Origin of the sequence: Herminiimonas arsenitoxidans (assembly GCF_900130075.1) — a bacterium.
Classification (GTDB): Bacteria; Pseudomonadota; Gammaproteobacteria; order Burkholderiales; family Burkholderiaceae_D; genus Oxalicibacterium; species Oxalicibacterium arsenitoxidans.
On sequence record NZ_LT671418.1, the window covers coordinates 634,386 to 749,728 of the forward strand.

Sequence of the window (115,343 nt, forward strand, 5' to 3'; positions counted from 1 at the left end):
GCCTTAACACATCAATTACCATGTCCGATATTTCAATCACATCGGACTCACGTGTCGGGCCTCTACGCAGCAAGGTGCGCACTCTTGCGATTAGCTCCATAAAAGAGAATGGTTTGACAAGATAATCATCTGCCCCCAGCTCCAGACCTTTGACCCTATCTTCTATGTCATCCCGTGCAGTTAGAAAAAGTACCGTTGTGTCACGTGTTTTACGCAGCTCTTGCAGTAGTTGCCAGCCGTTGAGTTTGGGTAGCATGACGTCGAGGACAATCAGGTCATACGACTCGTGTAAAGCTTGATGCAATCCATCGGTCCCGGTTTGCGCCCAATCGACGATAAATCCCGCTTCGCTCAATCCTTTGCGCAAGTACTCCCCTGCCTTCACCTCATCTTCGACTAATAGGATACGCATAGATCATTTTCTCCATGAATGAAAGGTGATTATCTCGGATTGAAAGCGGATGTTGAATTACAAATTTGTAATGATGCTGTCATGTCTGTGTGCGCGATCACTTTATAAAATTCATTCATCGATACATTGAATAGCCAAACGGTTTAATCAATTTATCGCAGACTTTTTAAGTGGTTATCACTCTAACTTTGGAGAAATAAAATGAAATCCATCACCCAAAAAACGATCTTCGCGTTGACTCTTTCCGTCGCATCAGCTGCCGTTTTTTCGCAATCTGCGTTCGCCGGTGAATCTAACTATCCAGTACTGACGCAAACCGGACCAGCGAAAACGAAGGCCCAGGTGCAAGCAGAACTGCGTGAAGCACGGGCTAACGGGCAGATGGATGTTCCCGATAGTGCCTACCCAATTTTGGCGCCATCAAAATCAACAAAAACGCGCGACCAAGTCAAAGCAGAATTGAAGCAAGCTCAAACTAGCGAAGAGTTACAAAAATTTGAAAGAAAATATGGCGGATAAATTTTAGAATAAATAGCAAAACTTGGCCCTGCGGGGCCATTTTTTTGCTGACATTCTTAGGGCTAGCATAACAACGTCGCCAATTACATAAACATCGCTACTTAAGATTCTTGAAAAGTTCATTTAACTCTTTGTAAGTACCAATGGCTTGCTCCATTGCAAATTGATAACGAATAGCCGTGCCTATAAATACGGCTCGTTCCGTATCTACCTCAACAGTATTCCCATCAATGCTTTGCTGAGACGGCGTGCGATACAAAAGTTGAGGTATTAAATCATTACCTACCTGTGAAGGTGGCAATGACATTACTGAAGGCATCTTTTCAGGCTTAGCCAAGGCTCGGTTTAGGGCCGCGTTGAAATCAATATCACGTGCTTTATAGTTAGGCGTATCAGCATTTGCGATATTAGAGGCAACAATTTCTAATCGCTTGCTAAATAACCGTACTGAAGTTTCCCAAAACCGGTCATCCGAACTACGGTTCACAACGGGTATATGGCCTTTGCTTGTAATCCCTTCCATATAATTTCTCCTTATAACGTACGACAAGGTTTTAAAATATCCAGTGCAGGGCTGTAGACAGAATTTTTGATGTCTGTCATACCAAGAGTCGTGTGATAAATGTTGTCATGACTAAATGGTTTGCTTTGCAATGATTTAACGCAGCTGACATCCAGCGACGTACATCTGTGATATCTGGATATGATTTAAAGAATTTATTCACGACATTAAATTTGGATCTGATTTCATTCGGCAAGACGATCAATCTAGTTATATGAAGTCATCATCGGATTCGCTTCAGCCTTAGAAGATGATGGTGGCTCATACTCTTCTAGCAAATACAGAGGACGCCGTTTGCTTTCAATAAAAAGTCTGCCTAAGTACTCACCGATAATTCCAATGGCCATTAATTGCAATCCACCGAGTATCATTACGGTGACTATCAACGTCGGAAATCCTTTAACGGATTCGCCGATGAATAAAGTCTTTAGAAGAAAATAGATGGCATACAGAAACGCCATGCCGGCAAACGCCGAGCCCAGATAGGTTGCGATCTTTAGTGGAGCCACAGAAAATCCGGTAATTCCCTCCAGCGCAAAGTTCCAAAGTCGCCAGTAACGCCATTTGGTTATGCCAGCCGCACGCGCGTCTCTGTCATAATCCAGCGTCACATGCTTGTAGCCTATCCAGGCAAACAAGCCTTTCATAAATCGGTTGCGCTCCTCTAAAAGATTGAGCGCTTCTACAGCTCGTCTGCTTAATAAGCGAAAATCTCCAACGTCTGCGGGAACGGGCACATCACTTAAACGATTGATGACTCGATAAAAGGCATGTGCAGTTGCTTTTTTTAACCAGGACTCGCCGCTGCGGTGACGTCTACGCATATTGACAATATCGGCACCGCCCAACCATGCAGTGATCATCTTCGGGATAAGCTCCGGTGGATCTTGAAGGTCTGAATCAATAATGACCGCCGCATCTCCGGTCGACAAACGTAAGCCGGCGCTCATTGCTTCCTCCTTACCGAAGTTCCTGGTAAAGCGAGCTACGCCGATCTTGGAGTTATTCACTCTCAATCGCTGCAAAATAAGATGGGATTTATCTGTACTGCCATCATCGACATAGATAATTTCCCAGTCGTGGTGTAGGCCTGACAATGTCTTTTCTAAACGATCATGGAAGATCGGTAAGACGCTTTCCTCGTTGAACAAGGGAACAATCACTGATAATTTGTATGAAGAAGCCCTCACCTCATCGATACGGGAAATCGGATATAAGTTTTCCATCGCACTTCTCTATTCTTTAACGACATATTGCAAACGCGCACGGACGATGGATGAATAAATAAAGAATTATTTATTCCTTGAAAATACATCTGGCAGCGCCTAAACAAGAGCTTTCAAGATTGACGAAAACGCCAAAGCAAGATGTGCTTCTTGATGCTTTTTTAAAGAGCTAGCAGTTCGTCAGGGGGAATAGGACGAACTGCTAAATTGGGAGGGGTGTCAATCGAGGGGGGCGGAACGGTGCGTCAAATGTCGCGAGAGAAATTGCTACGAAATTAAAATATGTCTCTATGAATGTAGCAATGGGAAGGAACGAAATTTTTTGATCAATACCTAGGAAAAACTGTAGATGGTTTGCTGCGTGTAGCAATTCGTGTTCGACTGCCAACGAACTTGTAGCACTTATATCACCAGCTATCTCGGCATCATGTAATGAAACATAATCAGCCGTCGCACCGTCGGGAACAACGCTTACGTTGTGCTCAAGGTCGTGAGTAAGCCAGTTTGAATGATTACTCCATATGCCAACGTTAGTCATAAATACAAATATGACCAACATTACCAACGCGAAGTATTTCGAAACCGGTATGGCCATGATTTTGTTATTTATTGCCCTAATTGTCTGTCGAAAAGAAGAATAGTTGTGAACAAACAAATATGTTTGACACAACTACCCCTGTGATACTCGTGAAAATCGTCTTCAAGCTCAGTTAATAAAGTTTGACACAGACTTTTGATTTGGCAACCAGGGCACCGCTCTTGCAACAATGAAGTCTGACACAACTTCAAAATCATTTACCTATGAGCGGCCTATATTTCGCTGCGCCAGATGATCTGTTTTACCTGATTTTAGTGTCAAACTTTATTGTTTTGTGTCGAACTTAATTGTCGTCCGACAATAGTACCAAAATTATGCAAAAGATTAAGTGGGTTCACACTAATTTCTCCTACGTAACTTGCGCTTTTTACGAGTGCTTTTATGTTGTTTTTCAACTCGTAATTTAGAAGAATGCGAGCCAGAACGGCCAAACCAAATCAACGCCCCAACAATGATCATAGCGATGATTATTGATACGCCGATAAGCGTATTGGCCAGCCCCATCGGCACCCATCTATTTTCTACAAACATAATTTATATTTAAGCTGAATCAATTCGCTAATGGCCAACTTTCCTTTGAATGGGCACTTTCAGGTTCAGACGCAGGTCCGAATGTATGATCTTCTGAGGCTTGATCACATGCTTCCTTTTCAATCTGTATCGTGGTGTGATGGATTTCCCATTGCTTTGCCAAGACCTCTTGAATTGTTGCCAATAAAGTATCTTCGCCAATGTTCTGATCCTCTCCAACAACATGCATCGTCAAGCTAGTATTTCCACTGGAAATTGACCAGACGTGTAAGTCGTGCACACTGTTAACGCCGGCAATTTCTAAAACTGATTTCCGGACTTTTTCCAAATCAATATGTTCCGGCACGCCTTCAAGCAAGACATTTATACTTTCCCTCAGCAATATCCATGTCCTTGGCAGAACCCAAAAGCCAATTCCGACAGCAATAATTGAATCCACCCAAATCCATCCCGTAAAGCGAATGATCAGAGCGCCGGCAATGACTCCTATGGACCCCAGCATATCGCTCCATACCTCCAGATAAGCCCCCTTGATATTGAGACTTGCGTCCTTTCCGGCACTTAGTAATTTCATGCTGATCAAGTTGATAATCAAACCGAGAGTGGCAATGATAAGCATTCCTGTCGATTGAATCTCCATGGGAGATTGGAATCGTCGATAGGCTTCGTATAGGATGTACATAGCCACAAAGAACAGCATGATCGCGTTGAATGACGCGGCTAAGATTTCGAAACGGTGATAGCCAAAAGTTCGTCGCGCATCGGCTGCACGTTTGGCTATCTGAATCGCTATCAGTGCAATAGCCAGAGCGCTAGCGTCGGTGAGCATGTGTGCGGCATCAGACAGCAACGCCAGGCTTCCGGTTACCAAGCCTCCAATGACTTCCGCAACCAAGAAGGTTGACGTTAATACGAACGCCATTAGCAGATACTTTTGATTCTGCCCTTTGGGTGATACATGGGTGTGACCTGCGCTCATGGGATTCCTCAATTAAATTATCTGCATCTTCGAATACGCGTTTGCCCCTGCAATCTGCAGGCAATGTCGGTCAACGTTCCTTGCCACACTTACCGCAAAATTTCATCCCCGCAGCCATGTCCGCATTACATCCGGTACATTTAAGCGGCACCATGGAAACGCCACATTGCTGACAAAAACTCGCCCCTGCATTGTTTGCCGTTCCACACGCGTCACAATTCGCACTCGATGCTGCTACAGGTTGTGATCGCGCTCCCCAGCTGTCGTCTTGATTCCTTTGCGAGAAGTTATCGTATCGATCATGATGCTTACTACCTTGTCGACGAGGATGGCCGCCACCTAAAAGTTTTTCAAATATACCCATGATATTTTTCCTTTTCATTCGTAAGTTGCCATCAGATCCAAGCTATTTCTCCACATCGTGGTGTGCCACTTGATCTTTAGAACTGCATTTTTTACGTGTAAATCGTTTCCACCCAGGAAAGTGATGGAGCACTAACATGCCGTAGATAAGTGCTGTGGTTAGTATGGCTAGAACGTACATGCCGAATGCACTTGCCATGCCAACAGATGCGGTTGCCCATAGGGTAGCTGCAGTCGTTAACCCTTCTATTCTTCCTCGAACTTGTAGAATCACTCCTGCGCCAAGAAAACCAATTCCACTAACCACTTGTGCTGCAATTCTGGTCGGATCTCCGTTAACGACATGCATCGAGACTAAGCTAAACGCACACGCACCAATCGAGATGGCCATACAAGTCCGGACCCCCGCATCACTCCCTTGGCGCTCTCGATCCAGTCCAATAATTGCGCCGAGAAGACCCGCGAGCGCGATTCTGGCGGCAAAGAGCAATTCCATTTTCCAGTCCACATTAGCCTCCTGCTTAGTACAGATATGTTCGCACTACTCCATGTATTCTTGAATACATGTGCCGGAATAAGTTATAAACCGGCACCTATTGACTAGATAGCATTCAGATACTTGGAGACCTTAGCTAACGCTATTTTTTCCAGAATGAGAGTCTATGCATGAAGCCTGGCCGCCCATTATCCAATCCTGCCGATCCCTCTTCATCTCGGCGATGCGCTATCTTGTACAACAATGGCAATACCAACAGTGTCAGTATCGTAGAAGATATGATGCCGCCAATCACGACCGTTGCGAGTGGCCGCTGAACCTCTGCCCCCGTCCCTGTCGCGATCGCCATCGGTACAAAGCCTAAAGACGCTACCAGTGCAGTCATTAACACTGGCCTCAGTCGTGTCAAAGCTCCTTCATGGATGGCAACATCGAGCGTTCTGCCTTCCTCCCGCAAACTACGGATAAAGGAGATCATCACTAAGCCATTGAGCACAGCCACCCCTGAAAGCGCAATGAAGCCAATCCCAGCTGAAATTGAGAGCGGAATGTCTCTGAGCCAGAGCGCGGCTATTCCCCCGGTCAATGCAAAAGGTACCCCGGTGAAGACAAGCATCCCGTCCTTGGCATTTCCAAACATGACGAAGAGTAGAAGGAAAACCAGCAACAACGCCATTGGTACGACGATCTGCAAACGTTTAGTTGCGGACTGTAGTTGTTCAAATGTACCGCCCCAACTTATCCAATAACCGGTTGGAATCTTGACCGCCTCTTGCACTTTTTGCTGAGCGTCAGCCACAAATGAGCCGATATCGCGACCGCGTACATTGGCTGTCACAATAACGAGTCTTTTTCCGTTCTCACGGCTAACCTGATTAGGGCCAGGTGCCAGTGTAAGTTCCGCAACCTCACCAAGTTGTGTATAACCTACAGGACTGAGTGTAGCTCCCTCCCCTAACGGCAATCGAATAGGAATTCGTTTAATTGCATCAATGTCGTTACGTAAGATGTCTGGTAGACGAACAATGATGTCGAAACGCCGATCTCCCTGAAACAGCACGCCGGCTTCTCGGCCACCTACAGCGATCGAGAGCGCATCCTGAATATCGGAAACGTTGACCCCCAGTCTTGCCGCTTTATCCCTATCTATCTGAACGGTGAGCATTGGCAATCCAGTGGTTTGCTCCACTTTTACGTCCGCAGCACCTGATACGCCAGATAGTGCATCGGAAATCTGATCAGCCGTCGCGTTCATAACGTCCATGTTGTCACCAAACACTTTGACTGCAACATCGGCACGCACGCCGGAAATTAGTTCGTTGAAACGCATTTGGATTGGCTGCGTAAATTCATAGTTGTTGCCTGGAACCTTAGCTACAACTTTCTGCATTGCAGCTACCAACTCCTCTTTGCTGCGTTTCGGAGCGGGCCATTCAGATTGAGGCTTTAAAATGATGAAAGTATCAGCAACATTGGGCGGCATCGGATCCGTTGCAATTTCTGCTGTACCAATTTTTGCAAACACGCGTTCGACTTCGGGGAAAGTCCTAAGATTGCGCTCTAGCTCCTTCTGCATTTCAATCGCCTGAGTCAAGCTGGTGCCAGGAATCCGCATCGCATGTAGCGCAACATCACCCTCATTAAGACTAGGGATAAATTCACTTCCCATACGTGTCAGCAATAGGCCACTTAACACCACGGCAACACCAACGGTTGTGAGAACAAGTGGCTTTCTTTCCATCGCCCAATCCAACATAGGTTCATAGCGACGTTTGGACCATCCAATGAGGCGATTTTCTTTTTCACTGACCTTATCCCCAATGAGAAGTGCGACAGCCGCAGGGATAAAGGTGAGCGAAAGAATCATTGCACCAAACAGAGCAACTACAACCGTAAATGCCATAGGATGGAACATCTTTCCTTCTACTCCAGACAGAGCGAAGATTGGCAGATATACGACCATGATGATCAGCTGTCCGAATATCAATGGACGGCGTGCTTCCTTTGACGCTTCAAAAACTTCATGGAAACGTTCATTTCTCGTCAATGCTCGGCCAGCCTGAGCTTGCGCGTGTGACAGGCGTCTAATACAGTTTTCGACGATCACAACAGCACCGTCAATAATGATGCCAAAGTCCAATGCGCCTAAACTCATAAGGTTGGCACTTACCTTGTTACTTACCATGCCGGTGAATGTAAATAACATAGCCAATGGGATCACCATGGCTGTAATAATTGCAGCGCGAATGTTACCTAAGAAAAGAAACAGGATGGCGATGACAAGTAAAGCGCCCTCCATTAAGTTCTTCTTAACAGTTGCAATTGCCTTGTCGACCAAAACTGTTCGATCATAAACAGCGTTCGCAATCACGCCTTCTGGCAATGTTCGCTGAATCTCCTCCATTTTCTTGTCTACGGCAGCAGCAACCGAGCGGCTGTTTTCGCCAATTAGCATGAAGACAGTACCTAACACTACCTCACGAGAATTCTCTGTAGCAGCACCAGTCCTTAGTTCTGAGCCGAGTACCACGTCTGCAACATCCCGAATACGTACAGGTACACCTTGCTTCGTACCTACAACGATATTGGCAATATCGTTCAAGTCAGCTACCTGGCCTGGGGCACGAATCAAGTACTGTTCACCACGCTTCTCGATATAGCCGGCCCCGACGTTATTGTTATTACGTTCTAATGCTGTAACTAAGTCCTCCAGCGAGAGGCCATAAGACATCAATTTATCTGGGTATGGAGCGACTTGGAATTCCTTGGCATTTCCACCAATCGTATTAATCTCGGTGACACCAGGGACATTGCGTAGTTGCGGCTTAACAATCCAGTCTTGAATTTCTCGTAAATCGGTAGGCGTATATGGCTTACCGTCTGGCTTCAACGCTCCTTCCTTAGCTTCTACCGTCCACATATAGATTTCGCCAAGACCAGTGGAAATTGGGCCCATCGCTGGGACAACACCAGGAGGCAGCTTTTCCTTCGCCTCTTGAATCCGCTCGTTGACCAATTGCCGAGCAAAATAGATATCCGTACCTTCTTTAAAGATAACCGTTACCTGGGATAGACCGTATCGTGAAATAGAGCGAGTTTGCTCAAGCTTAGGCAAACCAGCCATTACGGTCTCAATTGGATAGGTGATGCGTTGTTCCGCCTCCAACGGAGAATAACCGGGTGCACTACTGTTAATCTGAACCTGAACATTAGTGATGTCTGGCACAGCATCGATAGGCAGTTTTTGATAACTAAAGATACCCAATGCTGCAATACCTAGTGTCATTAACATGACTAACCATCGCTGGTCGATGGCAAAGCGAATGATTTTCTCAAACATGAATTTTCCTTGAGCTAGAGGGCTGCGTCGCCGCGTTCACCACTATGTATGCGCACGATGTCCTCAACCGAGGAAACGGCAATTAGACCGTCTCCTGGATTGCCGGTATGTGATGCATTTCGGATAGCCTCAACAACTTCTTGCGCAATGTCGTCAGGACAAAACATCAGCAACGCTGTGTGCTCATGCATATCCGGGTTCCATTCGTCCGCTGTAAAAAAATGTCCGATTCCATGTCCCCTAGCGTGGCCACGTACTGGGAATAAGGTAAAGCCTGGCAAATGGCTAAGGTTCTGCAGCGCATGTTCGACAGCGTCTAGTCTGTGTGGCTGAATAATCGCAATGATCTGTTTCATATTGATCTCCTTAGTGGTCGTGGCTGGCACTTGCTTTGCCCAGCTCAGCTTTGATAAGAAAGCTGTTTGTCGCGGCATAGTCTTCGCCGGCTTTCAGACCTTTCAAAACTTCGATGAATTTTCCGTCCCTTCTGCTCAGCTGAAGTGGCCGTGCCTCCAAAACGTTTCCATAGCGAACGAATACTACGGTCCGGTCCCCCACGGTTTGGATAGAATCAGTTGTGACCGCTACTGGTACGTCAACCTCATCAGACACTAAAGCGACGTTTACCGCTAAGCCTGGTCGCCACGTACCTTTCGGATTCGCCAACACTACGCGCGCTTTAGCAGCACGCGTCTGCTCGCCCACGAGAGAGCCGATATATGAAACGGTTCCACTTCCCTCAGCATCAAATGCAGTTGCCTTAACTGTCGCTTTTTGGCCAGTTTTTAGCGCGTTGATGTCTTGAGCTCGAACAGTCAGATCGACCCATACAGTGGACAGATCCGAAATATCAAAGATATTTGCATCTTCTTTTGCTACCGTTCCTGCGGAAATACGTTTTTCAGTGATGACGCCGTCAATCGGGGATCGGATTTCATACTGAGTCAAATTGCTTGCTGATGGTGACGCGCCTAAAGCGGCAAGCTTCTGTTGCGCGCTTTGCGCAATAATTTGAGCTTCCTGCATTGTCGTACGTGCCTGCAAATAATCCTGTTCAGCAGAAATTTTCTCTTCCCACAATGTCTTCTCACGTTCGTATGTAGTACGTGCTAACGCTAGGCGTTTTTGGGCCGCAAGCAACTCGCTGCGTTGATCGGAAAGTGCTTGGCTAGAGATTACGGCAAGTATCTGACCTTTGCGAACCTGATCACCAGCATTTGCGCGAACTGATTCAACAATGCCTGCCAGCCGGGGCACCACATGCACGGTACGATCTTCGTTAAGGCGAATTTCACCGATCAGCTGTAACTCTGTTTTGATACGGACAGACCCGGCTTTGAGAATTTTCACACCATTTTGTGCCAGCTGTGTATCGCTCATAGCGACTTGAGCTTCTTCTTGCACGTACGAGAATTCATATGGTTTGTCGCCACTGGTTGCCTTGATCTGAACCTTAAATGAGTGTGGTTCTTCAATTACCGCATTACCCTTTAGATAACCATTTTCTTTTGAAAATGAGATGTTTTGTGGCGCTCGTCCAAGGCGTTCTAGGGTGACAACTAACTTCGTCGCAGCTGGGTCAAGTGGTTTATCATTTTGGTAGGTGTATACACGGAACTGAGGCTCGCCCTCATTCTCAAAAATAGTAATTTCCAGGCCATAGCCGTCCTTGGTGAATAGCTTTCCACCCTGAGGACCTTTTTGCGATACAGAGTCAGCATGATGTTCATCATCTTCGTGTTCACCAGCATCATCATGTTTTTCCGTGCTCTTTTCACCATGATGCTCCATGTCAGCATGCCCCTTTGCTTCAGCATGCCCATGTCCCTGTTCTTCGCTAGACGCACCTTTCCGATCCATGCCCAGAATTAGGCCGCCCAGCAGAAGGCCAATGACAACTACGATAATGATGACGGTGGTTTGTTTGTTGCGGGGGTTGATTTTCATCGTGGCCTCTAGTTCTTTGTGGCAGAAAATTGTTCGCCAAGCAGACGATCAATTGCGGCTGCGGCGCGGTGTGTTTCAGCTAACGAACGCAAATACTGCGCTTTGGCTTGGAAGAATGTACGTTGAGCATCAAGTACTTCTAGGAAGCTAAACTTACCGAGTTCGAAACCTTTGGTCGTTGCTTCATAGGCACGTTGCGCTGCAGGCACGACTTCAGATTTCAGCATTTCTGCTTCAATAATGGATGTACTTAAACGTCCATGTGTTTGTCCGAGTTCTCTGTTCAAACCGACCTCTACTGTGGTTAAGTCATCACGAGCTTTGTCGGTGCGACGAAGTGCTTCGAGAATATTCCCTTGGTTACGATCAAATAATGGCAACGGGATAGATAGTCCCACTACCGCTTGATTACGCCCCATTTGTTCATCACGCTTAGAGCCCAAAGTGAGAGTTACGTCAGGAATTCGACGAGAACGCTCTACCGCTGTCATGGCCTTTCTGCGCTCGACTTCTATCCTGGCTCGTGCCAAAAGAGGCGACTGTTCCAGGCGTTGCATCAGATCAGGCAGAGGAATAAGCGGAGGTAATTCTTCGACAGGCTCTTGAACTCGGTCGAAATCAGGAGCACGAGCTCCCCAAGTGGCGGCTAACTCCCGCCGAGCCGTAGTTAAATCGTTGACAGCTTGGGCAAGCTCAATACGCACGCCAGCTTCAGCGACACGTGCTCTTGTTTCTTCAACAGGCGAAATTTTCCCTGCCAATACGCGCTTCGACGCGATCGTCGTGGCGCGTTGCGCTAATTCGACAGTGCTTTGGGCAAGCCGATAGCGCTCTTGACCAATAACGACATCGTAGAACGCCGCTACTACCATCGCCCGTATTTCAGCTTGCTTCCCTGCCAGGTCAGCTACAGCCAAATCTCGACCGCGTTCGGCCGCAGCAATACGCGCGCTGCGCTTACCACCTAGTTCAATGGGTTGATTTATCTGCACCGTCGTTGTTCGCGTTTCCCGCTTGGTGTCTTCAATCAAAGTTGAAAGTTCGGGATTAGGAATAATTCCCGCTTGCTGAATCATTCCCTCCGTCGCCTCCACTTCCCGACGAGCAGCTGAAATTTCGGGATTGGCCCCGTATGCCAGGTCAAGCGAGGCAGCCAGCGTCAGTAGCGATATGTTTGCTGTTTTTGTTTGCCCAGCTTGGGTGATTTCGCCGCCATAAGACGAGTTCACCTGAGCATAAGCATGAATTTGGAGTGTTAAAGATACCGCAAATAGAAGCGGCAATAACGGCTTTTGCATCGAATTTCCTTAGTAATAGACAAAGGGAATCCAGCAACCAGCGCTATGAACTACATCAAGATCGAGAAAAAAATAGAACGAGCGGGTGCCGGATTAGGAAGCGGCGTGGACCCACTTTGGGCGTTCGGGACGCGGAGGGAGAATTGAAGCAAGTACTGAATTATCGGGCATGCGCGAAGTTGCATTTACGACATCGGAAATTAGAATGGCTGCGGGAATTTCTGCAATAGCAATGCCACCAAGATGACAAAATGCACAATCGATATCCGATGCAGAGCTAGATTTGGGTACATCGGCTTTTTCATCGCTTAACGACGCAACGTGCTTATGCTCATGATGGCCAAAATGTACAGTTGCCGGATTGATTTCATGCTGGCAATAAACCGCCGCTGCTGCCCAGCTTATCTGGAGCGGAACGATCAAAAGCATTAGAATGACTAGTAGGCGTTGCATAAGTTAAGATATTTTATAGCAGTTTTAAGAGATTCTCACAAAGAATTTATCGGTGAAGTAAATATTCGCGTTAATGTTGCAAGAACTTCACAATACAAAACTACCACCGGGGGCTGGCATCAGAATACGTCGAGGATTTTGACGCGGGATCTATACCCAGATCACCCTTGCGCTGCATCCGTCTGTGATGAAGTCCTGCCGGTATTACGACAAACTTGGGATTCATATCTTGCCGTCAATAACCTTCATCTAGAAATAATCAAATGGCTTGAGATCGTCCGTCGTAATAAAGAAGATGTTTTTATTTGTGTAGATTATCAAACCGACTGGGATTTATTCTGCGAGGCATTGGATTATCGTGTCCCACCTTGGTGTCACTACAAGCTTGTGAGCAACGAGATTGTCGAACTGATGCTTTACGATTTTTTTAAACAATCAGGTTTACCAGAACATCATGCGCTTTACGATGCGCAGGTAAATCGACACGCATACCGTCCACGTCACCCAAAAAAATAACAATCAGCATAGATTCATGCGAATCAGGCTTTCTTTGCTCTACTTTTTTCTGAACGCAAGTTGTAAGCAACGCTACCTATTACGATCGCAACAATCAGAAATTGCGCGACCGTCGTCTGCATGGTCGGATGGATGCCGAGCCAATCGATCTGCGGGAATGCAATCGGTGTGATATCAAAGACACCCACTTTTTGCAATGCAGCCACGCCCTTACCAACCATGACGAAGGCAAGAATGGCAACCAAGGCGGAACTAGCGGCAAAAAACTGACTGATCGGAAGCCGTGCTGATGTCCGCAAAAGTACGAATGCGATCACAGTCAAGATCAAGATGGCCGCAACCATTCCCGCTAACATGTATCCACCATTGCCGCCTGTCCAGAGTGCGGCATAAAACAAAACAGTCTCAAACACTTCGCGATAAACGGTTACAAACGAAAGCACAAAAAGCATGAGGGCAGAACGACGATTCAATGCAGATGAAAGTTTCTCTTTCACATAGGCCTGCCAACGTCCTGCCATGCTCTTCTGATGCATCCAAATGCCGACCCCCAGTAATACGACTGCAGCGAAGATCGCAGAAAAACCTTCTGTCATTTCTCGGCTAGCTCCGCTTAAATTGACAACATAAGTAGCAACCGCCCAGGTAACACCGCCTCCGACTAACGCAATGATCCATCCGGCGTGAACATATTTCAATACATCGCGCCGCTCAGCCTTCTTCAAGAAAGCTACCATGGCCACGATAACTAACAACGCTTCAACACCTTCGCGTAGCAAAATCGTGAATGCGCCAAGGAAAGTGGAAAGTGGATCGTCGGTTGCAGTGGTCAGAACATCTTGCGCTTTGGTCAGCATGGTTTGCAGTCTCTTCTCTGCAGCTCTTGCTTCATCAAGTTGGCCGAGCTTCACGATTGCACGGAAAGCGCCCATGCCTTTTTCTAGATCTACAAATAATTGTTTATCCTTGGCAGCTAGTGCTGGCTCTGCGATTTCAAATCCATCAAGATAAGCGGACAAGGCCAGTCGTGAAGCATTTGCTTTGTCGCCAGACTCCAACGCGCGAACGCTTTCAGATAACTTCATTTTAGCCAGAGCCAAACTGTCTTCATCAGATGCGGTGACAACGCTCGGTTCACTTCTCAGATATGCGAGAACATGGCCAGCAGTCGAGGGCAGTTGCTTGGATAACGCGGCTTCTGATGCTTGCGTCAATGCGCTCAGATTCGGTAAAACGCTGTGTATAGAACCATCGGAGGTCCATGCTGCTTTACCGGCCTGACGATCTGCGTCGCTGTACGCCAAAGTAGAAGCAAAGAATGCAATAGCCCATCTATCATCTTCAGACAACTGCGCAAAACTTGGCATAGAAGTGCCAGCAACGCCATGCGAGATAATCTGCTGTAGTGAGAAGACGCTTCGCTCCTTTGCTCGATCATGTCCTGAAAGTGCGATCGGAGGTGGATTGAGCTGCGCTGCTAATGGTCCATCACCATGACCTTTCGCGCCATGGCAGGAAGCACAATTGGCCTGATAGAGTGCGGAACCTCTTGCCAAATCAGGGGCTTTTGAAGGAGACAAAGGGACAGGGTAAGCTTGTAGTACCTGAGCCGCTAACGTCCGCGATAAAGAGCCGACCTCATTTGCCGGAGCTTTGTCTGCGATTAATTTGCGTAACTTTCCTGCCTGTCGCAATAAATCAGCACTGGCGTCGGTTTTCGGGAGACTCGCTAGTTGCTTCTCTGCATTTTCGGAAAATTCTTGCATCTCCGAATATTCACTTTTGCTAACGACCGCGCCATTTTGTACTGACGCTCCGTAATCTACAGCAAGGTAATCCAGGACCTGCCAGATTTGTTTCGCCTTGTCTTGAGTGGCTACATCTTGAGCGAAAGCGACTTGTGTCGAAGCCGCACTCAATAGTAGGAGAGAAATTGCAATAGTAAATTTTTTAAATGCGAGCATGGTGCTGTAAATATAAATAGGAATCATTGTATTTTACTTTGCTTAATTCATTCACAAAGCGATTTTCGAACTACTACCCACCTCACAGTGGGCCAAACTAGTGGCGAACCATGGTAGCGACGGTCTTCGGCTTCTCCTTCGCTACGGCAACAGTTGGGCGCATGTTTTCTATCACTAGCAGCACAGCGCCACAGACGATACCGATATCCGCAGCGTTGAACGCTGGCCAATGCCATCCACCCACATGAAAATCGAGATAATCAACCACGTACCCGTGCAATAAGCGATCAATCGCATTCCCGAGTGCACCTCCCAGAATTAGGCTGTAGGCCCATGCCGATAATGCAGGCAGTGGCTTGCGCAACTCAAGGGCAAGCCACATGGAAACGCCGAACGCGAGCGCAATAAAGAAGTACCGCTGCCAACCTCCAGCATCAGCCAGAAAACTGAATGCCGCACCAGTATTCCTGGCATGCACTATGTTGAAATAATCAGTAAGGGGAATAGATGCCCCATATGTCATCAACGTGGATATAGCAGCCTTGGAAGTGACATCGAGCATGAGTACTACCATGGCAAGAACCCACCAGCGTCTAGGGCGAGCACGAAACGGTGAGGTTTCCCTATACCGAATGAAGTTATTGATCATATTTTTTCTCTAATATTTTTTTAAGCCGGATTGGCACGGGCATCGGCTTGAATGCGCTCACATTCGCGTCTCCGGTGTTACCCAAAGGTAGCCGCCCCATGATATTTCCAATGGGTACCACCGCAAGCCGCAATAGTTGCCCGCGCATTTCCCGCCAATCCCGTCGAGCATATGCAATGCGCAGCATCCACAGATGACTCAGAAAATGCGGCCAGAACATGTACTGTCCAAGCACGTGCGCATCCTGCAGCAGCGTGCTCGCCCGAGCCAATTCACCGGCAGCAAACACGTCTTTCGTTTGCCGCAATATGCGGTTAAATGCGCGTCGAATGGATGTCGAATTTCCGTTCCCTGGGGATGGCAGGACAACCCGATTTGCAAGCATCCCCGACAGGATGCCGATTAAACCGCCAGCTACCACGTCGGCTGGAAAATGCGCGCCTCCCGCGATCCTTGCCCACCCCACCCACACCATATATGCCATGAGTAATGGACGAAACACGGGCGTCACGAGTCTCCAAAACACCACCACGGCAAGTGCTGCATAAACCGCATGACCACTGGGCAGGCTGTAAAGATCATGTGGAACTCCTATCATCTGTACATCGGCACCTAGCACCGTCAAAGGCCGCGGAAAACCTAGCCAGATTTTCAGCAGCCCCGCGCTCAACCACGCGAACAGAAAGCCGACGAGCAGGCGCTGGGCTTGCAGGAGTAATCGTGCCGCCGAGAGAAAATCAGCGCGCTGCGCCAAGAGTAAAAGCGCGCAAAACACCAGCGGCATGCCCCAGTAGTCACCAGCGATATTGCCGACATAGGCGAGTGGACGTAGAAACTCGCCGCTGGCATGGTTGATTGCCTGAAACCACGACACGTTTAAACCACCCCAATCGTACAAAACTTCTTTAACAGTCATTTCCGCAGCAAGCGCAAACCGTTAAACACCACCAGCAAACTGGCCCCCATGTCAGCAAACACGGCCATCCACATCGTCGCCTGCCCGGTAAATGTCAGCACCAAGAACACCGCCTTGATCCCGAGCGCCAGCAAAATGTTTTGCGTGAGGATGGTCGCGGTACTACGCGAGAGGCGCACAAACGCCGGCACTTTACGTAAGTCGTCATCCATCAGTGCCACGTCGGCGGTTTCGATCGCGGTATCGGTACCGGCAGCACCCATTGCGAAACCAATATGAGCCTTAGCTAGTGCCGGGGCATCATTGATGCCGTCACCTACCATGCCAATAATCGCGCCTTGCGCGGCGAGGGCCTCGACTACCTGTAGTTTGTCTTCCGGCAGTTGGTTGCCCCGTGCGTCGTCGATTCCCACTTCGGAGGCGATGGCTTGCGCGGTATGCACGTTGTCGCCGGTCAGCATAATCGTCTTGACGTTCAGTTCATGCAATTCCGCAATCGCTTGTCGGCTAGTTTCACGCACGGTGTCGGCCACACCGAAGATCGCAAGAACGTGCTTCGCCGAACCCAACATAACTGCCGTGCGTCCTTGGCGTTCCAGTGTTTCTAGTTGACTGGTAAGTTCAGGTGCTACTTGGCCTCGTTCGGTTGCCAGTCGATAGTTGCCAAGCCAATATGACGTGGCGTCGATACTTCCCTCAACGCCACGTCCAAGTAAGGCGCGGAAATTATCAACTTCATTGCGCCCCGCTGCGTGCGCATCGCCATACACCGAAATCGCGCGCGAGACTGGATGGTCCGAGCGTCCTGCAAGGCTGGTGGCGATTGCTAGGGTGTTTGACTGAGAAACGTCACTCGGTAGGTAATCGGTGACGCTTGGTTTACCGAGTGTAAGAGTGCCGGTTTTATCCAGCGCCAGCCAGTTGAGCTTGTGCCCTTGCTCCAAATACACGCCGCCCTTGATTAGGATGCCCTTGCGTGCAGCAGCCGCGAGACCGCTGACGATGGTGACCGGTGTCGATATGACCAGCGCGCATGGGCAGGCGACTACCAATAGGACTAAGGCCTTATAGATCCAGTCATACCAAGGCAGCCCAAATGCAAGTGGCGGCATCAGCGCAACCAAGACTGCAACAACGAACACTGCAGGTGTATAAATCTTAGCGAACTGGTCGACAAAACGCTGAGTCGGTGCGCGACTGCCTTGTGCTTCTTCGACGGCGTGAATGATGCGCGCAAGAGTCGTACTTTCAGATCGCGCGGTGACTTCAAACTCGAAAGAGCCCGCGTCATTGATCGTCCCGGCAAACACTGTATCGCCAATGCCTTTTTCAACCGGCACGCTTTCACCGGTAATGGGCGCTTGGTTAATCGTCGACTGTCCACTGATTAACTTGCCGTCCAGAGCAATGCGCTGGCCAGGCCGCACCTGAATTACGGCACCAAGCGGAATATTCTTTGCCTCCATTTCCGCCCAAGAACCGTCTGCCTGTCGCACCGTCGCGATTTCCGGCGTCATATCCATGAGCCCACGGATTGCGTTACGCGCACGGTCCAGTGACTTCTGTTCAATTAACTCGGCCAACGCAAACAGGAACATGACCATCGCTGCTTCAGGCCACTGCCCTATCGCCAGCGCACCGGTCACCGCGATGGACATCAAGGCATTCATGTTGAGATTGCGATTTCGTAGCGCAATCCAACCTTTCTTATATGTATCAAGGCCTCCAGACAGAATGGCCACTAGCGCCAGCGCGATCACCATCCAATTATTGCCACCGTTAGCCCAGTGCACGACTTCGGCGGATACCGCCGTGATACCGGAAAACGCCATTGGCAGCCATGAAGCGTTCGGTGTCGGTTGGGACTGTGCTCCGTCTTGAGCACTCCCCTGCGTTTCTGCCCCGAGGCCTATTTCTTGCAATGCAGCCAGTGCTAGTGCCAGCGCTTCTGGTGCATGCGTGAGCGTCAGCGTGCGCTGCATCAGATTGAACTGCAGCTCCTCAATGCCCGCCATGTTATGCAGTTTCTTGCGGATCAATCCTTCTTCGGTCGGACAATCCATCTTGGAAATGAGCAGTGTGGTGCGGTGGCCTCCCAGTTCTTGCACCTGCATGCCGATTGCAGACAGCGCCACCACCAGCGGCGCGGTGGATGACAGCGTATGGGTTACTTTAAGTTTGCGTTGCACCAAGTTGAAATCGAGTGCGGTAACCCCTTTGATCTTTTGCAGACTGTTTCGGATTAAGCCCTCTTCCGTGGGGCAGTCCATATTCTCAATGCGAAAAAAAGTCTGTGCGCCTTTCAGATCAGATTCATTTTTCTCCACAACGGTTGCGTTGTTGGCAGCGCTGCATCCTTTGGAGCTACAGGTACTCATGATCAATCCTTCAACTTTGACAATATTGACATTTAAAACTATGAAGCGACTTGAGAGTCAAGCACAAAGATTGTGCTGGCTTAACTCAATATCAGAAAAATACAAGCCACCGCAATGTTTAAGTGAGAGAATATCTGGTGAACAATGAGAAATTGAAGATCGGCGAATTGGCTAAACTTGCTCATTGCCAGTAGTAATGATTCGGTATTGCGAACACAAAGGTCTGCTGTCAATACCGAAACGAATTATCGAATTTATGGAAAGGAACATGTAGAGCGCTTATTGTTGATTTGCTTGCAGAGTTGCCCCCTCTCTAACTGATCCACTTTCCACTACCTGACACAGGCAGCACCCCGATCGTACGACCCTTGATACCCCAAACGCGCACAGGTCGATGTGCATCTGCTTCAAAGTCCGTCGTTGCCTCACTATTTAACCAGTCCGAAAACTTGAAGGCGTATTTCTCGAGAAAAGTAGCTGGGGAACATCACTCAGCATAGGCAGGCTCGACCGTTTCAGCGTGTAGATAACGCCTTACGGTATTGGGAGAGATACCCTGTCGCTCGGATATCTCTCTCAAGGACAGGTGCTCACGAAGATACCAGCGTCAAATAATTCCAAGTAATGTTACGCCGATCACTTCAACCTCCCGCCTACTTTAGGAGTTCGGATTGTGTTCTAAACGTGGGGCAGTTTTGGATGCAAATCAACAAACCGCCATTTTTATCTGTTCGGCCTGGATGAGCAAAGGCAAACGAAGTGCTAGCGATTAACGATAATTCAATTTGTATTCTATTTATTTGCCTTCTCTTACGTAGTTGTTAATGCATACACTGCATACGACATAATCATAAATCTGCCAGAAGCTTAAGCTATGCGCGTCACGATCGATGCGATATGCGATCAAGAAAGATGCGTTAGTACTTTCGCGATTCTGAGCGGCACCGAAGCGACTCTTGCGAAGTGAAAATATTTTGACGCCGCCCCAATTCAGATGCAACGTGATTGCTGTGACTAGCGATTTGTATGCGCCCCTGAAATTTGAATTTTGCAGATGAGAAAAAATCACCTTGACCTTCCCACGGGGGGAAGGATAATAATACATCTATCGCAATTATTTTGATGCGGTCAGATAGTGCAATGTTTAGGTTCACTTGGTGCATACATGCGATTTTTGGAAAAGAGAAATCTTGGATTTGAGACCAGAATTAACTTTTGCCTAACAACAAATGTCGCTGCATACCAATAATTCTCCAAAATGCAAAAATCATGAAACCCACCCGCCCATCCCGCTTCATTGCAGCACTCTTAGTGCTGGCCAGTATGCTGTTCACGCAGCTTGCTGTAGCGGGCTATGCGTGCCCGAGTTTCAACGCTGCGTCATTTGGAGAGCCAATGTCGATGCCCATGGGTAGCAATCAAGCCATGATCTGGTGCGGTGGCAGCGACAAGTCGCAACCGGGCCTTTGCTTGGCGCAAGATCAAAGCAACAACCAGTCGCTCGATAAACCGATCACGCCGCATGCATCCCCATTTTTTCCTGCCGCACTAACACTGGTAATTCAAAATATCGAGTTTGTCGGCGGTTCCGCTGTCGAACAACCGAGCACTCTTCTTCTGACCCGATCTACCGCTCCCCCGCTATCCATTCGCAACTGCTGCTTCCGCATTTAACGCTCCAGATCGCTTAGTCCGTCATCGTCGCGCCATGTGCGCGCTCGATGTCGTCACTCGCTATCTGGAGGTTTCATGACCACCCCGTTTACCACACGTCATTCGGTACGCGCTGCGGTTTCTCAGCTTCCCCTGAGAATCAGCCTCGTCGCCGAACAAGGCGAACAAGCTAAACTTGAAAATCAATCAGTTGTGCTGACCGGTTTTGTTGAGGTGCTTACTGTGCAGATGTTGCCACTGCAGATTGACATCCACGCAGTTGCGATAACCGCGCAGCCGATGGCCATGACGAACTACCAGCCATGCGCCTCCTGTTATATCGGATCACCTTTTGCCATACATAAAGCAGACGGTGGCGACTATTCATGTCGCGGTGTTGCCTCGGGGACGAAGCGTTCTATTTTGCAAACGGATAATGCTGAACTTGCTTCCGATATTTCAGAGATTCCAGTAATTGCGCCGCGTTTTTTGTATTGTCGGTGGTTGGATTAGCCTCGTAACGATGTAGACGAATCAAAGTTTTGCCGACTCATAAATCAAACCAATTTACCGAGGAATTTATCATGAAAAAATTACTACTTACGCTACTCTGCATTAGCACCCTTAGCGCAGCATTTCCGGCCTTCGCAGGCCCAGACTGGCAACTGATTGAACAAGGGCGCAAGGCCAAGCAGGCACAACTGACACAGGCGGCCAATAAAGCCCCGCAAGCCGGAATGGATCATCAAATGGATCCGAAAATGCAAGAAAAAATGGACCAGATGATGAAGGATTGTCAGGAAATGATGAAGAAGTCTTAATGTATTTTTTGTGACTGGATGCGGTTTCTCTTGGAGGTTTATGCCGCCATGAGGGATCGCCACAGTCCAGCCAGTGATCAAAGAGCATGGAGATAGCCCGCCTATCAAAAGGCGCGTGCAAGAGACCAGCATCGGTAGGTAAAGAATACCGGCCAATGCCACATTAGTAACTTGTGAATATAAAGGAGACACGATCATGTGCAGTTTCAAGACAATGATAAAGATGACGCTGGGGATAGGTCTGTTGCTCATCGTTGGGTACGTGGCTTTTCCTGCATTCCAGACGCAGATTGCGGCAATCGCACCGTATTTACTGTTTTTGGTATGCCCGCTCGTGATGTTTTTTATGATGAAGGGTATGAATAATCCCCCTCAAGAAAAGGACAAGAAGCAGGATCAAGAGGACAAATGATCGATCACGGCGCATAAGTCGGTCGACTCACATCCGCGGTGTCGGTAAGCCGCAAGGAGGTAGATCATGCATGATTCAAGTGGTTTTGCCGGGCATTACGGACATTGGGGATGGGTCGCGATTATCGTCGTGATCGTGTCCTGGATACTGTATCGTTATGCGGCGCCCAAGGGCTGGCGCGAATGGAGCGGCGCCGGATTGATTCAAGCCTTCATTATCGCGCTCTACGCCGAAATGTACGGTTTTCCTCTGACGATCTATCTGCTGACGGGATTTCTCAGTATCGATTTGCCGATCTATACCGAAACCGGTCATCTATGGGCATCGCTCCTTGGTTACGGTCAGGGCGGCGCGATGACCGAAATGCTGATTGGCGGCACTTTCGTCATGTTCGGTGTCGTGCTGTTAATCGCCGGCTGGAGCCAGGTTTACCAAGCGCGTCGCGAAGGACGTTTTGTGAAGGATGGGCTGTATGGCGTGATCCGTCATCCTCAGTACCTCGGCATCATGCTGGCTGTATTTGGTCAAATCATACATTGGCCGACACTCGTCACCTTAATACTCTTCCCCGTGATTGTGCTCGTCTATGTTCGACTCGCGCACAAGGAAGAAAGAGATATGGTCAGATGTTTCGGTACGGATTATCAGGATTACATGCAGCAAGTACCAAGGTTTTTTCCGCGAAAAGGTGACTGGACTCGCCTCATAGACACCCTGAGAATGTGACAGGGGGATGTTCGATTACCGGCAAACACGCGTTTCTTTTCCAGATTGGCCGCTGCCTTCAAGCCACATACTAGGTATGTAAACGGCTTGTCCGAGTTGCTAACTAATAGAGTTAGAGGGGGTTAAGCATGCCTAAACATGCTATAAGCGCCAAAATCAGCAAAGCGCAGCCAGACTCCAAGATTAAACTGCCTTTTAAAACTGCAATAGCTGGGCCGTGATTATCGCTTGCAATCGAAGCTTCGAGCTTAGGCGTCAATTGATAACGGTTGGCGGCCGCTAGCGCAAGCATAGCGAGAAAGAAAACCAACTTAATCGTGAGTAGGATGCCGTATGTCGTGGTAAATATACTGCCGAAATTCAATCCTGAAATCATCAAATAGTTTATCGTGCCCGTTACGAGCAGAGCGGAAACTATAACGCTTCCCATTATTGCGAAGCCATTCAACATACGGCCCAGTTGTTCCACTTCGGCGCGTCCTCCCTTTGGGGTCCAACTCAGGAGCAACAGAAAAGATGCTAGCGCCCCGACCCAGGCACCCGCCGCGATCAGGTGGACAATATCAGCTCCCAAATGCGCAAAACCTTTAACGTCCTCGTTCATGACACCGTGCCCGCCCCAAGCCAAGGTTGCCAGAGCTACCCCCCCGAAACCGGACATAAAAACAAGCTGATAAGACGGTCGTTTGGTGAAGATACTAGTGCCAAGAACGACAAATAAAGCCAATGCTGCCAAACGAATGAGCAATGCCGTACCAAAACTCATCTCAAATAGAGCCATAGAAAATGCATCCGGTGCTATATCAAAATAGCTTTCCGCTCCACTCATCATTTTGGTGGAAACAATGAACCCGACAATTGATAGAACGATTGCAATTATCGCTAGCACCTTGCTTTTTGCTACAAATCGCTTAGCTGTAATGGACTCTCGCTCCAAGGAATTCAGTGAGTACATGGCAAATAATGGCAGTCCGAAAACCAACATCAGATCCAGATACAAAGAAAAGCGGACGATCACATTTTCCCAATCCATCACTTCCTCACTTTACGGTGAACGTAATCTTGCCCGTAATTGGATGAGTGTCTGTCGACACAGCGCGCCATTCAACATTGTATTTTCCTGGTGTCAACGGCTGATTGGGCGTCAATACCATGACTTTCGGGTCATCGGTGCCGGCGATTTTGGCGGCGATTTTCATCGGCCCCATGCCTGGCATTTCCGCCATGATCAAGTTAGCGCCAGAGAATTGCTTCGTGAGATTTTCAGAGAAACGCAATTCGATTTTTGCCGGAGCTGGCCCTTCTGAATTATCTTTAGGTGTGGAGTCAACCAAACTAGGGTGTGCGAATGCTGCGGTTGCAATTAAGGTGATAATAGAAGCGACGCCGATCTGACGTAAATTACGGACGTTAAACATGATGTTCCTTTTAAAGTTTGTGGAAAATTGTGAATCGCTTAAAACCAAAATCTTAAGCCTGCGACGATCTGGGTCTGATTTGGGATACCTCCGTCATTGCGCACTAATGTCGCAGTGTTGCCAAAACGCGAGATGCGTTCAATGCCGATATATGGTGCAAATTGGCGACTGAATTCGTAACGCAACCGTACTCCGACCGTTGCATTGGAAAGTCCGCGCCCTACTCCCACCTCAGGATCGTCTTTGCCATATACGTTCGCTTCTAGTCGAGGTTGCAAGATCAATCGCTGGGTCAGCAATAACTCGTATTCTGCCGACAATCGCAAAGCAGTACGCCCTTCCGTGCCGAGATAAGCTGTAGCGTCTACTTCAAACCAATAGGGAGCCAACCCCTGCACCCCGAATGCCAACCAATTTCGCGAGGGGCCATTAGCGCTTATATCGTTGCGTATACCGGCTTGTACATCCCAGTACGGGTGGAAGGCCTTAGCCCAAAGGAGCTCAGTACGTGCATCTTCGATGCGTCCTTGAGCAATCTCCCCTTCAGCTTTCACCGTAAGCTTGTTATAACTGTCTCCGTACCAAGCTTGTACTTCATAAGAATTTGAATTGCCGCCGTTGCTATGCCCCCGCTCAAAACGATCCACCAATAGCGAAGCGAACTTGTGTTCGTCAGCCATCATCAAAGAGCGTTGCTGGCCAACCGCGTATAGCCCCGTTCCCAACTGATAGCCGCCGGAATAGGCATGAGGGTCGCGCGCATCTGCAGGCGCAGAACCACCTCCCATGCCTGACATTCCTGACATTCCTGACATTCCAGACATACCATCCATTTGCATATTTCCATGCCCGGCAGCATTTGTTGCTGGTAGAGGTGCAGCACTGTCATCCATCGTCCCGAAGCCAGCATCCGTAGCGCTTTGCATGCCCATTTGGCCGTGGCCGCTATGACTATCTTGAGCACTTTGCGCCAAAGCGGTTGACGAGAGGACGCAAACCACAGAAGCAATGAGAGTCTTTCTAAGTGAGAAGTTATGCATACCGGAGATCCTTAGTTTGGTAATGGTAATCATGCGATGATCACTTCTCGGAACATGCCTGCATCCATGTGCATCATGAGGTGGCAGTGCCAAGCCCAGCGTCCTAGCGCATCCGCTGTGACCAAAAAGCTGATCCTTTGTGCAGGTTGGACCGGAATGGTATGACGTCTCGCCAGGAACTCGCCTTCAGGTGTCTCGAGTTCGCTCCACACTCCGTGCAAATGCATCGGATGCGTCATCATGGTGTCGTTCTGCAGGATGACTCTCACGCGTTCGCCATATTTGAAATGCACAGGGCTTGATTTGCCGAACTCCAAGCCATCAAATGACCAAGTGTATCGCTCCATATTTCCGGTCAAGTGCAGTTCGATCTCGCGACCAGGCCCGCGCGCATCCAAAGGACCGCCGATCGTATGCATATCTGCCAACGTAAGTACGCGACGACCATTGTTACGTAGCCCGACGCCAGGGTCGTTCAAAGTGGTACGTGGTGAGTCGATACGATTGTCCGTACTGGCGCCATATTCGGTACTGGCATGACGGGGCTTTTTGCTCGGCGTCTTGAGCGGATCAGCGGTCGCTGCATGTTTGGAATGATCCATGGCCATGCCACCGTGCTGCATGCCCATTGCGCTATGATCCATCCCCGCCATATTGGGCATCTGGGCCATGCTGTCGCCTTCCATACTCGACATGCCAGACATGTCCATATTATCCATACTCATGCCACCCATATTCATCGCGCCGTGGTCCATGCCAGCCATGTTGGACATATCACCCATCATGTCTTCCATGCTCAACCATTCCAACTTATCGATTGCGGGGACAGGAGCGCGTAAACCTGACTTGACTGCCAGAGTGCCAAGCGCATAACCAGTTCGATCCATTGTTTGAGAAAAGATGGTGTAAGCGTCGTCCTTGGGCTCAACAACCACGTCACATGTTTCGCCAGGGCCAAAACGGAATTCATCTACTGAGATCGGCTCAATGTTGACGCCATCAACCTGAACCACTTTTAACTTCAATCCCGGGATGCGGACGTCATAAAAAGTGTTACCGGATCCGTTGATACAGCGCAGGCGAACCTTTTCGCCCTTTTGAAAAAGGCCAGTCCAGTTGCCGGCTGGCGTAATGCCATTAGTCAGGAAGGTCAAGACGGCCGCCGACAAATCTCCCATGTCGGTAGGATTCATCCTCATTTCGTTCCACATCTTCCGTTTCGAGATGGCTGCTTTCCAGCCATCTTTCGATACATCACTGAAAAATTCTCCCGCTGTCAGTTGCCCGTAGTTGTAATAGTCGCCTTGCTTCTTTAAGCGTCCCAGCACGGTCATGGGATCGTCATCCATCCAATCCGAAAGCAATAAGACGTGTTCGCGATCAGCCGCAATATCTTTTCCTTGAGCGGGATCGATAATGATCGCGCCGAACATACCCGTCTGTTCCTGAAAACCAGAATGGGAGTGGTACCAGTAAGTGCCGCTTTGCTGAACCTTAAAGCGATAAGTAAACGTTTCCCCTGGTGCAATACCGTTAAAGCTAATGCCTGGGACACCATCCATTTGGAAAGGCAGGATAATCCCGTGCCAGTGGATTGACGTCGAGACGGCCAGGCGATTAGTCACTCTAATAGTGACTGTTTCGCCTTCTTTCCAGCGAAGCGTGGGGGCCGGCAGCGTGCCATTGATAGTGGTCGCAATTGCAGGCTTGCCAGTGAAATTGACGGGTGATTCCGCTACGACCAGATCAAACTGGGTGCCCTTGAGCACGGGGGCTGCAGTTCCTGATGCAATGACATCTTGCGCTAGCACGTGACGCAGAGGGGCTGAAACTCCCAGCAAAACCCCTCCAGCGGCAAGACCTTTAACGAAACGGCGGCGAGATACAGACATGTTTGAACGGGTTGACATAGATGAGAGTCTCCAAACCAAAAGGGGGAAGATTTTTGATGGAGATAATCATAATTCAATCAAATTATCTTTAGCATTACCGGCTCATTACAAACGTGTAATGTTCACGTAATTTAGCGAGAGTTAGCGTATCGTTTGGGCTTACAAGTTAGCCCGCACATACGAGCACGCACCCGCACGGACTGAAAAATGAAATTATTAATCGTCGAAGATGAAGTAAAGACTGGCGAATACCTGCAGCAAGGGCTCATGGAAGCTGGTTTCGCAGTGGATTACGCTAATAATGGACTGGACGGGCACCACCTCGCCGTTACCGGAAGCTATGACCTCATCATTCTGGATGTGATGCTGCCGGATATCGACGGATGGAAAATTTTGCATGCATTGCGCAGTGCAGGAAACAGTGTTCCAGCTCTCTTTTTAACCGCCCGTGACGGCGTAGCGGATAGAGTAAAAGGTCTTGAGCTAGGTGCTGATGACTACATGGTTAAACCATTCGCGTTCTCAGAATTGCTAGCCAGAGTAAGAACATTGTTACGTAGAGGGAGCCCCAGCCCGTTAGTGGATCGGCTGCAAGTATCGGATTTGGTTCTCGATCTTGCCCGACGAGCGGCTACTCGCGCGGGAAAGCGCCTAACCTTAACTAACAAGGAGTTCCTTCTGTTGGAATTCTTGGTGAGACACAAAGGTGAGGTTCTACCCCGCTCTCTTATCGCCTCTCAAATTTGGGATATTAATTTCAATAGCGACACTAATGTTATTGATGTAGCTATTCGCCGCTTACGCGCCAAGATGGATGACGATTACGAACCAAAGTTAATCTCCACGATTCGGGGCGTCGGATATGTTCTGGAAGATCCAGCTGACTCCAGGATCATATAATGTTCGGAATTTCACTGACCGGGCGTCTTACGACCTTGTTCGCGGTCACTTCTGTCGCGGTCTTGGTTGGTTTCGGTACGTTCATTTCATCGGCTATTGAGAAACACTTTTCAGAACAAGACCAGTTATTGCTTCAAAACGAATTGCAGTTGATTCAGAAAGTCATTGAGGAAAAAGGAGTAGATTCGATCAGTCAGACTTTTGGTGAGTCGTTGCATAATCACCCTGATTTCTACGTGGATGTACGTGACCTCAACGGCAAGGAAATTTATTCCACGTTTGGCCCCTTTCGCGATGCAATTCTGTCACGCGTACCTGGCAATAAAGCCAAGAACAGCTTTGATGTAAAGATCGATGCGCACAGAGAGTTTCAAGTCATTCGTGCTGAACTGAAAGCGTCTGCCGGCTCACCGGTCATTGTTATTATCGCCGTCGACAAGGCTATTCACACTCATTTTCTGAGTATGTTTCGAACTACGTTAATGCTCTATATCTTGGTCGCGGCAATTGCCACTGTCATGCTGGGCTGGTGGGCTGCAAGGCAAGGCCTCTCCCCTTTACGAACGATGGCAGCACGTGCACAGACTGTTACGTCGCAGAACATGAAAGGACGTATGCCTGTCGATGCAGTCCCGGCAGAAATGACAGATCTGGCTGTCAAACTCAATGCTATGCTTGACCGCCTTCAAAACGATATCGCCAGATTGACGGAATTTTCCGCAGACCTTGCACATGAACTCCGTACTCCCATCAGCAATATGCTTACGCAGACGCACGTTGTCTTAAATCAGAGTCGTAGTACTGCAGATTACAGGGACTCTCTCAGCTCAAACGCAGAGGAGCTTCAGCGGCTGGGCAAAACCATCTCGGACATGCTGTTTCTTGCGCAAACAGAAAACGGACTTGCACTTCCATCCATAGAGAAACTGAAGATGGCGCAAGAGTGCCAAGGCTTGCTGGAATTTTACGAAGCCTTAGCCGAGGAAAAAGAAGTGACCTTACGATGCGAAGGAGATGCTGTCGTTATCGGAGATCGGCTCATGTTTCGTCGCGCTTTAAACAACTTGCTATCGAATGCCCTTCGCTATACGCCACCGTACGGGACTATTTTTATAAAGATAAAGTCCACGGAATCGGGCACCACTGTTACTGTAGAAAACGACGGCGAGGAGATACCTGCTGAAATTCAACCACATCTGTTTGATCGTTTTTTTAGGGCCGATAAATCACGCAAAAAATCTGAATCTAACTCGGCTGGCTTGGGCCTTTCCATAACGCGCGCCATCATGCAGGCCCATGGAGGCAGTGTCTCTGTTGTTTCGCGAGGTGGCAAGACTGCTTTTAGTCTCTATTTTCCGTCGTCGCAACAAAAATAAGCCGAAATTATCGGAAATGGCATACCAATAACGTATGCCACTTCCTCACGAGTTACTTGCCCGGTCAGCGGCGCATTCTTCCAGGCAAAGTTATTTTTGAATAGACAAAACCGTCACTGTTGCTTCTCCATCGACGTTCTCAACCGTAAATTTCACCTTGTCGCCTACTTTTACATTGGAAAGTAGCGCTTTGTCTTTCACTGCAAACGGCATGGTCATAGGCCCCATTTCCACCGTCGCGCTCTTGATGCGACCGTGTTTCAGAGTAATGCTTTTGTTCTCTTTATCAACGGCTTTGACTACGCCATCCGAAAGGGTAGTCGCACTCGCTGATGTCGCTGGCATCTTGTCCATCTTCATCCCTTCCATCTTCATTCCTGCCATGTCCATTCCCATGGTTCTTTGGTCAGCGTAAACATTCACTGCCATCAGAGAAAAGCCGCAAACTGCCACCAGATTCAAAAACGATTTTTTCATTTGATACTCCTTAGTAGTTAGATTGATTTGTTTCGTACTGCCAAACGTAATTTGCGTTCTTGAAGCAAACGCCATGCTGCTGGAATCACAAAAAGCGACAACAATGGTGCGGTAATCATGCCGCCCACCATCGGTGCGGCAATCCGTTGCATTACTTCAGAGCCAGCACCGCTACCGAACATAATCGGGACAAGACCGGCCAAGATAACTGCCACTGTCATGGCTTTGGGGCGCACACGCAGTACCGCACCTTCCCGTATCGCTTCCGCAATGAGTTCCTTGCTCAACGGCTGGCCGGATTGCAATCGCTGATTCAATGAATTGCGTAGATACACCAGCATCACGACGCCGAACTCAGCCGCCAGCCCTGCCAATGCAATAAACCCAACTGCAGTAGCCACCGAAACGGCATGACCGAGTAGCCACACAAACCAGAAGCCGCCGATGAGTGCGAAAGGCACAGTCAGCATGAGTAGCAATGCTTCTGATACTGAGCGAAACGCTAAATACAGAAGGATAAGAATCACTGCCAGCGTGAGTGGAATGACCGTTTGCAACTTGGCGACAGCTCGCTCCAGATATTCAAATTGCCCTGACCAGCCTATCGAATATCCAGGTGGGAGTTTTACTTCTTTTGCCACCGCTGCCTGCATTGCTTTCACAGCTGTGTGCAAGTCCGTTCCGCGCACATCGACATAAACCCAGCCAGAAAGCCGTGCATTCTCGCTGCGTATCATTGGCGGCCCATCAGTTACCTTGATGTTCGTAATATCCCCCAGCCTTACCTGTGCACCTCTATCCGTGACAATGGGGAAGTCACGTAGTGTTTGCACAGAGTTACGGTAATCCTGCGAGTAGCGGACATTGATAGGAAAGCGCTGGCGTCCATCCACAACTTCACCAATGTTTTCTCCGCCAATCGCAGATGAAATAACCGACTGCACGTCCGTCACTGCAAGGCCATATCGCGCTGCTTTGGCGCGGTCGATATCAACATCGATATAGCGTCCGCCGCTTACGCGTTCTGCCAGTGCAGAAGTTACCCCCGGCACCTTTTTGACGATGGCTTCGATTTGCGTGGCGATTTTATCGATTTCGCCTAGATCAGCACCAGACACCTTCACACCGACTGGCGTCTTGATGCCGGTTGAAAGCATGTCGATACGATTTCGGATAGGTGGTACCCAAACATTCGATAGTCCTGGAACCTTGACTATCCGGTCCAGCTCTTCAATGAGTTTTTCAGATGTCATGCCAGGACGCCATTGGTCTTTCGGTTTGAACTGAATCGTCGTTTCAAACATTTCCAACGGTGCAGGGTCTGTCGCTGATTCGGCGCGACCAGCTTTACCAAAGACCGTCGCGACTTCGGGTACGGTTTTGATTAGTCGGTCGGTCTGCTGCAGCAATTCGCTGGCTTTGGATGCAGACAGTCCGGGCAATGCAGAAGGCATGTACAACAAATCACCTTCGTCCAGGGGTGGAAGGAACTCGCCTCCCAGCTGGGACAGCGGAATCACCGTCAGGACAAGAGCAATAAACGCAATCGCAATCGTCCATTTCGGATGCGCCAGACTTGCATTCAACCAAGGTCGGTACGCGCGTATCAGTACGCGATTAATCGGATTCGATGCTTCGCTTGGAATACGCCCACGTATCATGTACCCCATCAATACCGGTATCAGCGTAATCGCCAGACCAGCCGCAGCAGCTAAGGTGTAGGTTTTTGTATATGCCAACGGCGCGAACAGCTTGCCCTCCTGCGCTTCCAAGGCGAATACCGGAATGAAAGATAGCGTAACGATAAGCAGCGAGAAGAACAGCGCCGGTCCAACCTCAATCGCCGACTCTGCAATCAAGTCCCATCTCTCACGGGCACTAATTTCCTGATTCGGATGCTCGTGCGAATAGGCTTCCAGATGCTTGTGCGCATTTTCAATCATGACAATCGCCGCATCTACCATCGCACCGACGGCAATGGCGATGCCACCTAAGGACATCAGATTGGCATTGACCCCTTGGTAGCGCATCACAATGAATGCAGCGAGCACGCCTAAAGGAAGCGAGATGATGGCGACCAAGGCACTGCGCAGATGAAACAAAAATATCGCGCAGACCAATGCGACGACAATAAATTCTTCAATCAGCTTGTCGCGAAGATTGGTCACCGCTGCCGTAATCAGTTTGGAGCGGTCATAGGTTGTGACGACTTCCACACCCTTGGGAAGCGAGCTTTGCAAAGTAGCTAGTTTTGCCTTGACGGCTTTGATGGTCTCCAATGCGTTCTTACCAGAGCGCATGACGACAACGCCCCCAGCAACTTCACCTTCCCCATTCAACTCCGCAATACCACGACGCATTTCAGGGCCAATGCGCACTGTTGCTACATCTCTGAGTAACACAGGTGTACCTGCATCATTTGCGTTGAGGAGAACATTGCGAAAATCTTCCAGCGAACGCAAATACCCGTGAGAGCGCACCATATATTCGGTCTCGGCCATTTCGACGACCGAACCACCGGATTCCTGATTTGCCTTCGCCAATGCATCAAGCACCTTGGCATGCGAGATACCGAATACGCGTAACTTGTCTGGGTCGAGGATGACTTGATACTGCTTCACCATGCCGCCGATGCTGGCAACCTCGGCTACATCTGGAACGGTTTTCAGCTCGAACTTCAGAAACCAGTCATTCAATGTTCGTAACTGGCTGAGGTCGTTGTGTCCTGTGCGGTCGACTAAGGCGTATTCAAATATCCAGCCGACTCCGGTTCCATCCGGTCCAAGCTCGGCGCGCACACCTTGTGGTAAGCGGCTTTGCACCTGGCTGATATATTCCAGCACCCTGGAGCGCGCCCAGTATTGGTCCGTCGCATCGTCAAAAAGAACATAGACAAACGAGTCGCCAAAGAAGGAATAACCACGGACAGTTTTGGCACCCGGAACAGCTAACAGTGCTGTGGTTAGTGGATAAGTAACCTGGTCTTCCACTATCTGCGGGGCTTTGCCGGGATACTGGGCGCGAATGATGACTTGCGTATCCGACAGATCTGGCAATGCGTCCAAAGGTGTTTTGTTCAAGGACCACAGGCCCCAACCCGCGATGACCAGCGCAGCAAGCAGTACCCAGAATCGATTGGCAATGGACCAGCGAATAATTCGCGCAATCATCGTTTGCCTCCAACTGGTTGGACGCTCTCGAGTAGGTAGCCGTCGTCGTTTTCCTTGAACGAGAATTCCACTTCCTGTCCTGCTTTTATCTCGCCGAATGCATCAGGACGCGACTTGTTAAAGTCCATCGTCATCGCACCCCATTCAAGTTCAGCAATCGGCTTGTGCGAAAGGGTCAATGCTTTTGGCGTTACTTTCTCTACAGTGCCTATGCCCCGGTGAACAGCAGATGCTGCCGGCTGCATTGTCTGATTGTTTCCAGAAAACTTGGGTAACACTGACTTCAAGCTAGCTTCCGAATCAATAAGGAATTGCCCCGAGGCGACTACTTTCTGTCCCTCACTCAATCCACTCAAAATCTCGGTATCGTTGCCAGTGTCCCGGCCAGTCGTTACAACAACAGGTTGCATGCTGTTGTTTTCGCCAGCCACCAGGACGATGGATTGCTTACCGCTTGCAATCACGGCTTCGCTCGGGACCAGAAGACGCGAAACTGGCTTCTCGGCATCCAGACGAACGCGCATGAGCATGCCTGGTGTAAGGCTGCCATCACGATTATCAAGTTCCAGCCGAGCCTGCAGAGTTCGTGTCGCAGTACTGATACCCGGCAGGATTTCTCGAACCTTGCCGTTGTATTTTCTATTCGTGTCACCGGAGAATGTAGCTTCGACCGTCATGCCGGAGCGAACTGCATTGCTCAATGTCTCTGGCACTTCTGCTACCAACCACACCTTGTTTAAACCTGCGACTTTTGCAATGGTCATGCCGGGAGCGACCATTGCCCCATCGCGTACGGACAACTCGATGATGACGCCGTCAACTGGAGATGTCAGCGTGAAGTGCTTTTGTGATTGTCCAGTGCGGTCCGCCTGATTTATCAATCCGTCCGGGATAGACATCGCTCGCATTCTTTGTCGAGCGGCTGCCGCTAGTTCGGCATTCCCGCCACGCTTGAGTGCCAGATATTCCTCTTGCGGTGCAATCCAGTCGGGAACAAAAATAGAAGCAATTGCCTCACCGCGCTTGATGCGTTGTTGAGGTGAACGGGCATACAGTTTATCGATGTATCCCGTCACACGGCTTTGCACGACTTCCGATGCACTCTCATCAAACTGCGTTGTGCCGACTACTTCAAATGCGTCACGTACTTCTTCGCGCCTTACAGTCGCAAAGCGAATGCCGAGATTCTGTTGAAGTGTTGGACTGACTTTTACGCCACCATCTTCCGAAGCTTCATCCGCATAAACCGGAACCAACTGCATATCCATGAAAGGGCTTTTACCCGGCTTGTCGAATTTATTTCCCGGGACCATAGGGTCGTGCCAATACAAGACTTTGCGTCCCGTCTTTGCGTCAACTTTCTCAGTTGCTGTGCCAGATGTAGCATCATCCATATTTCTTTGCGTGCCGAACCAATACCCGCCAAACACGAGGCCAGCACCTGCTAATACCAAGCCTATCGCTTTCAATGCGAATTTCGATTTCATTTCATATCTCCTGCAGACACCATGTCGTGTGGAACCACGTGATATTCCAGCGCAGCCCAAGTCAGCGCCGCTTCTCTTTCAAGCTCGACTATTTGCAGCCGCCGTTCCAACAACATTTTTTTCGCATTGAAGACAGCACTCAGACTGCCGGCCCCCGAACGGTAAGCAGCCATTGCCAGCTCGACCTGCTGCGAGGCAGACGGTAGCAACTGCGCGTTGAGTTGCGTTACACGGGATTTAAGACTGTCCAGAGTGGATGACTGATTCTCGATTTCAGTCTGTAGTTCACGCAATGCCTCTTCGTACTGCATCCTGGCTTTGGTACCCAGGGCAGATTTTTCAGCGATGTCGCGGTTCTGCTTTTGTGCGCGATTAACGGCTAAGGGAATACTGATGCCAAAGGACACCATGTTTGAGTACTGACTGCCACGCTGGCTGTAAGACGCTTCGATCGACCAGTCAGGGTTACTTTCGCGAGTCGCAACGGTACTGTCGGCGTCAGCCAGATTGATTGCACGACGAGCCGTCAGTAACATCGGATGATATTTTTCAAGTTCTTCGACAGGCAATCCTGGCACATGCGAAGTCAGCTTGGGCGTCTCGTCGGCGACCGTGGCAGCTGGCATGCCTGTCCAGCGGCTTAGTGCAAGACGCGCATTCCGCAAATCCTGTGTGTTTTTACGCGTTGCATCTTGCGCTTGCGAGAGTGTCAATTGCGCTTGCATCACATCCGAGGCGTTTGCCTTGGCACCACGATGTGCCGCATTCACCGCATTCAGATCATCAGACGCTTCTTTTTCCATGGCACTGACCAATGCCAATGTACGCTGACCGTACAGAACATTGACCCATGCCTTGGCGGCTTCTTCCCGTACCTTGGCAACGCTTTCCAGATAATTGCTTTCTTCCATTTCGACGGCGCGCTGGGCACGTTCAGAGCGCGCAACACGCTTGTCGGCAGAGACCCACTGCTGTTCGATACCGACCCGGCGCATGGTCATGAAGTCGCTCGTGGTGCTGTAACGGTCACTACCCGTCACCGGCAGATTGTCGATGCCAACTTTCAGCATCGGATCAGGCAATTGGTCAGCTTTAGCAGCTGATTCGCGACTGGCCATTACAGATGCGTTAGCGGCCTTGGTAAACGACGAACGCTGCAGGGAAAGCTGCACTGCTTCGTTTAATGTGAGTCCATTGGACTGGGCGTTAACAAAAGATGAGCCAAAAGCCAGCGCCAGTAATACGCTGATTCGGCAGAGTGCGCGCGACTGATGATTCAGTAGCGCGTAGATACGCAAAAACATATAACCCCCGATAATAAAGACGAACGCCAACCACGGCACAATGCCGGTCAGCGAAACAACTGGGGGTTAAATCAAATGCGGAGTCGTTGCGTTCGGAGATAAGGCGGGTCTACGCCTAATTCCAGAGGAGCGTCTGTCCAGGCTGAAGCCAGAATGGCAGCAACAACCGGCAGAGATGCCGGCATGATGAATGAAACAATGGTGGGTGTCAGCGAAGGTGCTGTTGCCAGATGTTCAAGTGCCAATTCAACACCTGACTGTTGTTCAGCGCAATGAACGGGTTTCTCGACATCCATTCCTGCGCATGGCAGGTCGTCCATTGTCATCTCCTGCACAGGGGCCATTGCCTGCGGACAGACGTAGGCAGCCATTGCTATGTCTGAAGTCAGAACGGTCATGACCAGGAAGCAGGCAATTAAACGGCAAAAAAATGAAAAGGAGTGTCGGCGCATTTGGCTGCATTTATAAAACTTTTTACAGTTTTGCGCAATTCATTTATGAGCCAAGCCATGTTATATCGACGGATTACATCTTTGTAATACCGTTGTCATGTTTGTGTAACCGCCAAATTTCTACAATTCATCCATTGATACATTAGATCGTTAAGCAACCGAAACAATGTATCTCATCGATTTCGTTTTTGAATTTACTTAGACGAATTAACCCTAACTTTGGAGAATTGAAATGAACAGCCCACACAAGAAACTCATTGCAGTTATTGCCATATCCATAGCATCAGGCACTGCTTTTGCGCACACGCACACTGCAAATACGAATGCCTTGCAACTTGCCCAAGCCGAGGAGTCTAACTATCCAATCCTTCCATCATTTGCGTCGACCAAAACTCGCGCAGAAGTAAAGGCTGAGTTACAACAGGCTCGCGAAAAAGGACTACTTGCAACTACTGATAGCGACTATCCAAAGTTGCCTGTAGTGACTAGCAGCAAAACACGAGCCCAAGTTAAAGCCGAGCTTGAACAAAGCAAAGCCAGCGATGAAGGTAAACGGCTTGATAAAGAGCAGTACAGCGGCTAATTATCTGTAGCGCGACACGCTACCTTACTCTTTCTTAATGAACATTCAATGCTGTGTTATTTGCCATGAGTATCCAAGCATTTCAATAGTGAATGTTTTAGGGAGTAACTTTCTATAGCAAAAGCTATAAAGCATATCAAGCGTGTACGAATGCAATTTTGCAAAAGAGTGGCAATGCCGATAGCGTATTACCACTCTTTTTAATATGCCTCGATCGACCGAGTCATCGATTTTTGACTGCGCCAAATCGAATACCCACTATCATTTGGTACTTCTTAGACGCATAGCGTTTGTTATGACCGAGACCGAACTCAAACTCATCGCAAGTGCAGCAATCATTGGCGACAATAATTGCCCTGTAAAGGGATAAAGCAAACCGGCAGCCAGTGGTATGCCCAGCGAGTTATAGATGAATGCAAAGCCGAGGTTTTGGTGCATATTCCGCACTGTATCCAATGACAGCTTCCTTGCTCTAGCGATCGTACGTAAATCCCCTTTGATCAAAGTCAGATGTGCACTATTGATTGCGACATCGGTTCCTGTACCCATGGCGATACCGACATCCGCCTTAGCAAGTGCAGGCGCGTCATTGATCCCGTCTCCTGCCATTGCAACGACTCGTCCTTCTTTTTGCAGGCGTTTCACCAATGCCAATTTATCTTGCGGTTTGACTTCGCCGTAGACTTCGCTAATACCGAGTTTTCCGGCAACGGATTTCGCTGTTGTCAGGCCATCGCCAGTTGCCATGATCACCGTCATGCCCGCTTCTCTCAGAATGGAGAGCGCTTCCGCTGTCGTCTTTTTGATAGGATCTGACACCGCGATCAGTCCGGCCAACTTGCCATCGGCAGCCACATACATGACGCTTGCACCTTCATTGCGCAGCTCCTCGGCTTGCTGCGACAGGCTATGCCAGTCAATTTTTTCTTCATCCATCAACGCCGTATTACCCAAGGCAATTCGACGACCGGAGACAATGCCACGCACACCAATGCCACTGGATGACTCAAAGCTTTCCGGTTTGTCCAATGCCAGGCCACGCTGGCGTGCCTCGGCCACGATGGCGTGTGCCAGTGGATGTTCGCTTCCCTGATCAATGCTCGCTGCAATTTGAAGAACCGATTGTTCCTCTTGTCCCTGCGCAGCAATCACACGGTCGAATGCCGGCTTGCCTTCGGTCAAAGTGCCGGTTTTATCCACGATCAGTGTATTAACTTTGCGCATCCCTTCGATTGCCGCGGCATCACGGAATAACATCCCTTGCGTTGCCGCACGTCCGGTCGCTGCCATGATAGACATTGGCGTTGCCAGCCCCAATGCGCAAGGACAGGCAATAATTAAAACAGCAACCGCATTGACGAAGCCGAAGACCCAGCTCGGATCAGGGCCAAAGATGCCCCATCCTATAAAGGTCAGTAAAGCAACGCCAACAACAATCATTACAAAGTAACCTGCGACGACATCTGCCAAACGCTGCATAGGAGCACGAGAACGCTGCGCCTGCGCCACCATTTGCACAATCTGCGCAAGCATGGTTTGAGAACCAATTTTTTCCGAACGAATGACGAGACTGCCGCTGGTATTCAGCGTCGCGCCTATCACCTTGTCTCCCGGACGCTTTGTCACGGGCATCGGCTCGCCTGTCAGCATGGATTCGTCTATCGCACTTTCACCTTCTACGACAACGCCATCAACAGGTACTTTTTCTCCAGGACGCACGCGCAAAGAATCATCAATATGAACATGCGTGAGAGGAACATCTTCCTCAGAGCCATCCTTGTTGATACGACGCGCCGTTTTTGGCGCCAATCCCAATAAAGACTTGATTGCAGCCGAAGTTTGCGAGCGAGCTCTCAGCTCCAGAATTTGTCCAAGCAAGGTCAGTGAAATAATGACAGCGGCAGCTTCGTAATAAACGCCTACACGGCCATGCTCCATGAATGCAGATGGGAATATCTCCGGCGCAAACGTAGCAAGCACGCTGTAACCGTATGCTGCTGTTACCCCGAATCCAATCAGCGTCCACATATTGGGACTGCGCCGCACTATCGATTGAAAACAACGTTCAAAGAAAGGTTTGCCTGCCCATAACACCACTGGTGTGCTCAATACGAGTTCAATCCAGTTTTGATACGGAATCTCTTCCGGGAAAAAGCGATGTGAAGCCATCGCCAAAGAAGCAACAACGATGGTTAAAGGTAATGTCCACCAGAAGCGGTGACGAAAATCGACAAGCTCCGGATTCTCTTCGTCTTCAAGTGAGGGCATCATCGGTTCAAGTGACATGCCGCAGATAGGACAGTTACCTTGTGTCGGCTGCCTGATGTCCGGATGCATCGGGCACGTATAGATTGTTCCACTCGGCAAATCTTGTGCAGACTCGGATGCTGATGGCTTTATATATTTTTCTGGATTGTCATCAAACTTGTGCATGCAAGCAGCACTGCAAAAATAGTAATCATTACCAGCATGCACGCGTTTCTTCTTCGGGTCGGCCGCGACCTTCATGCCACATACCGGGTCAGTAAACGGCTTATCCGGATTTTGCATTTCCTCGCCAGCATTCGCTGCGTGGCCAGCAACAGGAATATGATCGCCATGGATCTGGTCGTGATGCGCGTTATGTTTCATTTGCCAGCCCTTCATTAAAAGCTAAAGCAACAGTGTCATGAAAACGCAATTGATATATCTATCGAATTAGGATAGCAGTAAATTATGAAATGCATACGATGCATGGCCACGTGTGCAATTCAATGAAATGGTTTATGTATTTGCACACGAAGGTCATATGAGGGATGTCCAGTCGTTTGGAAAAATGCCCTAGGTTTAGAACACAATCCTATTACCAAAAATGGCGTTATCGCTTTAGTAGACTGATCTGATATTTGTGATCGAGATAATGTTCATGATCGACTTGGTCACACAAGTTCACTCTTGTCTGAAGTTCCTTTGACTGCATATAGATTCTCACCGGTCTTTGCCATGAGTCGTGCCCTGTGAGGGCCCAGTAAGACTCAAATCTTCCACTAGCCGCGTGCTTACTCCAAACTATATTGCCTTTAGCATGACTATGGGATGCAACCTCGACCCAATCATAAAAATTCGACATACATGCCCGGGCGAAGACATGCTTAGCAACCCAAATTTCCGTCTCTCTTGACCAGCCCGGTGGACATATCGGTGCAGCTTCTGCTTGCCATCCCAAGATACCAAAAGGTGGTTTCGTTAATGGACCAACCAAATGTTGTGGTGATCCACACCCTTCCCAAAACATACGCCAACGAAGAAATGCTTCAGCTACAGGGCAAAAATTGACTGTCTTTTCTCCCTCTAAATGCCACCAAAGTTGGTGTGCTGCACTCGTTACGCAGGATTGATGAGCAGTGATGACAGAGCGCCAGATTTTTCGCCGAATTGTGCTGTACACCGTATAAAGCGCATATAGCATGTCATCCCAATATTGCTTCACAGGCGTAACCAGCTTCTCATCGTTCGAAACTTTGGTACGCCGATATTTTTTGACTTTAGCTCTTTGAAGTGGCTCAGGCCTGGCTCCCAGGTAAATATGCGATATTTGCGTCAATTCCAATGGCGGTTGAGCTGTATCGCTTTCAGCTTTAAGATCATCCAGCACTTGGATAACAAAACCGATGTATTCTGCGTGTTTCCGCCTCAGGTCGGCAGGTGCGATGATAACTTCCCCCATGCCTTGAAATTTTCGTTCGCGATTGATCTCCAACTTCAAAGGAATCAGTCGATCCTCAAACTTCAAGAGGTCGATAATATTGTCCAGACGCGTCATCTCATCAACTCTTAGTTGTAATGATCGCGTTTGTGGGTTCCGCAGCACAGGTGCGAAATCTGTTTTACACACCGTACAGGTAAATGGAATATCAATAACATCCCTGCGTAATTTATAGGGAACCTTTGCAGAACAATGTGGGCAGTTCGACCTTAGCGGTCTGGAATGAATAGGACAATCCGTAATAATTTCTAGTTGAAACAAGGGCGAGTGAAAACCGATGGCCGCACATTTTGTACACCATCTTAAATAGTCGACCGATTTTCGTTTGCCGTTAGGTAGCATCTCAAAAAGGAAGCTTTCTTTGATCGAATTCAAATCGGCACGAAAAGCACGAGAAATTGCGGGGATGTCGAAATACATAGAATCGCGCAAGTCGACTTGAGGATTTCTTAATACTGCCGTTCTCCGGCCCGATTCACTGCTAATGAATATCTGAACAAGGTCGCGCGCAGCAAAAGCATTAAGAAAGGCAAACTTGGCGAAGAGAGAATAAGTGGAGTCATACTTGGTGTACCAGTCGTCACGCCAGTTCCAAGAACGGATGCAAGGTTCGAATCGATCGAGGACAATGCGTGCCTTTTTCAATTTAGATCCCTCTTACATGAAATTCATCACCCATTACTAACCGTAATTCTTCCTGCGCTGATATGAAATTGGACTCAGCAACAGCGGCATGCCAAATCGCCGGTGAGAATCTAAAGTCATATGAATCATTGTCCATGCTCTCTAACAGCGCGATCTCAACGGAGCGAGCGAAATATTGCATCGGGATCTCTAATTCGTAATCAAATCGAGCTTCCTCGTGCGCCTCTTGAAATGTACGCCAGAGCATTGCAGCCTGATCCATTAAACGCAGTCCGTCCCCAAAAGCGGCTGGAAGAAAATATCTGGTGTAGCTCCATTTGCTCGATTCAGGGAAGAATGCTTGATCGAATCCGGCCAAGCATGTCGCAAGGTCATTGGCAGAACAAAGCCCACGAAATCGCATTTCATCGATCATAAATCGAGACACAATCTGCGTTTGCTTACCGATCCGGAATGAGCTTTTCTGGTTCAGCAATTGTGGCTGACCGACAAGTAAAGTGATCATGCGTACGCCACGTCTCTCTAACTCATCATGGACATCTCGAAGCCATTCATATTCGATGATGTCCAAGCGCTGCGCCTCGTCAGCAAAAAATACTACCCAATTCAGGCCAGAGTTATCGACAAGTTCTTTGATCCTCTCATTTAGACGAAAACGTTTTCTTGTAATGTTTCCAGACATGGGATCTTTATGACCAGCGGCATCCAATAGATTGGCAAAAAATGCATCTTCTGAATGAGACTTTTTCTTCTGGCAACCAAAACTAATGACCACCAGTTTAGGATAATCCTCTTTAAGCATTCGGCTTACATAGCGAACGCCGTATGTTTTTCCAAATCGAGGATGGGCATAGATAATTGCGCCTGGTGTTCGAAGGCGGATAAGCTTTTTGACGCGCACGTACAGCTCGTCAATCGACGGTGTCGGCACAATATACTTCTGTGCGACAACTGGATGATCCTCTAAGGCTATTGGGCGTTGATAGGTTAGAGACATACGTATTCTTTCAAAATGTCAGCGTACGTTTGATTCTCATTGGTTTTGGATGCGGAGAGGCATCCTCTACCTTTTCAACCTGAACGTTCTGCTGTGCGTCTGTATCAGTGTCGTTGCTCAGTTTTTCTTTTTTTAATTGCTCCTTCAATGGATTAAAAAGAGGTACTGACTCACCGTGTTTTTTGTCTTGGTACTTAAATTTTGCCAAATCGTTAGCTGCATTTTTACTACTTTTACTCTGGATACGTTTGAATTTTTCCCATGCCTCTACCGGATCATCACCCTCTCTATAGTTCAACTTTCCAAGACGCTTTAATCGTAAAATTTCCTGCCGCATGCGTAGCGAATGTGGCGTGTAACACCAAGGCCTAGCTGCCGTTAAAATTCCTAGTTCAGATCCATCGTCAAAAAATGCTTTCAGGACTCTTATGTCACGTACATCGAAATACACTCGAAGTGATTGCCCTAAGAGCGATGCGCTATTTGATAAAACGTCACTGCTGTATCGAACACCTGAAAAATTAACATGAGGGCGGATACTCGACTGCAAACTTCCACGGATAGGTAACTGTCTCGCTTCTTGGAGTAGACACAAGTTAGGCCGCATCGTATTGGGCAAAGTACGCAAAAAGCCATCCTGCTTCTTGACCATATAGCTCATCGCTTCCAATGGTGTCCGGCCACCCAGCCCATCATGCGGCTCACCGTTGTAATCAGCCAGTAGTACATCAATCATGTCCTCAAGCTCGCTTAGCTCTACCAAAAGAGAAAGGTTTGATTTCGGATCGCTAAGCAGTTTCTCGATGGATTTGGGGTCGCTGCCCATCGTGCCAGGTAAGCGATGCGCGAAGTGACGAGCAATCAGGTGGAAGAAGCGCTCAATAAACGGTCTTGCATCTGGTTGACCAGAAGGACCGTTATCCGTCCAGCACCCAACAATTTTGGTTAATCGTTCCAGCGTATCGGTTGCGAGATGGGAACGTGCCCCATCAAATCGAAACCATTCCCAGCAGGCGAATTCTGTCTGCGGCAATACCGCAGATGGGTAGCCGCCACCTTCCCGTACCGCTAACCCAGGGATCATATAATCTCGCCGGCGATACGGTGTTAAAGCAGCCTGCAAAGCGGCTGCTACATCGTCCTTGTTGTATTCCCGGCCTAATGCAATTGAATAGCCAATCACCGCTCTCGTCGCTAAATCAAGTAAGACAAGAATCCAAATGCGATGAAGCTCCAGCAACGTTTCCAGACCGAAAGGGTCTTTCACACGGAGGGTGATACGGAGATCAATTTTGTGTCCGTCGAATTCAACAATTTCATACGCACGCGTTGCTGAGGGTGTCGGCATCCCCAATACAGAAACACCCGGACTAACGCGTGTAGCACCGGCATTTTTCGATGCAGACACAAATGTGGCCTCAGCGTGTTTTTTTAGATAGGTAGCTAAGGAACGTATGCCTAACAAGCTTTGCGTGAATGGGTATTCATTCGCTTTCACCCCTGCCTTGCGGCATTCTTCAAGAAAGCCCTTGTGTATGCGCTTGAGAGATTTTCTTACCTCTCTGGCGGTTGTGATTCGTTTGTTACGCTCATTAGCAGAGTGTTTTAAAAATTTCTCAATACTCGGATAAATCTGCAATAACTGAGTAAATGCACCGGAGAGTCCTGCAATGCCACCGTTAATAGATACCGGTGGCTGGCAGCGTTCGTACTCCTTAAGTCTGGCGAACGGCAAAACTGCGCGGAACCCATAAATCCGTCCATCGGCATGCTGAGTTAGACATCTAGTGAGCAATCGATAAAGAGATTGTGGATGAACACCGGTTACGTTCTTGAGAGACGCCAAAGAAACATATGGCGCTTCTATAAAAATGCGTATTGCTTCGGCCCGAGACTTAAAGTCATCTTGCTTTTCTGGCGATAACGCGGTGATGTCTACCGTTGGCCATGTCGATAAATCTCTTAGCTCATCAGGAATCGTATCCCGACTAAACGGCTTGTTCCCATAGATTAGAGACTTCATATCAGCTCAAATGTTGAGTTCAGGCCGATTGGCTTTGTTCTAATTTCTGGGCACCTGATTTTTCCTTCATGTACCAAAGAAAAGAGTACTGTCCGTACAACTATCGGGTCTTGTTCACGCACATGTTGCTGTAACTCATCGAGCGTTAGCGGGCTCTTTGCCAAGTTGCATATTTGACTACCCAATTGCGACTGGATTGTCTTTGCGTTAGCAGACAGGTACCGAAGAATGGCACCCCAGTTCTCAAAATAAACACTCTGATTTTCTAAATCTTCAGGGTCTGTGCATTTAATATCGAACTCATTAGAAGCTGCCCAATGTTTAAAAGACTGTGATTGATGGCTATCCAATCGAGTAGAGGAAAGTTCACTATTGCGTAGCAGAAACCACAGCTCGTCTCGGCCGTTGCGATTGACCCAAAAATCGACGACTCGTTTAGGTTTGGTGTGAGTTATAACGATAGGACGCTCGCAGTAAGAAGCGACCTCAGGATCCGCTTCGAGCGTAGTCCAAGCACGTAAGGCTGTTTGCCCAAACAGCGTCAACATGCGACCGACTTTAGGACCGTACACATCGTACCGATGACTTCCATACGGCCGAGTGTTGTCCACCGGTTTATGAAAACGAGATATGAACGTCATTCCTGGCTCCGGCGAGCGACAGAATAACCATCTTAGTACTTTTTAATTAAATTAATACTTTTACTTCATTGATTCTTAAATTTGCATATTTACTTCACTATCCGATGAAGTGAATATGTGAAAACCAAAATCATCATCCCTTATTATTCAAGAAGTTATAGCAAACAAGACTGGAATAAATTGTCTTCAATGAACGGCGGTATGCGATTGTTGGCATTTGTAATGATGCACAGGTTCGACCGGTTTCAAGTATTTTTCTTCGCCACAATATGGCGCAAAAGCTTGCTGACCAAGGGACTCCAGGAGACCTGATATCGGACATGCTTGATCACACTACGAAGGTAGCTGCTCGCCATTATGTGGCAGCAACCCCTGCCATCGCTAAAATCAAAGCGAGAGCACTTGGGAAAAACTCTACGTACAAGGAGCTTATGAATCTAATGACTGGGACTCCTATCTACCGAAACGACGTCAAAGACCAACGATCCGTCATCAAGGGAGTTGTCGCAGCGAGATATATCGGGAACATAGGAAAGTGTGGATTAGACGCCGATACCGCCTGCGAAAAAAATCCTATTTATTCCTGCTATACATGCAGAAAATTTCATCCTTTTATCAACGGCCAACATGCAGATGTTGCTTCTGCCTTAAGAGCCGAAGTGCAGGTAATGATCGACCAGTCGTTAGATCTTGCTGAGAACAAGGTTGTATTACAACTGGAGAAAACTATCGAACATGTTTGTGATGTAAGCGACAGATGCACTTCATTAGACTCGTCTACGGATTGAACACGTTATGAAAATTGATGAATTCATCGCTCGTCAGCGTAAGTTCTTTGAGGCAATGGATACAGGAGAGGATTGGGATGCTTCCTCCTGGAGAGTAGATTCTTGGCTCGACACTAGGGGCATAAAATCTCGCTCCCTCCCCTTCACTATGCTGGGTAAAAAAGACCCTCTTCCGCAGGTCTTCAGCGATTTCACAAAAGCTGTATTGCTATCGATTTATCAATTAAAGCGCCCAAAATTTGCTGCGTTATTCGCATATCTGATCGGAATTCGAAGACTATTCAATGAGTTATCGACGGCTGGTTCCATATACCCAGCAGATTTAAGAGGAGAACACTTTCTCAGTGCGATAGAAGCACTCAAACGAGATGAATATAAAAATTTATATGATGCCGCAAACTGTCTTGCACTCATTGGAAGTGTCATCGACAAACACGAGCTAACTCTTTTTCCTATCGATTTCATTTGCCAGATTCAGGCTCCTACTCCTCGATTGCGACATGATCCAATGATGGAGCGTGAAGCTCTATCGTCTAAGCTACCTAGTAGAGAGGCCATGATCGCCTACGCTCAATGCACAAATAATCCAATCAATGAGCGTGAGGAAATCCTACTAAGGACGATTGATCTTCATATCGCAATGGGAGCACGGATAAACGAATCAATGCTGGTTCCTGTTGATTGTTGGATTGAAAAAAAACTTCTCGATAATCAAGGTTTGCCAATCATTGATTCGGTAACTAAATTGGCCTTGACGGAGTGTGGTATTAAATATTTTCCAGAGAAAGGATTCGAGCCAAGTATTCATTGGCTTGCTGATTCGGATGTTCCGCTGGCCAGGCGGGCAATTAAGAGGCTTACTGTGCTGACAAAGCGAGCCCGTTCGGTTGCATGTTGGCAGCATGAAAATCCTGGCCGACTTTGGGATGTTGATCCTCAGGTGCTCGTTTCTCGTTCTTTCATCAACATCTATGTCGAAACAGCGGCACCTTATGATGTGAATAGGATATTGGATCGGTTGCACGTTAGAATTGCTCGAGAGCAGACCGGAAACCCTGAGTATCTAGCTGGCGATGTTGAGAGCGCATTCCTTGCCGAACGAGATTCACAGGTTGCATTCCAAAAAAACGGTAAAGTAATTTTAAGACTCCACGAGTGCTTATGCATTGGGTTTATTGGACTCTTTAGGCTCAAGGGGCAAACCAACTCGGTGAATTGGTTACTGCCAACGTTGGTAAAATTCGCTGATATAACAGGTGCATTGGGCAATACTAGCGCGGAGTCAATTTTTGATAGACGTCAACTTACTGAGGCCGATGGAACAAGAATTTCGTTGCGTACGCATCAATCAAGGCATTGGCGGAATACGCTCTATAAATTAGGGGGGATGACTGAAATACAGCAAGCTCTAGCAATGGGGCGAAAGGACATAAAACAGAACGTCTATTACCAGCATGTCGCACTTGATACCGAATTGGCTTTTCATAGCGCCTTTGTAGAGTTTCAGTCTTACCACGAGAAAGTGCAGTACCTTCAATCAGGTATTGTAAATGGGAAGATTCAAGGCGCACTTGCGGAAACATATCACCATCTGAACAAGCAAGACCCTGTCCTGGCTTCGGACTTTCTTGATACGCATGCAGGTGGAGTGCATGTGACGTTATGGGGTATTTGTACAAATGATTTTTCTCGTGAGCCATGCCAAAAACATTTGCAGTGCTTTGACAATTGCGGACACTTACATCGAACTGATGACGCTCGCGAGGCGGACAATTTAAGGAAGCTCCTTGAGCTAAACATGGAAGTGCTTACGAAGATGCAATCCGAATGTGTAGGTGAGGCTGGCGCCGACAAATGGATTGCAGAACAGGAGCGAAAAATTGAAGGTATTCGAAAGGCAATAACATTGAGCGACAAAATTGTTGGTATCCCAATCAAGGTATTTCCTGAAGCTGCAGGTATCACAAAATCAATTAGTACTCGACGAGGAAGCTCGGTTTAGATGGACAACGGAAAAGACAATAAGGCCTCGAGAGGACATGATTTAGACTTGCTGCTAGATCAGGAACTTGCTTTAATGCTCAGCGACATTTCAGGAAACTCCCCTATTTCATTTTCTTCTCTAACCAAGCGCCTTGGCTTGAACAGTAGATCAACCCTTCACACAAAAGATCGAAAAGAAAAAATTCGGCAAGCGATTGATCAACAATTTGCAATTATTGGAACTGCGTCTGATGGAAAATTTCATAGAAAAAGTCAGGCTGACAGGATTTTAGATTTAGAAAAAAAGAATGCACTTCTACAAGCTGCTCTTGATCATCAGATCGAGATGGTATGCAGAGTTATCGCAAATGCTACCGCTAAAGGATGGGATGTAGATTTTCTTCTCAGGCCGCTAATGCCCAATAATCGTCAATTGGTCCGCGGATAACATTGATACATCTAAACCACTCGTAATTGTTAATGCAAAAAAGCAACGAGCTAAAATTTATTTAATGAACATGAGTTCGTAAAATTATGAATATGTTGGTTTTAGCTAGATATTTTTTAAATCTTATTTAGATGTATGTATCAATAGGTTTTATGATTATTTAACGATTTAGTTTTTACCAAAAACAATATTTCATGTTGGTATGAGCATATGAACATGCTGGCATATAGAACCCAAATTAAGGGGAATTATGGGCGTAGAAAGAGCCGTCAGATGTAAGTGTGCTGCTTGGCTAAGCTACGAATCCTGTCTCTGGTACGCAAAGTTTGGCAAGCCTAGTTTTCAAAGTTTTTATTCGCCTTTGATTGTGCATATGCGTATTTAGATCGTTGCGTCAGCACCTAGAACGTAGACGCTTAGATTTGCTGCATGGCAAAATGATATGCTAACGCCCGTCAATTCTTATATTTAAAGCGAGGTGCTAGCATGACTAAAGGCTTTCTGATCGATACCGAACTGGAGATGCTGCGAAACGGGAAACCAAGCATTACTAGTATTCCTGACCTGCCTACTGCACTGAGTTCCGCAATCGGAGAAGAAGCCTTTCATCAGTCGCTATGTCGTCATTCCGAATATCTGCAACTGCCTTTTGTGAAACATCATGGCATTTGGTTCAACTGGATTCTGACAAAGTATCCGCTCCCTAACGGCAACGTTACAGATTTTGCCTATTTGGTAACTACTTCTGCAAGTAACACAATTGTATTAGTTGAGATAGAGGATCCTGCTAAGAAAATGTGGGTCGGGAAGCCAATAAAGCCAGAAAAATCGGACCCCTTTGTTAAAGCCCTCGAACAAGTGATGCGATGGCGGGCTGACCTTCGGGAACCAGAGAACTATTCCCAACTAATAGCCGGATTCAAGGCATTGATGGGAAAATCGGGAATGGCACTGAATAGTTGGTATGTGAAATATGTGCTGATTTATGGACGTAGTAGTGAAAACGATACCGTTGCGCGGAAGAAAATGTATGCCGATCTGCAGCAAGAAGATATTGAATTAATGACCTTTGATAATTTGGTAAGTGCGAAGAAGATCCTCACTTCTTCGCAGCGAAAAAATATTGTCAAAGCATTCCATCCTGGTCCAACGTTCTCGTACGCCTACTTGAATACTGAGCCGAGATCCGAATTCGCTTATCTGGACTATGGGAAGTTTTCTATTGATAAAGACGCACGCGAGTTATTAGTCGCGCTTGGATTTGATATCAATGCTTGGGAACAGGGAAAATTACTGAGCGCGAACAGGGGTAAAGATTTGCCAACTATTTACGGCGATGTTTAGGCGTTGATCCATATGCCAAACGAGTATCTATATTTCGACTGGAACGTCGTTAAATACTCCATGCAGCCTCGCGTAGGAACATCTGATAACGATCTGCTGCCGATAATCACTCGCTTGTCTAAGCAATATCATATTCCGTACTCCGAGGCGCATTTACGAGATTTGGCTTCAGGACACTCAGAAGAAAACAAGCACTACTCCAATCGAGATATCCAGTTTCTTACGAATTTGACCGGCTCAAAGGCGGTCGTTTTCGTTCACGAGGAGAAAACTGGAGCCGAATCTTTAGCCATCCAATCACGCAACATCGAAGCCGACTTTGCAGCCATTCTCCAAATAGTTAACTCCGAAGAGAGGGGCAAAGTAAACCTCTCCATGTACAGCAAGGAAAGGGTTCCTATCGATCTGTCGCTATTGGAGGAGGACATATTCCTTGCCAAACTTATCGACAATGGCGGGACATTAGATGCATCGGTGATGCAGCGTATATTGGTGATGCTGTGGGAAAGCCATGACGATCCAGAAAGCTATAAATGGTTTCGTCGCCAAGTGCAGAAGATTGTCGATAATATTGAGTCAAGGCCTACTGCGTTGATAAAGAATTTCCCTGCGGTACACGCAGAGATACTCCCATTGTTCAAATATTTATCACTGCAAGAGTATGACGAAATACAAAAAGTATTCACATCAGCCCTTTTCGCATTCGCGAAATTTTCTGGGAGAAATTTTCAGGAACTTACGTTTGGAGCGACGCTTGAGCTCGCTTATAACTTGCTAGATTTTCACCCTTTTTTCGCAGAGAAAATCAACGAGAAAAACCGTCCTTCTAATCAACTGCGCGACATGAAGCATCTATATTCGGCATCTAAGGCAAAATTTTTCGTGACCCAAGATCGTAGTTCATTGAAGAAGTCTCGATTCATCACACAAGCGTTGGGAATGAAAGTGAAGGTGTTAGATGTTAGCGAATTCATAGCACGCTTTTCGTGACCAATTCAAACAACTCCATTGTTTATATCGTATGGTGAAGGCTCCGGCCCGGTCATAAGACCCTAAGCCGAAGACCTGAACTTACATCTATCGAGAAAGTTCGGAAAAAGTGTCGCTCTGTATGGGCCGACTATGGGGGCAGATAACTCGTTTCAAAATTTAATCTTGATGTTTATGTGAACATATTTTATGAACATCTAATAATTAGATATCAAATAAATTGGTTTATTTTCAAGGCATTAGAAGAGTTACGAACAGCCAACTTGGGACATAAGTAAATTTGTTTGAGAAGGTTACAGCGAACAATGAAGACATTTTGGCAAGGACGCTGCCCTCTACAACACGCTAGAAAATCCAATAAATCTCTCTCCGAGGCGTCTGCTAATTGCAGGCGTTTTTTTAACCTGCCACAAACCGGTAATGCCGGCGTCGCGCCGCTTGGCCAAACCTACGGATCTGCTCGCACTTTTAAGCAAGCGGTTTGCATAGTCACTGGTCTACATGGGCGCTTCGCCCCAACCCCGATATCTTTTGCGTGAATGAAGGAATATTTTCTCGTGGTAAATTGCGCAATTAATATTGCTTGGAGCAAACATAATGAATTGCTTTGACACCATATCCACTTGGTTAAATTCGAATTTTGTGACATCGCTAATAGGAGCAATGGCAGGTGCATATTTCGGCGCGAGGGCTGCGAAAGGTATTGCGGAAAAGGCAAAGATAAAAGACGACCTATTGAAGTCATTGAAGCAAATCAATTCAGCACTTGTCACTGCTCATGGCGCATGCAACCGATTTCTGACCTACAAAGCGCAACTAACTAGTCAGCTAATGAAGGATTACAAGGCAAGTAAGAAGAACTGGCGCGAGTATCTTGAAAGTAAAGGGCAAGTTGCATTGCAACCAGTTGTGGCCAATTTTGTGAGTCTCCCAGGAATAGCGGCGCCAATAGAGGTATTGTCCAACCAAATTTATGGGGAGATAGATTTATCACCAAAGGGAAGCATGGCATTAATTACCCTATGTGGGGTTAACTCCACGCTTAACGGTGTAATTGAACGTCGCAATATATTGATAGAAGAATTTAAAAAATTAGGTGGTTTCAATACGGAAAAGTTTTTTCATACGTATTTCGGAACTCATGACACTAAATCCAGTCAGGATTCAAAATACAGTGACCTAATGCATACAATCGAAAATGAGATAGACGACGGAATATTTTTTTCTATGCTCGTAAGCGAAGAATTGGAATTATCAGGGAAAAAAGCGCTGAGAGAGTTGAAAGAAAATTATGGCATCAAAGACATAAACCTCATTAAGTTTGATATGAGCGCTATACGAGGCCTAGACCTGATTCCTAATGATGACCTTTATAAAGATTGGCTGAAGGCATTTCCTAAGCCATGACAATTACAACTTCACGTAGCACCAAGTTTTCAGGCCAAGACCTTGAGCGGCGAACTTTGCAGATTCTTTGTCGCCGAACATAGGAATGACATTCAGATGCTACTTGTTAGCAATGATAATGCCTTCATGTGCGATCTCAATTGTTTCTATCGCGACTTCATTGCCTTCGGCCTTAAGATCGGTGCCGGTGATTTTGGTCGGCCATGCGTTGACCAGGGTCCAAACCATGGTCGGTTTGCCGGCTTCGTCCAGCAAGCTGATCGTGACGGACACACGCTTGATGGTGTTCATCTTGATCTGATTGAACCAGTCCCAGAACTTGTTATCACTTTTGATGATGCCCTTCTTCATGGTCACGTTGCCGACCTTCTTCATGCCGGGCATCTTGATGACCGAAAATTCTGGATTGTCGCCGTGGCGATACTTGATTTCTTCCGACTGCATGTCAAGACCGCTGACTTCCTGGAAGGACATGACTTGCGAATCCCATTTCACCTGGAAATAGAATTTCGGGAGCGGCCACACCGTGGTCGATTGTTTCGATCCGTCATCTGCCATAACAAACCTCGTCTATAAATTGAATGGGGTAAAAATATCGATGGAGCGATGTGGCTCCGATAAAAGCCGGCACTGCCGTCGCGACTTCTACGACAGAGTTCGGAAAGGCGTTCTTCTCGACGATATACACACCAGGTGTTTTGTACTGCGCCATAATTCCGCCCTCAGTTATTATTCGATTGATACTCCCCTATTTAAGTAAATAATTCAATCCATGCAATCACCACATCACGATCAAATCGTCGGCATTTTGCTGGCAGCTGGAAAAGGCACGCGCTTTGATCCATCCGGAGCGCAAAACAAGCTGCTACAAACGACCACAGCGGGTGACAAAATTGTTGTGGCGGCCGCTACTGCACTGCTAGCTGCCCTTCCGAATGTCACTGCAGTTGTGCGTAACGCTGACGATACAGTCGCTGCCGAATTATCGGCCTTGGGCTGCAAGGTCGTCGTTTGTCCCGATGCTGACAAAGGGATGGGAGCATCACTGGTTTATGCCTTGACGCAAAACCAGCATGCAGCAGGATGGATTATAGGATTAGGCGATATGCCCAGCGTGCAAACGACAACGATTGCAGCGCTGGCGGATGAATTGAAGAATGGTGCAGATATAGTCGCGCCGTTTTACAAGGGCAGGCGTGGCAATCCTGTGGGCTTCGGAGAAAAACATCTTGCCGAGTTGCTGCGCCTAGGTGGTGATCAGGGTGCGCGTGCCTTGTTGAAGACCTATCCTGTCACAGCGGTCGAAGTTGACGATCCCGGCATTCATTACGACATCGATACTTCTGCGGATCTGCTTTCGCCGCAGATGCCGCAAAGATCAAATATCAGCTGATGTTGGTAGCTTCAATCAAGCCTGACTCGAACGCCCACTAACATCACATTGTTAAGCAAACCACCGCGACCGAACTGCGCATCGTAATTGGCGTACCAACTCACACGACGATTGATGGCAGTCAATATGCCGATGCCGCTCCAGCCAGTGTCGCGCGCCAGACCAATGCCCTGCACCGTAAAGCTGCTGCCTGGTGCTCCTGCAAATGTGGCTTGTAAATCCAGCTTGCCGTCTGTCAGTGCATGCTGCAAGGAGGCGTAGGTTTGTAGCGTACTGCGACCGGCAAACCAATTGAAGTCAGACTCGGCACGCACACCAAGTTGCGCAAGCGATTGGCCGTAACTCTGACTGTCAGCGACCAAACCGAAGCTGCCACCGCTTTCTGCAAAAGCACCGCGTCGCAGATGGTCATAGCTGATACCGGCAAACGGCGTGATCAAAACGTTGGCGGATACTTTCATCGCGTATCCGGTTTCGGCATAAGCCGATAACATGCGGTCGCTATGTGTGCTTTGCAGGCTTTCGACTTCGCTCCCGGCTAGTGCTACGCGGCTAACCGTACTCGATACGGTTGACGCACCGATTCGACCAGCTACGTACGCCCTACTATTGCTACCGTCCGCTGCGGGTATCGCATAACGTCCATATAAAGAAACGCCAACGTCCCTGCCCTTTGCTGCGCCACCAAGACGGTCAAAACCGGCTCGACTATCGGAATAAGACACTGCTGCGCCAGCGATAGTGTGATCGCCAAATTGTTTGTCGACACCGAACTGCCCGCCCCACATCGCGGTGTCTGCACTTGCATAACCACTTTGCGCCAGCTTGCCGGATGCGCCAAAAGTGGATCCCCACAATCCTGTTGCTCCTTGCTTGTCTTGATTGCCCAATAAGGCCATACGATCCGACAAGGCACGGTTGACTGTCTGCGATTGCTGGAACGTCAGTGCTTGCGACGATGCATGAATTTGTCCGGACAGACTATCCAACGCCGCCCCCAATGCCGCGATACTCGCTGTCTGCTGCAGTGCCGCCGCACTGGTGAGCAAGGCGTTGCCGTTGGGGCTATTGGCTGCGGAAGCATCTGCAACCAGCATGGCTTTTTCAATATTGGCAGCGCTATTCATACGCGTTGCGTCAGCGGCAAACGCTTGCGTAGCAACGGACGTTGTAGAAACACGGCTGATGGTCAGATCAACTTCTTTGGCGGCGTACGTGACTTTAGCCGTCAGCAAAGGCGGGAAAGCCGCGCCTACAGTTTGAAAACCAACATCACCGAAGGTATTGACGATAGAACCAGCGGTCAATATCGTCTTCGGCGTGTTGCTGGCTTGTGCTGTGACATAGTTGCTGGCGTTACCGCTACCAGTTGGTACTGTCGCCACCAGATGTGAATTACCGAGCGTCGCAGTGCCGCCGACCACCAAGGTCGAATTGATATCGTTTGCCAATATCGATCCAGCCGAGCCTGTGTAGTTACCAGCAATCGTTAAGCCTTTGCCAGTATTGCTCAAACGACCGTTATTCGTGACGTTGCCACCAATCTGACCGCCATCGCCGGACAGATTGCCAGCGGCATCGATTTGCACAGCAGAGCTGACCGAACCGGTGATGTTGAGCGTGCCGCCAGAAATCCGGCTATTGCCGCTGTAAGTATCGTTGCCTGACAAAGTCAGCGTGCCGGTACCGCTTTTGATCAATCCGGCATCACCACCGATGTCATTGCTGAAGGTCGATGACATGCCATTAAAGCTGACATTTACATTTGCTCCCAGCGCCAGACTTTGCGTAAACAAGGCTGGTCCGTTGATCGCTTTGCCCGCGTTGAGCAAGCCCCAACCGTAAGTCGCCGTATCACCCATGCTGGTGGCGGTAGACAAAATCGTTTGTCGCAACAAATCTGCATTCATCCACGGATAAACCTGCTGCACCAGCGCCAGTGCGCCGGTCACTGCTGGTACGGCAAACGAAGTGCCATACACGCGGCCGCCAGCCGTAGGCGAGACAAAGTCGCCAGGCGCTGCCAGGCACCAATTGGCGGCAACGCCGCAGCGGTTCGCATAACTGGAAATAACACCAGCCGTTGTATCCGCACTGGAAAATCCTTGCCCGCTACCAGAATTCACGGCGGTGACTGCGAGCCAGCCAGTTTGCAGACTCGGATACAGCGCCGGCAAGCCTGCAGTCATACTTGGCTGGCTGCTGTAATCGTTACCGGTAGCCCAGACGAACAACGCCCCTTTAGCGACGAAGGGCTGATAAATGCTGTTATACGTTGCACTATTCGAGGGAGCGGCTATAGAACCTGCTGTATTCGACTGATTGAAAATCCGCACGCCGCTGTTGTACAGACGATTGTAGATATCAGTATTGAGTTGCACGCCGTTACCGCTAGTGCCCGCAGCAATACCGTAAATATGCACATCCGGTGCGATGCCAGTGTGCGTACCACCCAATGCTTCCGCCACTTCGGTGCCATGTGTATCGCCGTTGCCACTGGCACCGACAAAACCTGCTGGTGTATACACTTCTTTGGTAATACGCCCTGCAAGTTCGGGATCATTGACGTTGAAATCAGTATCGACCACCCCGACCGTCACACCGGCACCGGTAATGCCGCGTGCATGTGCCGCACCAACATTGCTGGGATCAGCAACGACATAAGATGGCACGCTACCACCTGGATTTCTGGCGCTGCCACCACCTCCACCACCGCAACCTGAAAGCACAGCAGAGACCGACATCGTGAGCAGAGAAAGCTGAAACGGAATACGGGTTAAAGGAGTTGGGGATGATGTATGGATGGCGCGCTTGTTGCTCATAGTGGACCGATATAGTTGCGAGAGAAAGGCAGTCAAAAGTCACAACAAGGCGGTGCAGAACTACGTATGCGCAGATGGGGGATGATGCGTTGATGGCGCAGCGTTAATGTTTCCTGAAGGCAAAATAAATCAATCAAAAGAGAAGCTGCGGATGCACTGCGGCAACGTCTCTTTATGCGTGAATCAAGAAGCGGTCAATTCCATAACAGGCGAATCATCAATGCAAAAAAGCCAATCCGCCGAGCAGAACTGCAAGCCTGACTTCATTTTGATGCTGCTGATCATAGAGTGACGACTCTGTATTTTCCCGACAAAACCTTGTCAATATCCGCCAACTTATGGCGCGAATATCGATAAGTTGTGGCTTAGTAAAGTCGTAGTGATGACGTTCAGGAAACAACGGTGGCAGGCGATTAGCAGGACGTTAACATTGCGCCTTGTATTGCATTGGAGGAAGATTGCCGGTTATCTATTCCGCGCTTAGAACTACACACTGACCGAGCATGCGATATTCATCTGCACGACTTTTTGCCAATGCGATATTCGTCTTTTCTTTGACGTTATTAATTGCCGTCGGCGGTTGGTATCTATCAGCAGACAATAGTGACTCGGCGCAGGAAAGCGAGCATCTGACGCAGGCAGATTGGCAAGTGACCGCGGCACCAGTTTGGAATATGCCACCACTTACCTTCGACAGTACAACCCTGCCCGGTTCGTGGCACCACACTGCGCTGCCAGTATCATTACCTCTCGCTGAAAAGCTGGAGAACCGTCCCGCTAATGCGAAAACATCCCTCAGCACAACCTGGATCAGACTACCCATAGATGGTTCCTCGCATCCTTCCGATTCCTTGACCTTATACGGCGTACGCATCAAAACCGAAGGCAGCGTCGCTCTGTATGCCAATGGTCGACTGGTATACCGTGCACAACAACAAGGTCCGCTTTGGAATAGCTTGTTCACGCCGCTATGGGTCACGCTGGACAAGAGCAACCTTGATGCGCCCTTGCATGAAATTCTGGTGCAGATCGAACATCCATCCAATACCCGAGTCGGCATGTCTTCGTTATGGCTTGGAACTGCAGAATCACTGAAAGCGCGCTACTACGTGCGCCAATGGTTGCAGCGAGAATTGCCGGCAACGCTCAGCGCTGCATTTTTGGCGGTAGGGATTTTTGCCTTGTTTGTATGGCTTAGACGCGGGCGACAAATCACCTATCTGCTTTTTTTCAATCTCGCAGCCATCTCCTTTGTTGGACACCTTCATTACTATGTTGAACGGCCCATCACGCATGACTGGTTTGCGTGGCTCACCAGCAATGCTCTGTTCTGGTTGATTGCCGTTGTCCATCTTTTCCTCTGTCAACTGCATGGCCGCCCGCTTGTTTGGTTGACTCGCGTTATCTTCGCTATAGCCGCCATCATCAGCGCTCTGACCTTAGCCAACATACTGCCTTACTACCCCAGCACGTCGATACTCGTCCCTGTGATTTATGGCTTGGCCGTTTTGATAGGCGCAATCGTTTCGATCGCCGGTGTGGTGTATTCATGGAAGCGTTCTCGCGATGGACTATTGGTAGCAATCTGCGTCGCCATAGGAACATTGTTAGGGCTGTCTGATTGGCTGCTGTACTCCAACTTCATCAATCCGGAAGGCTGGTTCCTCGGTGCATACACCAATGCGGTTACGTTCGCCGTATTCGGCACGTTGATGTATCGACGTTACGTCAATGCGATTGACGAGGTTGAACAAGCCAATGCCAATCTGGCGCAGCGTCTGCAGGCGCGTGAAGCCGAGCTTGAAATCAGCCATAAACAGTTACGTGAAGCTGAGCTGCGTCAAACCATCAGCGACGAGCGGCAGCGCCTGATGCAGGATATGCATGACGGCTTGGGCTCATCACTGATCAGTGCCATTCGTTCACTGGAGCAAGGTGGCGTAAGTGAACTCAAGATTTCGCAAATCCTGAAGGATTGCCTGGACGATCTGAAGTTAACCATTGACTCAATGGAGCCAATTGAAGCGGATCTGGTGTTGCTGCTGGCCACCCTGCGCTTCCGTCTGGAACCTCGTCTGGAAGGCACAGGCATCACTTTGTTGTGGGAAGTACAGGATCTTCCTGCACTGGACTGGCTTGATCCTTCCAGTTCGCTGCATATTCTGCGCATCGTACAAGAAGGCATTGCCAATATCCTGCGTCATACCCGCGCCAATGAAATTCGTATCAGTACATCCAAAGATGCCAAGGGTGTGACCATCAGCATAGAAGATAACGGCCAAGGTTTTGATGTTGAAAAAACACTGAGTAGCGCGGCTGGACGCGGCTTGCATAACCAGCAGCGTCGAGCCATGGCACTTGAGGGAGCGATCAGCTGGAAGTCGAGTAAGACGGGAACGCAATTCATGCTGTGGTTACCGCTGGAACGTCAGACGAAAAAGAACGAGATGCAAGTTGTTGAATAGATTCAATAACTTACTATCATTTTCGCTGCAATAGCTTTAAGTTTTGGCGCTGATGCTGCAAGCAGAAAATCTCATCTCATACACTTTCAAAAGCATGCGAACTGCAAGTAGCTACAGTTGAAAACTGTATAGGCATGCAACTTGCATCGTAGATATTGTTATATTTCTTGGCGTTCGCGTAAAATGCTGCAGATGCGTCATATTTATGTGCTATTCCTCCTGCTCGCTTTACCCCTTCAATGGGGATGGGCAAACTCAGCCCCATGCGGGGCAGAGACTAAGGTCCCAGTCACATATATAACGCTAGGCGAAATGCTCAGAATGAGCAGCTCTCAGCCAGCGGCTATCGCAGAACAAACATCATCCCGGGCGCCTGCAGCGCCGGAAACAGTCATTTCTCGCTCTATCTTTATAGAAGACTCCACTGGCCTCAGTGAAATATCGCGCTGGGAGTTTGAGGTGAATGGCACAGAAGATATAGCCGCGCAGATTTATGCACCTGATTGGGGCGATCTGATGGTTGATAACCTGTCGTGCAGCTTGCCGCCAACGAAAAGCACGAATGTGGTCTCGCAATCGCATGACCCCTACGAATTCGATCTTCCATTACCACTATCCCTAGTCTGTTTGGCATTGGGAGACACTCCTTTTATTGCATCGCAACACCCTCCTCTACCAGCGCCCATCTTCCGCGCCTACCGTCCACCAGCCCTGACGGTCTAGTCTCACTACGTCCATTTTTCCAGGGCGGCTTTCGGGCCGTCCGCACGCTATGCGGCACTTCGTCCGCGGCGTGTACACGCTTAACTTAAATCAATGAAACCTATCACACTACTCATTACGTCAGTGTGGCTGGCAGGCATGTGGTCGCACGCGACCGCAGCACAGCCATATACATTGGATCAGCTGTTGTCGCTGGCCTTGCAAGGAAACAAAGGTGTGCAAGCAGTCGCCGCTGGCGTCGAAGCTGCACGCGCTGGTGTCACCACCGCAGGTGCCTACCCTAATCCAGAAGTCGAATACACAAGCGGCCGTGTATCACCTCGAGTGCCCAGCGCTACGAGCGGTACCGGTCAAACGGTATCGATCACTCAGCGTCTGGATCTGCCTAGCCAGCGTTACTTGCGTCAGGAAATAGCGCGCAAGACTGTGAGCGCAACTATCGCGGGGCAGGATCAGTTCACGGCTGAACTGGTTGCTCGGGTCAAGCACGGCTACTACGAAACACTGCGGCGCCAGGCTGAATTCGAAGCTGCACAGGAAGATTTAGCCGTGACCCAACAGTTGTACGACCGAGCACAAGTGCGCGTCGATGTGGGCGAAGCGCCAAGATATGAAGCGATCCGTGTTTCGACCGAGTTGCTCAACGCGCAAAAGAATAGTCATAGCTCTCTGTTGCGGGCAAATCAGGCCAAGTCTTTCTTGCGTCAACAGGTAGGCGATATTCTGCCTGCCAGCTTTGCTATCGCGGGCACCATGGGCGACGTTCCGCCTTTGGCACCACTGAATAGCCTGCGCGAAATCATGTTGTCCACCAATCCGGAATTGACCCAGTACCGTATGGAACTGCAACGTGCCGGTGTGGCGGTGGATTACCAGCGTTCGCTGCGTCTGCCTTCGATTGCGCTGAAAGCGACTTCCAATCGCGATCCAGAGGTGCGTGACACTCAGTTCGGCGTCGTGATGACCATTCCTCTATGGGATCGTAATCGGGGACCGATTAATGAAGCCTCCGCCAGCGCGATGCGTGTGCGTTACGCGCTGGAAGCACGCGAATTCGAACTGACACAGCAGCTGGATTCTGCCTATCAGCAATCTCAGATCGCCTCCTCGCAAGTCGAAGCGCTGGAATCAGGCATCGTGCGCCAGGCTGAAAGCGCCCTGCGCGTGGCTGAAGCCGCTTACCGCTACGGTGAACGCGGCATCATCGATTACCTCGATGCGCAGCGTGCTCTGCGTACTGCGCGCAACGACCTCATCGCGGCTCAATTCGATCTGCAAGTGGCCACTATAGAAATCCAGCGACTGTTAGCTAACTCTTCCACAGGTAACAAACCATGATGCCCCGTCTTTCTACTACTGGCGCGATGATCGCGCTTTGCATTTCCCTCGCGGCTTGCGGCGACAAAGCTGAACCAAAAACCGAGACACCGGCCAAGAAGGTCGATCCTAATATCGTCGTGGCTCCCGACTCCTTGCGTGAACGCATCAAGATCGGCACCGTTGGTCTGAAACCGTTCAGCGATGTGCTGCGCGTTCCTGGTCTCATCGATTTTGATCGTCAACGCATGGTACGTATCGGTGCACCAGTCACTGGCCGTGTCACTGACATCACAGCCTCACTCGGTCAAACCGTCAAGCCAGGTGATGTATTAGCCCGTCTGCACAGCACCGAACTGGGTAGCGCGCAATTAGCCTATCTGAAGGCAAAAGCGCAATCCGAACTGCAGCAGAATAATCAGGCGCGTGCACGCCAGCTGTTTGCTGCTGACGTCATCGGTAAGGCAGAACTGCAACGTCGTGAGAATGAATATGCAGTCGCCGCAGCTGAATCACGCGCTGCAGCCGAACAACTCAAAGTGCTTGGCATGTCATCAGCCGCCATCGCACGTATGGCTCAGAGTGGTGACATCAGTTCGTTCTCGCCAGTGGTTTCTAGCCTGGGTGGCTCCGTCGTCGAACTCCAGGTATCACCTGGTCAGGTGGTACAACCGGCAGACGCACTCTTCACCGTAGCAGACTTGTCGCATGTATGGGCAGTCGCTGAAGTGCCTGAGCAACAAGCCGACATGGTCGCCGTCGGTCAGGCTGTGGACATCGAAGTACCTGCACTTGGTAATCGCAAGATCACCGGGAAACTCATCTTCGTCGGACAGATCGTTGATCCTGCCACACGCACAGTCAAAGTACGTACCGCAATCGATAACAAGGATGGCCGTCTGAAACCAGCCATGCTGGCGACCATGCTGATCGCGAGCCGACCTACCGAGCAACTGGTCATACCAGCAGCTGCGGTAGTGCGTTTTGAGAATGAAAATCTGGTCTACGTTGAAACGCAACCCGGCCACTTCCGCGCTACCAAAATACAGGTGGGACAGTCGAATCACGATGAACTCGTCGTGACCTCTGGTTTGAAGGCCGGTGATCGTATTGCCATCGACGGCGCCTTCCATCTCAACAATCAGCGTACCGGTATCGCACAGGAGTAATGCAATGTTAGAGAAGATAGTTCGCGCTGCTCTGCAGCAGCGACTGATCATTGTCGTCCTGGCAGCCATCGCCCTGATCATCGGGCTGGATGCTATGCGCAAGTTGTCGGTCGATGCCTTCCCTGACGTTACCAACGTTCAGGTCCAAATTGCTACCGATGCTACTGGCCGCTCACCTGAAGAGGTCGAGCGTTTCGTGACGGTACCGATTGAAATCGCCATGACCGGTCTGCCGGGAATGGAAGAAATGCGCTCGCTCAACAAACCGGGCTTGTCGCTGATCACACTAGTCTTTACCGATGCCACCGACGTGTATTTCGCACGACAGCTGGTGATGGAACGGCTCATCGAAATCGCTGCACGCATGCCCACTGGCGTCACGCCAGTATTGGGTCCGGTGTCCACTGGTCTGGGTGAGGTTTACCAGTACACACTCGACAAACCAGATGATGGTGACCGCGAGTTAACACAGAAGGAACTGACCGAGCGACGTATCGTGCAGGACTGGATGGTACGACCATTGCTGCGCTCGATTCCACAAGTAGCGGAAATCAACTCGCAAGGTGGCTACGTCAAGCAGTATCAGGTGCTGGTCAATCCTGATCGCATGAGCCATTACGGTATTTCGCTCAAGCAGGTGTACGAAGCGTTGGCGCGCAACAATGCCAACTCGGGCGGTGGCATTCTGCCTCACTATGCGGAGCAATATCTGATCCGTGGCGTGGGTCTGATCGAGAATCTGGATGACATCCGCAATATCGTATTGACCGAGTCCAACGGCACACCCGTCTACATTCGTGACGTTGCTCAAGTCAGTATGGGACATGAAGTTCGCTACGGCGCTCTGGTCAAGAATGGTGTTACCGAGTCCGTAGGTGGCATCGTGATGATGATGCGTGGCGGTAACGCCAAGGAAGTCGTGTCGCGCATCAAGGATCGCGTGGCTGAAATCAACAAGGCAGGCATGTTGCCGGATGGTTTGCAGATCGTGCCCTACTACGACCGCAGCGAATTAGTGGATGCTGCTTTATGGACCGTCGCCAAGGTCTTGCTGGAAGGCGTGGCACTGGTGGTCATCATCTTGCTGGTATTCCTCGGGGACATACGGTCGTCAGTGATCGTCGTCGCCACCTTGATACTGACGCCTTTGCTGACTTTCTTCGTCATGAACCGGTTTGGCATCTCCGCCAACCTGATGTCGCTAGGTGGTTTGGCGGTGGCGATCGGGCTGATGGTGGATGGCTCAGTGGTCGTGGTAGAGAACGCTTTCGGACATTTGGGGCAGCCCAATAAATACGGCAAGAGCAAGATACAAATCATACTGAAAGCAGTGATTGAAGTGGCAACGCCGGTGGTATTCGGCATCGGCATCATCATCCTGGTATTCCTGCCTTTGATGACGCTCAAGGGTATGGAAGGCAAGATGTTTGCGCCGCTGGCGTTCACCATTGCGATTGCACTGGCGATTTCCTTGCTGCTGTCGTTGACGCTGACCCCGGTGCTGTCTTCTTATCTGCTCAAAGGTGGTGCCGAACATGACACGCGCCTGGTTGGTTTCCTGAAAAAACACTACCTGCGCATGCTCGACTGGGTATTGGCCAATGCCAAGAAAACCGTATTGTTCTCAGTACTGGCTTTCGTTGCCGCGGTAGGCATGCTGCCGTTGCTAGGCACAGCCTTTATCCCGGAAATGAAGGAAGGTTCACTGGTGCCGGGTATCAATCGTGTGCCGAACATCTCGCTGGAAGAATCCATCGCACTCGAGAAGCAAGCGATGGGCATCATCATGAAAGTACCTGGCGTGAAGTCTGCCATTTCGGGTGTAGGTCGTGGCGAAAGTCCGGCTGATCCGCAAGCGCAGAATGAATCGACTCCGATTGTCAGCCTGAAACCGCAAGATGAATGGCCTGATGGCTGGACCCAGGATACGATCGCCAGAGAAATCAAGAAGCGGCTGGAGGTTATCCCAAGCGCGCAAATCATCATGGCGCAACCGATTTCGGATCGCGTGGATGAAATGGTGACCGGCGTACGCTCTGACGTCGCAGTCAAAATATTCGGCGAAGACCTGGATCGCTTATTGGAGAAAGCCCACGAAATTGCACGTGTGGCCGAAACGGTAACCGGTGCACGCGACATTCGAGTAGATCGCGTCAGTGGCCAACAATACTTGTCGATCAATATCGATCGACAAGCGATCGCGCGCTACGGCCTGAACGTGTCCGATATCAATGACGTCATCGAAGTAGCCATCGCCGGTAAAGAAGCGACAGATGTCTACGAAGGTGAACGACGCTTCTCGGCTGCCGTCAGGTTGCCTGAAAACTTCCGCGGCAACGTGCAAGAGATCAAGCAGATCATGCTGACTACGCCGAATGGTGCGCGCGTGCCTTTGGATAGTCTTGCTCACATCGAGGTGCGCGACGGACCGGCTCAGATCAGCCGCGAAGGTGGCAAACGTCGTGTGGTGGTGGCGATCAACGTACAGGATCGCGATCTGGGTAGTTTCGTAGCGGAACTGCAGCAAGTTGTGCAAGGCAAGATACAACTGCCTCCTGGCTACTACCTCGAATGGGGTGGTCAGTTCCAGAACATGGAACGTGCACTGGGTCACCTTGCAGTCATCGTCCCGGCGACAGTAGCGGCAATTTTCTTCCTGCTGTTCCTGCTGTTTAAATCGGTACGCTACGCGACACTCATCATTACCGTACTGCCCTTTGCTTCGATCGGCGGCATCATCGGCCTCTTCGTTACCGGCGAATATCTGTCGGTACCAGCGTCGGTCGGCTTCATTGCCTTGTGGGGTATCGCGGTGCTTAACGGCGTTGTGATGGTGTCTTACATTAAGAAGCTGCGCACTGAGGGCTTGAGCATTGCAGACGCGGTGGTACAAGGCGCAACCATGCGTTTCCGTCCGGTCATGATGACGGCCACAGTCGCGATGCTGGGACTGGTGCCCTTCCTGTTCGCAACTGGCCCTGGTTCGGAAGTACAGCGTCCGTTGGCAGTCGTCGTGATTGGCGGCTTGATCACATGTACCGCGCTGACCTTGCTGGTACTGCCTACCTTGTATCGCTGGTTCGATGATGAAGAAGGCGAAGCCTGATCTGCAATCTTGAGCATGGCGTCGCCGTAGATGGCGACGCCTATCGTTTCATACTGAACATAGGAGTCAGAACATGAAAGAAATCAAAGCCATTATTCGTCCGGCGCGTCTGGACGATGTGCGTGAAGCCTTGGGGCAAGTAGTCGGATTCCCCGGCATGACCATCACGCAAGTGGAAGGCTGCAGCTCCCCTGCACGGCATCAGCCGCATAACCTGAAGGAAGAGTTGCTCGATTATTCACCGAAGGTACGTATCGATATCATCGTTGACGATCAATACGCGCAAGCCGTGTACGACACCATCAAGAGTGTCGGCTCGACCAAGCACATAGGCGACGGCATCGTATGGATCACCACAGTAGATCAATTCGATTACATCTGGCAGCCGGAATCTTAGTGCTGCGAGTTTAAGCTTGGTGCACTAGTCAATTGTTTTTCAAAACGCCTGCTGATTGCAGGCGTTTTTTTTACATCATGCGGACTCTTGCCTGACCGCTATCTCACTTTACCCTCGGGATCTTTTTCAACCCGGCACTACTCTATGTAACGATGTCGTCACGGTCTGCATCGAGAATAGGAAGTATTAGCGGTTCATAAAACAAATCGCCAGATTTGGCGTATATTCATCCAAACGTTGTCGAGACAGTATCAACCTGCCTCATTAGTTCCGGGAAGCGCTCCCTGGGCAGTCGCAATTTACCAGTGGATCGTCGGTGTTCATCGTCAAAAAATGAGCCTTGCATGCCAGAGATCGAGCTTATTCAGTTACGAACTAACAGCGGCACACTCACAACACTGCGTGCGATGTCTTACATCGCCATCGCGCAACAAGTCCCCATTTCAAGTATTTCTGCTTCTGTTGACCGCATCCATGCTGTCCAGGCAGCAAAAAACACACGACTTATTCCATCTCAAGACACTTTGCTCCAAAACAGGATGGCAAAGTGCTTGCGTACGTCGGTAGACATGCCAGACAGCAATACCAACCGTAAGCGTTATATAACGCCGAAAATTAGCGTCACTCTCCACAGTTAACGTCCATCAACAAACCACACGGAAGAAGGTATGAACTCCACTACCCGCCTGCCAGCACCGCGCCGAACACGTATCGCTGCCTGCATAGCCGTGGCACTACTTGCTGGCTGTGCCGTTGGACCTGATTTCAAAGAGCCAGAAGCACCCAAGGTCGCTGATACTAGTCGGCCTTACACGACTAAGCCATTGCCGGCACAGACTGTCAGTGCGCCAGTTGTTGGTGGCAACGCTCAAAGCTTCGTCAACGAGCAAGATATTCCTGCGCAATGGTGGGAAGTATTTCACTCAGAACCATTGGATCGCTTGATACGTTCAGCACTGACGCGCAGTCCAACGCTTGCTTCGGCTCAGGCGGCACTGCGGCAAGCACAGGCATCGTATGAGGCTACGGTCGGCAACAAGCTTTTCCCTAGCGTCTCCGCGCAGATTGGCCCGACGCGGCAGAAAGTCTCTCCGATTACGAGTGGCACAGCGAACGGCGGGATATATACCTTGTATAACGCCTCGGTAAATGTCTCCTACAACATCGATGTCTTCGGCGCGACACGGCGTGACCTCGAAGGCTTGCAAGCCGCAATTGATTATCAGCGTTACCAAGTTGAGGCGGCCTATTTGAGTTTGACTGCGAATCTGGTCACAACGGCAGTGCAGGAAGCCTCATTGCGTGCGCAAATACAAGCCACGCGCGAAGTGATAGATGCGCAATCCCAATCACTCACCATCGTCGAAAATCAGGCGAAACTTGGCGCCATCCCGCGCTCGACTTTATTGGCGCAGCGTACGCAATTAGCACAAACGCTAGCAACGCTGCCGGCACTTGAAAGCGCATTGGCACAGACACGCAATCAACTTGCTGTGTACGCAGGCCGTTTGCCTAACGATGATGGATTGCCTGAATTTTCACTGGCGTCGCTACAGTTACCACGAGAGTTGCCGGTGAGCCTGCCGTCATCACTAGTGCGTCAGCGTCCGGACATACGTGCCAGCGAAGCCTTGCTGCATCAAGCCAGCGCACAAGTCGGTGTCGCCACGGCCAATATGTATCCGCAGATTACATTGAGCGGCAGCGTTGGCTCGCAGAGTCTGACATTCGGCAATTTGTTTACTGCAGGTAGCGGCGTTTGGAGCATAGGCGGAAGTTTGTTGCAGCCTATCTTCAATGGTGGCGCTCTACGTGCGCAAAAACGCGGTGCGGTCGCAGCGTTTGAACAGGCACAAGCGCAGTATCAACAAACCGTCCTCAACGCATTCCTGAACGTATCCAACACGCTGCAAGCTCTGGATAGTGATGCCCAGACTTTGCAAGCACAAGCCGAGGCCGCATCACTGGCACGTCAACAGCTTGATCTGGTATCGGGTCAATACAAGCTGGGCGCGATCAGTTATCTATCCCTGCTGGATGCGCAACGTACTTACCAGCAAACACAGATCTCGCTGGCGCAAGCACAGGCAGCGCGTTATTCAGATACAGCAGCCCTGTTCCAGGCGCTGGGCGGTGGCTGGTGGAATCGTCCAGAACTGGCTCAAGTGCCAGCCACGACCACCGTGGACGGCACGATATCTGACGCCAAGCCGCCCTCCCCGTAACGCTGGCTAAAAGCTGCACATTTTTGAAAAAATCGATGCATGAACCGTCTTGAAAGATGACCATGAAAAAACGAATAATCATCATGTTGGTAGCTGTGCTGGTATTGGTTGCGCTGCTGGCTTTGGGCTTCTATTTTCATATTCAAAAATTGATCGCCTCTGCGCCTAAAGCTGGCCCGCAGACGGTGACAGCAATGAAAGTGCAATTGCTTGAATGGCAGCCGCAACTGGCAGCAGTCGGCACGCTTAGCGCAGTACGCGGCGTGGATGTGACGACAGAGATTGCCGGTCTGGTGACCAACGTGAATTTCAAGTCAGGTCAGGAAGTCGAAGCTGGTGCCGTGCTGGTGCAATTGAATGCCGATGCCGATATCGCGCAATTGCAATCACTGCAGGCAGCAGCAGAATTGTCGGCCAGCGTACTGGCACGTGACAAGCAGCAGTTCGCAGTGCAAGCCATCAGCCAGGCGCAATTGGATGGTGATGTCGCAGATCTAAAAGGAAAACGCGCGCTGGCCGCACAACAGGCTGCGCTGATTGCGAAAAAAACGATACGCGCACCGTTCGCCGGCAAGCTCGGTATCACGACCGTCAATCCCGGCCAGTATCTGAATCCTGGCGACAAGGTTGTGACTCTGCAGCGTATCAATCCTATCTACGTCACTTTTTACCTGCCGCAAAAACAAGTCAGCAAATTATCCTTGGGACAAAAGGTTAACGTCACCACAGACGGCTTCCCAGATCAGCTATTCCCAGGCCAAATCACGGCCATCAGTCCCAAGGTTGATACAACAACCAGTAATTTGCAGATACAAGCCACGCTGACGAATGCCGAGCGCCAATTATTGCCGGGCATGTTTGCCAGCGCCAATGTCGATGTCGGTGAAAAGAAAAGCTATCTGACCTTGCCGCAAACAGCGATCACCTACAACCCATACGGTTCGACGGTTTTCATCGTGAAAGACGCTGGTGAAAAAGCGCCTGAAGGCAAAACTGACGACAAAAAAGCACCAGCGCCTGCAACACCTGCTGCCACTAGCGGCCTGGTTGTACAACAAGTCTTCGTGACTACCGGCGAAACGCGTGGTGATCAGGTCGCGATTCTGCAAGGTCTGAAGGAAGGCCAGCAAGTTGTCACCAGCGGTCAGGTTAAATTGAAAAACGGTACGTCGGTGGTGATAGATAACACGGTACAGCCGGAGAACAATCCGAACCCTGCTCCGCAAGAGAAGTGAGGCCAGCACCATGAACTTCACCGACATCTTTATTCGCCGGCCGGTCCTTGCCATCGTTGTGAGCCTCTTGCTTGTCGTACTCGGCATGCGCTCGCTCTTCAGTTTGCCTATTAATCAATATCCGAAAACGCAGAATGCGGTCGTGACCATTTCCACGACCTATTTCGGCGCTGACGCACAAACCATCGCCGGTTTCATCACGCAACCGCTGGAAGGCGCCATCGCACAGGCGCAGGGTATCGACTATCTATCGTCGTCCAGCACCAGCGGTGTCTCCACGATTACGGCTACCTTGCGTTTGAATTACGATGCCAACCGCGCATTGACGGAGATCAGCAGTCAGGTCAACTCAGTCAAGAATCAATTGCCGGTACAAGCACAAGCGCCAGTGTTGACGGTGGCCACTGGTCAAACGACAGATGCCATGTATATCGGCTTCTATAGCGATACCTTGCCGACCAATAACGTGACGGACTTTTTGTCGCGGGTCGTGACGCCTAAACTCAATTCAATACAAGGCGTACAAAATGCCGAACTGCTCGGTGCACGCTTGTTCGCATTACGTGCATGGCTGGATACGAAAAAACTGGCGGGTCACGGTTTGACGCCGGCCGACATCAGCGCATCGCTGGCGAACAATAACTACCTGGCTGCGCTCGGTGTGTCCAAAGGTCAGATGGTGACGGTGCCGCTGACAGCCGGCACCGATTTGCACTCTGTGGAGGAGTTCAAGAAACTCATCGTCTCACGCAGTGGAGATTCCATCGTACGTCTGGAAGATGTGGCAACGGTGACGCTGGGTTCTGAAAACTACGACTTTAACGTTGCCTTTAGCGGCGTACGTTCCGTTTTCGTCGGTATCAAAGTTGCACCTGAAGCCAATGTGCTCGACGTTGCCAAACGCGTACGTGAAGCCTTCCCTGAACTGCGCGATCAATTGCCGGCAGGCGTAACCGGCGAGATAGTCTACGATTCCACCGAGTTCATTAGTACATCGATTACAGAGGTCATCAAGACCTTGGTAGAAGCACTGCTGATTGTGACTGTCGTCATTTATCTCTTCCTCGGCAGCTTCCGCGCCGTTGCGGTGCCGGTGATTGCAATGCCCTTGTCGCTGATCGGTACCTTCTTCGTGATGCTGATGTTCGGCTATTCGATCAATTTGCTGACTCTACTTGCGCTTGTGCTAGCGATCGGGCTGGTGGTCGATGATGCGATTATCGTCGTCGAGAACGTGGACCGACACATGATGGAGGAACACAAGACACCGTGGGAGGCATCGCTCATCGCGGCGCGAGAGCTTGGTAGCCCGATTATCGCGATGACCATCGTGCTCATTGCGGTGTACGTTCCGATTGGCTTTCAAGGCGGTTTGACCGGTGCGCTATTTACTGAATTCGCCTTCACGCTGGCGGGTGCTGTAGCAGTGTCAGGCATAGTCGCGCTGACCTTGTCACCGATGATGTGTTCACGCTTCTTCAAGCCTAGCCAGGATGAAGGCAAGTTTGCCAAGAAGATCAATCACATCTTTGAACGTGTACAGGGCAGCTATCGCCGCTTATTGCACACGTTGCTGGATACATGGCCTGTGCTGATTTTGATGGGCGTCATATTAAGTGTCTTGCTGATTGTGATGTTCAAGATGGCGCAATCCGAACTGGCGCCGGAAGAAGATCAAGGCATCGTCTTGTCACAAGTGGTCGGCCCGCCAACAGCAACGGCCAACCAGATGCAAACCTATGCGGGACAGGTTTTCAATGTTGCCAAAAGCGCGCCTGAATACAGTCAGATGTTCCAGTTAACCGGTGTCCCTTCTATCAACGCCGGTATCGGTGGTGTGTTGTTGAAACCCTGGGATCAACGCACGCGTAGTGCTCATGAGATTCAACTTGATCTGCAAGCACAGTGGAATAAAATCGCCGGTGCACGTGTCGCGGCCTTTCAGTTTCCTGCCTTGCCGGGTGCTTCAGGTTTGCCGGTACAGTTTGTCATCAGTAGTACCGAACCGTTCCAGAACCTGAATACCGTTGCGCAGCAGGTGCTGGCGAAAGCGCAAGCTTCGGGCAAATTCTATTTTATTGATACCGACTTGAAGATTGATCAACCACAGGCAACAGTCGTGGTGAATCGCGATATGGTCGCCGCCTTGGGCATGACGCAGCAGGATGTGGGTGCCGCACTCGGTGCAGGCCTGGGTGGTGGTTACGTCAACTACTTCTCGATTGCCGGACGTTCATACAAGGTAATCCCGCAAGTGCTGCAAGTTGATCGCCTGAATCCTGATGACGTACTCGACTTTTACATCAAGACACCAAGCGCGGGCTTGATACTGGCCAGCACCATCGCCAGCATACGATACGACGTCGTGCCGGAATCGATCAATCGCTTCCAGCAACTTAACTCGGCAACGATCTCCGGCGTCTCTGGCGCATCGCAAGGTGATGCGTTGCAGATACTGCGTGACGCAGTCAAGGAAGTGGCCCCTAGCGGTTACTACGTCGATTACTCGGGCCAATCACGCCAGTTCATCAAGGAATCTGGTGGTTTCCTGGTGACGATGATATTTGCGGTGATCATCGTCTTCCTTGCACTGGCTGCGCAGTTCGAGAGTTTCCGCGATCCTATTGTGATTCTGGTTTCAGTGCCGCTGGCATTGTTTGGTGCGATGATCTTTATCTTCCTTGGCTTCGCCTCGATGAATATTTACACCGAGGTTGGGCTGGTGACACTCATGGGCTTGATTAGTAAGCACGGCATCTTGATTGTCGAGGTTGCGAATCAATTGCAAAAAACCGGCAAGAGCAAGCGCGAGTCGATTGAAGAAGCTGCCAGCATCCGCTTGCGCCCTATCCTGATGACAACTGCGGCTATGGTGTTCGGTGTTATACCGCTGGTGATTGCATCAGGTGCAGGCGCAGCAGGACGACATGCGATGGGCTTGGTGATTTTCACCGGCTTGTCTATCGGTACGCTCTTCACCTTGTTTGTTGTTCCTGCGATGTATCTCTTCATCGGCACAGATCACAGCAAACAAATTGCCAAGGAAAAACTGGCACATCCAGATACGCCAGCGCCCGTAGCGACGCCGGCTGAATGAGCTAGAACCTCTTATGCCAGTCGCACATCCTTGATGTGCGACTGGCTTTTCTTATACGCCTTTGCGTGCAAGCACCGTACAATTACTTCAAACATCAGGAGGATTTCATGCTGCAGGTTTGGGGGCGACGTAACTCGATTAATGTGCAAAAGGTCTTGTGGCTAATCGGCGAGCTTGGTTTGCCACATGAGCATATTCCGGCCGGAGGAAAATTTGGCATCAGGGATACGCCCGAATTTCTCGCCATGAATCCGCATGGTCACGTTCCGCTCATCAAAGACGGCGAGACCGTTGTTTGGGAATCGCACAGCATCTTAAGATATCTGGCCGCACAGTATGGCGGCTCGCATTTTTGGGATGAAGATGCAGGTCGGCGCTCGCAGGCTGATCGCTGGATGGATTGGTCGCAGAGCAGTTTGCAACCAGCCTTTATCGCAGGTGTTTTCTGGAATTTCTACCGCACGCCCGAAGCGTTACGTGATTTGAAGAAGATAGAAGAAAATATTCAACTCTGCATGCAATATTTTCAACTTCTTGATGGCGTTTTATCCAAAAGTCCGTTTCTCGCTGGTGGTAGTCTAACGCTGGCGGATATACCGGCAGGCACGCTGCTTTATCGCTACTTCGAGCTGGATATTCCACATCCAGATGTGCCTAATGTGACTGCCTGGTATGAGCGCTTGCAGCTTCAACCAGCCTACCGCGAGCATGTGATGCTGCCCTTCGACGAATTGCGCGGTAGATTGAGTTTTTAATCTAAAAAATAGAATCAGGAGAAGATAGAAAATGATTGCCGTTATTTTTGAAGTCATTCCGCATGCGGATCACAAACAGGATTATCTGGACACCGCAGCCGCATTACGCCCATATCTGGAAAAGATAGACGGCTTTATTTCGATAGAGCGATTCCAGAGTCTGATCGATCCGGCCAAAATACTGTCGCTGTCTTACTGGCGCGATGAAGAAGCGGTGCAAAACTGGCGCAATCTGGAAGTCCATCGCCAGGCGCAGTCTGCAGGCAGAGCAACGATCTTTGCCGATTATCGTTTGCGTGTGGCGCATGTGCTGCGTGATTACGGCTTGAATGAGAGAGCAGAAGCACCGACTGACTCACGCAAGGCGCATCAGGCATAAACAGTTCTCTGGCTCATTCATATCCACATGATGAACGCATGTTCACCTGCGTTCTTTATGCTCTCTATCGAATTTTTTCTCCGCATCACTGAGATGAGCGATCAATATATGCGAAATGATATTGACGCCAATACCGGCAAAAATGGCGGGAATCAGATAAAGCGCTACCGACATTTCAGATGCAAAAACTCTGTCATCCAGCAAAGATGGTGAATGCTTGGCCATTACCCTGAGCAGTTGCAAAAGGAAAATGTTCGTCCCCGAGACAAGAATCAGGATAATGCCGAACAACAGCACGACTTTGCGGGAAATGGAGCGCTTCCACATCATGTAGCTGTAGATCCCGATTGGGATGATGAATGTTGAAGCAATGAGCAGAAAAAACTGAATTTCAACGAATACAGAATCAACCATTTGCAATTCACCTCTTCTTTACGAGCACACTGCTCGGTCTGCATACACAAATAATGCCCGATGTATTGCCTTATTTAAGCATGCGTATGTAAAGAAATTCCTTCGATTTCAATACGTTTTGTAAAGTAATTCATCGCGCAACTTTTTTATGCAAATGCGCCATATAATTAATTTTCCAAATCGCGCAGATACACCTTGCCGCACATGACAAATCACCCCGACACGAATACTGACAATACTTCTCCACCCCGCTCTACGCGCTTGCCTAAAAGCAAGCTTCGCCGAACGATAATCTGGGTTCTTATCGCATTGTTGGCAGTAGGTGCCGGATTCTGGTGGTGGAAGAGCCCTTCTTCGGCAGATAAGGCCGCGCAAGCCAATGGTGGTCGTTTCGGCGGTCCGAATATGGTGCAACCGGTATCTGTGCAGGAAGCACGACGACAAGATATACGCGTGACTGTCAATGCAATCGGCAGTATTAATGCGGCCAACACCGCGATTGTTCATACACAGGTCACTGGCGTGCTGCAGCAAATCAATTTCAAGGAAGGCCAGCAAGTGCAGGCCGGCCAACTGCTGGCGCAAATCGATCCGCGTGCCTTCCAGGCCACGCTAGGACAAGCCGAAGGTGTACTCGCACGCGACAAGGCGCAACTGGACAATGCCCGTATCGATCTCGCCCGCTACAAGGATTTGCTGTCTAAAGACGCCATTGCCAAACAACAGCTGGATACGCAGGAAGCACTGGTGCGCCAGCTCGAAGGTACGGTCAAGTCTGATCAAGGTACGGTCGATAGCGCCAAACTGCAGTTGTCATATACACGTGTTACCGCGCCCATCACCGGACGCGTCGGCCTCAAACAATCCGATCTTGGCAATGTGGTGCAGCCTTCAGACACCAACGGCATCGTCATCATTACGCAAACCCGCCCTATCGCACTCGTATTCTCGGTACCGTCCGCCAACGTGCCACTGATTACCACGCGTTTGCGTGCCAACGAGGTTGTTCCGGTAGAAGCCTGGGATCGCACCGGCAAGACCAAACTGGCTACTGGTCAGTTATCTACCGTCGACAATGCCATCGATGTGACGACAGACACCATCAAGGTCAAAGCCCTGTTCCCGAATCTGGACGATGCACTCTTCCCTAACCAGGCAGTTAGCGTCGTCATGCAACTCAATACACTGAAAGATGCGCTGGCAGTGCCGCAAGCGGCCGTCTTGCGTGGTTCACAAGGTTTCTACGTATATGTCGTCAATGCCGACAATACAGTGAACACACGTGTCGTCAAACCCGGTGCAATCGATAGTGGCTGGATGGCAATCGAAGCCAAACTGGAACCAGGCGAGAAAGTCGTCATCGATGGCACCGATCGTCTGCGCGAAGGTGGCAAGGTTGAAGTCATCGCCGCAGATCCGAAACAGCGTGCCGGTGCCGCCGCACCACCAGCTGACAGCAAACGCAAGAATATCCCGCCAGAAATGGCCGAGAAACTGAAGAATATGAGTCCGGAAGAACGCCGCGCCTGGTTCCAGCAGAACGGCGGCAAGAAAGACAAACCAGCGGCCTCCACCAACTAAGCCAGCATCATGAATCCATCACGCATCTTTATCGAGCGTCCGGTTGCCACTTCGCTCTTGATGCTTGCGATCCTGCTGGCTGGTTTGCTGGCCTACCGGCTGCTGCCTTTATCCGCCTTGCCGGAAGTCGATTACCCGACCATACAAGTCACCACGCTCTACCCGGGCGCCAGTCCGGACGTCATTTCGACGACAGTCACCGCACCGCTGGAACGCCAGTTCGGCCAAATGCCAGGTCTGAACCAAATGACCTCGACCAGCTCCGGCGGCGCTTCGGTCATCACACTGCGCTTCTCGCTAGGCCTTTCACTGGATGTGGCAGAACAGGAAGTACAGGCCGCGATCAACGCCGGTAGCAATTTGCTGCCTAGCGATTTGCCGATGCCGCCTATCTATAGCAAGGTTAATCCGGCCGATGCGCCGGTACTAACAATCGCGATCACCTCACCGACGCTGCCTATTATTAAAGTGCACGACCTGGTGGAAAATCGCTTGGCACCGAAGTTGTCGCAAGTCGATGGCGTCGGCCTGGTCAGCATAGCCGGCGGCCAGCGCCCTGCGGTGCGCATACAAGGTAATCCGCAAGCTTTGGCTTCGCTCGGTTTATCGCTGGACGATATCCGTACGGCCATCGTTGCCGCCAACGTCAATCAGGCCAAAGGTAGTTTTGATGGTGCGCAACGCGCGTCAACCATCGATGCGAACGACCAGTTGAAGTCCGCCGCCGAATATCAAAATCTCATCATCGCGTGGAAGAACGGTAATCCGCTGCGCCTCAGCGATGTCGCGACCATAGTCGATGATGCGGAAAACCTGCGTCTGGCCGCATGGGTAGATCGCACGCCAGGCGTGATTTTGAATGTGCAGCGTCAACCGGGCGCGAACGTGATCGAGACCGTAGACAGGGTCAAAGCGTTGCTCCCCAAGTTGCAGGCCTCGCTGCCTGGTTCAGTCGATGTGCAAGTGATTGCCGACCGTACTACCACCATTCGCGCCTCGGTTAACGACACGCAGTTTGAGTTGCTGCTCGCGATTGCTCTGGTGGTGATGGTGATTTTCCTGTTCCTGCGCAGTGCCTCTGCCACGATTATTCCGAGCGTGGCCGTGCCGCTATCATTGATCGGTACCTTCGGCGTGATTTACCTCGCCGGCTTCTCCATCAATAACCTGACGCTGATGGCGCTAACCATCTCGACCGGTTTCGTGGTTGATGATGCGATTGTGATGATTGAAAATATCGCGCGCTTCGTCGAAGAAGGCGACTCGCCGATGGAAGCGGCCTTGAAGGGTTCCAAACAGATCGGCTTCACAATTATTTCGCTGACGGTGTCATTAATCGCTGTATTGATCCCGCTGCTGTTCATGGGAGATGTGGTTGGACGTTTATTCCACGAATTCGCGATTACGATGGCAGTCGCCATCCTGATTTCCGCAGTGGTATCGCTGACCTTGACGCCGATGATGAGCGCACGCCTGCTGCGCCCTGAACATGAAAACAAACCTGGTCGCATCGGCAAATGGAGCGAAGAACAATTCAATCGCATGGTCGCCGCTTATGGCCGTGCGCTGGTGTGGGTACTGGATAGACCGCGCGCCACGCTGGGCGTATTTGGCTTGACGTTAGTCTTGACTGGGCTGCTGTATGTGATCGTGCCGAAAGGATTCTTCCCGGTACAGGATACCGGCCTGATCCAAGTGATTACCGAAGCCACGCAAACCAGTTCCTTTGAAGCGATGTCGCGTAAGCAGCAAGCGCTGGCTGATGTCATCCTGAAAGACAAGGATGTCGATCACCTCGCTTCCTTCATCGGCGTCGATGGCGCGAATCCGACACTCAGTACCGGGCGCATGCAGATCACACTCAAGCCGTTTGCCGAACGTAGTGACTCTGCCTCAGACATTATTCGCCGCCTGAATGAGTCGACGTCGCGCCTGCCCGGCATTACTGCCTATATGCAGCCGGTACAGGATTTGACGATTGAAGATCGCGTCTCCAAAACCCAATATCAGTTCCTGCTCAGTTCGCCAGATTCCAACGATCTAGCTAAGTCCAATGACTTATTACTGGCAAGTCTGAAAAACATTCCTGAGTTGGTGGATGTGGCCAGTGATTTGCAGAATCAGGGTTTACAGACTTATGTACAGATAGACCGCGAAGCCGCTGGGCGTCTCGGCGTAACCGTCGCCGCGATTGACACGGCCTTGTATAACGCCTTCGGCCAGCGTCTGATTTCCACCATCTATACGCAATCCAGCCAGTACCGCGTGGTGCTGGAAGCAGAGCCAGGACGTCGTCGTGGCCCAGTGTCACTGGAAGGTTTGTATGTGCCGGTCACGAACAATAACAATAATAGTTTGAATGGCACCGGCGGCACGAGTGCTACGGTTGTTTTCAACGCCACCGGACAAGTACCGCTGACTTCGGTGGCGGAAATCATAGAGCGTCCGACTGCACTTGCCATTAACCACGTCGCACAATTCCCGTCAGCGACGATCTCGTTCAATCTGGCACCGGGCGCTTCGCTCGGTAAAGCGGTCGATGCAATCAAAGCAGAAGAAGCCAAGCTGAACCTGCCGCCTAGCGTGGAAACCAGCTTCCAGGGTGCGGCCGAAGCCTTCCGTGCATCGCTCAGTAGCACGCTGCTGCTGATCCTGGCTGCGGTCGTCACCATGTATATCGTGCTGGGTGTGCTGTATGAAAGCTATATCCATCCGATTACCATCTTGTCCACGTTGCCTTCGGCTGGCCTCGGTGCCTTGCTGGCTTTACTGGTCGCCGGTCAGGATCTGGGCATCGTTGGCATCATCGGTATCGTGCTGCTGATCGGTATCGTCAAAAAGAACGCGATCATGATGATCGACTTTGCCTTGTATGCGGAACGCGAAGAACACCTGCCGCCGCGTGAAGCGATTTACAAAGCTTGCCTGTTGCGCTTCCGCCCTATTCTGATGACCACCATGGCAGCTTTGCTTGGTGCCTTGCCTCTGATGTTGGGCACCGGTGCAGGACATGAATTGCGTCATCCATTAGGCGTAACCATGGTCGGCGGCTTGATAGTCAGCCAGTTGCTGACGCTGTTCACCACGCCGGTGATTTACCTCGGCTTTGCCAAACAGGCGCAACGTTTGAAAGACTGGCAAGAACGCCGCGCTGCAGAACGTGCCGCCGGTGGAAGCGCAACGTGAATATCTCTGCGCCTTTTATTGCACGGCCGGTCGCGACGACGCTGATCACGATAGGGATAGCCCTGGCCGGCATACTGGGTTTCAACCTGCTGCCGATCGCGCCTTTACCGCAAGTCGATTTCCCGACCATTTCGGTCAGTGCTTCGCTGCCAGGTGCCAGCCCGGATACGATGGCGGCCACCGTTGCAACACCATTGGAACGTGCGCTTGGCAGCATCGCCGGCGTCAACGAGATTACTTCGCGCTCGTCGCTGGGCTCGACCAATGTGGTGCTGCAATTCGACCTTAATCGCGATATCGATGGTGCAGCGCGCGATGTGCAGGCGGCGATCAATGCGGCGCGCACGCTGCTGCCGACCGGCATGCCGAGCAACCCGACTTACCGCAAGGTGAATCCGGCGGCCGCACCTATCATGATCATCTCGCTGACCTCGGATACGCTGACGCGCGGTCAGATGTATGACGCGGCCTCGACCATATTGGCGCAGCGCCTGTCGCAGGTGGAAGGTGTAGGCCAGGTCAATGTAGGCGGCGGTGCCTTGCCTGCGGTGCGGGTGGAATTGAATCCGGACAAGCTCGCAGCCATCGGTATCTCGCTCGACAATGTGCGCACTGCGATCACTAACACCAATGCGAATCGCCCGAAAGGTTCGGTTGAGCTGGATGACCAGTACTGGCAAATAGGCGCGAATGACCAGGCGCGTACTGCGGCTGAATATGCGCCGGTTGTAATCAGCTATCGCGATGGTGCTTCGGTGCGTTTGCGTGATGTCGCCAATGTTGTCGATTCCGTGCAAGACGTACGCAACTATGGTCTCGCCAATGGCAAACCTGCGATCGTCATGTTCCTGTTGAAGGAACCGGGCGCCAACATCATAGAAACCGTACAAAACGTCCGTGACATCCTGCCGCGCCTGCAAGCTTCAATCCCGCAGGCGATAAAGATGGACGTCATCACCGACCGCACACCAACGATCAAAGCGTCGCTGCGTGAAGTTGAACGTTCAATGGGCATCGCGGTGGGTCTGGTGATCCTGGTTGTGCTGTTGTTCCTGCGTAACTGGCGCGCAACGTTGATCCCGGCGGTTGCCGTACCGGTGTCGCTGGCCGGCACCTTCGGCGTCATGTATCTATGTGGTTATAGTCTGGATAACCTATCCGCTATGGCTCTGACAGTGGCGACCGGCTTCGTGGTCGATGATGCGATCGTGGTACTGGAAAACATCACGCGCTATATAGAACAAGGTTTAACACCACGTGAAGCCGCGCTAAAAGGTGCGCGTGAAATAGGCTTTACCGTGGTATCGATCAGCCTGTCGCTGATTGCCGTCTTCATCCCTTTGCTGATGATGGGCGGCGTGGTTGGTCGCTTGTTCCGAGAATTTGCGGTGGTGCTAACAGCCGCGATTCTGGTCTCTATGGTCGTATCACTGACCACTACGCCTATGATGGCCGCCACGCTGCTCAAGCAAAACACTGAAAAGCGGAAGCCCGGACGTGTCATGCAATGGTTTAATCGCTTTAACCGCGCCGTCCTACGCGGCTACCGGCAGTCGCTGATCTGGACCCTGCGGCATCAACCGCTGGCCATACTGGTCCTGCTGGCGGTAGTGGCGCTAAATGTCCACCTCTACGTTACGATACCGAAGACCTTCTTCCCACAGCAGGATACCGGCGTCTTGATCGGTGGCGTGCAAGCGGATCAGGGCAGCTCCTTCCAGATGATGCAAAAACGGCTGGAGACCTTTTCGACCATCATCCGTTCCGATCCCGCAGTTGCCAACGTGAGCGGTAATACTGGTGGTGGTCAGAGTAACTCTGCCATGTTTTACATCACGCTCAAGCCTCTGGCCGAACGCAAGGTTTCGGCCGATGTCATCATTGCTCGACTGCGCAAACAGCTGGCGCACGAACCGGGCGCTAACCTCTTCATGGTGCCGGTACAGGATATTCGGATCGGTGGCCGGCAGTCGAACGCGCAGTACCAGTACACGCTGCAGGCAGATACCATCGAAGATCTGCGCACCTGGGATCCGCTGATACGTAATGCCTTGTCACAAATACCGGAACTGACGGACGTCAACTCCGACCAGCAAGACAAAGGTATGCAAACGTCGCTGGTGATAGACCGCGATGCCGCCGCGCGCCTTGGCATCAGCGTCGCCACGATAGATAACACACTCAACAATGCTTTCGGCCAACGTCAGGTCGGCGTCATCTATAACCCGCTCAACCAATACCGGGTGGTGATGGAGTTGGCACCCGAATTCCTGCAAGGACCGGAAACCCTGAAACGCTTGTACGTGACCAGCAGCAACGGTGCACAAGTGCCTCTGTCCGCCTTCACGCGGGTGGAAACCACGAATACACCATTGGCGGTCAGTCATCAGAGCGGTACGCCGGCTTCCACCATCAGCTTCAATTTGCCTTTGGGTGTGTCGTTGTCGGATGCTACGGTCGCCATTAACAATGCGATAGGCAAACTGGGCGTGCCGGTCTCGGTACGCGGCGGTTTCCAGGGCACGGCGAATGCCTTCCAGGAATCACTGTCTTCGCAACCGCTGCTGATAGGCGCGGCCATCATCGTGATTTATCTGGTGCTGGGCATACTGTATGAAAGCCTGATTCATCCGATTACCATTCTCTCTACCCTGCCCTCGGCCGGTGTCGGCGCGCTGCTCGCACTGAAGATGTTCAATACCGAGTTTTCCATCATTGCGCTGATCGGTGTGATCTTGCTAATCGGCATCGTGAAGAAGAACGCGATCATGATGATCGACTTTGCAATTACGCGGCAGCGCCACGGTGTAGTTAACGCCGGTCCGGCGATTTATCGTGCGGCGCTATTACGCGTGCGGCCGATTCTGATGACCACCTTTGCCGCCATCTTCGGTGCACTGCCGCTGGCTTTAGGTAGCGGCGACGGTGCGGAATTACGCCAACCGCTGGGCATAGCCATCGTTGGCGGCCTGATACTGAGCCAGTTACTAACGCTTTACACGACACCTGTCGTCTTTGTGCTGATGGACAAGCTGCGCCGCGACAAACATAAGCACAGCCCGGCTCCACAATTGGCGACAGCCTGAGTTTTAAAGGATTTTTTATGCGCCCCTACTTCTTATTAATCGCGCCCACTTTGCTGCTGGCAGCTTGCGCCACGGCACCAACTCCGCCGCCTGTGGCAGCCGCTCCGACGCAATACAAGGAAGCCGGACTGTGGCAAGAAGGAACTGCCAATAGCGCGCCTAATGTGCCGGATAATTGGTGGACCTTGTTTCAGGACCCAGTCCTGAACGATCTGGAAAGCCGGCTGGTGGTCGGCAATGAAAACCTGAAGTCTCTGGTGGCGCAAGTTGCCGCCGCTCGCGCTGCAGTCGCCGCCAGTTATAGCGCGCGCCTGCCGACCTTATCGGTAGGACTGGACGGCACACGCAGCAGCAACGCGACCAGCACCACGCGTTCGACTGCTGTACAGAACCCAAGCAATAACGTTTCCCTATCCGGTAATGCCAGTTGGGAAGTCGACCTCTGGGGCCGCCTGGCGCAAGCCACGACCGGTGCGCAAGCTAGCTTGCAAGCCAGTGTTGACGATCTGGCTGCTGCGCGCTTATCCGCCCAGGCTACGCTGGCACAAACCTACTTTTCATTACGTACAGCAGATGCGCAGATGGTCGTACTGGAACGCAGCGTTGTGGCTTACCAGCGTTCACTGGATCTGACGCAATTCCGTTATGGCGGCGGCGTGGCTGCACGGGTGGATGTCTTGCAGGCGCAAACTCAGCTCAAGGCAGCACAGGCGCAACTGGCAGAAGCCGTCGCGCAACGCGCCATACTCGAACACGCGATTGCCGTATTGCTGGGCGTGCCACCTTCGGCGCTGGCACTGGAGCGCAATGCCGCCTTGCCACAAGCGCCGCTGGTGCCGCAGATGTTGCCGACTACCTTGCTGGAACGTCGGCCAGATATTGCCGCCGCGCAAAGACGGGTCGCCGCAGCTTATGCCCAGATTGGTGTCGCGCATGCTGCCTACTTCCCATCGCTGGTACTGTCAGCGGGTGGTGGTTATCAGAATAGCTCGTTGAATAATTTGATCAGTGCACCTAACCTGTTCTGGTCGCTGGGTGCATCGGTGGCACAAGCCATATTCGATGGCGGGCAAAGACAGTTGGCCAGCGCACAGGCACAAAGTGCCGCGGACCAGGCCACATCGACTTACCGTCAAACCGTGCTGACGGCTTTGCAGGAAGTAGAAGATAATCTGATCCTTGCCGCGCAACTGCAGCAAGAAGCACAGTTGCAGCGAGAAAGTCTGGAAGCCGCACAACGCACCTTGGAAATTACGCTGGATCAATACCGCGCTGGCACCGTCAGCTATTTGAATGTAGTCATCGCGCAGAACACTGCGCTGACGAGTGAGAACAGTTTGCTCAGCACGCAGAACCGACAATTGGCTGCAGTGAATATATTGCTGAAGAACATCGCCGGTCGCTGGGAAGTCGATAATCCGAATGCCAGCAAAGCCAAACAAGAAACAAAAATAGAATAAATTCAAATACTTGTAACAACATTTGAATGTGAATTAGCTAAAGTAAATCATGACCAGATTATCCATCCTGCAATATCCCGACGAGCGTCTGCACACCGTCGCACAGCCGGTACAGCAGATCAATCAGGATATCCGTCGCCTAGTCGCCGACATGGCGCAGACCATGTATGCGGTCGATGGCATCGGCTTGGCGGCAACACAGGTGAACGTGCATCTGCGCATCATTCTGGTAGATATTTCCGAAAAACAAAACCAGCTACTGGTATTGATCAACCCGACCGTAATCAAAATGGGCGGCAGCGCCGAGTTTGAAGAAGGCTGTTTATCCGTCCCCGATGTGTACGAAACAGTAAAACGCGCTGCCTGGATACGCGTGCGCGGACTCGACTTGAGCGGCAAAACAATAGAAATTCAGGCAGATGGTTTAAAAGCCATGTGCATACAGCACGAGATGGATCACTTACAAGGCATGGTGTTTGTCGAGCATTTGTCGCCACTAAATCAGCGACGCATACTTTCCCGTGCCCAATCGACCAAATCGCACCGGACTCCTATTCGATGAACATCAGTTCAAATGAAGGAATCAAAAAATGACACGCGTTCGCGTTGAAGGCTTCACGATCTCTCTAGATGGATATGGCGCGGGACCGGATCAAGATATCGATCATCCGCTCGGCGTGGGTGGGACGGACTTGCACCAGTGGCTCATCCCGACACGCACATTCCAGCAGATCCATGGTGCAGGCGATGGCACGACCGGTGTCGACGATGATTTTGCCGCGCGCGGATTCAAGAACGTCGGAGCGTGGATTCTGGGGCGGAACATGTTCGGACCGATCCGCGGCCTTTGGCCCGACATGAACTGGAAAGGCTGGTGGGGAGACAACCCGCCCTATCACGTTCCAGTCTTCGTCTTGACGCATCACGCGCGTCCATCTATCCAGATGGACGGCGGCACGACGTTTCACTTCGTCACGGGTGGCATACACGAAGCACTAGACCGAGCTCGCGTAGCCGCGAACGGCATGGATGTACGCATTGGAGGAGGAGCCAACGTGATTCGACAGTATCTTCAAGAGGCTCTCATTGATGAACTGCATATCGCGATCTCGCCGGTCCTACTCGGCCGGGGCGAGCGTTTGTTCGACGGGGCGGACCTGCGGGTTCTGGGATATGAATGCGTCGAGTTCGTGGGATCGGAGAAAGCAACCCACGTTGTACTCCGCCACCAAAAGGCTAATGCCGCCTGACAACTGCATTAACGGCACGCCTACGGCGCAAGATGGAAACAAGTCATACAGCCTGCTTAAAGCATTTCCCATCACGCGCTTCTCTCCAAGCTCTGCGCAAAAAATCTCCGCATTAATCAAATCTGCTATAAATGCAGATCCCGAGCATTGGAAACTATCAGTGCCATTGATAACAATTACGAGACAATTCTTCCATGCTGAAAACCACCGTTTCCGCCCTTGCCCTCATCATTTCCACTCAAGCAGTTACTGCATTTGCCCAACAAACCGGTCCTCGTGACGAGTTCTTCTGGTTAGGTGAAATCAATAAAGCCACGACTGTCATCAACTCCGAAGAAGGATTGCTGGACAAATCGATGGTGCCGCGCATTACTTCAGGCATAAGCAAAGTTCTCAAGGACGGCAACCAGCCAGGCGGCAAGCGTCCGGCCCGGGTAATTGAGTTTGAACCACTATTGATAGAAGCCGCTGGCGTGGAAGTCACCCTGCTCCATGCTGGTCGCTCAAGCCAGGATATGCATGCCACCATGCGCGCAGCAATCATGCGGGAAGACATGCTCAGATTGGCCAGCCAGCTTAACAAGACGTCCGGCACTGTCGTCAAATTGGCTGAACGGCACGCTAATACCATCGTCCCCAACTACACAAATGGCGTGGCGGCTCAGCCCAATAGTTACGGTCACTATCTGCTTGGGTATGCCGCCGGGCTCGATCGTGACGCACAACGCATACGCGAAGCCTATACCCGCCTTGACCGCTCACCGATGGGCACAACTGTTTTGAATGGCAGCAGTTGGCCGTTAAACCGCAACAGAATGGCCGATTACCTCGGCTTTTCCAACATCGTGGATAACGCCTACGACGCCGGTCAGATTGCCTCGGTCGATTATCCGGTCGAAGCCGGCTCGATAGTGACCAGCATCGCGCTGCACACAGGCTCTTACATCGAAGACATCATGACCCAGTACGCGCAACCGCGTCCCTGGATGCTGCTGCAGGAAGGCGGCGGAAATACATATGTCTCTAGCGCAATGCCGCAAAAACGCAATCCGGGCTTGCTCAACTCAGCTAGACAAAATGCGTCAACCGCCATCACATTGGCGATGGGACCCATCTTGCAAGCGCACAACATTCCTCCCGGCATGATGGATCCCAAGGATGCCAAGACAAATAGCGCGATGATCAACAGCGCCATCAAGGTATTGCAGAATTGGGACACTATCCTGAACGCCTTGGTCATCAGCCCAGAACGCGCGCTGGAAGAGTTGAATAGCGACTGGACGGCTTCACAGGAACTGGCCGACGTCTTGATGCGGAAGTACAAATTCCCCTTCCGTGCCGGCCATCATTTCGCGTCAGAGATCGTGGATTATGCGAAAACAAACAACATCAAGCCTAGCGAGTTTCCATATAGCGAGGCAAAACGTATTTATGCAGAAGCCCTGAAAGGACACGGTAATGATGAATTACCGATGAGTGAGGAAGAGTTTCGCGCAACGCTGAATCCACTCGCCATCATCAAGAACCGCGCAACTGTCGGCGGCCCTCAACCGGCTGAAATGGTGCGCATGCTGAAAGCGGCCAAACAAGGACTTGCGCAGCAGGACGCGTGGATCAAGGAAAGGCAAGCCCGTATCAATTCCTCATTAGCCAAACTTGACCAGGATTTTGACAAACTTCCGAAGAGCAACAAATAGGTAGCCAAGAGGCAATTGTTAATTAATATTATTTTGTTTAAATTCAAATAGATATCGAATCTATTTGAATTTAATTATCAAGAAATTTAACCTGCATTATCCTGAGCTAAACACGCTTCTACCTTGGCCATAGCACCAGTTGCGGGATGTCTGAGCTTGCTGATGCGCCCGACTAAAACCTCCCGCAACTGATCTTGTTCTAGTTTGTGCTGCACCAGGAACGCGTCCGGGACTTCTATTTCCGCAGTCACTATCCCCTGCTCCCGGGAAATTGTGAGCGCGGTCACTTTGCCGAACAAATCAATTTGCAGACCGGTCACCGGATTGCGTATATCGATCAAGCGCGGTTCTATCGCGTTGATGAATTGCTGCTCATTCAAGGCATTCAATACCGGGAAGCAACCCGAAACTTCAATTAATGTTTTCATTTTTCCTCAAAGACTCAAGGTGCCTGTTGCGCCAATATCGCTGCCAGCAACCCTGGGAATCGGCTTTCTATGTCAGCACGCCGCAGCGTGTTCATGTGCATGGTGCCGGTATTTTCCGTGAGGACCAGACCGGACTCGCGTAGCACTTTGAAATGATGGGACACAGTAGATTTGGGACGTCCGCCATCCAGCTCACCGCAGGACGCGGTTTCCACACGGGCGAGATGCCGAACTATGTCCAGGCGTATCGAATCGCTCAAGGCGTACAGCACGCGTTCGAGTAACAACTCATCGGCGGCAGGATGTTTAAAGGGTCGCATAAGCAGCATCATACACTTTCGGCTATACTTCTTCCATTGTTCGTATATATACGAACTAACGAAGTAATATCACTCACATATTTAAGGTCACCATGTCCGCCCTATTCCAGCCATACACACTCAAAGACGTTACCCTCCGTAATCGCATTGCAATTCCACCTATGTGCCAATACATGGCCGTTGATGGCATGGTCAACGACTGGCATCTTGCTCATTACTCCAGCCTTGCACGCGGCGGTGCCGGACTGGTGATTGTTGAAGCGACTGCAGTTGCCCCCGAAGGACGCATCACCCCCGCTTGCACAGGCATCTGGAATGATGAGTTGGCGCAAGCCTTCGTGCCAGTCGTGCAGGCAATCAAGGCCGCAGGTTCAGTACCGGGAATCCAGATCGCGCATGCAGGACGTAAAGCCAGCGCCAATCGCCCATGGGAAGGCGACGATCATATCGACGAAGGCGACGCACGTGGCTGGCAAACCATCGCGCCGTCAGCGATCGCATACGGCAAAGGCTTGCCTAAACAACCACAAGCGATGAGCCTGGATGACATTGCCCGCGTACGCCAGAACTTCGTTGATGCTGCGGTGCGTGCACGCAACGTGGGCTTTGAATGGCTGGAACTGCATTTCGCACATGGTTATCTGGCACAGAGTTTCTTTTCCGAGCATTCGAATCAGCGCGATGACATCTATGGTGGCAGCGCCGAAAACCGCGCCCGCTTCCTACTGGAGACATTACGTGCAGTGCGCGCAGTCTGGCCGGAAAACCTGCCATTGACCGTACGCTTTGGTGTGATCGAGTACGACGGACGCGATGAACAAACGCTGCTTGAATCGATCGCGCTGATACGCGAGTTTAAAAAGGCCGGCATGGACATGATCAGCGTCAGCGTCGGATTCACGATTCCAGAAACATCGATTCCTTGGGGCCCAGCATTCTTGGGACCCATTGCAGAACGCGTGCGTCGCGAAGCGGATGTGCCGGTATCGTCGGCATGGGGTTTCGGCACGCCGGAAATCGCCTCACGCGTCGTCGAAGAAGAGCAATTGGATCTCGTCATGGTAGGACGCGCACATCTGGCCAATCCACACTGGAGCTATGCGGCAGCGAAAGAACTCAATGTCGAACGTGCATCGTGGACCTTGCCAGCGCCCTACGCGCATTGGCTGGAACGTTATTAATCAATTGCTCGGAGATTGTGTGCAGCAGCGATGCCATCCATCGCTGCTGCCTCAGCTCCGCGCACGTTGACAAGATATCGAGTTGCTTCGACTAGCCTGCTGGTATGAAGGAGTACTTGCTGCTAGTACTCCAATCGCATCAACTGGATAACTTGCTCTTCTTGCGCAAAAATAATAGTTGAGCAGTCACTCCAATGATAAGAATAGCGGCGAGACCGGCCAGTGATCCGAGTAGCAATGGAGACTTTGGATCAGTCACGAATGGATGGCCGTTCGGAACGCGGCGCAGCGTTTCGCTTACGGTAGGAACCATCAGTAAGAAGGCAGTAAGGCTGAGGCAAATCGTTTCGATGTAAATGGCTGCTCGTCCCAAAGAAGTCATGTGCGCTATTCCATAACCGATCGCCAAAAACAGAATCGTAACAATGGCAATGCCATAACTCACTGTTTGGTGCGCAACAAGAAATACCGTCAGCGCCCCTATGAGCATCGAAATAAAGTACGCAATGCCTGCCCCATTACGAGGAGTAATCCTGCCATACCGTACAAACATGTATATGGCTAAAGGGATGGCAGGCAGGCTGCCCAGTGTATGTAACCAGCCTAAGGGTGATATTCCAAACATGGTGATTCCTTTCGTCTTTTGATCAAATGAAGCTGCAAATTAAAAACAATCTATCCAACAATATCCCTACTAGTTGGTAGGCAAAAAGGCGAAGTTGTGCCCTATAACCATTGATAGCGTCAGATTTCCAGAAGACGCTTCAGCAGTGGCTGGGTGATCACACTGAATATTTTCGCGTCGTCGTAAGCACGCGCTGAGAGCATGGCGCCATGCACCGTAGCCATAAAACCTTCAGCCTCGATGCTAGCTGACGTAGTTAGTCGTATCTTGCCTTGTGCAACACCACGCTCCAGGACAGAAGCCAACCAAGTCGACAGAGTCCCAAAATGTGCGCGCACTTCGAGTGCAACCTCTTCAGGAAGAACAGGTAATTGAGTTGCGAGCAATGCGCATACGCAGAACGGGGCACTAGAGTCAGCGATGCAGGATTCCCAATATTGAATGTACGCACGAAGCTGTTCAACTGGCTCAGGAACATTGCGCTCTAACTCAGCTATACCCAGCTGAGCTTCCCATCGATAGTTAACTATAAGTGCTCGAACCAAATTCGATTTAGTTGGAAAATGATGATGAATGGTCGCATTGCGTACTCCAACCACTTTGGCAATATCGGCGTAACTAAAGCCGTTATATCCACCGGAAATTATCAGCGAACGGGCGCAATTAATGATTTCGTCAGATGTATTGTTTGGCTTCATTTCAAGCAGTCTACTTACTAGTAGGTATGCAGTCAAGTTAATCGAAATGTCCACAACCGATAGATAACGAACCGCGCCCAGCTTTCAATCCCAAACGAACTGTCACCTCATCTGTTGCCCGTTGCCGTTTAACAAAAGCTTGCCAATAGTAAATTCTATTTTTGACAATAAAACCCCAGGTGAAGAGAGGACTTGTTATAGAATTCGCGCTTCCCTGCTCTTTCACCGCCTCTTGCCTCTTATTGCCGTAGAGAATGAAAACCAAGCTCGCGCCAACTATCCGCTCAAAGCTGGTTTTACTCGTGATGGCATGCGTGGTCCCCGCGGCGTTAATGGCCGTCCTGCTAATCGCGCATGATTATCAACGTGCGCGCGACCAATTACTGCTCAACTCGCTAGGAATGGCGCGCGCCATGATGTCGGCCGTAGACCGCGATTTCGCCAGCATCGAATCCTCACTGACAGCACTCGCGACGTCCCCTTACCTGGACTCCGACGATTTGAGCGACTTCTATATGCAAGCGCAAGAAGTCTTGAGAAATCAGCGGGATCAGTCCGATATCAACGTCGCTCTTGCCGACGTTACAGGCAAGCAGCTCCTCAATACCCGTCGCACCTTCGGCGACCCTCTTGACGGAAAAAGAAGATTTATTCAGCTGGAAACCCTGTTCAAAACGGGGAAACCTGTCATTTCTGATTTATTCCGCGGCGATATTACGCAACGGAATATGTTTGCCATAGGCGTCCCTGTTTTAGATCAGGGAAAAGCGCGCTACAGCCTCAGCGCTGGTATTTTCCCGGAGCGCTTTGACAAACTGCTGCGACAACAAGAAATGCCTGAAGGCTGGATTGCTGCGATTTTTGACGGAACAGGCACCATCGTTGCCAGAACTGGCAATAGTCCGCATTTGATAGGCAAAAAAGGCGTATCTGAAGTAATCAAACACCTGCAAACCAGCAAAGAAGGCATATTTGAAAGCGTGACCTACGACGACGTGGCAGTGCAAACCGTCTTCAGCCGTTCCAAGCTTTCCAACTGGTCGCTGGCAATCGGGATTCCAACCAAGAACATCGTGCACGAATTGCGCTATACCTTGTTCTGGCTGATTTTTGCCACCATCGCTCTCTTGGCGAGCAGCGTGACCGCAGCCTGGTTGATAGGCGGACGCATCGCAGATTCCATACATGGCTTGACCGGCCCGGCACTGGCGCTAGGTACAGGCGAAGTTGTCACCGTACCGCCACTGCATTTACGGGAAGCAGACGAAGTCGGCGCATCGCTGATCCGCGCATCGGAAATGCTGCATCAAGCACAGCACCAAGCCAATCATGATGAACTGACCGGCTTGGCGAATCGCACTTTGTTCCATGAAATCGTCAGCCAGCAACTGACATTGTGCGAACGTAATAATGCTGTCTTATCTATCCTTTATATTGATCTGGATGGATTCAAGGCTGTTAATGACAAATACGGCCATGAAACCGGTGACAACGTGTTGCGTACAGTAGCTGCTCGCCTCAAGGCCGGCAGCCGTCATTCTGATGTCGTGGCGCGTTTGGGTGGCGATGAATTTGCGATGGTGATGGTCGGTGCACGGTTGGACGACGCACGCATCGTTGCAGAAAAACTGGTTGAGAGCGTATCCGCGCCTTACGTCATCAAGGATGCATTGACGGCGCATATCTCCGCCAGTATCGGCGTTGCAGCCTACCCTGACTCGGGCACGACCAGCGAAGCATTACTGCATCGTGCGGATGGCGCCATGTATAAAGCCAAGAGTCTGGGACGGCGACGCGTGGCGATAGCCACGACAGGCTGATTTAATCGATAAGAAAAATATTTACCTGCAAGGTAATCCAGGAATGAAAACAAAAGAGATGCCTTTTATCCGCAAGCTACTATCTACTGGCAATACCTCGCCACTGCTTTCGTGCACACTGTTTGCACTGAGTTTGTTCACTATTGGGTTCAGCGGAACAAGCGCATACGCTGCTCGACCGATGATTACCGATGATGCACGTATCGTTGATGCCAAAGCCTGCCAGGTAGAGAGCTGGGGCAAGCGGAACCGTGACAGTACAGAATACTGGGCGATCCCTGCCTGCAACTTCACCGGCAATCTGGAAGTAAGTCTGGGCGGATCGCGGATACACGACACCTTAGGCACACAAACACAAAGCATGGTGGTGCAAGGTAAAACCTTGTTCAAAACACTGGAGCCAAATGGCTGGGGCATCGGCCTCGCCTTCGGCAACTCGTTTCAACCAGTATCCAATACCGATCGTCATTTGATCAGCTCGCCCTACGCTTATATTCCGGCCAGCTTCTCGTTCAAGGATGACCGCTTCGTCCTGCATACCAATGTCGGCTGGCTGCATGACAAACCAAATAATCGTGATCGTGCAACATGGGGTCTTGGATCAGAGACACAGCTCACTGATCGCACATGGCTGATTGCAGAAACCTTTGATCAAAGTGCGGGGCGGCCTTTCTTCCAGATAGGCGTGCGCCATTGGCTGGTACCGAATCACGTGCAGATCGATACTACTTACGGCAATCGTCTTGGCAGCGGTAGCGAAGAACGCTGGTTCTCCATCGGCTTGCGTCTGCTATCCTTGCCCTTCCTTCCGTAAAAAAGAAAGCCCATGCCTGAATCAACCATCCTGTTGATCGACGATCACACCATGTTCCGTGAAGGCATGGTGTTGGCGCTGGCACAGGTTGCTCCCCACTTGCAGATACTCGCAGCATCCAACGGTATGGAAGCCATTACCGCTCTGGAAACGCATGCGGAAATCAGTGCGGTTGTGATGGACTACTATCTGCCCGATATTGGTGGTAGTGCTTTACTGCATAGCCTGCGTCAAGCGCGTCCCGGCATGCGCATCCTGGTTTTGTCCGCGTCGGAAGATTCGGATGACGTACATCATGCGCTGGCGGCTGGTGCAAACGGCTTCATCCACAAATCTGCCGACAGCCACACTTTGCTGGAAGCCTTGTCTACCGTGATGTCCGGTGGACGCTATGTACCAACGGCTTACGGACTATCGACGCCGCCGGCAGAACAATCTGACGATGCGACCTTGTTAAGCAACCTTACTCCCAGACAGCGTGAGGCCTTATTGCTCGTGTGCGAAGGTTGTCCTAATAGCGATATTGCCACCCGGCTCGGCACGACTGAAAAAACCATCAAGGCTCACCTCTCTGCCATTTTCGCCACCTTGAATGTCCGCAATCGCACGCAAGCGGCACTGATTGCGCGACGCGGCGGCTTGCTCGGCAAGCCCAAATAACAGCAAAAAATATAGTGAAACGCTAAATAGCTTATTGCACTGCGCGATCAGCCGAGCGCGCAGCTTGTGCAATCGTTTCTACAATGACTTGGCGCAGATGCGCCGCATCCACCGGTTTATGCAGCAAAGGCCATGCGCGTGCGGAAGCTTCCGCCAAGCGTTGTGGATCGGTATCACCAGTCATCAAAATGGCAGGAATGGTGTCGTCAGCATACTCATCATGCAGGCGATCAATCACGGCAATGCCGGTTTCGTGATCACGCAAGCGGAAGTCGCTCAAAATCAATGCAGGCGTATCCGTGCAATTGGCTGCCGCTTGCACGATCTCATCACCACTGGCTCCCGCGACCACCTGATAGCCCCACGCTTCCAGCAACAGGCGCACACCTTGCAGATTGTCTTCGTCGTCTTCAATCACGAAGATGGTTTTTCCTTGCGGCGCATCGTCATGAAGACTGATGGGTGGCGTGATCGTAGTCGAAGCGTGCACACCCTTTTCGTCGAACAAAGGCAAGGTCAGTGTAAAAACGCTACCGCGACCTGGTCTTGAGCGCAGAGTCAGGCGATGCCCGAGCAAATCCGCAGTACGACGCACAATCGCCAATCCCAAGCCCAAACCTTTGTTCTGGTTACGCTCAGGATTGCCGATCTGATGAAACTCCATGAAAATTTTCTCTTGGTCTGCCGGTGCGATTCCCACACCGGTATCCCACACTTCCACTTGCAAGAACTGACCGCGACGACGACAGCCGATCAATATGCCACCGCGTTTCGTATGGCGTATGGCGTTATCGACCAGATTGCGCAAGATGCGATCCAGCAAAACCGGATCGGAATATACCGCCGGCACCGAAGCATGATGCAATCGCAGGATTAAGGATTTAGCCGCGGCCTGTGGTGCATATTCCAGTTGTAGTTGATTGAACAAAGCCGTCAAAGAACAATGGCGTAGACGCGGCCGGATCACCCCTGCATCCAGGCGAGAAATATTCAACAAGCCATCGAACAAACTGCCCATCGCAGCGGTAGCACGCCCGATGTGATCAACCAGTTGGCGGCTTTTTGCATTCAGGGTTTGTTCGCGCAGCACACCAACGTACAAACTCAGCGCATGCACCGGTTGGCGCAAATCGTGACTGGCTGCTGCGAGAAATTGCGATTTCGCCTGATTGCTACGATCGGCAGCCTCTTTACTACGCTCAGCTGCTTCTTTCTCAATTGCCAGCCGTTCGAGCAGATCGCGATTTTCAAAACGCATTTGCAGGGAATCACGCTGAGTACGGTACATGCGCTGCGCAAAGGCCAGCGTCACAAATAGATAGAGCATGCCGGCAGCAGCCAGAACATGATGCAAGATGTCTGGATCCACCGCCAGAGCGATGAAGGACGGTAAAAAATAAGGTATTTCAAACGCGAGCAACAAAGGCATGTAAATGCAGTAAGCGTAAATCGCACCAGTACCCAGCGTGAGCAAACCGATAATCATGAACATCTGGTATTCAAATGGTGCCTGAAACAACCAGTAGCCATAAGGCAGTCCCCACACCACACCAGCCAAGGCCGTACACCACAGCATGCGTTGTCCCCAACGGCGTAGCGCAAGCACTTCATTCTGTGCGACCTTGTAAGTACGCATAACACCGATGCGCAACGCCATTACAGCAATATTCAACACCAGCCACGCTATCAATTCACGTTGCGGCAGCACATTCCACAAGGCGATCACAATCAAACCAACCGTCAGTAAAGAACCCAGCAAGGCAAAAGGGAAATTGCGTCGCAATATCGCCATCTGAGCGATAAAAATTGCGTCTGCGTGCGCGTTCTGGTCTTTATGGTTTTGCATCATGTGGCCGAGTTTTACACAAAATAAAGTTCTGCACATAGGACTTTAGTCGTATGCGCAATCCGAACAATTTTCCTAAGATATTTGCATCACCCATGCAAATTCAGGAAAAAACAGTGAAGCATCACCCCGTCATTCGCACCTTGCAGCCACTCACAGCAGCCTTGCTTGGTAGTTTTTTCGCCATTCCTGCACTGGCACAAGGCATACCTAATGCCGGACGCCTGCTCGAAGAGATCAAGCCGCCAGTTACGCTGCCAAATACCAGCATCGAAGCCCTGCCGATTGAAGAAACCGTACGTACACCGCTCTCCTTACCGACAGATATTCGCATCAAGGTAAGCGCCATCCAGATCACGGGCACGAAAGCCTTTAGCGAACAGCAACTGCAGCCTTTGGTCGCTGATCTGATCGGCGGCGAGCACAGTCTGGCCGAGCTGGAACAGGCCGCGCAACGCATTACGCAGTACTACCGGCAGCAAGGCTATATGCTGGCACGCGCGTATTTGCCGGCGCAAGCAATCAAGGATGGCAAGGTAGAAATCAGCATACTGGAAGGCCGTCTAGACAAGATAAAACTGAATAATCAATCCCGTATCGCCGATACCACCATCGGCAACAAGCTGACCAGCATCAGCAGCGGCCGTGCGCTTAAAAGCGACGAAGTAGAAAAAAACTCTTGTTGCTCAGCGATACGCCCGGCATAGACGTACGCTCCAGCCTGCGCCCTGGCGCATCCGTCGGCACCACCGATCTCGACATTCTGATCAAGGATGGTAAGCCGCTCGACGCCGATATCAGCGTCGACAACTTCGGCAACCGCTATTCCGGCGAATATCGCCTGAACGGCAATCTGACCTTGAATAATCCCTTTGGACTGGGTGATGCGCTGCAAATACGCAGCACCACTGCCGGCGAAAAATTCAACTACGTACGCCTAAGTTACCAACTCCTGCTCAATGATAGAGGCACCCGGCTCGGCGTGGCCTATGCAGCAATGCAATACAAACTTGGCGAAGACTTTAAACGGCTGGATGCACACGGCACGGCGAATATTGCCAGCCTCTTTCTCACGCATCCATTCATACGCAGCCGCGCCTTCAACCTCAATGGTCAGATCAATTTCGATCACAAAGTGCTCAATGATCGTATCGACTTAATCGGAACGGAGAGCAACAAGAAGCTCAACAACTTCACCTTCGGCGTATCTGGCGACAGTAACGATCAATTCAACGGCGGTGGTATCAATCAAGCCAGCCTTAGTGTGACGGTCGGCGATCTGCAACTCGACAGTGCCAGCGCCTCGCTCGATGCCATCGGTCATCGTACCCAAGGACGCTTCACGAAAACAAATCTGCAAGCCCTGCGCCTGCAAAGACTCACAGAACAACTCAGCCTGTATGGCCAATTAAGCACTCAACTGGCCGGCGATAATCTCGATTCTGCAGAGAAGATGTCGCTCGGCGGCTCCTACGGTGTGCGCGCCTATCCACAAGGCGAAGCGCCAGCCGACGATGCCTGGCTCATCAATCTGGAACTGCGCTACGCCTTCGCTGCGCAATGGCAAGCCATGCTGTTCTACGACGCTGCGCAAGGTCGCATCAATCACAAGCCGATAGCCGCCGATGGCAACAACCGCCGCAATTTATCCGGCGTCGGCGCAGGGATCAAATGGGCCAATCAAGATGGCTACAGCCTGCAAACCACTGTCGCATGGCGCACCGATGACGAACCAACTTCCGACAAAGACAAATTACCCAGAGTCTGGCTGCAATTTGCCAAAAGCTTCTAATAAAGGAACACCATCATGAACCACTGCTACCGTCTGGTCTGGAACGAACTACAACGCGCCTACGTCGTTGCGCCCGAGAATGCACGCGGCAAGAGCAAAAGTAATGGGCGCAAAACCCGATCACTAGCAGTCCTGCTCGGCACAACTTTACTGGCAAGCTTTGCTGCAAACGCCCTCGCCGCACCGACCGATGGCGTTGTCACCAGCGGCAACGGCCACATCGCGACTAACGGCGCAGTCACTACCATTACGCAGAACAGCGACAAGCTCTCGCTCAACTGGGGCAGCTTCAATATCGCCGGTAACGAAACCGTCAACTTCATCCAGCCCGGCAGCAACTCGATTGCGCTGAACCGCATCATCGGCAGCGGCGCAACCGAGATCTACGGCAAGCTCAACGCCAATGGGCAAGTGTTTCTATTGAATCCGAATGGTGTGCTGTTCGGTGCTGGTGCCAGCGTCAACGTTGGCGGTTTGGTGGCAACGACGCTGAACTTGAGTGATGCCGATTTCAATGCCGGCAAATATCAATTCACTGCATCACCCAACAGCACAGGCAAGATCATCAACCAAGGCAGCATTACCGCCGCCGATGGCGGCTACATCGCGCTACTCGGCGGACAAGTCAGCAATCAAGGCACGCTCGCAGCCAAACTCGGCAATGTGACGCTGGCGGCTGGTAGTGACATGACGCTGGACTTTGTCGGTGATGGTTTGTTAAGCGTCACCGTCAATCAAGGCACGCTCAATGCCTTGGCCGAGAACAAGCAATTGATACAGGCCGATGGTGGTCACGTCTTGCTGACAGCTAAAGCGGCAGACAGTCTGATTCAAGCGGTGGTGAACAATGAAGGCGTGATCGAAGCCAGAACAGTAGACAACCGCAACGGCACCATCATGTTGATGGGTGATATGCAGAATGGCCTGACCAAAGTCGGCGGTACGCTGGATGCCAGTGCGCAAAATGGCAATGGTGGCTTTATTGAAACCAGCGCTGCCAAAGTCCAAATAAGCGATAACGCTCACGTCACGACCAAGGCCGCCAACGGCCAGACCGGAACCTGGCTGATCGATCCGAATGACTTCACGATTGCGGCCAGCGGTGGCGACATGACGGGTGCTGCCGTATCCAATGCGGTGCAGAACAACAACTTTGAAATTCAAAGCACCAGCGGTGCAACTAGCGGCAACGGCGACATTCACGTCAACGACGCCATTAGCTGGAGCAGCAACAACACTTTGACACTGACGGCTGAGCGCAATATCAACATCAACCAGAGCATTACCGCTACCGGCAATGCAGCAGGCTTGGTACTGAACTACGGTAATTACACGACAGCAGGAACAGCGACCGCCAATACCGATTACCACGTCAAAGCACCGATTACGCTAAGCGGTGCGAACGCGACTCTGGCAATCAATGCCGACAATTACATGCTGATTCACAGCATGGCGGACCTAATCGGAATCAATGCAGGATTGAACGGGAAATATGCGCTGGCGCAGAATCTTGATGCTGGCGGCACGACTTATACCGATGCCTTGATCGGCAGCCTCAACAATAACTTCAATGGAAGTTTTGCAGGATTGGGGCACACCATCAGCAATCTCACTATCAACAGTACTGCCAATAATATTGGTCTATTCCGCTTTGCCGATAGCAACAGTGTGATCCGCGATATTGGTTTGCTGGGCGGCAGCATGATCGGTAACATTCAAGTCGGCGCGCTGGTCGGCAGGAACCACGGCAGCATCAACAATGCATATGCCACCAGCAACGTAAGCGGCGACACCAGCGTCGGTGGGCTGGTCGGCTGGAACCAGGGCGATATCAGCAATGTCTATTCGACCGGAAGCGTGACGGGCCTTCAGCAAGTCGGCGGTCTGGCCGGCTACAACGAGAGCAACATTAGTGACGCCTATGCTATCGGTAACGTGACTGGTGATAAAAGTGTCGGTGGACTCGTCGGCTGGAACCAGAGCAGCATCAATAACGCTTATGCCAGCGGCAACGTATCTGGTTATCAAGTCATCGGTGGCTTGGTGGGCGGCAATGATGGAAGCATCAGACAAAGCTATGCCACGGGTACCGTGACCAGCACTGATTATTCCGCTGGCGGACTGGTCGGCCAAAACAGGGGGGATATCAGCTATACCTATGCCACCGGCAGTGTGAACGGCTCTGACCGGGTCGGCGGTCTGGTCGGACATAACATCGGTAACCTCGACTACAGTTATGCGACTGGACGCGTGAATGGCAACATGAGAGTTGGTGGTTTGATCGGCAGAAACGACAACATCGATGGCGAGGGCAATGCCAGCAACTCATACTGGGATCAAAACAGTACAGGCCAGATCAATGCCATTGGTCAGGACACTGGTAGCAGCAGCATCAACATCGCCGCAGTCAACAGCACTAGCGCTTACAGTTACGCCAACTACACCAATCTGGGTACCTGGAGCGAAACGGCCAGCGGCTCGGGCGTATGGGTAGCAAGAGATGGCAGCGGCAATCCGCAATGGATCATGATAGAAGGTTCTACTCGTCCCTTCCTTTACAGCGAATATTCCACCACTATCCGCAACACACATCAGTTGCAGTTGATGGCACTTAATCTGAGCGCAAGTTATACCCTGTCCGGCAATATCAATGCAACAGAAACCAATGGCAGCAGTCCCAGTGGCATGTGGACTACGGCTGGTTTCTCGCCGATTGGCAACAACACCAACCGTTTCACCGGCACCTTCGATGGACAGAACCACGCCATCAGCAATCTATTCATCAACCGTCCAACAACCGACTATGTGGGTCTGTTTAGATATACCGCTAGCAGTGGCTTGATCCGTAATATCGGCTTGCTGGGCGGCAGCGTGAGCGGCAAAGACTTCGTCGGCGGACTGGTCGGCTGGAGCGGCGGCGGCATCAGCAACGCCTATGCCACTGGCAGCGTGAATGGCAGCGACTCCGTCGGCGGGCTGGTCGGCGTCAACGGCACCGGCAGCATCAGCAACGCTTATGCCACTGGCAGCGTAAATGGCAATAACTACGTCGGCGGGCTCGTCGGCTACAGCCTCAACAACGGCAGCATCAGCAACGCCTATGCCATTGGCAGCGTGAACGGCAATAACTACGTCGGCGGGCTCGTCGGCATCAACCTCGGCAACGGCAGCATCAACAACGCCTATGCTGCTGGCAGCGTGAGTGGCGATAATGTCGTCGGTGGGCTGGTCGGCAAAAACTCTGGCAACATCAGCAACGCCTATGCTACTGGTAGCGTGAGTGGCAGCAATCTCATCGGTGGATATCCTGACGGCGATCAAATCGGCGGGCTGGTTGGGTTGAATGAGGGCAACATCAGCAGCGTCTATGCTACCGGCACCGTAATCGGCAACAACTTTATCGGCGGACTGGTTGGACTTAATGGCGGCAGCATCAACAACGCCTATACCACTGGCAACGCCAGAGGCAGCAACAATGCCGGCTGGCTAGTTGGTTTTAGCCACGGCGGCGTCAGCGACAGCTTCTACGCTACCACCGATGCCAACGGTAACCCGATCAATCCACCCACTAATGGGAGTGTCGCGGGCACGGCGAAAACCTTTGCCGAACTGACGCAACTGTCTACCTTTGCATCATGGGGTAGCGATATCGATGCGCAAGGTGGTACAGGTTCTGTCTGGCGTATCTATGAAGGGAACAGCACGCCATTACTGCGCAGCTCCCTGAAAGCAGTCACGGTCACTATGGACGGCATACATAATGGCGCTGCGACGGGTAGCAATGTGCCTTATACCTTATCCGATACGACGGCGACGCTATCCGGACAACTGAACTACAACGTAATCGGTAATGCACTCGTGTTTTCCGGTTTGTATTCGGGTCAGCAAGGATATGACATTAGCTATGCCCCTGTGAGTTCGACCTACCATCCTGCTCCCACCACGACTTCTGGCAACACAAGCAGCCTGCCGACATATCAATCAGCACTCAATAGCGCACTCGACAATGACGAAGCGGTGCAGATTGCAGAACAAAAAGATATCTTGACGATCGTCGATGGCGGCATGCGTTTGCCAGCGGGATTGGGACATTAAATAATGCAATATCAAATACTTATACGTATTTTTTAAGGCGAATTATTTAAAGTAACTGGAATGTTTCTATCAGTATTGATGGTCAATTTTATTGCCATCAATTACTACAGCATCGCCATCCAGGGTTTGCAATTTCTTGCGACCAAGGATGGCGATCTTATCTGTTAGCCTCGATATAAATCGTCTAGACGTTTTTTATCTTTGTCTTCCGGCGTGATGTTCGCTGGTGGCGCTTGCAGTTGCGGTTCTGTGTTCGGAGCAGTATTGAACATTCGTTCCCAGAAACTCTTCTGCTCATCGATATCCAGCGATTTGACCGAATCGCCATTGACGTATTCGTCATACATCCAATCGCCATCAACCTGCGTCACGCCCGGTGGAACGATGGGAGCCAACTCAGGCTTGCCGCGCAAAGCGGTACGCATGTAGTCGATCCAGATAGGTAAAGCGAGCGTGCCACCGAATTCGCGCGTGCCGAGTGAACGTGGTTTGTCGTAACCCATCCATGCGACTGCGACGATGTCGCGACCATAGCCGGCAAACCAGCCATCCATTGCGTTATCAGTGGTACCAGTTTTACCTGCCAGATCACTGCGACCCAACTTCTGGCTCGCCATATAACCGGTGCCGGAACGTACGACATCACGCAACATCGAATCAGTGAGGAAGGCATTGCGCGGATCGATTGCGCGTGCGGCTTCATCCCCGGCTTGCGGATGCTCTGCTTCCATCAAGACCTTGCCGCGTGCATCGACGACTTTCTGGATCAGATAAGGCGTGACCTTGAAGCCACCATTGGCAAATACCGAATAAGCGCCTGCCATGCCCAGCGGTGTAACCGAGCCGGTACCGAGCGTTAAGGTCAGATTGGACGGTTGCTTGTCTGGATCAAAGCCAAAGTGCTCCAAATGCTCTTTGGCATACGCTGGCGTGATTTTGCGCAGGATGCGGATAGAGACCAGATTCTTCGATCTCTTCAAACCGGTACGCATGGTGACAGGGCCATCGTATTTACCGTTATCGTTACCCGGATTCCAGGCCTTGCTGCCCTGCTCCGAATCGCTGTCTTCAGCCAAAGGCGCATCGTTGATCATGGTGCCAGGCGAGAAGCCTTTTTCCAGCGCAGCGGAATAGACGAAAGGTTTGATCGTGGAGCCAGGTTGACGCCATGCTTGCGTGACGTGATCGAACTGGTTCATCGCAAAATCGAAGCCACCGACCAATGCGCGTATCGAACCATCCTGCCCATTCACAGCAACAAAAGCAGCGGCGACTTCCGGCAATTGCGAGATGGACCATTTTTTCCTGGAATCTTGCACCACGCGGATGACTGCACCCGGCTTCAATTTTTTCTGCGCAGTTGCCTTGTCGGACAAATAAGCTACGGCAAAGCGCAAACCGTCGCCGGTGATTTCTATGCTTTCACCAGAGAGCAATTCTGCACGTACCGATTTGGCGGAAGCGTCTGTCACAACGGCAGCGCGTAGATCGTCACTATCGGGATATTTGACCAGCGTGTCGTCGATTGCTTGCTGGCGATCTTCTGCATCGGTCGGCAAATCGATCACCGCTTCCGGGCCGCGATAGCCGTGACGTTTATCGTAGTCGAGCACGCCGCGTCGCACAGCATCGTAGGCTGCATCCTGATCGGCCTTGGTCAGCGTGGTGTAGACGCTAAAGCCGCTGGTATAAATCTCGTCTTTATATTGTGCGTACATGAACTGACGCACGGTTTCTGCCGCATGTTCTGCATGCGTGCGGAAGCGATTGCCGTCTGGCAGCACATTGAGCTTTTCAGCCGCGGCCTGTTTGTACTGCGCATCGGTGATGAACTTCAGCTCGTGCATGCGCTTGAGGATGTATTGCTGACGCTCGGTTGCACGCTTGATGTTAACAACCGGATTGGCGCTGGCAGGTGCCTTCGGTATGCCAGCCAGCATCGCCGATTCTGCAATCGTCAGATCCTGTATAGGCTTGCCGAAGTAAATCCGTGAAGCACTACCGAAGCCGTAAGCGCGTTGCCCCAGATAGATCTGATTCATGTACAGCTCAAGAATCTGGTCTTTGGTCAGGTTCTGCTCAATGCGATATGCAAGGATGACTTCCTGCAATTTACGGCTGTAAGTCTTTTTTCGTGTGAGCAGGAAGGTACGTGCGACCTGCATCGTAATGGTCGATGCGCCTTGCGAGCGGCTGCGAACCATATTGGCCAAACCGGCGCGAACCACGCCGAGGATATCGACACCGCCATGCTCGTAGAAGTTATTGTCTTCAATCGCGATAATCGCGTTCTTCATGCTGGCCGGAATATTCGCAACCGAGACGAAGTCACGGCGCTCTTCGCCGAACTCACCGATCAATACGTTATCCGCGGTATAGACACGCAGAGGAATCTTGGGCTTGTAATCAGTCAGCGCATCAATGGACGGCAGATTCGGCACGATAAACAGCAGCGTGTAAGCGACACCCAGGATGGCTACGAAGATGGAAGCGATGAAGGCAGCGATGGCCGCTTGCCGGAGCTTGATATTGGTAGGTCGTTCAGACCAGGCAACTATGTGTGATGAAATGTACGAGAAAAACCGCAACGCGATCCCCTATGAAGTCTTGTGCGTCGCAACTTTAGCAGGCATTGAGCTTTTGAGTTGAAACCAATTGTTATCTTGCTATAAATGCATTTCTTTTATGCATGTTCGTTTTGACGGTTTTTTGATCTCTGCAACATAGGGGAAATACCTCTGAAATCGGCAGAAACCGTGCTTCTTTTCAGAAACACGAACTATTGCCTTATAGAAGGAAATCGGTGAGCGACATGCAGTTCATGTATGTCGATCACCGATTTACGGCTTACCTTCTACCAATCTCACTACCTATAATGCCGCCAACCGCAGCGCCACCGACAGTACCCAGCGTGCTGCCGCCGGTCAGAATCGCACCGCCGACCGCGCCTATACCGGCACCAACAGTCATGTTCTTATCGCGTCTGGTCATACCGCCACAACCAGCGACACTCAGCAATACCGCTGTAATCATTGCTGTACACGCAACTTTTTGCATCATTTTCATTACAAATACCTCTCTTGGTTAATAGCTGGATACCTGCCACTGACCGTAAAGAGAGTAGAAAAATTCCCGACAATTTGTACTAAATACAAATCATTGCCTGTGTTCAACAAGTCGACTGCTGGCTGCAACGACCTGTACTTGACTTGCTCCACCACCAGAATTTCTGCAGAACATCAACTTTCGCTGTATCTCAATAAACATAGCGAGATATAATCTTCCTCCATCACTGCTTTCGAATTGGCGTCATGAACACCACACACTATCTGCCGACACCTACAGATCAAACGATCATGGAATCACATCGCGAAGCGTATAAAGGCTGGAAGATATTGGTCGAAATTTCTGGAAGCTCTCGCTTTGATGATGGTGCTTGCGTTTATGCGCCCCGCATCGTCGCGACGGAGCAGCTTTCCATCGGCTTCAGAGAACTGCAGGTGCCGACTGAACGCTGCTTTCCGACGGCCAAACTATGTTTGCAAGGCGGCATAGCCATCGCGCGGGATTTTATTGATCGCAGAGCATAAGCGACTGCATATTTAACTAGCTATATTTAGAAAGGAAAATGGAAGGCATGAGTGCAAATTATTGGCGTAACCGTTGGATCGGTGCTTTGATACACAATGGTATTAAACGTAGCGATGCTGAAGAAGCTTTTGCAAAGACATATAGCAAGCAGTCCGCAGATCATTCGAAAAGCCCTGAAATTCAGGCGCTCATGACGCTCGGCATAGGCAACGATCAATCCGACGCACGTACATCTAAATCTGTATCGCAGCATTAAGCTGCAACCCGCGCCTGCAGAACAGTCCAATTTATTGAGTTGTACTTATCCTTAGCCCAAGGATTTACTCAATAAATGGACCTGCTTCGATGCCGCTCAGCACTGCCTGCTTTATAAGTTGAGACTGATGACAGGTATGTATTTCATCATACCGATCATCGATCTAGGCAGTAGCCAATTACACTCGCAAATATCGCTTTGACGCTCTATTTCTGAGCATCTTTTGCGGCATCTTGAATTTTGTCGCCAGCTTTTTCAATTTGCTGACCGGCTTTATTCATTGTCTGGTCAACTTCTTTCCCAGCTTTCTCTGCAGGGCCTTCTTTTTGGCATGCGGATAAAGTCAAAGCCAACATTCCGATCGCCAATACGGCAACTGCACTGCGTTTATATTTGATCATTCCATCTCCTTAAAATCGATTATCGAATTTTTACCGATTACCCTTGCCAACTTCGTTACCGATAACGCCACCAACAGCAGCACCACCAACTGTGCCCAGTGCACTACCACCGGTAAGAACTGCACCACCGACGGCACCAACACCGGCACCAACGGCCATATTCTTGTCGCGTCTGGACATGCCTTCACAACCAACTGCACTCAACAACACTGCAGCAGCCATGACAGCGAACACACATTTTTGTATCGTTTTCATTGAAAGACCTCTTTTTACACAACTGATTACAAGGAAATACCTGCAACTGTCATTAAAGATAGTCCGAAAAATTTGTCTCGTCCGTGCGATGACGCACGTAAGCCATAGAAACATTTACATTCAGAATGAATTAATGCGGAGCACGCAGATTGATGTTTCTTCGAACCACGCTATTGGCATGAAGAAAGCGTCAGAACCGTTAAATAAGTATGTGCACTCAAATGACCGACAAGCATCATTTAAAAGTTGTATTTGTGATGATTCAGATGGCGTTCCGACTGGCTACAAACGGCCAGAAGCAATCTCTCAGAGCTGTAAAAAAAGCGACCATGAGGTCGCCTTTTTCATTTCACGTCGAATTAATCAGAACGCCCGAATCGATGCAGTGTGCTTCAGATAATCCGAACGATCTTCCGCATCGTAGCGGAAACTAATTTCTGCACCGTTTGCCATCATGGGAAGTTCAAGTCCAAACCAAGCTTTGTGGCAAGGACGAAGGTGACGAGCACCAGGGCCACGAGCGATAGCACAAAGACTACGGCCACCTTGCTGCCGGCGCGTAGCACCGCGCGCGTCTCCTTCGCCCTATCCTTCTCCTTCGTCCCTTGATCGTAATGCCACTTGATGGCGAAGAACATGCCCGTGCCGAGCACGAGAGCCTTGAACGTAACGAAGGTTATAAGGGTCCAATCCATGATTTTGAGTATTTCCAGGCTATTACTTGACACTATCTATCGTGAGGAGCACGAGCTCAAAACGCTGCATGACATCTCAATCGAAGTCACTTTATTCTAGATTAAGCAAACAGCAATCAACATTGGACATAAAGCCCTAGGACATAATGTCCTTATAGCCTTATTAGACCTTCTACCTCGCGAATTTGGGGTGCCAGGCCCAATCTCAGACTCGCCACGAATTCCTCCAAGCCTAGAGGGCATTGCGTTGCAAACAACTAAAAATGACTCAAAGCGAGATGAATAGCGCCTCTCCCATTCTTTAAAGATTTCCGGCAATCAGCCGTTATATCAATAACAAGCATTACAAATTTCCTGACCCACGAGACGCCGTTGATTCCTCGTGGCTTACACTTTTTAATCCATTCAGATGATATTGCTGCCATGGTGACATTACCTACCGTGGGATCAACAGGCCTTCCCGCCTCGCCATCCTCAAGCAAGAACGTTGTGTCGCCCGGTACGACTTCGACCAGCTCTATCACGCCACAATCAGTAACTTCCGTCACACTTGGCCAAACAGGCATGACGGCAGTTGATCAGATGTATTCCCCGAGCGGCTCGCTTCTGTCCGTGTTGAAGCCTATACAGATATGGGAGCGCGTTTCTAATGATGCATTGAGCACGCTGATGGCGACGAATTTTGCCTCGCGCTCGTCATCGTTTGGATTCAAGGATCTTGGCGCTGCGTTGTTGGAACGGTTCAAGAACGGCACCGAAGATAGCGATAATTTCTCGCAATCGATTATTCAATTCGCACCGGACAGCGAACCTAGCGAAATCCTTGAAACCATTACGCGCTCGCAACTGCACACGCGGGCCGACAATCAGGTTTCTCTGAAAATCCAGACTGTAGGTGGCGCGCAAGTCGAGTTGACGCTAGGCTCACAAAAGAATGGTATGGCGGTGCAGGTACAAGTAACCGGCGGTACCCTCACCGAGTCCGATCGCAATGCATTGGCCAAGCTGTCAGGTTCATTTCAGGATGCCATCGATGGACTTGCGAGTGATCCGCCACGGCTTAATCTCACTGGACTGATGCAGTTCGATCCGACCGTGCTGTCATCGGTGAGTCTGCATACGAGCTTGACAACGGCTAAGGGCGAAAATCAAATCCTTGATTTCCAGGCCGACAGCAAGCAGCGCAGCGTCAGTACGAGTGGCCCCATCGGCAGCATGAAGGTCAATGTCGATCTGACTAATCCGACCATCATCGGCAACGCCAAGCAACAGGCAAAAGCCGTCGACAATTATTTGAAACAATTTGATGCTGCGCAAAAACGTGGTCATGGCGATGTTGCGTTGATGACCATATTTAAGGATGCGTTTGTCGGACTCAACAGCAACTACCCTGCACTAACGGCACAGCAGCGTGCGGAAGCAGTTGCAACGCCGTCGATACAATTCAGCCAGCTCGATCGTAGCGTACTGACCGGACTTGCTGATTTCTCTGCATCGGTCACGCAAAATTCAGAATTAAACAATCCGTATCGTCCAGGCGAACGGGATGCCTTTGCCTATCAGTTGTCGCAAGACAGCAGCATCAAGGGACGAAATCAGTTGGACCGTTCGATCACGCAAAAGCAGGAATCGAATCTGACGGCCAGCTATCACGAACCGCTGACAGCTAATCAGAAATTGGAGCTGTCAACTGAACTCAAGTCACAGAACTACTACTATCACCAGATAAAGGATGAGGCCAGTAGCGTTGCCAGCATAGGCTATGAAAAGGGAGTGCCGATCAACGCAACACTTATTCAGTCGGCCAGCCAATCTGCACAGCTGCAAAAATACGTGATGGGCAAGCTCAGCGAAGACAAAACAACCTCACGCCAGGCATCACATACAGAAGATTTTCTGGAGCTATTCAAAGCTAGCACTCAAGGCAAGGACGCTAAAGCCTGGCTGGATAGCTACCTTGGACAACAGGCGCTATTAACGATCAACGATCAGGTGTTCTTGCAGCCGGATCCAACGAAATTAGAAGAGCAATCAAAGGAAAAAGACTTAGCGCTTCTCGTGTCTTGACGAAGAGACGCTCACTGCTACCCGGCTTGTAAGCAATCGGTCTACTATTGAGCAAATGCGATCATCATATTGATCAGCGCACTATAGGCAGACACAAGAGGAGCCAAGATATGCATACCATAGCGACCGTTGCGACAGGACTTGTGGCTGCACTACACGTCTATATCTTGTATTTGGAAATGTTTTTGTGGGACACACCCAAAGGCAGAAAAGCTTTTGGCCTGACAAAAGAGTTTTCAGCCGCCTCGAAAGTCCTGGCGGCCAATCAAGGCCTGTACAACGGCTTTCTGGCTGCGGGCCTCATCTGGGGCATCTGCCTTGGTCCAGCGGGTGACTCAGTCAAAGTCTTCTTCCTGGCTTGCGTTGTTGTAGCGGGCATCTTCGGCGCAATTACATCAAGCAAAAAGATACTGTTTGTTCAGGCGCTGCCTGGAGCAATCGCCTTAGCATTGGTGCTCTTGGCTGGATCTCAGGTGTAAGTCGAGCGATTGAATTGATCGAGCTTGGCCTTATCGATTTGGTGCAAGAGCGGCGCGCGTCATGGTCAATTCACAAGCGCGAATCGCATGTCCGTTTGCAATCATGTTGCCCTTGCCGGAATAAGTCGGTGCGTCAGGCTGAAAATCACCGCTGATTCTGAATTGCCATTTCTTATCCGGAGTCTTGGTTAAATATCCCTCTCCAAGCAAGACCAGCATGTTCTCGGCGATCTGGCCGGACAACGTTTCCGCTACCTGTGGCAACTGCCGATGGACATTCACCGAGCTGCCTTTGACTTCCATGACAAATTTTGCTTTATATGCACTGCGTGCAATGTTGTCGTGACGTGCGTCGCATGCCATCAGACCATTCCACTTCTCAGCGTTATCATCGACCAGCGCTTGCTTGCTTTGCGCTTTTGCCAAGAAGTCATTTTGATTCGCGATTGAAATTGCGACGTCTTTTTCTCCGGCAAGCTGCTTGGCCAATAGCTTCGCCATCAATGCCTGATAATTGAGCAAAACACTATAGGACTCTCTATATTCAGTCTTGAGTGATTCAAAACCATCAAAGCCCACCACTTCTTCACCATTTTTTTGCGGAGCGGGAATTCGAACTGGCATGGAGAACAATACAGTTTTGTTCTTGGCATCAATCAACTTGGCAGTGAGTGATATCTGTGGCTTGAAGGTGGTAGAGAATGCTGCCGACATATAGCCGAATACAGTGTATTTCACATGCAAGACTGCATCGGCAGGAATATCATTTTTTCCAAAATCGAACTCACCCTGAGCATTCGGTATCGCCAGCTTTGGATCGTCGATAAAAATAACTTCATAGCCCTTCGACTCCATCTGTGCTTTTAATTCATTCCGGAGTTTTGCCGCGAAGTCATACGAATTTTTAGCAAACAGTTCGTTGTACTCTGTTTGCTTTTCGCCTATCAGCGTACCGTCAGCCGCTTGTCCCATTGCTGCAGTTGTCCCTGCGACCAATGCCGCACCAAGCACGCCCAATCCAGGTATAGAGCTCGCTATCACCCCCGCTCCAGATGCGCTGATTACTTTTATCTGCTTAGGCTGCTCGATCGTGAGTATCGCTATTTTCTTTATTGCTTTTCGATGATCGTCGTCCAATGCGACCGATGCTGGAGCATGCGCACACGCACTTAATATCAAGGTGATGAGCATAGAACTAACAATGAGAGGGAATCGACCGCAAATAGATTTGTAGATCATCATGTTATTTATTGTTGTTAGTTCATAGGCTGAAGGTGGCACAAGCCATTTCAGTTTTTTCTAGTAACGATGCTCATCCCTGCGCGATAACTTGGCACACCTAAAACATCAAACGGCTTTATCACCAAAGACATAACCGGAAACCACAACTTCCATCACTTTGTCTTCGAAAATCTTGCGCCCCAAATCATCACCCGCCGCTCCAGCTGCGACCATCAGTGGCAGCAAGTGATCGGGATATGGTTGGGTCAACTTGGCATCAGGCGCCTCCGCCCATGCTGTTAACAAGGCATCGCGCTCTTCTGCCGGTGCGGAAATGCTGTCACTCAGCCACGTATCAAACCGTTTGGATGCTTCCGTAAATGTCGGACTGAAACCACGCATATTATGAAAGCTCATGCCGCTGCCAACGATCAGTACGCCTTCATCACGCAATGCCTGCAAGGCAGCGCCAGCACGCAGATGCTCTGCTGGATCGAGATCGGTTTTCATCGAGAGTTGCACTATCGGGATATCGGCATCCGGATAGATCAGCTTGAATGGGATGAAGACGCCGTGATCAAAACCGCGTTTTGCATCCGTCTTGACGGGAATATCTACCGCACCCAGCAGATCGACTATGCGCTTCGCCAATGCTGGCGCACCCGGTGCCGGATACGTCAGTTCATAAGTGTGCGGAGGAAAACCGTAATAGTCATAGATCAGCGGCGGATGCGCGCCTGTCATGACGGTGAATTCATCTTCCATCCAATGGCCGGAGATGACGAGTACCGCCTTCGGCTTTTCACCGACGAAGGTATGCATATTCCGCAGAAAATCTGCCATGCCATCCCACATGTGTGGATCACCTGGCCAGTCCATGAAAAAACAGGGGCCGCCGCCGTGCGGAATGAAGAAAGTGGGAACACGAGTAGAGTTGGCCATGATGCTATCCATTAGCGTTTGAATTTTTCAAAACACTATTGTGCTGCCGCTACAAAATTCTTGCTTGCGAACAGCACAGTGGTTTTTTTGACATCACTGCACCGCTTGCAAGCCACGTTTACTCGGTTTCGTTTTCCGGCAATTTGAGCTGTCCGGTGTGATAGTCGTACTCATAGACTTCACCATAACGGCCCCACTCGACGACAACTTCCAACACGCGCTTGGCTTCTTCTTCTTTCAAGAATTCTTCCAGTGAATCGAGGAAGCCTTTTTCTGACAATGAACCTGCCGGTTCCTGCTCCAGACTATTGCGGATATGCGCGGCCAAAGGCACGTGCGTCAGCAACTGCTGGCCGAAGATTTCTTTTCTGCGTATGTGCGCTGCTTGCGCATAGCTATGTCCCAGCGCGGTCAGCGTGATATCGCCCTTCTCTACCTGCGCCAATCCCAGTAGGCCGAGTGCTTCGTAAGTCGGGAACAATTCTTCGTCCGGCAACTTTGCTTCTTCCGTCAATTCCGGCAAGTCGGCACGGCCGTTGAATGGCGGCGCGGCCAATAGATCGAGCACACCTTCGATATGCGCGACGTCGGTTTCCGGCAAACGATAGCTGAGGTTTGCATGCAGTGCAGCACCGGTCGTTGCTTCTTGCGGCGTGCGCATCGTCATCAATGCGTACACTTCATCGATCAAGGCTCTGACTTCAGGTGAATCGACATTGCGTGGTCGCGGCAGATTGATCTTGATCTCGCTGCGTATGCGTCCAGGGCTGCTGGACAGAACGAGGATGCGATCCGACATCATGACTGCTTCTTCAATATTGTGAGAAACGATCAAAATGCCTTTGGTTGGAATGCGCTTCTCTTCCCACATTTCCAAAATGTCGTCGCGCAGCGTTTCGCCAGTCAGCACATCCAATGCAGAAAATGCCTCATCCATCAGCAAAACATCCGGCCCGGTGACCAAGCCGCGTGCGATACCGACACGCTGCTTCATCCCGCCTGACAATTCACGTGGCAATGCGCCGCCGAAACCGGCCAGACCAATCAGATCAAGCATGGCATCTGCGCGCTTCTCGCGTTCATCTGGTGGTACGCCTTGCGCTTCCAGACCCAGCTCCACGTTTTGCTGCACGGTCAACCACGGGAATAGCGCGAAGGACTGGAACACCATCGCGATACCGGCAACCGGGCCGTAAATTTCCTGACCACGATACTTTGCACTGCCTTCATCCGCAGGAATCAAGCCCGCCATGATGCGCAACAAGGTGGATTTACCCGAACCGGATTTGCCTAACAAAGCGACGATCTCGCCTTCTGCCAATGCAAAATCCACTTTCTCCAACACGCTGCAAGGTGTGCCGTCTGCAGTCTGGAAAGATTTATCCACACCGGTCAATTCAATCAATACATTTTGGCTCATGACGGCCCTCTCAATGACTACGGTCTTCTGCCAGCAAATACAGTTTGCGCCAGAAAAATCTGTTTAATAACATGACAAATATGCACATCACGCCGATGCCGAGCGCAATGCGATGGAAGTCGCCGGCATCAGTCATTTGCTTGATGTAACTCCCTAATCCTTCGGCGACCAGTGTCGTTTTGCCCCAAGTCACATACTCGGCAACGATGCTGGCATTCCACGAGCCACCACTAGCCGTAATTGCGCCCGTCACATAACTAGGGAATACGGCTGGCAGATAGACACGTTTCCATTTCAGCCAGCCCTTCAAACCTAGATTGTCAGAAGCCAGACGCAACTCATTTGGTATCGTCGAAGCACCGGCTACCACGTTGAACAGGATGTACCACTGCGTACCGAACACCATCAAAGGACTGAGCCAGATATTGGGGTTGAGTTGCATCGTCAGCAGCACATACACGACCAACGGAAACATCAAGTTAACCGGGAACGCAGCCAGAAATTGCGCAACACCTTGCACACGTTGCGAATACTTAGGATGCAAGCCGATCCAGACTGCAATCGGCACCCAGATCAACGATGCCAAGGCAATCAGCACCAACACGCGCGTCAACGTAATCAAGCCCAGCCACACAACATGGACAACTTCCGGCCAACCGACATCACTATGTACGAAGGTAATCAGTCGATAGATCGCCAGCGCGGTAGCAAGCAAAATCACTACGCTCCATGCACGCGACCATAAAGGATGGATAACACGCGCACTGGCTTGCGGTGCTGTACCGTCGTAGCGCACGCTGAACCAGCCCAAGGTGCTGCGCAACATCGTCCAGACACGATCCGTGAATGCGCGCATCCAGCGGCTGCGGCGTCCCCAATTCAATAACCACGAACGCTGTTCGGTCTCACCTTGCGATTCTTCAAAACGGAATTTATCCGCCCATGCCAACAGTGGCCGGAAGAACAATTGGTCATACAAGACGATCCCGGCAAGCATGGCTCCAATAGCCCAACCGATCGCATGCAGATCCTTGGCCTCGATCGCGACTGCGATATAAGCGCCGATGCCAGGCAGCTTGATATCTTGCCCTGCGACCGAGATCGCCTCTGCCGCCACCAGGAAGAACCAGCCGCCAGACATGGACATCATCATGTTCCACAACAAGCCCGGCATCGCGTAAGGCAATTCCAGTCGCCAGAAACGCTGCCAACCGGATTGACGGAACACGCGCGAAGCCTCGCTCAGTTCAGCCGGCACAGTCCGTATCGATTGATACAGGCTGAAAGCCATATTCCACGCCTGTGAAGAAAAAATCGCAAAAATCGCCGCGCACTCAACGCCCAGCAGGTTACCCGGGAAGAATGCAATGAACGGCGCAATCGCAATCGCCTGAAAGCCAAGAATCGGCACCGATTGCAGGATATCCAGCATCGGTATCATGACCTTTTCGGCAGCGCGATATTTGGCCGCAATTGCAGCGAAGATAAAGCTGAATAGCAACGCAAAAGCCAGCGCGATGAACATACGCAAAATCGTGCGCAGCAAGTAATAAGGAAGATTGGAAGGATCAAGCGAGATCGGCGTTACTTCGCCGACCACAAATGGCCTGGTCATCTGCATCGCGCCAAAGCCCACCGCAACAAACACGGCCAGCACCAGTGGTAACAATGCCCAATCCCAGCGATTTGGAGAAATCGCAAGCAAGGACTGATCTGCCCGACGTGGGGCAAACAACTCAAACATGGTGACACCTTGTATTCATGATTATCCAGTCTGAGCACACCGGGAAAAGGTATAGGACCTTTACCGGCAAGAATACGCATGCTGATCCGAGTGTGTGAAGACGCGATTAAGCGGCGTCAACAGTCAGACCATGCTTGCGAGTCATCAGCAAGATACAACGCACTCAAGCTCGTACAGGTGGACACGAGATCACACCGCAAGAGCGATATATGCAATCAATTTAAAAACTAAGGGAGTAGAAAAAGAACAATCGAGGACCGATTGCCTTAAAGCCACTACCCGCCATTGCGGCAAGGTAGCGATGAGAAATCGTGGGCTACCTTGCCAGCATACTATCGGTATGAGAACTACAACTGGAACTGCCCATTCAAAAACCCCATCGGAAAATAATCGACGCACTTTACCACTCGCTTCCCCATCTTGCAATGAGCGCCGTCATTTCGGCGCACCTTGAAAAAGGCAATTCCGGCGACAGCGTTTACAATGACGCCTCTGATCGCAAAAATGGAACGAGGAAAATGCCGTTTGTCGTCACTGAAGCATGTATTCAATGTAAATATACCGATTGCGTTGTGGTTTGCCCGATGGATTGTTTTTTTGAAGGCCCCAACTTCCTTGCGATCAATCCGGATGAATGCATCGATTGTTCCGTATGCGTACCGGAATGCCCCGTCAATGCCATCGTTAACGCGGCTGAAATCTCGCCCGAACAACAGCATTTCGTCGCATTGAATCGTGAGTTATCCATGCGCCCTGACTGGAAACGCATCAGCCAGGCCAAGACGCCTATGCCTGAACATGAAAAATGGGCGCAGCGTAAGGATAAGTTGCCCTTGTTACAGATTGATGACAAGATCACATGAGTCGCCTCAGTCTTCAAGACTGAGCCTCTCACCGTTAAACCAGTCACCGCACCCATACCGCATCGCGGTTCGACTAAGCAAAGAATATGAGCCAGCCTTCCTCCTCTACCGTTGATGCAGCATTGAACGTCAACGCCTTGCGCGCCAGTTGCTCCACTTGCAGCATGCATCAGTTGTGTCTGCCTATGGGCCTGGGCGAAAACGATATGGAGCGCCTGGATCAAATCATCGGCCGCCGGCGCAAAGTGTCACGCGATGAATATCTGTATCGCATGGGTGATCCCTTTGTTAACTTGTATGCGGTGCGCGTTGGTCACTTCAAAACCTGCCAGATCAACGCTGGTGGCGAACAGCAGATTACCGGTTTCCAGATGACCGGCGAATTGCTCGGCATGGATGCCATCAGTACCGACCTCCATCACTGTGATGCGATTGCGTTGGAAGATAGTGAAGTCTGCGAAATCCCATTTCCACGACTGGAAGAGTTGTTCAGCACCATGCCAACACTGCTGCGTCACTTCCATCGCATGATGAGCCAGGAAATCACGCGTGAGCAAAGCGTCATGCTGCTGCTCGGCAACATGCGCGCAGAACAACGCTTTGCGGCCTTTTTGCTGAATCTGGCTTCGCGTTATATGGCACGCGGCTACTCCTCGACCAACTTCCAGTTGCGCATGTCGCGTGAAGATATAGGCAACTATCTCGGCTTGACGATAGAAAGCATCAGCCGCTTGCTCTCCAAGTTCAAGAAAGAAGGCTTGCTGAAAGTGAGCAATCGCGAGATAGAACTGCTGGCTCCCGCTATTTTGAAAGAAATGGCTGCCGGTAATGCCAGCTGCCGTTAAATCCAGGTATTGATTTTATTCAAGGCGCCCCGACCTTGAGCACACGTTCTTACATATCAATTTGAATAAGAAATTGGAGTAACGAAGCTAACGCCATTCATGCGTTGGCTATTCAGTGATCGCATGCACGATGCACTCGCGCGTTTAACGTTGGGCTTACCGAAGAGGATGAAATGAATATATTGATATTCGGTGCGACTGGTATGGTTGGCCAAGGCGTATTGCGCGAATGCCTGCTCGATCCAGATGTCACACTGGTAAAAACCATAGGTCGCAGCAGCACTGGCCAGCAGCATTCCAAATTGCGTGAAATCGTACACTCTGATTTGCTTGATTACGCGGCCATCGAAGATGAGTTGCGCGATATCGATGCCTGCTTTTTCTGTCTCGGCATTTCATCCGTTGGCATGACGGAGGCCGACTACACTCGCATCAGTTACGACATGACGCTGGCGGCAGCCACAACATTGGCCAGACTCAATCCGAATATGACATTCATCTATGTATCCGGTGCCAGTACCGATAGCTCGGAACAGGGATCCGTAATGTGGGCACGCGTAAAGGGAAAAACCGAGAATGCCTTGCTGCGTCTGCCCTTCAACGCTTATATGTTCCGTCCCGGTGTGATACAGCCATTACACGGCATAAAATCAAAAACC

Annotated in this window: 98 protein-coding genes (2 of these 98 cut by a window edge); 51 read left to right on the plus strand and 47 right to left on the minus strand. The window is 50.5% G+C overall.

What is annotated here, in order from left to right:
• Positions 1-412, minus strand: partial view of a heavy metal response regulator transcription factor gene (locus tag BQ6873_RS03025; RefSeq protein ID WP_076591329.1) — the 5' portion only. It extends 260 nt beyond the left edge of the window; only the first 412 of its 672 coding nucleotides appear in the window; it begins with the start codon at positions 410-412; the stop codon falls past the left edge of the window.
• Positions 413-613: 201 nt separating this feature from the next.
• On the opposite strand from BQ6873_RS03025, the gene BQ6873_RS03030 reads away from it, so the two are divergent.
• Positions 614-931 (plus strand): DUF4148 domain-containing protein, encoded by a 318-nt coding sequence (locus tag BQ6873_RS03030; protein ID WP_076591330.1) that lies wholly within the window; start codon positions 614-616, stop codon positions 929-931.
• A gap of 97 nt (positions 932-1,028) precedes the next feature.
• On the opposite strand, the gene flgB is transcribed toward BQ6873_RS03030, so the two are convergent.
• The 10 genes from flgB to czcI form a co-directional block, all read right to left on the minus strand.
• Positions 1,029-1,454 carry a flagellar basal body rod protein FlgB gene (flgB, locus tag BQ6873_RS03035; RefSeq protein ID WP_076591331.1) on the minus strand — a complete coding sequence of 142 codons (426 nt, stop codon included), beginning with the start codon at positions 1,452-1,454 and terminating at the stop codon, positions 1,029-1,031.
• 245 nt (positions 1,455-1,699) lie between these two features.
• Positions 1,700-2,719 (minus strand): glycosyltransferase family 2 protein, encoded by a 1,020-nt coding sequence (locus BQ6873_RS03040; RefSeq protein ID WP_076591332.1) that lies wholly within the window; start codon positions 2,717-2,719, stop codon positions 1,700-1,702.
• Positions 2,720-3,867: 1,148 nt separating this feature from the next.
• On the minus strand, positions 3,868-4,827 hold the full coding sequence (locus tag BQ6873_RS03050) for a cation diffusion facilitator family transporter (protein ID WP_076591334.1): 960 nt from the start codon (positions 4,825-4,827) through the stop codon (positions 3,868-3,870).
• A gap of 70 nt (positions 4,828-4,897) precedes the next feature.
• Positions 4,898-5,209, minus strand: a complete 312-nt coding sequence (locus BQ6873_RS18420) for a zinc ribbon domain-containing protein (RefSeq protein WP_407928004.1) — start codon at positions 5,207-5,209, stop codon at positions 4,898-4,900.
• A gap of 24 nt (positions 5,210-5,233) precedes the next feature.
• Positions 5,234-5,698: an MgtC/SapB family protein gene (locus BQ6873_RS03060; protein WP_231949212.1), complete on the minus strand. Its 465-nt coding sequence runs from the start codon at positions 5,696-5,698 to the stop codon at positions 5,234-5,236.
• Positions 5,699-5,828: 130 nt separating this feature from the next.
• Positions 5,829-9,026 carry an efflux RND transporter permease subunit gene (locus BQ6873_RS03065; RefSeq protein ID WP_076591336.1) on the minus strand — a complete coding sequence of 1,066 codons (3,198 nt, stop codon included), beginning with the start codon at positions 9,024-9,026 and terminating at the stop codon, positions 5,829-5,831.
• A gap of 14 nt (positions 9,027-9,040) precedes the next feature.
• Positions 9,041-9,382 carry a P-II family nitrogen regulator gene (locus BQ6873_RS03070; RefSeq protein WP_076591337.1) on the minus strand — a complete coding sequence of 114 codons (342 nt, stop codon included), beginning with the start codon at positions 9,380-9,382 and terminating at the stop codon, positions 9,041-9,043.
• Between the two features lie 10 nt (positions 9,383-9,392).
• A complete protein-coding gene (locus tag BQ6873_RS03075; protein WP_076591338.1) occupies positions 9,393-10,973 on the minus strand; it encodes an efflux RND transporter periplasmic adaptor subunit in 1,581 nt (526 codons plus the stop codon).
• A gap of 8 nt (positions 10,974-10,981) precedes the next feature.
• Positions 10,982-12,271 carry a TolC family protein gene (locus BQ6873_RS03080; protein ID WP_076591339.1) on the minus strand — a complete coding sequence of 430 codons (1,290 nt, stop codon included), beginning with the start codon at positions 12,269-12,271 and terminating at the stop codon, positions 10,982-10,984.
• 93 nt (positions 12,272-12,364) lie between these two features.
• Positions 12,365-12,724, minus strand: coding sequence for a cation efflux protein, CzcI family (gene czcI, locus BQ6873_RS03085; protein ID WP_076591340.1), 360 nt, complete (start codon positions 12,722-12,724; stop codon positions 12,365-12,367).
• On the opposite strand from czcI, the gene BQ6873_RS17870 reads away from it, so the two are divergent.
• Entirely contained in the window at positions 12,719-13,240 is a 522-nt protein-coding gene (locus tag BQ6873_RS17870) for a hypothetical protein (RefSeq protein WP_231949213.1), read from the plus strand. The two genes, czcI and BQ6873_RS17870, sit on opposite strands and share 6 nt — an antisense overlap.
• A 23-nt stretch (positions 13,241-13,263) precedes the next feature.
• On the opposite strand, the gene BQ6873_RS03090 is transcribed toward BQ6873_RS17870, so the two are convergent.
• The 5 genes from BQ6873_RS03090 to BQ6873_RS17970 form a co-directional block, all read right to left on the minus strand.
• Complete coding sequence (locus BQ6873_RS03090) at positions 13,264-15,204, minus strand: FTR1 family protein (protein ID WP_076593908.1); 1,941 nt, start codon at positions 15,202-15,204, stop codon at positions 13,264-13,266.
• Between the two features lie 97 nt (positions 15,205-15,301).
• Positions 15,302-15,853, minus strand: a complete 552-nt coding sequence (gene lspA / locus BQ6873_RS03095) for a signal peptidase II (protein WP_076591341.1) — start codon at positions 15,851-15,853, stop codon at positions 15,302-15,304.
• On the minus strand, positions 15,843-16,769 hold the full coding sequence (locus BQ6873_RS17965; protein WP_076591342.1) for a DUF3703 domain-containing protein: 927 nt from the start codon (positions 16,767-16,769) through the stop codon (positions 15,843-15,845). Before BQ6873_RS17965 ends, lspA begins: the two co-directional genes overlap by 11 nt.
• A complete protein-coding gene (locus BQ6873_RS03105) occupies positions 16,766-19,147 on the minus strand; it encodes a heavy metal translocating P-type ATPase (protein ID WP_076591343.1) in 2,382 nt (793 codons plus the stop codon). Before BQ6873_RS03105 ends, BQ6873_RS17965 begins: the two co-directional genes overlap by 4 nt.
• Positions 19,148-19,634: 487 nt before the next feature.
• On the minus strand, positions 19,635-19,727 hold the full coding sequence (locus BQ6873_RS17970) for a hypothetical protein (protein WP_157889104.1): 93 nt from the start codon (positions 19,725-19,727) through the stop codon (positions 19,635-19,637).
• 689 nt (positions 19,728-20,416) lie between these two features.
• Between BQ6873_RS17970 and BQ6873_RS03115 the strand changes: the two genes are divergently transcribed.
• The 5 genes from BQ6873_RS03115 to BQ6873_RS03135 all read left to right on the plus strand — a co-directional run bounded on the left by BQ6873_RS03115 (position 20,417) and on the right by BQ6873_RS03135 (position 22,759).
• Positions 20,417-20,821 (plus strand): hypothetical protein, encoded by a 405-nt coding sequence (locus BQ6873_RS03115; protein ID WP_076591345.1) that lies wholly within the window; start codon positions 20,417-20,419, stop codon positions 20,819-20,821.
• 75 nt (positions 20,822-20,896) lie between these two features.
• Positions 20,897-21,313: a hypothetical protein gene (locus BQ6873_RS03120; protein WP_076591346.1), complete on the plus strand. Its 417-nt coding sequence runs from the start codon at positions 20,897-20,899 to the stop codon at positions 21,311-21,313.
• 71 nt (positions 21,314-21,384) lie between these two features.
• Positions 21,385-21,621 (plus strand): hypothetical protein, encoded by a 237-nt coding sequence (locus BQ6873_RS03125; protein ID WP_076591347.1) that lies wholly within the window; start codon positions 21,385-21,387, stop codon positions 21,619-21,621.
• A gap of 196 nt (positions 21,622-21,817) precedes the next feature.
• The gene (locus tag BQ6873_RS03130) at positions 21,818-22,033 is read left to right on the plus strand and encodes a DUF2933 domain-containing protein (RefSeq protein WP_076591348.1); all 216 of its coding nucleotides are present in this window, start codon (positions 21,818-21,820) and stop codon (positions 22,031-22,033) included.
• 66 nt (positions 22,034-22,099) lie between these two features.
• Positions 22,100-22,759: a methyltransferase family protein gene (locus BQ6873_RS03135; RefSeq protein ID WP_076591349.1), complete on the plus strand. Its 660-nt coding sequence runs from the start codon at positions 22,100-22,102 to the stop codon at positions 22,757-22,759.
• Between the two features lie 112 nt (positions 22,760-22,871).
• On the opposite strand, the gene copD is transcribed toward BQ6873_RS03135, so the two are convergent.
• From copD to BQ6873_RS03155, 4 genes are read right to left on the minus strand one after another with little or no spacing between them, the layout of a single operon-like run.
• On the minus strand, positions 22,872-23,792 hold the full coding sequence (gene copD, locus BQ6873_RS03140; RefSeq protein ID WP_076591350.1) for a copper homeostasis membrane protein CopD: 921 nt from the start codon (positions 23,790-23,792) through the stop codon (positions 22,872-22,874).
• Between the two features lie 7 nt (positions 23,793-23,799).
• Positions 23,800-24,177 carry a copper homeostasis periplasmic binding protein CopC gene (gene copC / locus BQ6873_RS03145; RefSeq protein ID WP_076591351.1) on the minus strand — a complete coding sequence of 126 codons (378 nt, stop codon included), beginning with the start codon at positions 24,175-24,177 and terminating at the stop codon, positions 23,800-23,802.
• Between the two features lie 38 nt (positions 24,178-24,215).
• Entirely contained in the window at positions 24,216-25,217 is a 1,002-nt protein-coding gene (locus tag BQ6873_RS03150; protein WP_076593909.1) for a copper resistance protein B, read from the minus strand.
• Between the two features lie 29 nt (positions 25,218-25,246).
• Positions 25,247-27,127 carry a copper resistance system multicopper oxidase gene (locus BQ6873_RS03155; RefSeq protein WP_076591352.1) on the minus strand — a complete coding sequence of 627 codons (1,881 nt, stop codon included), beginning with the start codon at positions 27,125-27,127 and terminating at the stop codon, positions 25,247-25,249.
• 189 nt (positions 27,128-27,316) lie between these two features.
• Between BQ6873_RS03155 and BQ6873_RS03160 the strand changes: the two genes are divergently transcribed.
• On the plus strand, positions 27,317-28,009 hold the full coding sequence (locus BQ6873_RS03160; protein WP_076591353.1) for a heavy metal response regulator transcription factor: 693 nt from the start codon (positions 27,317-27,319) through the stop codon (positions 28,007-28,009).
• Complete coding sequence (locus BQ6873_RS03165) at positions 28,009-29,385, plus strand: heavy metal sensor histidine kinase (protein WP_076591354.1); 1,377 nt, start codon at positions 28,009-28,011, stop codon at positions 29,383-29,385. The genes BQ6873_RS03160 and BQ6873_RS03165 overlap by 1 nt, the downstream gene beginning before the upstream one ends.
• A 90-nt stretch (positions 29,386-29,475) precedes the next feature.
• Here the strand turns inward: BQ6873_RS03165 and BQ6873_RS03170 are convergent, their stop codons facing one another.
• The 5 genes from BQ6873_RS03170 to BQ6873_RS03190 all read right to left on the minus strand — a co-directional run bounded on the left by BQ6873_RS03170 (position 29,476) and on the right by BQ6873_RS03190 (position 36,143).
• Positions 29,476-29,862 (minus strand): copper-binding protein, encoded by a 387-nt coding sequence (locus BQ6873_RS03170; protein ID WP_076591355.1) that lies wholly within the window; start codon positions 29,860-29,862, stop codon positions 29,476-29,478.
• 17 nt (positions 29,863-29,879) lie between these two features.
• Positions 29,880-33,032, minus strand: coding sequence for an efflux RND transporter permease subunit (locus tag BQ6873_RS03175; protein WP_076591356.1), 3,153 nt, complete (start codon positions 33,030-33,032; stop codon positions 29,880-29,882).
• On the minus strand, positions 33,029-34,519 hold the full coding sequence (locus tag BQ6873_RS03180) for an efflux RND transporter periplasmic adaptor subunit (protein ID WP_076591357.1): 1,491 nt from the start codon (positions 34,517-34,519) through the stop codon (positions 33,029-33,031). Before BQ6873_RS03180 ends, BQ6873_RS03175 begins: the two co-directional genes overlap by 4 nt.
• On the minus strand, positions 34,516-35,823 hold the full coding sequence (locus BQ6873_RS03185) for a TolC family protein (protein ID WP_076591358.1): 1,308 nt from the start codon (positions 35,821-35,823) through the stop codon (positions 34,516-34,518). The genes BQ6873_RS03180 and BQ6873_RS03185 overlap by 4 nt, the downstream gene beginning before the upstream one ends.
• Positions 35,824-35,894: 71 nt before the next feature.
• Complete coding sequence (locus tag BQ6873_RS03190) at positions 35,895-36,143, minus strand: hypothetical protein (protein ID WP_231949214.1); 249 nt, start codon at positions 36,141-36,143, stop codon at positions 35,895-35,897.
• Between the two features lie 364 nt (positions 36,144-36,507).
• On the opposite strand from BQ6873_RS03190, the gene BQ6873_RS03195 reads away from it, so the two are divergent.
• On the plus strand, positions 36,508-36,858 hold the full coding sequence (locus BQ6873_RS03195; protein ID WP_076591360.1) for a DUF4148 domain-containing protein: 351 nt from the start codon (positions 36,508-36,510) through the stop codon (positions 36,856-36,858).
• 261 nt (positions 36,859-37,119) lie between these two features.
• Here BQ6873_RS03195 and BQ6873_RS03200 read toward each other — a convergent pair whose 3' ends face one another.
• The 5 genes from BQ6873_RS03200 to BQ6873_RS03220 all read right to left on the minus strand — a co-directional run bounded on the left by BQ6873_RS03200 (position 37,120) and on the right by BQ6873_RS03220 (position 44,909).
• Positions 37,120-39,489, minus strand: coding sequence for a heavy metal translocating P-type ATPase (locus BQ6873_RS03200; protein WP_076593910.1), 2,370 nt, complete (start codon positions 39,487-39,489; stop codon positions 37,120-37,122).
• Positions 39,490-39,715: 226 nt separating this feature from the next.
• On the minus strand, positions 39,716-41,248 hold the full coding sequence (locus BQ6873_RS03205) for a hypothetical protein (protein ID WP_076591361.1): 1,533 nt from the start codon (positions 41,246-41,248) through the stop codon (positions 39,716-39,718).
• A 1-nt stretch (position 41,249) separates the two neighbouring features.
• A complete protein-coding gene (locus BQ6873_RS03210; RefSeq protein WP_076591362.1) occupies positions 41,250-42,245 on the minus strand; it encodes an ATP-binding protein in 996 nt (331 codons plus the stop codon).
• Positions 42,246-42,255: 10 nt separating this feature from the next.
• A complete protein-coding gene (locus tag BQ6873_RS03215; protein ID WP_076591363.1) occupies positions 42,256-44,268 on the minus strand; it encodes a hypothetical protein in 2,013 nt (670 codons plus the stop codon).
• A complete protein-coding gene (locus tag BQ6873_RS03220) occupies positions 44,265-44,909 on the minus strand; it encodes a hypothetical protein (RefSeq protein ID WP_076591364.1) in 645 nt (214 codons plus the stop codon). Before BQ6873_RS03220 ends, BQ6873_RS03215 begins: the two co-directional genes overlap by 4 nt.
• A gap of 269 nt (positions 44,910-45,178) precedes the next feature.
• Between BQ6873_RS03220 and BQ6873_RS03225 the strand changes: the two genes are divergently transcribed.
• From BQ6873_RS03225 to BQ6873_RS03250, 6 genes are all read left to right on the plus strand, one after another.
• On the plus strand, positions 45,179-45,697 hold the full coding sequence (locus BQ6873_RS03225; protein WP_076591365.1) for a hypothetical protein: 519 nt from the start codon (positions 45,179-45,181) through the stop codon (positions 45,695-45,697).
• A gap of 7 nt (positions 45,698-45,704) precedes the next feature.
• A complete protein-coding gene (locus tag BQ6873_RS03230) occupies positions 45,705-47,699 on the plus strand; it encodes a hypothetical protein (protein ID WP_076591366.1) in 1,995 nt (664 codons plus the stop codon).
• Positions 47,700-48,128 (plus strand): hypothetical protein, encoded by a 429-nt coding sequence (locus tag BQ6873_RS03235; RefSeq protein ID WP_076591367.1) that lies wholly within the window; start codon positions 47,700-47,702, stop codon positions 48,126-48,128.
• A gap of 486 nt (positions 48,129-48,614) precedes the next feature.
• Positions 48,615-49,472 carry a Shedu anti-phage system protein SduA domain-containing protein gene (locus BQ6873_RS03240; RefSeq protein WP_076591368.1) on the plus strand — a complete coding sequence of 286 codons (858 nt, stop codon included), beginning with the start codon at positions 48,615-48,617 and terminating at the stop codon, positions 49,470-49,472.
• 60 nt (positions 49,473-49,532) lie between these two features.
• Positions 49,533-50,462, plus strand: a complete 930-nt coding sequence (locus tag BQ6873_RS03245; RefSeq protein WP_157889106.1) for a hypothetical protein — start codon at positions 49,533-49,535, stop codon at positions 50,460-50,462.
• 663 nt (positions 50,463-51,125) lie between these two features.
• Positions 51,126-51,869 carry a hypothetical protein gene (locus BQ6873_RS03250; RefSeq protein WP_157889107.1) on the plus strand — a complete coding sequence of 248 codons (744 nt, stop codon included), beginning with the start codon at positions 51,126-51,128 and terminating at the stop codon, positions 51,867-51,869.
• 99 nt (positions 51,870-51,968) lie between these two features.
• Here BQ6873_RS03250 and BQ6873_RS03255 read toward each other — a convergent pair whose 3' ends face one another.
• Positions 51,969-52,427, minus strand: coding sequence for a phage tail protein (locus tag BQ6873_RS03255; protein ID WP_076591371.1), 459 nt, complete (start codon positions 52,425-52,427; stop codon positions 51,969-51,971).
• Positions 52,428-52,641: 214 nt separating this feature from the next.
• On the opposite strand from BQ6873_RS03255, the gene BQ6873_RS03260 reads away from it, so the two are divergent.
• Positions 52,642-53,262, plus strand: a complete 621-nt coding sequence (locus BQ6873_RS03260) for a nucleotidyltransferase family protein (protein ID WP_076591372.1) — start codon at positions 52,642-52,644, stop codon at positions 53,260-53,262.
• A gap of 11 nt (positions 53,263-53,273) precedes the next feature.
• Here the strand turns inward: BQ6873_RS03260 and BQ6873_RS03265 are convergent, their stop codons facing one another.
• Complete coding sequence (locus tag BQ6873_RS03265; RefSeq protein WP_076591373.1) at positions 53,274-56,084, minus strand: autotransporter serine protease; 2,811 nt, start codon at positions 56,082-56,084, stop codon at positions 53,274-53,276.
• A gap of 106 nt (positions 56,085-56,190) precedes the next feature.
• On the opposite strand from BQ6873_RS03265, the gene BQ6873_RS03270 reads away from it, so the two are divergent.
• From BQ6873_RS03270 to BQ6873_RS03330, 13 genes are all read left to right on the plus strand, one after another.
• Positions 56,191-56,376, plus strand: coding sequence for a hypothetical protein (locus tag BQ6873_RS03270; RefSeq protein ID WP_076591374.1), 186 nt, complete (start codon positions 56,191-56,193; stop codon positions 56,374-56,376).
• A gap of 211 nt (positions 56,377-56,587) precedes the next feature.
• Positions 56,588-58,549, plus strand: a complete 1,962-nt coding sequence (locus BQ6873_RS03275; RefSeq protein WP_076591375.1) for a sensor histidine kinase — start codon at positions 56,588-56,590, stop codon at positions 58,547-58,549.
• Positions 58,550-58,870: 321 nt separating this feature from the next.
• Entirely contained in the window at positions 58,871-59,272 is a 402-nt protein-coding gene (locus BQ6873_RS03280; protein ID WP_157889109.1) for a hypothetical protein, read from the plus strand.
• 93 nt (positions 59,273-59,365) lie between these two features.
• A complete protein-coding gene (locus BQ6873_RS03285; RefSeq protein WP_076591377.1) occupies positions 59,366-60,610 on the plus strand; it encodes a TolC family protein in 1,245 nt (414 codons plus the stop codon).
• A complete protein-coding gene (locus tag BQ6873_RS03290) occupies positions 60,607-61,758 on the plus strand; it encodes an efflux RND transporter periplasmic adaptor subunit (protein ID WP_076591378.1) in 1,152 nt (383 codons plus the stop codon). The genes BQ6873_RS03285 and BQ6873_RS03290 overlap by 4 nt, the downstream gene beginning before the upstream one ends.
• 4 nt (positions 61,759-61,762) lie before the next feature.
• A complete protein-coding gene (locus tag BQ6873_RS03295; RefSeq protein ID WP_076591379.1) occupies positions 61,763-64,864 on the plus strand; it encodes an efflux RND transporter permease subunit in 3,102 nt (1,033 codons plus the stop codon).
• A 73-nt stretch (positions 64,865-64,937) separates the two neighbouring features.
• Positions 64,938-65,261, plus strand: a complete 324-nt coding sequence (locus tag BQ6873_RS03300) for a P-II family nitrogen regulator (RefSeq protein WP_076591380.1) — start codon at positions 64,938-64,940, stop codon at positions 65,259-65,261.
• A 344-nt stretch (positions 65,262-65,605) separates the two neighbouring features.
• Positions 65,606-65,899, plus strand: coding sequence for a hypothetical protein (locus BQ6873_RS03305; RefSeq protein WP_076591381.1), 294 nt, complete (start codon positions 65,606-65,608; stop codon positions 65,897-65,899).
• 30 nt (positions 65,900-65,929) lie between these two features.
• Entirely contained in the window at positions 65,930-67,486 is a 1,557-nt protein-coding gene (locus BQ6873_RS03310; RefSeq protein ID WP_076591382.1) for an efflux transporter outer membrane subunit, read from the plus strand.
• A 62-nt stretch (positions 67,487-67,548) separates the two neighbouring features.
• Positions 67,549-68,721 (plus strand): efflux RND transporter periplasmic adaptor subunit, encoded by a 1,173-nt coding sequence (locus BQ6873_RS03315; protein WP_076593911.1) that lies wholly within the window; start codon positions 67,549-67,551, stop codon positions 68,719-68,721.
• 10 nt (positions 68,722-68,731) lie between these two features.
• Positions 68,732-71,818, plus strand: a complete 3,087-nt coding sequence (locus tag BQ6873_RS03320) for an efflux RND transporter permease subunit (protein WP_076591383.1) — start codon at positions 68,732-68,734, stop codon at positions 71,816-71,818.
• 107 nt (positions 71,819-71,925) lie between these two features.
• Positions 71,926-72,573 carry a glutathione S-transferase family protein gene (locus BQ6873_RS03325; RefSeq protein WP_076591384.1) on the plus strand — a complete coding sequence of 216 codons (648 nt, stop codon included), beginning with the start codon at positions 71,926-71,928 and terminating at the stop codon, positions 72,571-72,573.
• Between the two features lie 31 nt (positions 72,574-72,604).
• Positions 72,605-72,952 (plus strand): antibiotic biosynthesis monooxygenase family protein, encoded by a 348-nt coding sequence (locus BQ6873_RS03330; RefSeq protein WP_076591385.1) that lies wholly within the window; start codon positions 72,605-72,607, stop codon positions 72,950-72,952.
• A gap of 42 nt (positions 72,953-72,994) precedes the next feature.
• Here BQ6873_RS03330 and BQ6873_RS03335 read toward each other — a convergent pair whose 3' ends face one another.
• Positions 72,995-73,366 (minus strand): hypothetical protein, encoded by a 372-nt coding sequence (locus BQ6873_RS03335; RefSeq protein WP_076591386.1) that lies wholly within the window; start codon positions 73,364-73,366, stop codon positions 72,995-72,997.
• Between the two features lie 204 nt (positions 73,367-73,570).
• On the opposite strand from BQ6873_RS03335, the gene BQ6873_RS03340 reads away from it, so the two are divergent.
• The 7 genes from BQ6873_RS03340 to BQ6873_RS03370 all read left to right on the plus strand — a co-directional run bounded on the left by BQ6873_RS03340 (position 73,571) and on the right by BQ6873_RS03370 (position 85,626).
• Positions 73,571-74,947: an MdtA/MuxA family multidrug efflux RND transporter periplasmic adaptor subunit gene (locus BQ6873_RS03340; RefSeq protein WP_076591387.1), complete on the plus strand. Its 1,377-nt coding sequence runs from the start codon at positions 73,571-73,573 to the stop codon at positions 74,945-74,947.
• A gap of 9 nt (positions 74,948-74,956) precedes the next feature.
• Entirely contained in the window at positions 74,957-78,133 is a 3,177-nt protein-coding gene (locus BQ6873_RS03345) for an MdtB/MuxB family multidrug efflux RND transporter permease subunit (protein ID WP_076591388.1), read from the plus strand.
• Positions 78,130-81,219: a multidrug efflux RND transporter permease subunit gene (locus BQ6873_RS03350; RefSeq protein ID WP_076591389.1), complete on the plus strand. Its 3,090-nt coding sequence runs from the start codon at positions 78,130-78,132 to the stop codon at positions 81,217-81,219. Before BQ6873_RS03345 ends, BQ6873_RS03350 begins: the two co-directional genes overlap by 4 nt.
• 17 nt (positions 81,220-81,236) lie before the next feature.
• A complete protein-coding gene (locus tag BQ6873_RS03355) occupies positions 81,237-82,679 on the plus strand; it encodes an efflux transporter outer membrane subunit (RefSeq protein ID WP_076591390.1) in 1,443 nt (480 codons plus the stop codon).
• Between the two features lie 49 nt (positions 82,680-82,728).
• Positions 82,729-83,241 carry a peptide deformylase gene (gene def, locus BQ6873_RS03360; RefSeq protein WP_076591391.1) on the plus strand — a complete coding sequence of 171 codons (513 nt, stop codon included), beginning with the start codon at positions 82,729-82,731 and terminating at the stop codon, positions 83,239-83,241.
• A gap of 28 nt (positions 83,242-83,269) precedes the next feature.
• The gene (locus BQ6873_RS03365; protein WP_076591392.1) at positions 83,270-83,929 is read left to right on the plus strand and encodes a dihydrofolate reductase family protein; all 660 of its coding nucleotides are present in this window, start codon (positions 83,270-83,272) and stop codon (positions 83,927-83,929) included.
• Positions 83,930-84,123: 194 nt separating this feature from the next.
• The gene (locus BQ6873_RS03370; protein WP_076591393.1) at positions 84,124-85,626 is read left to right on the plus strand and encodes an argininosuccinate lyase; all 1,503 of its coding nucleotides are present in this window, start codon (positions 84,124-84,126) and stop codon (positions 85,624-85,626) included.
• 86 nt (positions 85,627-85,712) lie between these two features.
• Here the strand turns inward: BQ6873_RS03370 and BQ6873_RS03375 are convergent, their stop codons facing one another.
• Together BQ6873_RS03375 and BQ6873_RS03380 are read right to left on the minus strand one after the other, a co-directional pair.
• Positions 85,713-86,054 (minus strand): hypothetical protein, encoded by a 342-nt coding sequence (locus BQ6873_RS03375; RefSeq protein WP_076591394.1) that lies wholly within the window; start codon positions 86,052-86,054, stop codon positions 85,713-85,715.
• 14 nt (positions 86,055-86,068) lie between these two features.
• Positions 86,069-86,374 (minus strand): ArsR/SmtB family transcription factor, encoded by a 306-nt coding sequence (locus tag BQ6873_RS03380; RefSeq protein WP_076593912.1) that lies wholly within the window; start codon positions 86,372-86,374, stop codon positions 86,069-86,071.
• A gap of 92 nt (positions 86,375-86,466) precedes the next feature.
• Between BQ6873_RS03380 and BQ6873_RS03385 the strand changes: the two genes are divergently transcribed.
• Entirely contained in the window at positions 86,467-87,555 is a 1,089-nt protein-coding gene (locus BQ6873_RS03385; protein ID WP_076591395.1) for an NADH:flavin oxidoreductase/NADH oxidase, read from the plus strand.
• 139 nt (positions 87,556-87,694) lie between these two features.
• Here BQ6873_RS03385 and BQ6873_RS03390 read toward each other — a convergent pair whose 3' ends face one another.
• Both BQ6873_RS03390 and BQ6873_RS03395 read right to left on the minus strand, forming a co-directional pair.
• Positions 87,695-88,180, minus strand: a complete 486-nt coding sequence (locus tag BQ6873_RS03390; RefSeq protein WP_076591396.1) for a hypothetical protein — start codon at positions 88,178-88,180, stop codon at positions 87,695-87,697.
• A gap of 119 nt (positions 88,181-88,299) precedes the next feature.
• A complete protein-coding gene (locus BQ6873_RS03395; RefSeq protein ID WP_076591397.1) occupies positions 88,300-88,878 on the minus strand; it encodes a TetR/AcrR family transcriptional regulator in 579 nt (192 codons plus the stop codon).
• Positions 88,879-89,132: 254 nt separating this feature from the next.
• Between BQ6873_RS03395 and BQ6873_RS03400 the strand changes: the two genes are divergently transcribed.
• From BQ6873_RS03400 to BQ6873_RS03410, 3 genes are read left to right on the plus strand one after another with little or no spacing between them, the layout of a single operon-like run.
• Positions 89,133-90,698: a sensor domain-containing diguanylate cyclase gene (locus tag BQ6873_RS03400; RefSeq protein WP_076591398.1), complete on the plus strand. Its 1,566-nt coding sequence runs from the start codon at positions 89,133-89,135 to the stop codon at positions 90,696-90,698.
• A 43-nt stretch (positions 90,699-90,741) separates the two neighbouring features.
• Positions 90,742-91,512, plus strand: coding sequence for a hypothetical protein (locus tag BQ6873_RS03405; RefSeq protein ID WP_231949215.1), 771 nt, complete (start codon positions 90,742-90,744; stop codon positions 91,510-91,512).
• A 12-nt stretch (positions 91,513-91,524) separates the two neighbouring features.
• The gene (locus BQ6873_RS03410; RefSeq protein WP_076591399.1) at positions 91,525-92,172 is read left to right on the plus strand and encodes a response regulator; all 648 of its coding nucleotides are present in this window, start codon (positions 91,525-91,527) and stop codon (positions 92,170-92,172) included.
• A 31-nt stretch (positions 92,173-92,203) separates the two neighbouring features.
• Here BQ6873_RS03410 and BQ6873_RS03415 read toward each other — a convergent pair whose 3' ends face one another.
• Positions 92,204-94,018: an ATP-binding response regulator gene (locus BQ6873_RS03415; RefSeq protein WP_231949216.1), complete on the minus strand. Its 1,815-nt coding sequence runs from the start codon at positions 94,016-94,018 to the stop codon at positions 92,204-92,206.
• 116 nt (positions 94,019-94,134) lie between these two features.
• On the opposite strand from BQ6873_RS03415, the gene BQ6873_RS17880 reads away from it, so the two are divergent.
• From BQ6873_RS17880 to BQ6873_RS03425, 3 genes are read left to right on the plus strand one after another with little or no spacing between them, the layout of a single operon-like run.
• Positions 94,135-94,725: a POTRA domain-containing protein gene (locus BQ6873_RS17880; protein WP_157889110.1), complete on the plus strand. Its 591-nt coding sequence runs from the start codon at positions 94,135-94,137 to the stop codon at positions 94,723-94,725.
• Positions 94,698-95,810: a ShlB/FhaC/HecB family hemolysin secretion/activation protein gene (locus BQ6873_RS03420; protein WP_083664369.1), complete on the plus strand. Its 1,113-nt coding sequence runs from the start codon at positions 94,698-94,700 to the stop codon at positions 95,808-95,810. Before BQ6873_RS17880 ends, BQ6873_RS03420 begins: the two co-directional genes overlap by 28 nt.
• Positions 95,811-95,825: 15 nt before the next feature.
• Positions 95,826-99,905, plus strand: coding sequence for a GLUG motif-containing protein (locus BQ6873_RS03425; RefSeq protein ID WP_076591401.1), 4,080 nt, complete (start codon positions 95,826-95,828; stop codon positions 99,903-99,905).
• Positions 99,906-100,069: 164 nt separating this feature from the next.
• Here BQ6873_RS03425 and BQ6873_RS03430 read toward each other — a convergent pair whose 3' ends face one another.
• Together BQ6873_RS03430 and BQ6873_RS03435 are read right to left on the minus strand one after the other, a co-directional pair.
• Positions 100,070-102,493 carry a penicillin-binding protein 1A gene (locus tag BQ6873_RS03430; protein ID WP_083664370.1) on the minus strand — a complete coding sequence of 808 codons (2,424 nt, stop codon included), beginning with the start codon at positions 102,491-102,493 and terminating at the stop codon, positions 100,070-100,072.
• Positions 102,494-102,752: 259 nt separating this feature from the next.
• Positions 102,753-102,971, minus strand: a complete 219-nt coding sequence (locus tag BQ6873_RS03435) for a glycine zipper 2TM domain-containing protein (protein WP_076591402.1) — start codon at positions 102,969-102,971, stop codon at positions 102,753-102,755.
• A 245-nt stretch (positions 102,972-103,216) separates the two neighbouring features.
• Between BQ6873_RS03435 and BQ6873_RS03440 the strand changes: the two genes are divergently transcribed.
• Positions 103,217-103,495 (plus strand): hypothetical protein, encoded by a 279-nt coding sequence (locus BQ6873_RS03440; protein WP_076591403.1) that lies wholly within the window; start codon positions 103,217-103,219, stop codon positions 103,493-103,495.
• 47 nt (positions 103,496-103,542) lie between these two features.
• Positions 103,543-103,752 (plus strand): hypothetical protein, encoded by a 210-nt coding sequence (locus BQ6873_RS03445; RefSeq protein WP_076591404.1) that lies wholly within the window; start codon positions 103,543-103,545, stop codon positions 103,750-103,752.
• 206 nt (positions 103,753-103,958) lie between these two features.
• Here BQ6873_RS03445 and BQ6873_RS03450 read toward each other — a convergent pair whose 3' ends face one another.
• The 3 genes from BQ6873_RS03450 to BQ6873_RS03460 form a co-directional block, all read right to left on the minus strand.
• Complete coding sequence (locus BQ6873_RS03450; protein WP_076591405.1) at positions 103,959-104,153, minus strand: hypothetical protein; 195 nt, start codon at positions 104,151-104,153, stop codon at positions 103,959-103,961.
• A gap of 30 nt (positions 104,154-104,183) precedes the next feature.
• Positions 104,184-104,408, minus strand: a complete 225-nt coding sequence (locus BQ6873_RS03455) for a glycine zipper 2TM domain-containing protein (RefSeq protein WP_076591406.1) — start codon at positions 104,406-104,408, stop codon at positions 104,184-104,186.
• 452 nt (positions 104,409-104,860) lie between these two features.
• Complete coding sequence (locus tag BQ6873_RS03460) at positions 104,861-105,103, minus strand: hypothetical protein (protein WP_076591407.1); 243 nt, start codon at positions 105,101-105,103, stop codon at positions 104,861-104,863.
• Between the two features lie 423 nt (positions 105,104-105,526).
• Here BQ6873_RS03460 and BQ6873_RS03465 point away from each other — a divergent pair, with 423 nt between their 5' ends.
• Positions 105,527-107,170, plus strand: coding sequence for a hypothetical protein (locus tag BQ6873_RS03465; RefSeq protein WP_076591408.1), 1,644 nt, complete (start codon positions 105,527-105,529; stop codon positions 107,168-107,170).
• Between the two features lie 110 nt (positions 107,171-107,280).
• On the plus strand, positions 107,281-107,649 hold the full coding sequence (locus tag BQ6873_RS03470) for a DUF1304 domain-containing protein (protein WP_076591409.1): 369 nt from the start codon (positions 107,281-107,283) through the stop codon (positions 107,647-107,649).
• 30 nt (positions 107,650-107,679) lie between these two features.
• Here BQ6873_RS03470 and BQ6873_RS03475 read toward each other — a convergent pair whose 3' ends face one another.
• The 4 genes from BQ6873_RS03475 to BQ6873_RS03490 all read right to left on the minus strand — a co-directional run bounded on the left by BQ6873_RS03475 (position 107,680) and on the right by BQ6873_RS03490 (position 112,976).
• Positions 107,680-108,891: a hypothetical protein gene (locus tag BQ6873_RS03475; protein ID WP_157889111.1), complete on the minus strand. Its 1,212-nt coding sequence runs from the start codon at positions 108,889-108,891 to the stop codon at positions 107,680-107,682.
• A gap of 105 nt (positions 108,892-108,996) precedes the next feature.
• Positions 108,997-109,812 (minus strand): DODA-type extradiol aromatic ring-opening family dioxygenase, encoded by an 816-nt coding sequence (locus tag BQ6873_RS03480; protein WP_076593915.1) that lies wholly within the window; start codon positions 109,810-109,812, stop codon positions 108,997-108,999.
• A gap of 118 nt (positions 109,813-109,930) precedes the next feature.
• Positions 109,931-111,232 carry an ABC transporter ATP-binding protein gene (locus tag BQ6873_RS03485; protein ID WP_076591411.1) on the minus strand — a complete coding sequence of 434 codons (1,302 nt, stop codon included), beginning with the start codon at positions 111,230-111,232 and terminating at the stop codon, positions 109,931-109,933.
• Positions 111,233-111,242: 10 nt separating this feature from the next.
• Positions 111,243-112,976 carry an ABC transporter permease gene (locus BQ6873_RS03490; protein ID WP_076591412.1) on the minus strand — a complete coding sequence of 578 codons (1,734 nt, stop codon included), beginning with the start codon at positions 112,974-112,976 and terminating at the stop codon, positions 111,243-111,245.
• Between the two features lie 518 nt (positions 112,977-113,494).
• Here BQ6873_RS03490 and fdxA point away from each other — a divergent pair.
• From fdxA to BQ6873_RS03505, 3 genes are all read left to right on the plus strand, one after another.
• On the plus strand, positions 113,495-113,839 hold the full coding sequence (gene fdxA, locus BQ6873_RS03495) for a ferredoxin FdxA (RefSeq protein ID WP_076593916.1): 345 nt from the start codon (positions 113,495-113,497) through the stop codon (positions 113,837-113,839).
• A gap of 86 nt (positions 113,840-113,925) precedes the next feature.
• Positions 113,926-114,684 (plus strand): fumarate/nitrate reduction transcriptional regulator Fnr, encoded by a 759-nt coding sequence (gene fnr / locus BQ6873_RS03500; RefSeq protein ID WP_076591413.1) that lies wholly within the window; start codon positions 113,926-113,928, stop codon positions 114,682-114,684.
• A gap of 173 nt (positions 114,685-114,857) precedes the next feature.
• Positions 114,858-115,343: the 5' portion of an NAD-dependent epimerase/dehydratase family protein gene (locus tag BQ6873_RS03505; RefSeq protein ID WP_076591414.1), read on the plus strand. The gene runs 174 nt beyond the window's last position; 486 of the gene's 660 nt are visible here — the first part of the coding sequence; its start codon is at positions 114,858-114,860; its stop codon lies off the right edge, out of view.

Excerpts from the sequence above, each read along its gene's own strand:
- BQ6873_RS03235 (WP_076591367.1), top strand. The coding sequence starts at position 47,700 with ATGGACAACGGAAAAGACAATAAGGCCTCGAGAGGACATGATTTAGAC.
- BQ6873_RS03410 (WP_076591399.1), top strand. The coding sequence starts at position 91,525 with ATGCCTGAATCAACCATCCTGTTGATCGACGATCACACCATGTTCCGT.
- BQ6873_RS03395 (WP_076591397.1), bottom strand. The coding sequence starts at position 88,878 with ATGAAGCCAAACAATACATCTGACGAAATCATTAATTGCGCCCGTTCG.
- BQ6873_RS03415 (WP_231949216.1), bottom strand. The coding sequence starts at position 94,018 with ATGCAAAACCATAAAGACCAGAACGCGCACGCAGACGCAATTTTTATC.
- BQ6873_RS03435 (WP_076591402.1), bottom strand. The coding sequence starts at position 102,971 with ATGAAAATGATGCAAAAAGTTGCGTGTACAGCAATGATTACAGCGGTA.
- BQ6873_RS03090 (WP_076593908.1), bottom strand. The coding sequence starts at position 15,204 with ATGCTCGCATTTAAAAAATTTACTATTGCAATTTCTCTCCTACTATTG.
- BQ6873_RS03310 (WP_076591382.1), top strand. The coding sequence starts at position 65,930 with ATGAACTCCACTACCCGCCTGCCAGCACCGCGCCGAACACGTATCGCT.
- BQ6873_RS03180 (WP_076591357.1), bottom strand. The coding sequence starts at position 34,519 with ATGAAATCGAAATTCGCATTGAAAGCGATAGGCTTGGTATTAGCAGGT.
- BQ6873_RS03070 (WP_076591337.1), bottom strand. The coding sequence starts at position 9,382 with ATGAAACAGATCATTGCGATTATTCAGCCACACAGACTAGACGCTGTC.
- BQ6873_RS03370 (WP_076591393.1), top strand. The coding sequence starts at position 84,124 with ATGCTGAAAACCACCGTTTCCGCCCTTGCCCTCATCATTTCCACTCAA.
- BQ6873_RS03130 (WP_076591348.1), top strand. The coding sequence starts at position 21,818 with ATGTGCAGTTTCAAGACAATGATAAAGATGACGCTGGGGATAGGTCTG.
- BQ6873_RS03065 (WP_076591336.1), bottom strand. The coding sequence starts at position 9,026 with ATGTTTGAGAAAATCATTCGCTTTGCCATCGACCAGCGATGGTTAGTC.
- BQ6873_RS03120 (WP_076591346.1), top strand. The coding sequence starts at position 20,897 with ATGACCACCCCGTTTACCACACGTCATTCGGTACGCGCTGCGGTTTCT.
- BQ6873_RS03230 (WP_076591366.1), top strand. The coding sequence starts at position 45,705 with ATGAAAATTGATGAATTCATCGCTCGTCAGCGTAAGTTCTTTGAGGCA.
- BQ6873_RS03240 (WP_076591368.1), top strand. The coding sequence starts at position 48,615 with ATGACTAAAGGCTTTCTGATCGATACCGAACTGGAGATGCTGCGAAAC.
- BQ6873_RS03385 (WP_076591395.1), top strand. The coding sequence starts at position 86,467 with ATGTCCGCCCTATTCCAGCCATACACACTCAAAGACGTTACCCTCCGT.
- copC (WP_076591351.1), bottom strand. The coding sequence starts at position 24,177 with ATGTTTAACGTCCGTAATTTACGTCAGATCGGCGTCGCTTCTATTATC.
- BQ6873_RS03185 (WP_076591358.1), bottom strand. The coding sequence starts at position 35,823 with ATGTTTTTGCGTATCTACGCGCTACTGAATCATCAGTCGCGCGCACTC.
- BQ6873_RS03390 (WP_076591396.1), bottom strand. The coding sequence starts at position 88,180 with ATGTTTGGAATATCACCCTTAGGCTGGTTACATACACTGGGCAGCCTG.
- BQ6873_RS03105 (WP_076591343.1), bottom strand. The coding sequence starts at position 19,147 with ATGAGTACCTGTAGCTCCAAAGGATGCAGCGCTGCCAACAACGCAACC.
- BQ6873_RS03050 (WP_076591334.1), bottom strand. The coding sequence starts at position 4,827 with ATGAGCGCAGGTCACACCCATGTATCACCCAAAGGGCAGAATCAAAAG.
- BQ6873_RS03355 (WP_076591390.1), top strand. The coding sequence starts at position 81,237 with ATGCGCCCCTACTTCTTATTAATCGCGCCCACTTTGCTGCTGGCAGCT.
- BQ6873_RS03485 (WP_076591411.1), bottom strand. The coding sequence starts at position 111,232 with ATGAGCCAAAATGTATTGATTGAATTGACCGGTGTGGATAAATCTTTC.
- BQ6873_RS03285 (WP_076591377.1), top strand. The coding sequence starts at position 59,366 with ATGAAACCTATCACACTACTCATTACGTCAGTGTGGCTGGCAGGCATG.
- fnr (WP_076591413.1), top strand. The coding sequence starts at position 113,926 with ATGAGCCAGCCTTCCTCCTCTACCGTTGATGCAGCATTGAACGTCAAC.
- BQ6873_RS03255 (WP_076591371.1), bottom strand. The coding sequence starts at position 52,427 with ATGGCAGATGACGGATCGAAACAATCGACCACGGTGTGGCCGCTCCCG.
- BQ6873_RS03155 (WP_076591352.1), bottom strand. The coding sequence starts at position 27,127 with ATGTCAACCCGTTCAAACATGTCTGTATCTCGCCGCCGTTTCGTTAAA.
- lspA (WP_076591341.1), bottom strand. The coding sequence starts at position 15,853 with ATGATCAATAACTTCATTCGGTATAGGGAAACCTCACCGTTTCGTGCT.
- BQ6873_RS03450 (WP_076591405.1), bottom strand. The coding sequence starts at position 104,153 with ATGATCAAATATAAACGCAGTGCAGTTGCCGTATTGGCGATCGGAATG.
- BQ6873_RS03250 (WP_157889107.1), top strand. The coding sequence starts at position 51,126 with ATGGCAGGTGCATATTTCGGCGCGAGGGCTGCGAAAGGTATTGCGGAA.
- BQ6873_RS03290 (WP_076591378.1), top strand. The coding sequence starts at position 60,607 with ATGATGCCCCGTCTTTCTACTACTGGCGCGATGATCGCGCTTTGCATT.
- BQ6873_RS03455 (WP_076591406.1), bottom strand. The coding sequence starts at position 104,408 with ATGAAAACGATACAAAAATGTGTGTTCGCTGTCATGGCTGCTGCAGTG.
- BQ6873_RS18420 (WP_407928004.1), bottom strand. The coding sequence starts at position 5,209 with ATGAAAAGGAAAAATATCATGGGTATATTTGAAAAACTTTTAGGTGGC.
- BQ6873_RS03265 (WP_076591373.1), bottom strand. The coding sequence starts at position 56,084 with ATGAGCAACAAGCGCGCCATCCATACATCATCCCCAACTCCTTTAACC.
- BQ6873_RS03040 (WP_076591332.1), bottom strand. The coding sequence starts at position 2,719 with ATGGAAAACTTATATCCGATTTCCCGTATCGATGAGGTGAGGGCTTCT.
- BQ6873_RS03300 (WP_076591380.1), top strand. The coding sequence starts at position 64,938 with ATGAAAGAAATCAAAGCCATTATTCGTCCGGCGCGTCTGGACGATGTG.
- czcI (WP_076591340.1), bottom strand. The coding sequence starts at position 12,724 with ATGCAACGCCTACTAGTCATTCTAATGCTTTTGATCGTTCCGCTCCAG.
- BQ6873_RS03325 (WP_076591384.1), top strand. The coding sequence starts at position 71,926 with ATGCTGCAGGTTTGGGGGCGACGTAACTCGATTAATGTGCAAAAGGTC.
- copD (WP_076591350.1), bottom strand. The coding sequence starts at position 23,792 with ATGGATTGGGAAAATGTGATCGTCCGCTTTTCTTTGTATCTGGATCTG.
- BQ6873_RS03175 (WP_076591356.1), bottom strand. The coding sequence starts at position 33,032 with ATGATTGCGCGAATTATTCGCTGGTCCATTGCCAATCGATTCTGGGTA.
- BQ6873_RS03135 (WP_076591349.1), top strand. The coding sequence starts at position 22,100 with ATGCATGATTCAAGTGGTTTTGCCGGGCATTACGGACATTGGGGATGG.
- BQ6873_RS03305 (WP_076591381.1), top strand. The coding sequence starts at position 65,606 with ATGCCAGAGATCGAGCTTATTCAGTTACGAACTAACAGCGGCACACTC.
- BQ6873_RS03365 (WP_076591392.1), top strand. The coding sequence starts at position 83,270 with ATGACACGCGTTCGCGTTGAAGGCTTCACGATCTCTCTAGATGGATAT.
- BQ6873_RS03220 (WP_076591364.1), bottom strand. The coding sequence starts at position 44,909 with ATGACGTTCATATCTCGTTTTCATAAACCGGTGGACAACACTCGGCCG.
- BQ6873_RS03215 (WP_076591363.1), bottom strand. The coding sequence starts at position 44,268 with ATGAAGTCTCTAATCTATGGGAACAAGCCGTTTAGTCGGGATACGATT.
- BQ6873_RS03340 (WP_076591387.1), top strand. The coding sequence starts at position 73,571 with ATGACAAATCACCCCGACACGAATACTGACAATACTTCTCCACCCCGC.
- BQ6873_RS03480 (WP_076593915.1), bottom strand. The coding sequence starts at position 109,812 with ATGGCCAACTCTACTCGTGTTCCCACTTTCTTCATTCCGCACGGCGGC.
- BQ6873_RS03470 (WP_076591409.1), top strand. The coding sequence starts at position 107,281 with ATGCATACCATAGCGACCGTTGCGACAGGACTTGTGGCTGCACTACAC.
- BQ6873_RS03375 (WP_076591394.1), bottom strand. The coding sequence starts at position 86,054 with ATGAAAACATTAATTGAAGTTTCGGGTTGCTTCCCGGTATTGAATGCC.
- BQ6873_RS03440 (WP_076591403.1), top strand. The coding sequence starts at position 103,217 with ATGAACACCACACACTATCTGCCGACACCTACAGATCAAACGATCATG.
- BQ6873_RS03490 (WP_076591412.1), bottom strand. The coding sequence starts at position 112,976 with ATGTTTGAGTTGTTTGCCCCACGTCGGGCAGATCAGTCCTTGCTTGCG.
- BQ6873_RS03380 (WP_076593912.1), bottom strand. The coding sequence starts at position 86,374 with ATGCGACCCTTTAAACATCCTGCCGCCGATGAGTTGTTACTCGAACGC.
- def (WP_076591391.1), top strand. The coding sequence starts at position 82,729 with ATGACCAGATTATCCATCCTGCAATATCCCGACGAGCGTCTGCACACC.
- fdxA (WP_076593916.1), top strand. The coding sequence starts at position 113,495 with ATGCCGTTTGTCGTCACTGAAGCATGTATTCAATGTAAATATACCGAT.
- BQ6873_RS03260 (WP_076591372.1), top strand. The coding sequence starts at position 52,642 with ATGCAATCACCACATCACGATCAAATCGTCGGCATTTTGCTGGCAGCT.
- BQ6873_RS03195 (WP_076591360.1), top strand. The coding sequence starts at position 36,508 with ATGAACAGCCCACACAAGAAACTCATTGCAGTTATTGCCATATCCATA.
- BQ6873_RS03200 (WP_076593910.1), bottom strand. The coding sequence starts at position 39,489 with ATGAAACATAACGCGCATCACGACCAGATCCATGGCGATCATATTCCT.
- BQ6873_RS03245 (WP_157889106.1), top strand. The coding sequence starts at position 49,533 with ATGCAGCCTCGCGTAGGAACATCTGATAACGATCTGCTGCCGATAATC.
- BQ6873_RS03345 (WP_076591388.1), top strand. The coding sequence starts at position 74,957 with ATGAATCCATCACGCATCTTTATCGAGCGTCCGGTTGCCACTTCGCTC.
- BQ6873_RS03115 (WP_076591345.1), top strand. The coding sequence starts at position 20,417 with ATGAAACCCACCCGCCCATCCCGCTTCATTGCAGCACTCTTAGTGCTG.
- BQ6873_RS03165 (WP_076591354.1), top strand. The coding sequence starts at position 28,009 with ATGTTCGGAATTTCACTGACCGGGCGTCTTACGACCTTGTTCGCGGTC.
- BQ6873_RS03080 (WP_076591339.1), bottom strand. The coding sequence starts at position 12,271 with ATGCAAAAGCCGTTATTGCCGCTTCTATTTGCGGTATCTTTAACACTC.
- BQ6873_RS03160 (WP_076591353.1), top strand. The coding sequence starts at position 27,317 with ATGAAATTATTAATCGTCGAAGATGAAGTAAAGACTGGCGAATACCTG.
- BQ6873_RS03170 (WP_076591355.1), bottom strand. The coding sequence starts at position 29,862 with ATGAAAAAATCGTTTTTGAATCTGGTGGCAGTTTGCGGCTTTTCTCTG.
- BQ6873_RS03425 (WP_076591401.1), top strand. The coding sequence starts at position 95,826 with ATGAACCACTGCTACCGTCTGGTCTGGAACGAACTACAACGCGCCTAC.
- BQ6873_RS03225 (WP_076591365.1), top strand. The coding sequence starts at position 45,179 with ATGGCGCAAAAGCTTGCTGACCAAGGGACTCCAGGAGACCTGATATCG.
- BQ6873_RS03210 (WP_076591362.1), bottom strand. The coding sequence starts at position 42,245 with ATGTCTCTAACCTATCAACGCCCAATAGCCTTAGAGGATCATCCAGTT.
- BQ6873_RS03475 (WP_157889111.1), bottom strand. The coding sequence starts at position 108,891 with ATGATGATCTACAAATCTATTTGCGGTCGATTCCCTCTCATTGTTAGT.
- BQ6873_RS03150 (WP_076593909.1), bottom strand. The coding sequence starts at position 25,217 with ATGCATAACTTCTCACTTAGAAAGACTCTCATTGCTTCTGTGGTTTGC.
- BQ6873_RS03400 (WP_076591398.1), top strand. The coding sequence starts at position 89,133 with ATGAAAACCAAGCTCGCGCCAACTATCCGCTCAAAGCTGGTTTTACTC.
- BQ6873_RS03270 (WP_076591374.1), top strand. The coding sequence starts at position 56,191 with ATGTTTCCTGAAGGCAAAATAAATCAATCAAAAGAGAAGCTGCGGATG.
- flgB (WP_076591331.1), bottom strand. The coding sequence starts at position 1,454 with ATGGAAGGGATTACAAGCAAAGGCCATATACCCGTTGTGAACCGTAGT.
- BQ6873_RS03320 (WP_076591383.1), top strand. The coding sequence starts at position 68,732 with ATGAACTTCACCGACATCTTTATTCGCCGGCCGGTCCTTGCCATCGTT.
- BQ6873_RS03335 (WP_076591386.1), bottom strand. The coding sequence starts at position 73,366 with ATGGTTGATTCTGTATTCGTTGAAATTCAGTTTTTTCTGCTCATTGCT.
- BQ6873_RS03465 (WP_076591408.1), top strand. The coding sequence starts at position 105,527 with ATGGTGACATTACCTACCGTGGGATCAACAGGCCTTCCCGCCTCGCCA.
- BQ6873_RS03030 (WP_076591330.1), top strand. The coding sequence starts at position 614 with ATGAAATCCATCACCCAAAAAACGATCTTCGCGTTGACTCTTTCCGTC.
- BQ6873_RS03405 (WP_231949215.1), top strand. The coding sequence starts at position 90,742 with ATGAAAACAAAAGAGATGCCTTTTATCCGCAAGCTACTATCTACTGGC.
- BQ6873_RS17965 (WP_076591342.1), bottom strand. The coding sequence starts at position 16,769 with ATGACTGTTAAAGAAGTTTTGTACGATTGGGGTGGTTTAAACGTGTCG.
- BQ6873_RS03275 (WP_076591375.1), top strand. The coding sequence starts at position 56,588 with ATGCGATATTCATCTGCACGACTTTTTGCCAATGCGATATTCGTCTTT.
- BQ6873_RS03445 (WP_076591404.1), top strand. The coding sequence starts at position 103,543 with ATGAGTGCAAATTATTGGCGTAACCGTTGGATCGGTGCTTTGATACAC.
- BQ6873_RS03315 (WP_076593911.1), top strand. The coding sequence starts at position 67,549 with ATGAAAAAACGAATAATCATCATGTTGGTAGCTGTGCTGGTATTGGTT.
- BQ6873_RS03280 (WP_157889109.1), top strand. The coding sequence starts at position 58,871 with ATGAGCAGCTCTCAGCCAGCGGCTATCGCAGAACAAACATCATCCCGG.
- BQ6873_RS03190 (WP_231949214.1), bottom strand. The coding sequence starts at position 36,143 with ATGGACGACCTGCCATGCGCAGGAATGGATGTCGAGAAACCCGTTCAT.
- BQ6873_RS03075 (WP_076591338.1), bottom strand. The coding sequence starts at position 10,973 with ATGAAAATCAACCCCCGCAACAAACAAACCACCGTCATCATTATCGTA.
- BQ6873_RS03330 (WP_076591385.1), top strand. The coding sequence starts at position 72,605 with ATGATTGCCGTTATTTTTGAAGTCATTCCGCATGCGGATCACAAACAG.
- BQ6873_RS03460 (WP_076591407.1), bottom strand. The coding sequence starts at position 105,103 with ATGGATTGGACCCTTATAACCTTCGTTACGTTCAAGGCTCTCGTGCTC.
- BQ6873_RS03295 (WP_076591379.1), top strand. The coding sequence starts at position 61,763 with ATGTTAGAGAAGATAGTTCGCGCTGCTCTGCAGCAGCGACTGATCATT.
- BQ6873_RS03125 (WP_076591347.1), top strand. The coding sequence starts at position 21,385 with ATGAAAAAATTACTACTTACGCTACTCTGCATTAGCACCCTTAGCGCA.